The organism is Streptococcus pseudoporcinus LQ 940-04, from assembly GCF_000188035.1.
In the GTDB taxonomy this organism is placed as follows: Bacteria; Bacillota; Bacilli; order Lactobacillales; family Streptococcaceae; genus Streptococcus; species Streptococcus pseudoporcinus.
The window spans coordinates 115,344-230,686 of record NZ_AEUY02000003.1 but is presented as its reverse complement, the minus strand read 5'-3'; the positions used below and the strand labels follow the sequence as shown (position 1 = coordinate 230,686).

At 36.7% G+C, this 115,343-nt stretch carries 104 protein-coding genes, 3 pseudogenes and 2 other annotated features (1 of these 109 only partly in view); of the genes and pseudogenes, 6 read left to right on the top strand and 101 right to left on the bottom strand.

Annotated elements, in window-relative coordinates:
• From STRPS_RS01390 to STRPS_RS01200, 38 genes and pseudogenes are all read right to left on the bottom strand, one after another.
• Window positions 1–4,086 (bottom strand): annotated as a pseudogene (locus STRPS_RS01390) (Eco57I restriction-modification methylase domain-containing protein); its annotated part reaches 232 nt to the left of the window's first position; the annotation flags it as partial.
• 82 nt (window positions 4,087–4,168) lie between these two features.
• Window positions 4,169–5,704, bottom strand: a complete 1,536-nt coding sequence (locus STRPS_RS01385) for an AlbA family DNA-binding domain-containing protein (protein ID WP_007895170.1) — start codon at window positions 5,702–5,704, stop codon at window positions 4,169–4,171.
• An 81-nt stretch (window positions 5,705–5,785) separates the two neighbouring features.
• On the bottom strand, window positions 5,786–7,498 hold the full coding sequence (locus tag STRPS_RS01380) for a DNA topoisomerase 3 (RefSeq protein ID WP_007895166.1): 1,713 nt from the start codon (window positions 7,496–7,498) through the stop codon (window positions 5,786–5,788).
• A gap of 94 nt (window positions 7,499–7,592) precedes the next feature.
• Window positions 7,593–9,137: a CD1107 family mobile element protein gene (locus STRPS_RS01375; RefSeq protein WP_007895232.1), complete on the bottom strand. Its 1,545-nt coding sequence runs from the start codon at window positions 9,135–9,137 to the stop codon at window positions 7,593–7,595.
• Window positions 9,112–9,351: a hypothetical protein gene (locus STRPS_RS01370; RefSeq protein WP_007895205.1), complete on the bottom strand. Its 240-nt coding sequence runs from the start codon at window positions 9,349–9,351 to the stop codon at window positions 9,112–9,114. Before STRPS_RS01370 ends, STRPS_RS01375 begins: the two co-directional genes overlap by 26 nt.
• A gap of 11 nt (window positions 9,352–9,362) precedes the next feature.
• The gene (locus tag STRPS_RS01365) at window positions 9,363–11,495 is read right to left on the bottom strand and encodes a CHAP domain-containing protein (protein ID WP_007895257.1); all 2,133 of its coding nucleotides are present in this window, start codon (window positions 11,493–11,495) and stop codon (window positions 9,363–9,365) included.
• A gap of 3 nt (window positions 11,496–11,498) precedes the next feature.
• On the bottom strand, window positions 11,499–13,928 hold the full coding sequence (locus STRPS_RS01360) for a VirB4-like conjugal transfer ATPase, CD1110 family (RefSeq protein WP_037598855.1): 2,430 nt from the start codon (window positions 13,926–13,928) through the stop codon (window positions 11,499–11,501).
• Complete coding sequence (locus tag STRPS_RS01355) at window positions 13,840–14,229, bottom strand: PrgI family protein (RefSeq protein WP_000332203.1); 390 nt, start codon at window positions 14,227–14,229, stop codon at window positions 13,840–13,842. The genes STRPS_RS01360 and STRPS_RS01355 overlap by 89 nt, the downstream gene beginning before the upstream one ends.
• Window positions 14,230–14,232: 3 nt before the next feature.
• Window positions 14,233–14,496, bottom strand: coding sequence for a hypothetical protein (locus STRPS_RS01350; protein ID WP_000595839.1), 264 nt, complete (start codon window positions 14,494–14,496; stop codon window positions 14,233–14,235).
• Between the two features lie 17 nt (window positions 14,497–14,513).
• Window positions 14,514–15,377: a VirB6/TrbL-like conjugal transfer protein, CD1112 family gene (locus STRPS_RS01345; protein WP_007895171.1), complete on the bottom strand. Its 864-nt coding sequence runs from the start codon at window positions 15,375–15,377 to the stop codon at window positions 14,514–14,516.
• A 19-nt stretch (window positions 15,378–15,396) separates the two neighbouring features.
• Window positions 15,397–15,612, bottom strand: coding sequence for a Maff2 family mobile element protein (locus tag STRPS_RS01340; RefSeq protein ID WP_000394208.1), 216 nt, complete (start codon window positions 15,610–15,612; stop codon window positions 15,397–15,399).
• 3 nt (window positions 15,613–15,615) lie between these two features.
• The gene (locus tag STRPS_RS01335) at window positions 15,616–15,927 is read right to left on the bottom strand and encodes a hypothetical protein (RefSeq protein WP_007895168.1); all 312 of its coding nucleotides are present in this window, start codon (window positions 15,925–15,927) and stop codon (window positions 15,616–15,618) included.
• Window positions 15,928–16,093: 166 nt separating this feature from the next.
• Window positions 16,094–16,906 (bottom strand): annotated as a pseudogene (locus STRPS_RS01325) (VirD4-like conjugal transfer protein, CD1115 family); the annotation flags it as partial.
• 11 nt (window positions 16,907–16,917) lie between these two features.
• The gene (locus tag STRPS_RS01320; RefSeq protein ID WP_001005000.1) at window positions 16,918–17,103 is read right to left on the bottom strand and encodes a transposon-encoded TnpW family protein; all 186 of its coding nucleotides are present in this window, start codon (window positions 17,101–17,103) and stop codon (window positions 16,918–16,920) included.
• A gap of 109 nt (window positions 17,104–17,212) precedes the next feature.
• Window positions 17,213–18,220, bottom strand: coding sequence for an ORF6N domain-containing protein (locus tag STRPS_RS01315; RefSeq protein WP_000797009.1), 1,008 nt, complete (start codon window positions 18,218–18,220; stop codon window positions 17,213–17,215).
• Window positions 18,221–18,241: 21 nt separating this feature from the next.
• Window positions 18,242–18,565: a hypothetical protein gene (locus STRPS_RS01310; RefSeq protein WP_004830093.1), complete on the bottom strand. Its 324-nt coding sequence runs from the start codon at window positions 18,563–18,565 to the stop codon at window positions 18,242–18,244.
• Window positions 18,566–18,738: 173 nt separating this feature from the next.
• Window positions 18,739–19,491 (bottom strand): phage replisome organizer N-terminal domain-containing protein, encoded by a 753-nt coding sequence (locus STRPS_RS01305; RefSeq protein ID WP_004830091.1) that lies wholly within the window; start codon window positions 19,489–19,491, stop codon window positions 18,739–18,741.
• 2 nt (window positions 19,492–19,493) lie between these two features.
• A complete protein-coding gene (gene mobQ, locus STRPS_RS01300) occupies window positions 19,494–21,146 on the bottom strand; it encodes a MobQ family relaxase (RefSeq protein ID WP_000852174.1) in 1,653 nt (550 codons plus the stop codon).
• 244 nt (window positions 21,147–21,390) lie between these two features.
• Window positions 21,391–21,720: a DUF3847 domain-containing protein gene (locus STRPS_RS01295; RefSeq protein ID WP_000712033.1), complete on the bottom strand. Its 330-nt coding sequence runs from the start codon at window positions 21,718–21,720 to the stop codon at window positions 21,391–21,393.
• 84 nt (window positions 21,721–21,804) lie between these two features.
• Window positions 21,805–22,221, bottom strand: coding sequence for a sigma factor-like helix-turn-helix DNA-binding protein (locus STRPS_RS01290; protein ID WP_001074478.1), 417 nt, complete (start codon window positions 22,219–22,221; stop codon window positions 21,805–21,807).
• A gap of 265 nt (window positions 22,222–22,486) precedes the next feature.
• A complete protein-coding gene (locus STRPS_RS01285; protein WP_000791750.1) occupies window positions 22,487–23,071 on the bottom strand; it encodes an MptD family putative ECF transporter S component in 585 nt (194 codons plus the stop codon).
• Window positions 23,072–23,081: 10 nt separating this feature from the next.
• Window positions 23,082–23,786, bottom strand: coding sequence for an energy-coupling factor transporter transmembrane component T (locus tag STRPS_RS01280; RefSeq protein ID WP_000567178.1), 705 nt, complete (start codon window positions 23,784–23,786; stop codon window positions 23,082–23,084).
• Window positions 23,776–25,293: an ABC transporter ATP-binding protein gene (locus STRPS_RS01275; protein ID WP_000601967.1), complete on the bottom strand. Its 1,518-nt coding sequence runs from the start codon at window positions 25,291–25,293 to the stop codon at window positions 23,776–23,778. The genes STRPS_RS01280 and STRPS_RS01275 overlap by 11 nt, the downstream gene beginning before the upstream one ends.
• A 2-nt stretch (window positions 25,294–25,295) precedes the next feature.
• A complete protein-coding gene (locus STRPS_RS01270) occupies window positions 25,296–27,005 on the bottom strand; it encodes an ABC transporter ATP-binding protein (protein ID WP_000488162.1) in 1,710 nt (569 codons plus the stop codon).
• Entirely contained in the window at window positions 26,998–28,737 is a 1,740-nt protein-coding gene (locus STRPS_RS01265; RefSeq protein WP_001114256.1) for an ABC transporter ATP-binding protein, read from the bottom strand. Before STRPS_RS01265 ends, STRPS_RS01270 begins: the two co-directional genes overlap by 8 nt.
• Window positions 28,738–28,877: 140 nt before the next feature.
• Window positions 28,878–29,396, bottom strand: coding sequence for a ClbS/DfsB family four-helix bundle protein (locus STRPS_RS01260; RefSeq protein WP_000708365.1), 519 nt, complete (start codon window positions 29,394–29,396; stop codon window positions 28,878–28,880).
• A gap of 50 nt (window positions 29,397–29,446) precedes the next feature.
• Window positions 29,447–30,019 carry a TetR/AcrR family transcriptional regulator gene (locus STRPS_RS01255; protein WP_000079884.1) on the bottom strand — a complete coding sequence of 191 codons (573 nt, stop codon included), beginning with the start codon at window positions 30,017–30,019 and terminating at the stop codon, window positions 29,447–29,449.
• Window positions 30,020–30,094: 75 nt separating this feature from the next.
• A complete protein-coding gene (locus STRPS_RS01250) occupies window positions 30,095–31,933 on the bottom strand; it encodes a recombinase family protein (protein WP_001243448.1) in 1,839 nt (612 codons plus the stop codon).
• A gap of 96 nt (window positions 31,934–32,029) precedes the next feature.
• A pseudogene (locus STRPS_RS01245) lies at window positions 32,030–33,025 on the bottom strand (type IV secretory system conjugative DNA transfer family protein); the annotation flags it as partial.
• Window positions 33,018–33,752: a phage antirepressor Ant gene (locus tag STRPS_RS01240; protein ID WP_007894976.1), complete on the bottom strand. Its 735-nt coding sequence runs from the start codon at window positions 33,750–33,752 to the stop codon at window positions 33,018–33,020. The gene STRPS_RS01240 and the pseudogene STRPS_RS01245, both read right to left, overlap by 8 nt.
• Window positions 33,749–34,234 carry a PcfB family protein gene (locus STRPS_RS01235; protein ID WP_007894980.1) on the bottom strand — a complete coding sequence of 162 codons (486 nt, stop codon included), beginning with the start codon at window positions 34,232–34,234 and terminating at the stop codon, window positions 33,749–33,751. The genes STRPS_RS01240 and STRPS_RS01235 overlap by 4 nt, the downstream gene beginning before the upstream one ends.
• Entirely contained in the window at window positions 34,227–35,054 is an 828-nt protein-coding gene (locus tag STRPS_RS01230; protein ID WP_007894968.1) for an ATP-binding protein, read from the bottom strand. The genes STRPS_RS01235 and STRPS_RS01230 overlap by 8 nt, the downstream gene beginning before the upstream one ends.
• The gene (locus tag STRPS_RS01225; RefSeq protein ID WP_007894971.1) at window positions 35,051–35,824 is read right to left on the bottom strand and encodes a replication initiator protein A; all 774 of its coding nucleotides are present in this window, start codon (window positions 35,822–35,824) and stop codon (window positions 35,051–35,053) included. Before STRPS_RS01225 ends, STRPS_RS01230 begins: the two co-directional genes overlap by 4 nt.
• 107 nt (window positions 35,825–35,931) lie before the next feature.
• Complete coding sequence (locus tag STRPS_RS01220) at window positions 35,932–37,518, bottom strand: hypothetical protein (RefSeq protein ID WP_001137497.1); 1,587 nt, start codon at window positions 37,516–37,518, stop codon at window positions 35,932–35,934.
• A 57-nt stretch (window positions 37,519–37,575) separates the two neighbouring features.
• On the bottom strand, window positions 37,576–39,819 hold the full coding sequence (locus STRPS_RS01215; RefSeq protein ID WP_007894120.1) for a hypothetical protein: 2,244 nt from the start codon (window positions 39,817–39,819) through the stop codon (window positions 37,576–37,578).
• A gap of 48 nt (window positions 39,820–39,867) precedes the next feature.
• Window positions 39,868–40,419 carry a hypothetical protein gene (locus tag STRPS_RS01210; RefSeq protein WP_000220099.1) on the bottom strand — a complete coding sequence of 184 codons (552 nt, stop codon included), beginning with the start codon at window positions 40,417–40,419 and terminating at the stop codon, window positions 39,868–39,870.
• Window positions 40,403–40,594, bottom strand: a complete 192-nt coding sequence (locus STRPS_RS01205; RefSeq protein WP_001068445.1) for a calcium-binding protein — start codon at window positions 40,592–40,594, stop codon at window positions 40,403–40,405. Before STRPS_RS01205 ends, STRPS_RS01210 begins: the two co-directional genes overlap by 17 nt.
• Complete coding sequence (locus STRPS_RS01200; protein WP_000167703.1) at window positions 40,595–45,490, bottom strand: SspB-related isopeptide-forming adhesin; 4,896 nt, start codon at window positions 45,488–45,490, stop codon at window positions 40,595–40,597. It lies immediately after the preceding gene.
• Window positions 45,491–45,768: 278 nt separating this feature from the next.
• Here STRPS_RS01200 and STRPS_RS01195 point away from each other — a divergent pair, with 278 nt between their 5' ends.
• Together STRPS_RS01195 and STRPS_RS01190 are read left to right on the top strand one after the other, a co-directional pair.
• The gene (locus STRPS_RS01195) at window positions 45,769–46,359 is read left to right on the top strand and encodes a type IV toxin-antitoxin system AbiEi family antitoxin domain-containing protein (RefSeq protein WP_000037239.1); all 591 of its coding nucleotides are present in this window, start codon (window positions 45,769–45,771) and stop codon (window positions 46,357–46,359) included.
• Window positions 46,356–47,201 carry a nucleotidyl transferase AbiEii/AbiGii toxin family protein gene (locus STRPS_RS01190; protein WP_001030302.1) on the top strand — a complete coding sequence of 282 codons (846 nt, stop codon included), beginning with the start codon at window positions 46,356–46,358 and terminating at the stop codon, window positions 47,199–47,201. Before STRPS_RS01195 ends, STRPS_RS01190 begins: the two co-directional genes overlap by 4 nt.
• An 85-nt stretch (window positions 47,202–47,286) precedes the next feature.
• Here STRPS_RS01190 and STRPS_RS01185 read toward each other — a convergent pair whose 3' ends face one another.
• The 16 genes from STRPS_RS01185 to rplJ all read right to left on the bottom strand — a co-directional run bounded on the left by STRPS_RS01185 (window position 47,287) and on the right by rplJ (window position 61,585).
• On the bottom strand, window positions 47,287–50,088 hold the full coding sequence (locus tag STRPS_RS01185; protein ID WP_007894110.1) for a phage tail tip lysozyme: 2,802 nt from the start codon (window positions 50,086–50,088) through the stop codon (window positions 47,287–47,289).
• A gap of 1 nt (window position 50,089) precedes the next feature.
• Window positions 50,090–52,441 carry a VirB4-like conjugal transfer ATPase, CD1110 family gene (locus tag STRPS_RS01180; protein ID WP_000734152.1) on the bottom strand — a complete coding sequence of 784 codons (2,352 nt, stop codon included), beginning with the start codon at window positions 52,439–52,441 and terminating at the stop codon, window positions 50,090–50,092.
• Complete coding sequence (locus tag STRPS_RS01175; protein ID WP_001097576.1) at window positions 52,398–52,751, bottom strand: PrgI family protein; 354 nt, start codon at window positions 52,749–52,751, stop codon at window positions 52,398–52,400. The genes STRPS_RS01180 and STRPS_RS01175 overlap by 44 nt, the downstream gene beginning before the upstream one ends.
• Before the next feature lie 61 nt (window positions 52,752–52,812).
• Window positions 52,813–53,667: a conjugal transfer protein TrbL gene (locus STRPS_RS01170; protein ID WP_000980125.1), complete on the bottom strand. Its 855-nt coding sequence runs from the start codon at window positions 53,665–53,667 to the stop codon at window positions 52,813–52,815.
• An 18-nt stretch (window positions 53,668–53,685) separates the two neighbouring features.
• Window positions 53,686–53,928, bottom strand: a complete 243-nt coding sequence (locus STRPS_RS01165) for a hypothetical protein (RefSeq protein WP_001072182.1) — start codon at window positions 53,926–53,928, stop codon at window positions 53,686–53,688.
• A gap of 17 nt (window positions 53,929–53,945) precedes the next feature.
• Window positions 53,946–55,763: a VirD4-like conjugal transfer protein, CD1115 family gene (locus STRPS_RS01160; RefSeq protein ID WP_000287313.1), complete on the bottom strand. Its 1,818-nt coding sequence runs from the start codon at window positions 55,761–55,763 to the stop codon at window positions 53,946–53,948.
• Window positions 55,763–56,251, bottom strand: a complete 489-nt coding sequence (locus tag STRPS_RS01155; RefSeq protein WP_000093699.1) for a hypothetical protein — start codon at window positions 56,249–56,251, stop codon at window positions 55,763–55,765. The genes STRPS_RS01160 and STRPS_RS01155 overlap by 1 nt, the downstream gene beginning before the upstream one ends.
• A gap of 76 nt (window positions 56,252–56,327) precedes the next feature.
• Window positions 56,328–56,912 carry a CPBP family intramembrane glutamic endopeptidase gene (locus tag STRPS_RS01150; RefSeq protein ID WP_000619432.1) on the bottom strand — a complete coding sequence of 195 codons (585 nt, stop codon included), beginning with the start codon at window positions 56,910–56,912 and terminating at the stop codon, window positions 56,328–56,330.
• Between the two features lie 2 nt (window positions 56,913–56,914).
• Window positions 56,915–57,148 (bottom strand): hypothetical protein, encoded by a 234-nt coding sequence (locus STRPS_RS01145; protein WP_001005707.1) that lies wholly within the window; start codon window positions 57,146–57,148, stop codon window positions 56,915–56,917.
• An 8-nt stretch (window positions 57,149–57,156) separates the two neighbouring features.
• Entirely contained in the window at window positions 57,157–57,540 is a 384-nt protein-coding gene (locus STRPS_RS01140; protein WP_000895333.1) for a thioredoxin domain-containing protein, read from the bottom strand.
• A gap of 10 nt (window positions 57,541–57,550) precedes the next feature.
• On the bottom strand, window positions 57,551–57,979 hold the full coding sequence (locus STRPS_RS01135; protein ID WP_001050386.1) for a hypothetical protein: 429 nt from the start codon (window positions 57,977–57,979) through the stop codon (window positions 57,551–57,553).
• Window positions 57,963–59,318 carry a DNA (cytosine-5-)-methyltransferase gene (gene dcm / locus STRPS_RS01130; RefSeq protein ID WP_000670052.1) on the bottom strand — a complete coding sequence of 452 codons (1,356 nt, stop codon included), beginning with the start codon at window positions 59,316–59,318 and terminating at the stop codon, window positions 57,963–57,965. The genes STRPS_RS01135 and dcm overlap by 17 nt, the downstream gene beginning before the upstream one ends.
• Window positions 59,319–59,466: 148 nt before the next feature.
• Entirely contained in the window at window positions 59,467–60,285 is an 819-nt protein-coding gene (locus STRPS_RS01125; protein WP_000822785.1) for a replication initiator protein A, read from the bottom strand.
• Window positions 60,282–60,455 (bottom strand): hypothetical protein, encoded by a 174-nt coding sequence (locus STRPS_RS10670; RefSeq protein ID WP_001168336.1) that lies wholly within the window; start codon window positions 60,453–60,455, stop codon window positions 60,282–60,284. Before STRPS_RS10670 ends, STRPS_RS01125 begins: the two co-directional genes overlap by 4 nt.
• Window positions 60,456–60,653: 198 nt before the next feature.
• Window positions 60,654–61,019, bottom strand: coding sequence for a 50S ribosomal protein L7/L12 (gene rplL / locus STRPS_RS01120; protein ID WP_007894316.1), 366 nt, complete (start codon window positions 61,017–61,019; stop codon window positions 60,654–60,656).
• A 65-nt stretch (window positions 61,020–61,084) separates the two neighbouring features.
• Window positions 61,085–61,585, bottom strand: a complete 501-nt coding sequence (gene rplJ, locus STRPS_RS01115) for a 50S ribosomal protein L10 (protein ID WP_003083012.1) — start codon at window positions 61,583–61,585, stop codon at window positions 61,085–61,087.
• A 30-nt stretch (window positions 61,586–61,615) separates the two neighbouring features.
• Window positions 61,616–61,750, bottom strand: a sequence feature (ribosomal protein L10 leader region).
• Between the two features lie 241 nt (window positions 61,751–61,991).
• On the opposite strand from rplJ, the gene STRPS_RS01110 reads away from it, so the two are divergent.
• Window positions 61,992–64,091 carry an AAA family ATPase gene (locus STRPS_RS01110; RefSeq protein ID WP_007894268.1) on the top strand — a complete coding sequence of 700 codons (2,100 nt, stop codon included), beginning with the start codon at window positions 61,992–61,994 and terminating at the stop codon, window positions 64,089–64,091.
• Window positions 64,092–64,334: 243 nt separating this feature from the next.
• Here STRPS_RS01110 and STRPS_RS01105 read toward each other — a convergent pair whose 3' ends face one another.
• The 6 genes from STRPS_RS01105 to STRPS_RS01080 all read right to left on the bottom strand — a co-directional run bounded on the left by STRPS_RS01105 (window position 64,335) and on the right by STRPS_RS01080 (window position 68,656).
• Window positions 64,335–65,051: a hypothetical protein gene (locus STRPS_RS01105; protein WP_007894313.1), complete on the bottom strand. Its 717-nt coding sequence runs from the start codon at window positions 65,049–65,051 to the stop codon at window positions 64,335–64,337.
• 121 nt (window positions 65,052–65,172) lie between these two features.
• Window positions 65,173–65,772: a ribosome biogenesis GTP-binding protein YihA/YsxC gene (gene yihA, locus STRPS_RS01100; RefSeq protein WP_007894077.1), complete on the bottom strand. Its 600-nt coding sequence runs from the start codon at window positions 65,770–65,772 to the stop codon at window positions 65,173–65,175.
• A 12-nt stretch (window positions 65,773–65,784) separates the two neighbouring features.
• The gene (gene clpX / locus STRPS_RS01095) at window positions 65,785–67,014 is read right to left on the bottom strand and encodes an ATP-dependent Clp protease ATP-binding subunit ClpX (RefSeq protein ID WP_037598846.1); all 1,230 of its coding nucleotides are present in this window, start codon (window positions 67,012–67,014) and stop codon (window positions 65,785–65,787) included.
• Between the two features lie 30 nt (window positions 67,015–67,044).
• A complete protein-coding gene (locus STRPS_RS10665; protein WP_003083300.1) occupies window positions 67,045–67,215 on the bottom strand; it encodes a hypothetical protein in 171 nt (56 codons plus the stop codon).
• A gap of 24 nt (window positions 67,216–67,239) precedes the next feature.
• Window positions 67,240–67,737, bottom strand: coding sequence for a dihydrofolate reductase (locus STRPS_RS01085; RefSeq protein WP_007894152.1), 498 nt, complete (start codon window positions 67,735–67,737; stop codon window positions 67,240–67,242).
• A gap of 79 nt (window positions 67,738–67,816) precedes the next feature.
• Entirely contained in the window at window positions 67,817–68,656 is an 840-nt protein-coding gene (locus STRPS_RS01080; RefSeq protein ID WP_007894363.1) for a thymidylate synthase, read from the bottom strand.
• Window positions 68,657–68,856: 200 nt separating this feature from the next.
• Here STRPS_RS01080 and STRPS_RS01075 point away from each other — a divergent pair, with 200 nt between their 5' ends.
• Window positions 68,857–70,029, top strand: a complete 1,173-nt coding sequence (locus tag STRPS_RS01075; protein WP_007894161.1) for a hydroxymethylglutaryl-CoA synthase — start codon at window positions 68,857–68,859, stop codon at window positions 70,027–70,029.
• Window positions 70,019–71,296 (top strand): hydroxymethylglutaryl-CoA reductase, degradative, encoded by a 1,278-nt coding sequence (locus STRPS_RS01070; protein ID WP_007896025.1) that lies wholly within the window; start codon window positions 70,019–70,021, stop codon window positions 71,294–71,296. Before STRPS_RS01075 ends, STRPS_RS01070 begins: the two co-directional genes overlap by 11 nt.
• Before the next feature lie 162 nt (window positions 71,297–71,458).
• Here STRPS_RS01070 and fni read toward each other — a convergent pair whose 3' ends face one another.
• From fni to STRPS_RS01040, 6 genes are all read right to left on the bottom strand, one after another.
• Window positions 71,459–72,484 (bottom strand): type 2 isopentenyl-diphosphate Delta-isomerase, encoded by a 1,026-nt coding sequence (gene fni / locus STRPS_RS01065; protein ID WP_007894350.1) that lies wholly within the window; start codon window positions 72,482–72,484, stop codon window positions 71,459–71,461.
• Window positions 72,477–73,484 (bottom strand): phosphomevalonate kinase, encoded by a 1,008-nt coding sequence (locus tag STRPS_RS01060; RefSeq protein ID WP_007894101.1) that lies wholly within the window; start codon window positions 73,482–73,484, stop codon window positions 72,477–72,479. Before STRPS_RS01060 ends, fni begins: the two co-directional genes overlap by 8 nt.
• A complete protein-coding gene (gene mvaD, locus STRPS_RS01055) occupies window positions 73,477–74,421 on the bottom strand; it encodes a diphosphomevalonate decarboxylase (protein ID WP_007894163.1) in 945 nt (314 codons plus the stop codon). Before mvaD ends, STRPS_RS01060 begins: the two co-directional genes overlap by 8 nt.
• Window positions 74,403–75,281: a mevalonate kinase gene (gene mvk / locus STRPS_RS01050; RefSeq protein WP_007894369.1), complete on the bottom strand. Its 879-nt coding sequence runs from the start codon at window positions 75,279–75,281 to the stop codon at window positions 74,403–74,405. Before mvk ends, mvaD begins: the two co-directional genes overlap by 19 nt.
• A 181-nt stretch (window positions 75,282–75,462) precedes the next feature.
• The gene (locus STRPS_RS01045) at window positions 75,463–77,205 is read right to left on the bottom strand and encodes an ABC transporter ATP-binding protein (RefSeq protein WP_007894088.1); all 1,743 of its coding nucleotides are present in this window, start codon (window positions 77,203–77,205) and stop codon (window positions 75,463–75,465) included.
• Window positions 77,192–78,928, bottom strand: coding sequence for an ABC transporter ATP-binding protein (locus STRPS_RS01040; protein WP_007894310.1), 1,737 nt, complete (start codon window positions 78,926–78,928; stop codon window positions 77,192–77,194). Before STRPS_RS01040 ends, STRPS_RS01045 begins: the two co-directional genes overlap by 14 nt.
• A 427-nt stretch (window positions 78,929–79,355) precedes the next feature.
• Here STRPS_RS01040 and STRPS_RS01035 point away from each other — a divergent pair, with 427 nt between their 5' ends.
• Window positions 79,356–81,410 carry a surface-anchored 5'-nucleotidase gene (locus STRPS_RS01035; RefSeq protein ID WP_007894052.1) on the top strand — a complete coding sequence of 685 codons (2,055 nt, stop codon included), beginning with the start codon at window positions 79,356–79,358 and terminating at the stop codon, window positions 81,408–81,410.
• 228 nt (window positions 81,411–81,638) lie between these two features.
• On the opposite strand, the gene STRPS_RS01030 is transcribed toward STRPS_RS01035, so the two are convergent.
• The 35 genes from STRPS_RS01030 to STRPS_RS00860 all read right to left on the bottom strand — a co-directional run bounded on the left by STRPS_RS01030 (window position 81,639) and on the right by STRPS_RS00860 (window position 115,172).
• Window positions 81,639–82,049, bottom strand: a complete 411-nt coding sequence (locus tag STRPS_RS01030; RefSeq protein ID WP_007894328.1) for a peptide deformylase — start codon at window positions 82,047–82,049, stop codon at window positions 81,639–81,641.
• Between the two features lie 83 nt (window positions 82,050–82,132).
• On the bottom strand, window positions 82,133–83,482 hold the full coding sequence (gdhA, locus tag STRPS_RS01025; protein ID WP_007894128.1) for an NADP-specific glutamate dehydrogenase: 1,350 nt from the start codon (window positions 83,480–83,482) through the stop codon (window positions 82,133–82,135).
• A gap of 552 nt (window positions 83,483–84,034) precedes the next feature.
• Window positions 84,035–85,906: an ABC-F family ATP-binding cassette domain-containing protein gene (locus STRPS_RS01020; RefSeq protein ID WP_007894131.1), complete on the bottom strand. Its 1,872-nt coding sequence runs from the start codon at window positions 85,904–85,906 to the stop codon at window positions 84,035–84,037.
• Window positions 85,899–87,110: a CCA tRNA nucleotidyltransferase gene (locus STRPS_RS01015; RefSeq protein WP_007894321.1), complete on the bottom strand. Its 1,212-nt coding sequence runs from the start codon at window positions 87,108–87,110 to the stop codon at window positions 85,899–85,901. The genes STRPS_RS01020 and STRPS_RS01015 overlap by 8 nt, the downstream gene beginning before the upstream one ends.
• A gap of 218 nt (window positions 87,111–87,328) precedes the next feature.
• Complete coding sequence (locus STRPS_RS01010) at window positions 87,329–88,180, bottom strand: DegV family protein (protein WP_007894135.1); 852 nt, start codon at window positions 88,178–88,180, stop codon at window positions 87,329–87,331.
• Window positions 88,180–88,560 (bottom strand): DUF1149 family protein, encoded by a 381-nt coding sequence (locus STRPS_RS01005; RefSeq protein ID WP_007894359.1) that lies wholly within the window; start codon window positions 88,558–88,560, stop codon window positions 88,180–88,182. The genes STRPS_RS01010 and STRPS_RS01005 overlap by 1 nt, the downstream gene beginning before the upstream one ends.
• Window positions 88,561–88,628: 68 nt before the next feature.
• Complete coding sequence (locus tag STRPS_RS01000; RefSeq protein ID WP_037598861.1) at window positions 88,629–89,150, bottom strand: hypothetical protein; 522 nt, start codon at window positions 89,148–89,150, stop codon at window positions 88,629–88,631.
• A 44-nt stretch (window positions 89,151–89,194) separates the two neighbouring features.
• On the bottom strand, window positions 89,195–89,935 hold the full coding sequence (locus STRPS_RS00995) for a glycoside hydrolase family 73 protein (protein WP_007894134.1): 741 nt from the start codon (window positions 89,933–89,935) through the stop codon (window positions 89,195–89,197).
• A 137-nt stretch (window positions 89,936–90,072) separates the two neighbouring features.
• Window positions 90,073–90,687: a glycoside hydrolase family 73 protein gene (locus STRPS_RS00990; RefSeq protein ID WP_007894139.1), complete on the bottom strand. Its 615-nt coding sequence runs from the start codon at window positions 90,685–90,687 to the stop codon at window positions 90,073–90,075.
• A gap of 87 nt (window positions 90,688–90,774) precedes the next feature.
• Window positions 90,775–92,727 carry a PTS fructose transporter subunit IIABC gene (locus STRPS_RS00985; protein WP_007894366.1) on the bottom strand — a complete coding sequence of 651 codons (1,953 nt, stop codon included), beginning with the start codon at window positions 92,725–92,727 and terminating at the stop codon, window positions 90,775–90,777.
• A complete protein-coding gene (gene pfkB, locus STRPS_RS00980) occupies window positions 92,724–93,635 on the bottom strand; it encodes a 1-phosphofructokinase (protein WP_007894071.1) in 912 nt (303 codons plus the stop codon). The genes STRPS_RS00985 and pfkB overlap by 4 nt, the downstream gene beginning before the upstream one ends.
• On the bottom strand, window positions 93,632–94,348 hold the full coding sequence (locus STRPS_RS00975) for a DeoR/GlpR family DNA-binding transcription regulator (protein WP_255261103.1): 717 nt from the start codon (window positions 94,346–94,348) through the stop codon (window positions 93,632–93,634). Before STRPS_RS00975 ends, pfkB begins: the two co-directional genes overlap by 4 nt.
• Window positions 94,349–94,509: 161 nt before the next feature.
• Window positions 94,510–95,433 (bottom strand): 2-dehydropantoate 2-reductase, encoded by a 924-nt coding sequence (locus STRPS_RS00970; protein WP_007894278.1) that lies wholly within the window; start codon window positions 95,431–95,433, stop codon window positions 94,510–94,512.
• A 22-nt stretch (window positions 95,434–95,455) separates the two neighbouring features.
• A complete protein-coding gene (locus tag STRPS_RS00965) occupies window positions 95,456–96,517 on the bottom strand; it encodes a PTS transporter subunit IIC (protein ID WP_007894074.1) in 1,062 nt (353 codons plus the stop codon).
• A 150-nt stretch (window positions 96,518–96,667) separates the two neighbouring features.
• Window positions 96,668–97,657, bottom strand: coding sequence for an NAD(P)/FAD-dependent oxidoreductase (locus STRPS_RS00960; protein ID WP_037598844.1), 990 nt, complete (start codon window positions 97,655–97,657; stop codon window positions 96,668–96,670).
• A gap of 6 nt (window positions 97,658–97,663) precedes the next feature.
• On the bottom strand, window positions 97,664–98,392 hold the full coding sequence (gene trmD / locus STRPS_RS00955) for a tRNA (guanosine(37)-N1)-methyltransferase TrmD (RefSeq protein WP_007894386.1): 729 nt from the start codon (window positions 98,390–98,392) through the stop codon (window positions 97,664–97,666).
• Window positions 98,382–98,900 (bottom strand): ribosome maturation factor RimM, encoded by a 519-nt coding sequence (rimM, locus tag STRPS_RS00950; RefSeq protein WP_007894398.1) that lies wholly within the window; start codon window positions 98,898–98,900, stop codon window positions 98,382–98,384. The genes trmD and rimM overlap by 11 nt, the downstream gene beginning before the upstream one ends.
• Before the next feature lie 428 nt (window positions 98,901–99,328).
• Complete coding sequence (locus tag STRPS_RS00945) at window positions 99,329–100,672, bottom strand: LPXTG cell wall anchor domain-containing protein (protein ID WP_007894142.1); 1,344 nt, start codon at window positions 100,670–100,672, stop codon at window positions 99,329–99,331.
• A gap of 151 nt (window positions 100,673–100,823) precedes the next feature.
• On the bottom strand, window positions 100,824–101,063 hold the full coding sequence (locus tag STRPS_RS00940) for a KH domain-containing protein (protein WP_003082623.1): 240 nt from the start codon (window positions 101,061–101,063) through the stop codon (window positions 100,824–100,826).
• A 9-nt stretch (window positions 101,064–101,072) separates the two neighbouring features.
• Entirely contained in the window at window positions 101,073–101,345 is a 273-nt protein-coding gene (gene rpsP / locus STRPS_RS00935; RefSeq protein WP_007894285.1) for a 30S ribosomal protein S16, read from the bottom strand.
• A 179-nt stretch (window positions 101,346–101,524) separates the two neighbouring features.
• A complete protein-coding gene (locus STRPS_RS00930; protein WP_007894339.1) occupies window positions 101,525–102,133 on the bottom strand; it encodes a TVP38/TMEM64 family protein in 609 nt (202 codons plus the stop codon).
• Window positions 102,126–103,352, bottom strand: coding sequence for an ABC transporter permease (locus STRPS_RS00925; protein ID WP_007894370.1), 1,227 nt, complete (start codon window positions 103,350–103,352; stop codon window positions 102,126–102,128). The genes STRPS_RS00930 and STRPS_RS00925 overlap by 8 nt, the downstream gene beginning before the upstream one ends.
• Before the next feature lie 12 nt (window positions 103,353–103,364).
• The gene (locus STRPS_RS00920; protein WP_007894164.1) at window positions 103,365–104,075 is read right to left on the bottom strand and encodes an ABC transporter ATP-binding protein; all 711 of its coding nucleotides are present in this window, start codon (window positions 104,073–104,075) and stop codon (window positions 103,365–103,367) included.
• The gene (locus STRPS_RS00915; RefSeq protein WP_007894079.1) at window positions 104,075–105,343 is read right to left on the bottom strand and encodes an efflux RND transporter periplasmic adaptor subunit; all 1,269 of its coding nucleotides are present in this window, start codon (window positions 105,341–105,343) and stop codon (window positions 104,075–104,077) included. Before STRPS_RS00915 ends, STRPS_RS00920 begins: the two co-directional genes overlap by 1 nt.
• Before the next feature lie 291 nt (window positions 105,344–105,634).
• Window positions 105,635–106,894, bottom strand: coding sequence for a uracil-xanthine permease family protein (locus STRPS_RS00910; protein WP_007894050.1), 1,260 nt, complete (start codon window positions 106,892–106,894; stop codon window positions 105,635–105,637).
• A 14-nt stretch (window positions 106,895–106,908) separates the two neighbouring features.
• Window positions 106,909–107,430, bottom strand: coding sequence for a bifunctional pyr operon transcriptional regulator/uracil phosphoribosyltransferase PyrR (gene pyrR / locus STRPS_RS00905; protein ID WP_007894276.1), 522 nt, complete (start codon window positions 107,428–107,430; stop codon window positions 106,909–106,911).
• 211 nt (window positions 107,431–107,641) lie between these two features.
• On the bottom strand, window positions 107,642–108,541 hold the full coding sequence (locus STRPS_RS00900) for an RluA family pseudouridine synthase (RefSeq protein ID WP_007894148.1): 900 nt from the start codon (window positions 108,539–108,541) through the stop codon (window positions 107,642–107,644).
• 2 nt (window positions 108,542–108,543) lie between these two features.
• A complete protein-coding gene (gene lspA / locus STRPS_RS00895) occupies window positions 108,544–108,990 on the bottom strand; it encodes a signal peptidase II (RefSeq protein ID WP_007894373.1) in 447 nt (148 codons plus the stop codon).
• Between the two features lie 9 nt (window positions 108,991–108,999).
• Window positions 109,000–109,902, bottom strand: a complete 903-nt coding sequence (locus tag STRPS_RS00890) for a LysR family transcriptional regulator (RefSeq protein ID WP_007894104.1) — start codon at window positions 109,900–109,902, stop codon at window positions 109,000–109,002.
• A 177-nt stretch (window positions 109,903–110,079) separates the two neighbouring features.
• Complete coding sequence (rpmA, locus tag STRPS_RS00885) at window positions 110,080–110,373, bottom strand: 50S ribosomal protein L27 (protein ID WP_003082817.1); 294 nt, start codon at window positions 110,371–110,373, stop codon at window positions 110,080–110,082.
• A 26-nt stretch (window positions 110,374–110,399) separates the two neighbouring features.
• The gene (locus STRPS_RS00880) at window positions 110,400–110,723 is read right to left on the bottom strand and encodes a ribosomal-processing cysteine protease Prp (protein WP_007894094.1); all 324 of its coding nucleotides are present in this window, start codon (window positions 110,721–110,723) and stop codon (window positions 110,400–110,402) included.
• Window positions 110,724–110,732: 9 nt separating this feature from the next.
• Window positions 110,733–111,047 (bottom strand): 50S ribosomal protein L21, encoded by a 315-nt coding sequence (gene rplU / locus STRPS_RS00875; RefSeq protein WP_003083229.1) that lies wholly within the window; start codon window positions 111,045–111,047, stop codon window positions 110,733–110,735.
• Window positions 111,048–111,080: 33 nt separating this feature from the next.
• Window positions 111,081–111,154, bottom strand: a sequence feature (ribosomal protein L21 leader region).
• Between the two features lie 66 nt (window positions 111,155–111,220).
• Window positions 111,221–112,417, bottom strand: coding sequence for a CapA family protein (locus STRPS_RS00870; RefSeq protein WP_007894267.1), 1,197 nt, complete (start codon window positions 112,415–112,417; stop codon window positions 111,221–111,223).
• 396 nt (window positions 112,418–112,813) lie between these two features.
• Window positions 112,814–114,028 carry a tRNA uracil 4-sulfurtransferase ThiI gene (thiI, locus tag STRPS_RS00865; RefSeq protein WP_007894333.1) on the bottom strand — a complete coding sequence of 405 codons (1,215 nt, stop codon included), beginning with the start codon at window positions 114,026–114,028 and terminating at the stop codon, window positions 112,814–112,816.
• Between the two features lies 1 nt (window position 114,029).
• On the bottom strand, window positions 114,030–115,172 hold the full coding sequence (locus STRPS_RS00860) for a cysteine desulfurase family protein (protein ID WP_007894314.1): 1,143 nt from the start codon (window positions 115,170–115,172) through the stop codon (window positions 114,030–114,032).
• Window positions 115,173–115,343 lie beyond the last annotated feature (171 nt).

Sequence of the window (115,343 nt, the reverse complement as noted above, 5' to 3'; positions counted from 1 at the left end):
AATACTGTCTCTTTTCTTTAGGAAAATAATGTCCGACGTTACTTCCGTTCCGGCAACTCCCTTAAAGGTATCATTTGGAAGTCTGATGGCTCCTAAAAATTCTGCTCTTGCTGCAATGTAGCGTCTGACACTTTCGTCCTTTTTTATCCATCGTCCCGCTTGATGTGATAAAGGCGATAACACCACCGTTACGAACTTTATCAATGGACTTTGCAAAGAAATAATCATGGATAAGGAAGTTATTTTTGTTATACTCTCTGTCGTTTACCTTGTATTCTCCAAAAGGTACATTACCGATTGCTACATCGAAAAAGTTATTGGAAAAAGAAGTTTCTTCAAACCCTTTGATCTGTATGTCACTTTCAGGATATAAGAGTTTTCCAATTCGACCGCTTACCGAGTCAAGCTCTACACCATAAAACTTAGACTTATTCATTTCATCAGGGATATTGCCGATAAAGTTTCCGACACCCATACATGGCTCTAAGATATTACCCTGCTTAAATCCCATACCTGCCAGTGTCTTATATATGCTGTCAATAACGGTTTTCTGTGTGTAAAAGCTCGTTAGAGTAGATTCTCTTGCAGCTTCATATTCAGATGGCGATAGATTTTCCTCTAAGAAACTTCTTGCAACTTCCCATTGTCCCTCTTTACTTTCATCAAACACATCAGCAAGTCCGCCCCATCCGACATACTTTGCCAAAACTTCCTGAGCTGTACTGTCAAGTTCTCTTTGTCCACTTTCGATTCTGTTTAGCATAGAAATTGCTTCAAGGTTTTGGTTTAACCTTTCGCTTGGACTTAACTTTTCAGGGAGCGTTTCTTCTCTAATTTTGAAGTTATGAGCATCAGCTTTATTTATTTCAATTTCTTCAGTTGTCTTTTCAGGATTCTGATATGTCAGATTTTCAAATATCCTCTCAAGGTCACTTTCAAGACGATAAGGAATCACATCGGAGCCTGTTATCATACCGCCAAGATATTCTGTATTGTCCTTAACCGTTACCGTCTTTAGATTGTTTCCCATATCATCAAAGCGTGTAATGGTATAGTCTTTATCCTTGTATCTGACTTCATCTCCAACGATAAAGTTTGGTCTTTCAAGGCTTACCTGCTTTAATAAGTCCTCATTATCATCAAATGTTACAACCGGTATTTGATGATTTCCACTTCTTACCGGATCAAGCCATAAATCATTCCTTCCTGTGATTTGGTTTTTAGAAATCTCCTTTATAGTATATTCTTCATGGTTGAAATAGACGGTATTACCCTCTTTAACTGCAAAATCATCTAAATGGTTTCCCTCTTTTTCATTAAGCTCTACTTCTTCTCTATCCTTTAGGTAATCAAATAAGGTAGCTTGAACTGCATCAGGCTTTGTAAATTCTTCTGCTTCTTCAGATGCTTCAAGTTCCGCTTTATTTTCAAAACTAAGTTCTCCGTTAAAGACGGATTGAAGCTCCCGCTCATCCATCTGCTTTTTAAGTCTGTATCTTTCAGCTCTCTAAAGGTCTTTGGAAAATCTTCTAAAATAAGCCTTTGGGCATTTAATTCCTTTAGTTCTTCAAGATTAAAATATCCCCATTCAGGTTCAATCCCAAGTACCAGTCCAAAGGCATCGCCGCTTTCTTTATCATATTCCGTCATATACCAAGTCCAATTAGAACGGAAAGGTATAATATATGCAGCATGAACCTCTTTATCCGCTAATGCTACATCCTCCTGTGCATATAGCTCCGGCACTCTTTCAAGCATTTCTTCAGTCATTAGGTTTTCAGGATTATCTTTAGAATAATATTGTGGTTCTTCTATCTCTTTTGTACTTTCTGTTTCCTTTTCTTCAAAATAAAGTTTTTTAGAAAACAGCTCGTCGATATGCTTTGCAACACTTGTCCAAGTAAGAAACACATCATTACAATCATTTTTCTGTAATTTAAGTCCCTTGGCATCGTGCCATTCATCACTTCCCATTGCTCCGGAAACAGCATGGGAATGTCCTCCAACTCCATATTCGTCTTTTAAGAAATTCGCTTTTTCCTGAAGCGTATGATTTTCTTTAATAAACTTGGTGATTCGTTCTTTTTCTCTATCAACGCCACTTCCTCTTGAAAGACTTTCAAGGACTTCATCTTCTGTAATAAAGGACTTTACCTTCGGAAGTTCTGTCAAATTGGTGCTATATTCCTTTCGTGGCAGCTCAAGTTCTTGTAGTTTCTGATAAAGGCTATCTACCTTGTGATAGTGAAACCTTAGTACATTCCTATTTTCTTTGTATCCTTCTAAAAATCTGTCATATTCTCTGATTGTTTCTTTCAGATACTCAGGATTTTTTAATGCTTCAGATAATCTTTTTGTTTCTTCCGGAAAGCCCCCGCCTCTTTCAAAAAGTTCAAAATATCCTTGCTCTTTTCCTTCTTCACTTAAATCATGCGATAGATACCATAGAGATTCTGAAAGCCGATCTCTTTCATAATCAAGAGCTTCTAAAAGCTCTACATTTGTAGCAAATTCCCCACTATTAAGAAGTTCATTTATCCTCTTTGCAGCATCACTCCAACTTAAAACCTGCGTATCATCTTCTCTTGCAGAAGTTCCATAGGCTAAATGAATGCCTTTATCCGAATACCAGGAAGATACTTCTCTTTCATCAATGTAAAACCCGTTTCCGCCTTTAAAGGTATCTTTGAGGTATTCTCCCAATTCTTCTACTGTTTTTTCTTTGGAAAACTCAGCAATAACAGGAAGTCTCCCGCCATCGTGATTTCCTCCGTTAACAAGAACGGTATCTATATCCTTCTCAGTTAGTGGGATAGTAAGTAGTATCTGCCCATAAGAATTTTCAGGTAAAGAAAAAGAAGCCTTATCAGCTTCTCTTACCTCTACCTCAGTGTTTTCTTTTAGATTTCCACTACTTCCTTGATTGTCATTTCTTTGAGGGCTGAAATCATTGCCCCATACTGCGGATCGTTCTCGTCCTCTATTTTCCAAGCTACCATTAATTTCGGCTTCTCCGTTCTCATAAAGTCTATCGCTTGTTTCTGAATGTCCATCAGGTGTCCTGTCAACTTCTTCTCCTTGTATAGATCTACTAACATCTCGAAGTGGCTCTGCTCCTCGCTCTGTGAAAGAAACTCCAGCCTCATCACTGCGTAGGTCGGATTTGGATACTTCCTTATGAAGTCCGTCTCTTCCTCCAAGCTGTTTAGCGTATTCTCCCTGATTTTCTCTATTATCTCGTCTGTACTCTCCATTTCGGAGAACTCGCTCGTTTTCATTTCTTCCCTGATCATCTCGTCGAAGTACATATTCTTCTACCTCCTCTAATTCTTCTTTAATCTTATTATATCCCGCTTCTTTTCCTCTTAAAACTTCTTTTTGAAGCTCAAGTTCTTTGCTTTTTTGAATGGTCGCATCAATAATCTTTCCGCTAATATCCGATACGCTTTCACCAAGACTCATTAGAGATATGCTGTCAAGTCTTTGAAAATTCTCTCTTAAAAGTTCATAATCTATCGAATAATCTAACTTAAATCTTGACGCTACCGCATAGCTTACCGAGTCCCTTACAAACTTGATAAAGGATATTCTATCCTCATCCGCTACTCTAAGTTCATTCATTAAGGTATCTATTTTTTCATCACCATAGAGTCTGCTTAAAGAAAAGATGTTTTCAAGTGTGCTTTCACTTTCCTCATAGCCCTCGCTTTTTATCATTTCCTTTAATACATCTTGATGATTTTCTTTGTCAAACTTCCAAAGATTTACTTCGTTGACATCTCTGTTTCTTGAAACTGTCTGACCTATATCAAAAATATAGTCCACTTTTTTGAATGTGCCATAGTTCTCTAAAATGGGGATACCTTTCTGTCCTCGCATTACTGTTCGATTAAAACGTTCCCTCCAGTAGTCGAACTTGGCACAGGCTGTCGCTTCAGAATTTTTATCATAGATACTTAATTGACTTCTAAAATCGTATCTTTGATTGTTTCCGACAACCTTTAAGAGCTTCAGATATTCTACTTCGCTTTGCAAAACATCTTGTTTTACAAGCTCCAAAATGTTATGAAAATCATTTATTCGCATTTTTACCTCCTTCGTTTTTCCAAACAAAAAAGGCGGTTAGATTTTACTCTAATCACCTTTTGGTTCTATGATCTTATTTATTCTATTTCAACACTATCCATTTACCTGATTTGGTAGAGCCTTCTCTTTTAATAACTCCATGAGCTTTAAGATTTCTTATATGGTATCGCACTCCATCTGCTGTTATTTCTTTAATCTCATTTGCTATCTGTTCCGCAGTAATACTTGGATTGTCTTTCATAAGAAGCACTATCTGTTCTTGGATGCTGTTTTTTTCTTTGGTAGTTTCTTTGGTAGTTTCTTTGGTAGTACTACCATTAAACTCTTTCAAAAATTCTTCATTCACTCCCATCACTGCATTGGTATAGTTATCTTCTTCATTGTCTGGATAAAACTTAAGCTCAGGAGAACCATTTTCTAATAGTGCATCTTTTGCACGCCTTATTCCTGATCCGTAAGACTCTATCAGATTAAGGGAAAAGAACATATCTTTAAGTTCTTTATTAAGATACTGCCTTCTATCAAAACTTCTGTCCCTGTTAAGAGCCTCAATGGTTACAGGAGGGAGCGGTCTATTATGATTCACAAAAGAAATTCTGTCCTTGTAAATGTATATCCCTACATATTCAGGCGTATCATATTCTTTATGCAAAATAGCGTTAGTAGCAAGTTCCTCAAATGCCGTAAGAGGATAGTTATAGATAATCTTATGCTCGATTTTATCCGCTTCCCTTATGGTATATGAAGCCATAATATTATCTTCAAAATATTTGCTGACTTGCTTTGCCTGTATCCAAACCGGACCATCAAATTTCTTTGATTCCATTTTATCAGTTCCATCAATTTCTCTTATGATTTCAACATGGGCATTTGGAATAAATTTATTTGGTGTATCTGCAAACATCAGCACAGCAAAATTTTTAGCTCTATAACCGCCATACTCACTTTCACTGACAAGCCCCATACTCTTTGCTATATCCAGCTTAGACATTTCTCTAATATCTTTTTTTGCTCCTGTTTGAAGCAGATATTCTTTCATATATTCATAGCTTAAATCATCTATGGTAGCTGTATCGTTCAAGTTTGAGCTAAAAGAAAAGTTTGCAAATTTCTTCAAAAGTTCAAATTCTTCGGTTGGATTTGGAAGCCTTGAATCTCTACCGACTCTAATATATCTTCCTGCCTTTAATCGAATATCTTTATCTTTTTCTGCCCTTTCACTTGTTTGAAACGGACCGTTACTACCACTTTCTACCGCAACGACAATATAATATTCATCATCAATTTTGTCCGTAATAATATGGTAGTTTATTTTAGGATGGATATTGGAAAGAAGAGATTTTAATTCATTTTCAATCCCTTCAACTTTAGACTCTTTTATCCCCTCTATCGGTCTTTTCGGAATTGCCTTTTCTCCCGTTTCTTTATCGTCAACTTCTTCAATTCCAACAAACAACAATCCAATCTCATTGTTCATATAGTTATTGGCAAAGGCACAAGCAGTTTTTAGAATTTTATCTTTAAAATTTGCCGACTTTTTATATTCGATAAAACTGCTTTCTATGTTTTGATTTTCAAGAATGTTATGAGCCATTCTTTTTATATCTAAAAGCTGCATAATACCTCCTCTTTTCAAAAATTTTATCTGTATATTATACCATTTCCAGAGGATTTTATCCACTCTGAAATCAGCAGGCACTTACTTGCGATATTTTAAAACTGCCTCCTGTATCTCGCTTTCGATATCTTTCAAGAATTTTTCTTTGGAAGATTTCCCTTTGGCAATATCCGCTAATTCCATTTCCCACTTTGCAGTTGTTTCCGCTGACTTAAAGGTATCGGATACTATTGTTACAAGGCTGATCCCCTTATGCGTGGCAATCAAGTTTTTCTTATCTCTTTCGACAAAACCCTTATAAATCAAATTCTCTATAATTCCTGCCCTTGTTGCAGGTGTTCCAAGTCCCTTTCTTTCGACTTCTACACCTTTTTCTAAGGCTTCATTTCCTGCAATCTCCATAGACTTTAGAAGCATATCTTCAGTAAAGTGTTTCGGTGGTTGGGTAAATTTTTCTTTAATCTCTTTATTTTCAATGCTTAAAACATCACCAATACTTACATCAGGCAATACAGCATCTTCACTCTTTTTTGATTTGTATTCTTTGAGGTATTTGCTAAAGCCTTCGTCTCTAATTACCCTTCCTGAGCTTGTAAATTCAAATCCGTCAAATTCGGCTACAATCTTTGTTGTATTTTCCACTAATGGATAACCTACACTTGCGTGAAGCTTATTAGAAATAAGCCTATATACCTTTGCTTCACTATCAGGGATACTCGATAAATCTTTACTCAACGAGCTTACTGTCGGAATAATAGCGTGATGATCCGTAACCTTTTTTGAGTTAAATACCGTCTTGATACGCTCTGTATCAAAATCATTTTTTCCTAAAATGTTATTGACCGTACTTACAATCATATCTTCCGTTAAGCATCTGCTGTCTGTTCTTGGATAGGTAATTAGTTTCTTTTCATATAGGCTTTGAGCATAATCAAGCGTCTGCTTTGCTGAATATCCAAAATATTTATTACACTCTCTTTGAAGTGTTGTCAGGTCAAAGGGTAAATCCGGCTTTGTAATTTTTTCTTTTTGAATGACATCAGTTATTTCAATATTATCACCTATTAAATTGATTAGCTGCTCTGCGGTTATTTCATCATCAATTCTGTCTGTCGATAATGTAAAGCCGTTCATGGAAAGCTCTACGGTGTAGTATTTTTCTTTCTTAAAATTATTTATTTCGTCATCTCTTTTTACAATCATGTAAAGTGTTGGGGTTTGAACTCTCCCGACACTGTAATTTTGCTTATACAGGCAAGAATAGAGCCTACTGATATTCATTCCAACAAGCCAGTCTGCAATAGCTCTTGCCTGTGCCGATTCAAAGAGCTTATCGTAATCTTCACCATTCTTTAGATTGGAAAATCCCTCTTTGATAGCACTATCTTCCATTGACGAAATCCAAAGACGTTGCATTTTCTTTTTGCATTTAGCTTCGTTATATACCAGTCTAAAAATACTTTCTCCTTCTCTTCCTGCATCGCACGCATTGATAACTGTCTCAATCTCCTTATCATTCATCAGCTTTTTAAGGATATTGAACTGCTTTTTTGTAGCCTTTGCCACTTCAAATTTGTACTGATTCGGAATAATCGGTAAATCCGATATATTCCACTTAGCGTATTTTTCATCATAAGCGTCCGGATTTGCCATCTGAATTAGATGACCTACACACCAAGATACCTTATATCCATTTCCCTCATAGTATCCATCTTTCTTTTTTGTAGCTCCTATTACCTTTGCAATTGATATAGCTACACTCGGTTTTTCTGCTATCACAAGTATATGTTCCATGTATATTTTTCCTCCTGCTTTCATTGTAAAAGGGCGAAAGAATTTACTCTCCCGCCCTGCGTTTGCACCCATAACAATATATTTTAAGGTGCATTTATTCTTCATCATAAGCTTCTGTTTCTTCTGCTTCTCCTATTTCTTCCTCACTTTCTGCTTCCGAAAAGAAATCATCATCTTCTTCCTCTAATGATTCAAGCTCCTTATCCTCTTTCTTTTTTACGACCTTAAAGTAATAACCTGCTCCTAATGCTCCGCCTATAACAAGAAGCAGAATAATGTATGTTCCTAAATTACTCTTTTCTTCTTTTTTCTCAGGCTTTACTTCTTCCTTAGTTGGCTCCTCTTTGCTAATCTCCTGCTTCGGAGCTTCTTTCTTTTCAACCATATTTAGAAGATCATCTTCAGATACTTCCGTTAAAAGCATTACATTTTCTTGTGTCTCATCGTGGTTGATGATGAGATGGAAGGTCTTACCGTTTTTCGTTTGAAAGGTAATAAACTGTCTTGCATCAGCAGAATACTGATCCGTTTCTTTATTATCGCCGCTATCCCCATGATGAATCGGGTAGTCCTTATTCGCATTGTCCTTATTTTCCGTAACGGTTCCTCTTGCCTTTGACGGAGCAGAAGCTACTCCCTTATTAGTATTTACAGTCTTACTTGTCCCGTCCATAGATGAATCCTGATTGTTATTGGCAGGAACTTTTGGTGTGAGCTTATTAGGATAGCGAATATCTTTCTCTTTCGTCTCAGAATTACTTGTATCTTTTACAGTATTTTCTGGACTCGCCTGTGTAGTTGTGCTTTTTCCTGTGTTATTTACAGGTGTTTGATTTGAAATGCCTGAGTTTGTCTTAATTCCGGAAATAGGACTGTTAAGTGCAGACGGATTAGATATTACGGGAGCCTTGTTTGCTTCGTTTGCCTTTTCCTCAAGCTCTTTCATCTTTTTATTCAGCTTATCCATTTCCTTCTTCATATCTTCTGATAAGTCCTTATTTTCCTTATCTTTTTTTGTTTTTTCTTTCAAGCTTTCAATCTGGGCTTCAAGTTCTTTAATTTTTTCTTTCTGCTTATCGCTTAATTTGTCTTTATCCTTGATTTCGCTATTTAACTTATTAAGTTTTTCCTGAAGCTCCTTTGCATCTTTTTCCATTTTAGAAATATCATCTTTAGAAAGCTCTGTCTGCGTTGATTTATCTTCCGTCTTTGGAGTTTTCATCTGCAAGCTTTCATCCTCTTTCGGCTTTTCTTCTTCTGTCTGAGTCTCTTTATCTTTAGCCTCAGTCTTTGCTACCTTTCGGATAATTTCATCATTTCCATCGCCTTTTACTTCATAAAATAGAAACTCATCAATAAATTTCATATTATCAGGGAGCATCGGCAGATCGCCACTATCAAGAAGCTGTCCTTTCTCAGCCTTTATCTTTTCTTCCTTATAAACTTTTTCATCTTCAAAGATATACTTTACATTTACTTCCACTTGTGTTTGGACAGCTTTATCGCTTGTAGGTGCTTCCGCTAAGCTTTGCTCATGAGCATAAACAACTGTCCAAAGACCCAAAAGGCAGCTTATGCTTACAACGACTGCAAGTGCTGCTGTCCAAAACTTCTTATTCTTTTTCCAACAGGTTTTCATTTGATTTCTCCTTTTTCATTTCTACTCTTTGTCTGTTTACCTTTGCCATCAAATCACCGATTGTAATGTTGTTCTTTCTGCAAATGGCAATAATTTCTTCGTTTTCAAGTTCTTCTTCACGAATAAATAAAGGCTCCAATTCTTCATCAATCAGAGCCTTTTTATCCTTCAACTTCTTTATTTTGTTTTTCACTACCGTTAATTCTCGTTTCACATTGTTACCTCCTATTTCTTTACGTTTGGTGGAAATCCAAATCCTACAGGATGATGCTTGCAGAAAGACGAAATCCAATTGTCTAAAGTGGTTACTCTTATTCGACCAATATTATCCATAACTTTACCATCTCCAATATAAATTCCTACATGACCATAGGTAAGTCCTGCTGTGCTTCCGCTACTACTGCTTTCCACCGCTACAAGCATTCCCACCTTGAGTTTTGACCTGTCTGATGTAAAAGTATAGTTTCGGTACATATCGCAGGCATTTCCGCCAATATATCCAAGCCCTGCATTTTGATAGACCTGTGATACCCACATGGCACACCAGCCTGCACCCGGAGATGGCGTGATGTATGCAGCATTAACAATCTTCTTTTGAACTTCACTTGATGCTTCATACTCAACTCCACCACCTACGCCACCATTTGCACTGATAAGGTCAGAATTTCCAAAGGCTTCTCCCATATTTCCTTGCGCAAGGAATAAGGCTTCATAGTGCTTTAAGTTATCGGGATAATCAGCAAATACCTTTCGGATAATGCTGTCCATCTCTTTTTTATACAGCGTTACAATGAGCTTTTTATACTCATAAGGTTCTTCATGACTTTCGGTATATTCATTGCCATCTTCATCGGTATAGGTTTCTGTAACTGTCCTGTATCTGATTTCAACTTCTTCCCTATATTCAAGGTCATACATAGACTCAAACAATTCTTTTAATATGGATTCTACTTCCGATACACTCTTTACCTCTCCACATCTTGATGTAATGTAGGATAAAAGCTCATGGACATTATGACCAATATACTCTGTATTATTTAAGATGTACTCGTCATAGCCGGGATAGTTATTTTTGACATGATCAACCTCATTTTGAAGCTCACTCTCCATAGCTGAAAAGTTCTGATTGATTTCATTTAGGACATTTGGCTTTGACAAATAGCTTGTTGTAAGAACAGAACTTGTGGAGTTCATAAAGCCTGTCATTCCCGTTCCTGCAAAGTTGATAAAGAAAGTTCCCAAAATAATAAGACCTATGAAAATAATCATAAGTCCCTTTGCTTTTCTTACTATAAATTTCTTTGAACCTTTCAACGAGCCGATAAGGTTTTCTTTAATCCGATCTCTGAGCCTTGACTTATTCTCACGACGAATGGCTGCCTTTACCTGATTTTTCTTTTGAAATTTTTTATAGGCATTTGCTCTTTTATATTCATTCGTCTTTTTCAGTTCCTCTTTGACATCACGAAATTCAAGCTTCGATTTTCGCTTCCTGATTTTATAATCCTTATTTGTAAGATCGTATCCTTTCTTCGCCTTTTTCTTGTCAGAATATTTCTTTATGCCATGAATGAGTTTCGAGCTTGCGTCCGCTGTCTTTTCTCCTGCTTCCACCCCTTTATTTTCATCACTTCCATGAGAAAGATAATCCCTTACGGTTTCACTTCCTTTGGCAAGTCCTGAAAGGGCAGATACCTTTACCATATCTTTCTTTAGCTTTTTCCTCTGCTCTTTAGAAAAGCTACTATGAACTTTTTCGCTTGCAGCATCTTTTCCAGTCTTTTTACCTTCAGATTTATTTTCCTTTGGCACATCTTCTTTTTTTCTTGTATAAAGGCTTTCGGTGTAGTTTTTCCTCTTATACTTTCTCTTTTTAGCCTCATAACTTTTAGGGGAACTTCCAATAAACTCATCTTTTTTATGGAGATTATCATCCACATCATAAGTTGACTCAAAATAGTCGCTGTCCCTAAAGTCATTATCGTATCTGTCTATAATCCCGTCATTATCAAGGTCTTTTCCTAAAGGATCATAGATTTTTCCATCCTTTACCTCCGTAATATAATCCGATCTTCCTGTTTCACTTACATCAGCTACACTATCCTTATCAGAAGATCTATATCTTGCGTTTCTCTTGGATGTTCCATAAGCCTTTTCATTATCAGAACTTACCTTGTTTATTTTCTTATGAACCTTGTCCTGAAATCTGTCTTTGTCATGGACAATTTTTCCTCTGTAATCATCGTTATGCTTTAGCTTACTTTCTTCAGATGTAGTGAATGTTTCACTATGGAGCATTTCTCTTTCAAGACTTGCCTTATGCCTTTCCCTAAAATCCTTTTTCATCTTTTTTCCCATCGGCTACCTCACTTCTTCAGGCTTGGTAGTCATCTTCTGATAGAGAATTGTATCTTTCGGGAACTTATCAAGGAAAGGAACAATAGTATTTCCAAAGAACAGTAGTCCCTCACCCTCATTGGAGTTGGTAACATATCTAAGCTGAGGAAGTGAGATTTTAAGTTTTCTTGCTAAAATTTCTCTATCTCCTGACGCTTGATTAAGCATTAAGACAAAGTCCGTATTGTCAAAGATATTTTCAATTTCCTTACTCATAAGTAGGTCTTTAACATTTTGCGTAATACCTGTTGGAATACCTCCCCATTTTCTAAAACGCTTCCATATTTCCACAGAATAAGATGCTGTCTGCTCATCTTTTAATAGCAAGTGAAACTCATCTATATAGTACCTTGTAGCCTTGCTTCCTCTATTTTGAGATACTTTATTCCACACCTGATCCTGTATAACAAGCATACCGATTTTCTTTAGCTGACTTCCAAGCTCTTTAATATCAAAGCAAAGGAGCTTCTTATTTAAGTCCACATTTGACCTGTGATTAAAAACATTAAGAGAACCTGATACATAGATTTCCATCTCCGTTGCCAGCTTTTTACCGACCTTTTCTTCCTGTCCTTTTAACATATCGTATAGGTCTTTCAGTATAGGCATATTACAAGGTTCTGGATTTTCAAAATACCTTTCGTAAATCTTAGGTAAGCACCTGTCTATAACGGACTTTTCTTCTGCCGTAAGTCCACTGCCGCCAACTACAAGTTCAAGCATACTCATAATGAAGTTCGCTTTATCCTTTAAAGGTGCATCCCCATCACCGTAGTTCATATTTATGTCAAGGGGATTCAGGTAATCTTTGGACTTACTGCTAACTTTAATGACTTCTCCATTAAATTGTCTTACAAGGTTTCCATACTCTCCTTCCGGATCGCAGATAATCACATCATCGTCCGTTACTAAAATTGCATTTGCCATTTCTCTTTTAGCACTAAAGGATTTACCACTTCCGGGAGTTCCGAGGATTAGACCGTTTGGATTTTTGAGTTTTTTCCTATCTGCCATAATCAGGTTATGGCTTAAGGCATTTAGTCCGTAATAAAGACTGTTACTTGAATTGATAAAAAGCTCCTCTGTGGTAAAGGGCATAAAAACTGCCGTAGATGATGAGGTTAGTCCTCTATCTATCTCAATCTTGTTTACGCCAAGAGGTAACACGCTGATAAGTCCTTGTTCTTGCGTATGGTCAAGTCTTTTCAGCTTGCAGTTATGCTTATTTGCAATGGAACTTATCTGAGAGATTGTGTTATCAAGCTTTTGCACCGTTTTTGCAAAGTTCATAAAGACAATACTTACCACAAACATTCGCTCATCTCTTGTCTGCAAGTCTTTTAAGAGACTCTTTACATCTTCTCCATAGGTGATTAAGTCCGATGGAAGAATGTCCATATCATAACCGCTTCTTACCGCCTTCTTATTTTCCTCAATCTTCATCTTGTCAATATCGGTATTTTTTCTCTTTACCATTTTAATGGCTTCCGATTGGTCGATTGCCTTAATATGAAATGAAATATTGATGTTATCATCAATATCCAAAAACTCGGCAAGCATACGGTCTGAAAGCTCACTGGCAAGAATTTGAAAATGACTTACTGCCCCGATGAATTTTCCAAACTTAAAGTACCTTGAAGGTGTGAAGTTGAATTCATCAGGTACAATGTATGTTTTAGTGCTTTCCCTTTTCCTCAGATTTTTGTATGAAAACTCAAAGGTCTTATTGGGATTTAATATATCGTGAAGAATCTTGAGTCTTTCTTCTCCACTTAAACTTTCCGCACGAACACCCATACTCTTTAGATTAGATAATATATCTATCTCCAGTCTTTCAAGTTTTGATGTTGCCTGCTCTAAATTATCCGCTTCTACTGTAAATGTTACATACTTTGATTTTTTCAGTCCATTATTTCCCTTTACAATCTGACTTTTAAGCATTTCTCTAAACTCAAGACGTATATCGTCAAAACCGTCCTTTTTATCCGGTATCTGAATTGCCGACTTCATTTCTTCGTTTCGTCCGAGTTGATTGATATATGAAAACTCAATACTGATGCTTGGATCAAAGGAATTTAGAAAATTTGCAAACTGATTAAAAATCAAGTCTCGATCTTCATCTAAGGCAAGTTGGTAGTTAATATCCTGAAAGGCTATGCTTTTACTAAAGTGCTTTTCATCAAGCTGGCATATGCCGCTTTTTAAGAGTCTAAGATAGGGAATGGTATCTTCGACAGTATATCTTTTTGGTTCTTTTCTAAAAATAAGGTCAAGTAGCCCGCCTTTATCTTTTTTAGATTTTCCCTTATTTTGCTTTAAGTCCTGTCTTTGACTTTTTAACATCTTTTTGTTTTGTTCTAACTTTACCTGCTGAATCTTTCTTTTGTCTTTCAAGGTAAACCTCCTTTCTCACTCTTTTTTGTGGCTGATAAAACTTATGAAGGTAAATATATTTAAAATATTTCTCAAATGTCAGTCCGTCCTTTTCAAAAAGAGTGATGAAAAATATAGGGAGTGTGGACACAATGAGAAATATGACGGCTATATCGTTTGGAACGACCTTTCGCATAAATAAATAGACTGGTAATCCTACCAGTCCTGCGAGTGTGAAGCCTATCATCTGCCTTTTGGTTAAGTTAAAAGCTACCTTTGTTTTTACCTTCTTTAGGTCTTTTGGGATTGGTACATACGCCATAACTTACCTCCCATCTTCTTTTTCCTTTGAAAGCTCTGCCATGTGTTCATAAACAGAGCCGATTTCTTCCTGAATGCTTTCTATCTGTTTATCTGTATTTTTGTTATATCTTTCCTGCAAAATACAAAAGTCATTATGGCAGCGACCGATGTCTTTTGTTCTTTCTTCCAAGTCATTAATCTTGCTAAAAAGTTTGATTCTATCAATCACCGCTATAACACCTGCTCCGATTACTACTGCTGTAAATACTGTTTTTCTTTTGATCATCCTATCCTTCCTTTCTGTTAGTGTGCATTTAATACGCTTTTGGCCAGAGTTCCGCTCTTTAGCATCATTAACCCCAGCAAAACCGCATATCCAAGTATCGTCATGGTACTTGTGTGTATATCTGTTATTTTTATTGTCTTAACCAATACTGCGTATATTCCAAGACAAACCATTAAAAAGAGTCCTTGTAGTCCTATGGCAAACAACCCTTTGATGTAATTTGTACCGATTTGTCCCCATTCTTTATTTCCCATTGTGGCAAATGGAATGGCTGAAACCGATGAGTAAACATATATCTCAAACATTCTTCCGTAAACCACAAGCATGATTACAATGGAAATTACCTCTATGGCAACCTTTATGAGTGAGGTTTCAAAGAGAATCATAACCAGCTCCCCCAGCCCCTTATCTTTTAAGGAATCAACCATCGCCACAATCTGATCTCCGGAGATAACGGCAGAGGTATTGATTACCCCTGCCGCTTTGTTTACCATGTGCTGTGCCACATCAAAGACCGCCATCGAAAAGGTAAAGGCATGAGATACTAACCATACGGCAATCCACATCTTGATGATGTATTTGAAAAATTCAAAGGTGTCCGTATCGTGCATATTGTTTTTCTGCATTACCATATTGATAAGTTCGATACAAAGGACTGCCGTAATAATCAGCCCAGCTATAGGTATGACAACGGAATCGTTAATGCTTTTGATGAAGCTGAAAACCTGTCCGTTCCACCCCATAGGTGTTTTACCTACATCTGCTGCCACTGCACCAACTTTATCGTTGATGTCAAGAAACATGGACTCTAAGTTTGCTTGGATACCGCCCAGTAGAAGCTCCTTAAAGAATTCTTCTATCTTGTCGAATATCCCAAACATTTAAACTCTCCTTTTCTTCTTACTTGAGTACATTTGCAAGTAGCGGAATAAGCTTAAGTCCGATTAGTACAATTCCTCCACCAGCCATCAGCTGCTTAATACCTTGAGATTTTGCACCCGGATTGTCATTGCCATATCCTTCCATCAGGTTGATAACACCCCATGCTCCAAGTCCTGCACCTACTGCCATTACCAAAATCTTTAATACATTAACTGCCTGTGTAAAAAATTCCATAATTTATTCCTCCTCGTTTTCTTCTTTCTTTTCAATCTTGTTATATGACTTCACTACAAAGTTTTTGTAAGTCTTTCCCTCTTTTTCACGCTTTTTAAAGTAGCCAAAGATATGAATCAAATCGCCTTTTTCAAAGTCCTTTGCTTTCTCCAATTTTTCTCCATAGGCTGCACAGTTGATATACTCCTTGCCTTTCCCGTACTTTTTTACAAGCGTGAAGTTTGCAACCTCAACAGTTTCTCCCTCTTTGTCAAAACTTGAAAAAGTTGGTTCCGCCACTAAGTTGGCATTGATGTTAATCATTTCTTGCTTCATTAAAAATTTCTCCTTTTCTTTTCAATAAAAAAGCGACTGGAGTTTTTTCTTTTCCAATCGCTAATGGTCATACTATTTACTTTTTTCTTAGTGGGGCTTCGTATTCTTAACATATTACCTCCTAACTTTGAGTAATAAAAAAGCAGCAAAGCTATGTTTTTTAGATTTACTGCACTCTTGTAATAACTGTTTCTCTATTTAATTTTGCTTTCCCTTTTCGCTTCATATAGCTTTCTATATCAAACAAGTTTTTCTTATCATAATCCTCCAATAGCTTATAGTTCTTATGCTTTGTAATATCGAATTTATCCGATAGAAAAGGTCTGACACCACGAAGCTGAAAAATACATTTACCGCCATCCATGACTGTAATTTCATCTTGGCTCATAAGCTCCTTACCTGTCTTTTGATAATTAAGTCCAAAACTCTTTTGATTACTCCTTGTTTCCGATGTGTTATATAAATCTATCGTTTCTTTTCCCAGTGTTTCGGAAAGTTCCTTTAATGTGGTCTTTTCCTTGCCACCAAGAAACAAGGTACTATCACAGTTGCCCACAATTGTGTCAGCATTATCTTTGTAGATTGCCTTTAGCTGAGATTGTGCTTGGAGAATTATGCTTGCTGATATTTCTCTGGAACGGATTGTCGCTATTAGCTTTTCAAACTTTGGAATTAAGCCGATGTTTGCAAACTCATCAAGTAGGCATCTTACATGAACAGGTAATCTTCCTCCATACACATCATCTGCCTTATCACATAGCAAGTTAAATAGCTGAGAATACATAATAGATACCACAAAGTTAAAAGTATCGTCAGTATCAGAGATAATGACAAAGAGTGCTGTCTTTCGATCTCCAAGTGTATCAAGCTCAAGTTCATCTTCACTCATTAGTTCTCTAAGCTCTCTTATGTCAAAAGGAGCAAGTCTTGCTCCACAAGATATTAGAATAGACTTGGCAGTTTTTCCTGTAACAACTTGTCAAGGACTTTCTAATCATTTTTATGAGGTTTTTTATCTTTTTCTCGCTCCATTTCTCTAAGCATTATCCTTTTCAATTTATCTTGCATGGTTTCAGTCGCATTTTCATTAAAATGGACAATAACCTCATAAGTTACTTTTCCAATCTTCTTTATAGTCTTTGTTCCTGTATTATGTTCATTTCTGTTTTCATTCATATTATTTTCCTCCTATTAGTTGCAATTAAAAAAGACGATAGAGTTTTATTTCTACCGCCTTTCGCAAGTCTTATAGCTATTCATTGAATAACGCTTTAGCATTTACATATTAAAGTTTCAAATCCTTATTGTTCAGCATTCCGCCAAACATCATATGATACATATCCTTGGAAGATTCCTCTATCTTTGTAATGCTTGATATTTTATTTCCTGCATCTTTTGATGAAGCTCCGCAAAGATAAAAGGCTTCATTTTCTGTTCCATAGTCAATAGCAATATACCTATCGTGATATTTTTTCCCTGCAACTTTCATCTTAAGATTGATATTAGGGTAATCTTTTCTAAAATCGTTTAGGATATTTTTTGTAAGCATATCCTTGTTTTTCACATTGTCGCTAAATACTATAACCTCAATATTGTCTTTTGCAGCCCTTAATAATTCCAAGGTTTTCAAACCTATATAGTTATCTATAACATAAATGCTTTCCTTTGCAGACTTATATATTTTTGTATAAGCAACATCTGCTTCAATCTTATCTCCATTCATTAAAAGGAAATGCTTGTAAGTGTCTGGATCTATAAAATTATCCATAACCTTTTTCAAATCTTCTTTTGTAGCCATTTGCAATTTTATTTCAGCTATATCCTTTGTATTTTGATTTGTCTGTACTGCTATTTGAACTAATTCTTTTGAACCGATAAAATCTTGGTTTTCAATGATAAAATCTTTCATTTGCTTAAATGTTCTAACTAAAGCTCTGCTTTGCTTAACAGCAAGTTCACCTCTTAATACAGTCATCAGCATATAAATACCTTGTTCTGTAAAGGCATAAGGATTGTATTTAATATTACTTCCTCTACCAGTCCCTCTGTTCAAGGTGAAATTTTTGCACCTTGAAAGTTCTACCATTTCTTCGTCCGTTAATTGGAACATGAAGTCTTCACCTTCAAATTTTTCTGCGTTGTTTTTCACCTGTCTATTAAAGTTTTTAGTTTCATACCCATATATTTCGGCTAAATCTGAATCAAGCATTACTTTTTGCCCACGAATAAGATATATTTTTTCTTGTATAGTTTTATTATCCACAATAACTATCTCTTTATTTTCTTCTGCCATGAAATGCACCTCCAACATTATCTAAATTCTTTTATATTTTTCTACTCCACCTTCAGCTTTTCCGATGTGTTCCACATTTTTTACAAGTCCCTTATTTACATTTTCATAAAACCATCTACCAATCAATGCCGGAGGTGTTGCGATTAACTCTCTTAAAACAAATTCTTTGCCCTTCGGTAAAGAGCTAATTTTGTTTAATAAGGTAGTATATAGGTCAGCATAGCTTGTATTTTCTTGTAAACTGCTACACTTACAATATTCAGTAACGCTTGGGAAACCTCCCTCTATTGCTTTTTTAGTTAAGATTTCAAGTTCTTCATCGGTTACAGTAAATTGAATTCGCATTTATATATCCTCTCCTTATAACTGAGTTTATTACCATATCATTATCATTTTATCATAAATACGATATTTTTTCCATACTGCAATTTTGAGCCCTATTTTACACTTAGCTATAGTCTGATACCTATTTTATCATTAACGCTCTAAAAACACCTTTCCACCGTCTTATACGAGGCCTACAAGTGTTCCCCCTTGTCATAATCTTCAAAGGTATATACTTTTGATTTACTGCTCTCCTTTAATTTCCCTTTGTCTTGTTCGTACCAATGAACTAAGGTCGCATAATGATCTTTATAGTTTCTTCCCGTGCTTTGCAAATAGGTTGACAGCTTCTCTATCATTTCTTCCCTATGCCCTTGCATTTTATCCTTTAATTTTCCATATTCTTCATCAGTTAAGGAAACATTTTTATATTCTCCATAAAGGGAGGGGGATATTTTTTCTATCTCCCCCTCTTTTTCTAACTCTATATCTATCTCTTTATCTATCTCTATATCTCCGTTGCAGTTTTGTTGCAAAAGGTTGCAAGGTGTTGCACCATTGTTGCATTGCAACGCTTTTTGTCCTCTTGATTTCCTCGAACGCCTTGTAGACGCTGTTTCTGAACCTATAAGACTTGGGATTTCTGTTAAAAAATACTCGTCATTTTCTGTGATTATCTCCATCAATCCTTGTGCTACAAGATAATTTACTGTAACCATTACATCATCTTCCGTTTCATCAATCGTTAAGGCAAGCTCTTTGATAAAGTCTGTTTCTACTCCGTCATAATACAGTTTCCCACTGTCTTTTAAGCTAAGCAAAAGCAATTTAAGATAGATGATTGTATAAGTATCTCCTCCTGATATTTTTCGTAGCCTTTTGATTCTCTTATCTGTAAAAAAATCTTCTTTCAATTTTAACCAATAATATCTTCTGTTGTCTGCCATCTTTATCTTTCTTCCCCTTTATTTTTATAATTTTCTTTAGCCTTTTCCTTGGCTTTTTGTTTGTACTGCCCCTTTCTTTCCTCTTGCTCTTGGAATTTTTTCAGTTGTGCAATTACACTTGGTTTATCTCCTCTCTTAATTGCCTTGTCTATCTCTATGGATAAATCTATTCCATACTCATCATTGACAATCTTTACTGCATATTTGATATGGTCTATCTGCTTAAATTCATCTTGTACTTTAGCTTTATCTTCGCTTAAGTCTTGTATCTCTTTTTCAAGGCTTGATATTTCTTTTTGCCAATCATTTAATTTTATGGCTGATGTCCCGGTAAACTTTTCTATAATCTTTCTTGCTCTTAGGTATCTGTCTATTTCCTTTTTATGAGAATTGTAAAAACTGTCTTTGAATATGGTTTTGCTTTTGTATTCCTGATAGACTTCTTTGTTTTCTTTGATAGAATCTATGCAGCTTACACACTGATTTAGGTCTTTAATTCTTTGTGTTTTACTCTGAATATCACCACTTATATTTTTACTTTGCTTTGCCAGTTCAAAGACTTTTCCTTGTAGGTCTGCTATGGTTTGAAGTTTATTATCTTTCAAATAGTATATTGCTTTTACAAATCTCTTTAGGTCTGCATTTCCCTTTTTTATCTGTCCGTAGTAGGATAAATTTTTTGTTTTTTCTCCCTGTATCTCGTTGTAGATAGAAATATACTCATAGAGGTTAAAGAGTTCCGCTTTGTTCTCCAGTTCATCTTTTTTGGTCTGTTTATACTCATCGTATTTTGCTTGCAGATTTCCAAGTAAAGAGTCTATCCAAGAAGTGATTTCTTTTATCTTGTTCTTGATAACTTTTACTAAAGAGTTATGCTTTTTGATTTCTCTGTTGATATTTCCTTTGTCGGTTTCTATTCCTTTTTTCTCTAAGGCACTGGCACTTGCTCCCATGTGAATGGTTGGGATTTCTTCTATCCCTTGTCTTTTGTAGGAGCGATGATCCACTCTCTTTTCCTGATGATTTTTTTCTAAATACTGATTACAAAGACTTGCAAAATTCTCTCTCCATTTCTCTGCGTTTCCTTTATTGTTCCAGTCTGTCAGCTCTACTTTTCTTGTTTTGTAGTTACCGCTTTTTAATTTTATCTTTTCTCCCTTTTCATCAAGAACATATTCTTTTTTGCTTTTTGCCTGCCACTCTCCTTTTTCATTGATTGGTCTGAGGGTAGTCATAATATGTGCATGGATATTATTATTTTCTTCATCACTTTCATCATGGATTGCAAGGTCTGCTATCATTCCTTTTGATACAAAATTTTCTTGTATGAAGTCGGTAATGAGTTTCTTATTTTCTTCAAATGATAATTCTTTTGGTAAGGCGATAATGAAGTTTCTTGCAAGCTGTGCGTTACTTGCTTTCTCATTTAGTTCAACGCTATTCCATAAAGTAGTTCTATCTTTTAATGCTATGGGAACATTCTCCGGCAAGAAGATTTCTGAATGTAAAAGTCCCTTTTTATTATGGTAATCGTGAACTTCTCCGTCCCATTCATTTTTGATTTTCTCACAAGAGATATATGCTGCACTTGCAACTGCCGATTTACTTTTTCCTCTGCTTATCATAGAAATATTAAAGTGAAATGTTTCTGCCACTTTTAAGCTCCTTTCATTTTTTGTTTGTTTTCAGGTAAAGGAAAAAGCAGACAGGTTATTTTTTGTATCTTTTCCTATCTACTTTATCCGTATGTTTTTATTAAGTTTTGGATTTTTAAAGACTTGCTAAAATCCCTTAGTTTTTCTAAGGGCGCAATTATACACCCTAAAGGGTGCTTTGCGTTCTGCGAAGCTTTTTGCCCTTGCAGGGAGCTTCTGAAAAAACTATGGTTTTTTATTTTATCTACTCTATCTCTGTTTCATCTTCCATATCTTTCCCATTTATCATTTCTTCATAGGCTTGTCTGTATTCTTTTGTGTGAGTAGCAACTTTAAGTAATTCTTCTATCTCATCGTTAGTAAACATGATAGGATTTTTAATGACTCTTTCTACTATCAAGCCTCTTTGTATGAGCCTATGATTTCTTCTTTTTCGTTCCTTTTCGTTTGCAAGTTTTTCTAATTTCTTGCCTTGATTTTGTAATTGTTTCAGCTTCACATCGCACTTTTCTCTTTCTTGCTGAAGTTCAGAAATTTGTTCCTGTACTTCCTGTAATGTGTTTTCTTTCTTCATTTTTCATTCCTCCGTTTTGGTATCTGCTTGTTTCCATAAAGAAAGGTTAAGCACCTTTTTTTGACACTTAACCTTTCCAAGTTTTTAGATTTTATCTTCTAAAATCTTTCTCAGTTTTTCTAAAATCCTATCCCTCCTCCCACTGATTGCTTGATGTGTAACTTTCTCTCTTCTGCTGATTGACCTTAGACTTTCTTCTTTGTAGAAGATGGCTTCCATCAACTCTCGTTCTTCTTTTGAAAGAGTATTTAATGCTCTATGAAGTTCTTCAATTCGCATTTTTACTTCTACAATTTTTTCTAAGTCTATCTTTTCATCTATGATGTTATCTACAAAGTGTCCATCATGATCCAGTGCCGAAAATGGTATTACATTATGCTTCCAATCTTTTCTTTGGAGATACTTTTCATGCTCTGTTATCTTCCAATAGGCTTTGTAGACTTCTTCACTTACAGGTACGGCTTTGCCTTTTACATAAAGGTAATATTCTTTCTTTGCCACTTAGTCATCCTCCTTTTTAAGTTCTCTGTTTTGGTTTTGAGAATAAAAAAGGAGGACTTCTACACTTTGACGTAAAAAGTCCTCTCGGCTTAAAAACTAATGTTTTATATAATTTTCTATTTTGTTGTTTCTGGTAAAGTATTATTGCTATGTGTAAGCAATTCCAAGAATAAAAAAGGATAATTATATCGTTCTGTGAAAACCGAAACTATAAGTTTTGACATAATTATCCCTCCATTATTTTCCCTCCTAAGTAAATTTATTATTAAATCACTCCTGCTTTTTCAAAATGCTTTTTGAGTATCTTTGTTGCAACGAATGCTCCTATGCAAGCAAGAACAAAAGTTATCAAGCCAAATCCTACTGCCCACGAAACTTTGAAATAAGATAATGCTTCATTTATTTGTGCTTCGCTCATTTTCCATTTTGATGCTCTTTCCACAAAAGAAGCTGTCCCGAATAAAATCACAGGAATTACTGTTCCTAAAAAATCTGCTAATGCAAATATCCCATATCCAATAATCATTCGTCCCTTGCTCTCATAATTTCCTATAATCAAATCACATATAATTCCACCGATTACAGCAAAGACTGCATGAGGCAAATGTCCTCCTGACAATGCAATTAAACCAAGAAGCGTTCCTGATATTGTAAATACGCCCTTCTTTTTAACTTTCAAAGCCATAAGTATATAAACGGTAGCAGCTACCATAAAGCTAACTCCTGAAGCAATAAATCCTCCAATCACTGTTGTTGCCATAGCAAATGCAACCACCATGTATATGACAATTCCAATTGCATTAAAGATTCCGATTGTAATAAAATCACGACCATTTAATTTGTTTTTCATAAAAGTCCTCCTAATAAATTTTCTGTATTACTATCACAAGAGCAATCATCAAAGCTCCTAATAGTCCAATCAACAAATCCGCCCATCTAAACCTCAATTTTGTCAATGTAACCCTGTTCTCATCACTATCAAGTCCTCTAATGAGTGCTGAAGCTGACAGTTCATCTGAAATCTTAATCATCCTCATTAAAAGTGGAACAAGCGTATATTCAATATATTTAAATGGATGTAGCAACGGGAAAAATCTACTTGTTACGATTCCTCGAATCTTCATATTCTCTTTTAATGCCTTGAGTTCTATTCTTATAGTTGGTACAAACCTAAGCAAAACACTAAAAGGTATACCAATGCTTCTTGGTACTTTCATTCTATTTAATGCTTCAAGCATTTCACTTACACTTGTAGTCTTTGTTATATATCCACCAAACATAGCAATTAAGGTCATCCTTGATGCAAAGTAAATAAACATATATATTGCAAATACGATACTTGCTTCACGAAACTTTCCAAGCCCTAACTCTATGCAGTATAAAAGCACAAAAAACAAAATAAAGCGTAATGCTCTTTTCCACATACTACTGTATACATACAGAAAAAAGGCAAAGACAATCAGTCCGAAAAGTAGGATTGTATCGCTTATAAAAAAGCTGGTAAAGGAGGCAATTGGAAGTAGAATAAGTTTTATTCTCGGATCGACTGTTTTTCTATCTATCAAGTTCTCTACCTCCTCTCATCTTGTCTAATATGAGAAATTTGTTACTTTCACTCATATCTAAAACAGTTTCTATTTTTCCATCTCCCATTACCCACAGATCGCTTACTGTGTTTGCTAAAAACTCAAAATCATGACTTATTACCAAGACTGTTGTCCCATTTTTTAATTGTTCTTCAATCAATTTTGCCACCGAAAGCATTGAGTCTTTATCACAACCTGATGTTGGTTCATCATAGATAAAAACTTTTGCCTGTTTCATCATTCCACAAGCTATTGTCAGTCTTTGTTTTTCTCCTCTTGATAAAGCAAACGGATGCTTATCAATGTATTTGTCTAAGCCAAGTACACTCAAAATAGACTTTGCCTTTTGAGTATTTTCTTTTTTATCTTTACTTGAAATACCAAGTAGCATTTCATCAAGTACACTTTCCGAAAACAACTGATAGTCTGAATCTTGAAAGACAAAATATGACATATCCATTAAATCTTTATGATTAAGCGACTTATCTTTTCCAGCCCATATTGTTCCCTCTTTTATCTTCTCAAGTCCTGAAATCACTCTTGCAAAGGTGGTTTTCCCGGTACCATTTAAGCCTATAAGACCAATGGCTTTTCCACACTCCATATTGAAATCAAGATGATTTAAGATGTACTTGTTTTGTTTCTTTCCATCCTTAGCTACATTCGGATAGCAAAATCTCAAGCCTTTTCCGTTGATACTTTCATCATTTAATTGATATGAATCTTTCTTCTCACTTATCCTGTATTCTTCTAATTCAAGAGTTCTTAGCCCATTTTCATCCCAAAACTCCCCTTCAAGACGGATAACTTCTTCCCGACTCAAGTCCTGTGCAATCTCTCCATCTTTCACCAAAAGAAAACGGTCAAATAAAGATTTTACATAGTACAAACGATGCTCAATTAGAACAACTGTTGTTCCTTTTTTCTTTAATTTCTCCAAAATTAAAAACAGGTCAAATGTTGCTTTCATATCCAAATTTGCTGAAGGTTCATCCAAAATTAAAACTTTCGGATTCATCGCATAGATGCTTGCAATAGCTATCTTTTGTTTCTGTCCGCTTGATAATTCAAAAACAGATTTTCCTTTCAGTTCCTCAATATCCAGTTCTGCATATACTTCTTCTACTCTCTGTTTGATTTCATATCTTGATTTGCAGATCGTTTGAAGCCCAAAAGCTATTTCTTCATCTGTAGTTGTTGTAAAAAACTGACTTCTTGGATCTTGAAATACAGTCCCTACAATATGCCCTATTTCATGAAGTAATAATTTGCTTATATCTTTTCCGGACACAAAGGCTTCTCCTTTCATTTTGCCTTTGTAATAATGTGGTATAAGACCATTCATTACACTTCCAAGAGTGCTTTTACCACTTCCACTTTTCCCTGAAATTAAAACAAATTCACCTTTTTTAATTTCAAGATTGATATTTTTTAAAGCAGTTCGCCCATCTTCCCATTCATAAGAAACATTTTTTAACAAAATCATGATTATACCTCGTACTGAGCTTTCCATAATTTTGTGTAGTAACCATCTTTCTCAAGAAGTTCCCCATGCTTTCCTTTTTCAAGTAAATTTCCTTTTTGAAATACGAGAATTTGGTCAGCTTTTTGAATGGTTTTTAAATGATGAGCCACTACAAGTACAGTTCTATTCTTTGCAAGTTCTGTAATAGCATCTTGTATCAAAGATTCATTTACAGGATCAACATTACTTGTCATTTCATCAAGAATTAAAATAGGTGCATCCTTTAGAAAAGCTCTTGCAATAGATATTCTTTGTCTCTGTCCACCTGATAAAATCCCACCATTTTCTCCAATATCAGTTTCATAACCTTTTGGTAAACTCATAATGAAATCATGTATCCTCGCTTTCTTTGCAGCTTCAATGATTTCTTCTTTCGTTGCTCCTTTTTTACCTACCTTGATGTTTTCTTCAATGGTATTATCAAACAACTGAACATTTTGCATGACAATACTAATACGATCTAAAAGCTCATCATAAGGAATATCCCTTATATCAGTTCCTCCGAGGGTAATTTTTCCTTTATGCACATCATAAAATCTTAAAAGCAAGTTGGTTATAGTAGTCTTTCCACTACCTGATTCTCCAACTAAGGCTGTCATAGTTTTTTCAGCAATAGAAAAGCTCAATTTTTCCATTTTAAATTCATCTTTTTCATAGGAAAAATCTATGTTTTCAAAAGCTATATCATTATCCATCGGAACAATTCCATTCACTTTATCCGGGATTACATCTGCATATAAAATTCTTGAAAGTCTTTCGTAACTATCTACCGCCGAAACATAGTTCATATAGTGTTGTTCCATAGAAGCGAACGGCTTATAAAACTCTTTTGAAATTACTGCAAAGATAATAAAATTAAGTACATCAAGACTTCCCTTTATAACAAGTATTGCTCCTGCAATTAAAAGAACTAAATATCCAATATCCAGTAAAAACCCAAATATAGATAGCTGTTTTGCCTTGAATCTTGAAGCTACTTTGCTTGTTTCTCCAAACTTTTTTGTCTTGTTCATAAGCTCATTATCCAAGCTTTTATTGTTTGAAAAACTCTTTAGTACAGGTATTCCTCTAACATATTCAACAAATAAGCTAACCATATCAAGAAGTGCTGAATTATTCTGATTCTCTATTCTTTCAGATTGCTTAATTGTCAGATATAGAAAGACAAGTGCAATCGGAACAGATACAGCCATTAGAATAGCAAGTTTGAAATCAATACTTGCAAGACCGATAAATACGACTGCACCTATCAAAAAATCGCCAAACATTCTCGACCACATGTGTCCTACAACAAGAGACATATTATCAACATCTTTGTGTAAAATTGTATTGATCTCTCCCAGTCTTTCATTGGTATAAAATCCCAAACTGAATTTTTTCAATTTAATAATCATGCGTTCTCTGATTTGCTGAACAATATCAAAACCTGCACTATGCTTTTTCATATCTGCAACCATATTACAAATGCCTTTGAATACTACAAGTAACCCAATTGCAATAAAACCTTTATATAAACTTGCTAAACTCGTCCCATCAAATATCTGAAACAGTATAGAAAATACGATAACAATCATGGCTATGGAGCTTAGTCCATAAAGGGCAAAGAATACACTTGATATAATCAAATCTCTCTTGCCGGTTTTTGTAAGCAGCTTTAACATTTCTCTAAACATTTTCTGTTACCACCTCTTTCAAATTCCATCTATCTACCTTGTTCTGTGCTTCAACCATATCCTTATAGAACTCACATCTTTTCATCAACTCTTCATGGCTTCCTGCATCAAGAACAACACCCTTATCCATAACTATAATTTGGTCTGAATCTCTAATTGTGTTTAGATGATGAGCAATTGTAATAATGGTTTTATCCTTGCTTAAATCGTCAATTGCTTCGCCGATTAGTCTTTCATTTTCACTATCAACAGCTGCCATTGCTTCATCTAATATTAAAATCGGTGCATTTTTCAGTATCATTCTTGCTATGGAGATTCTTTGTTTTTCTCCACCAGATAACTTAACTCCCATTTCACCTACTCGTGTTTCATATCCATTTGGCAATGCTGAAATAAAATCATGGCATCTTGCTTTTTTAGCAGCTTCTATGACTTCTTCTTTTGTTGCATTTAGTTTTCCAATTGCTATATTTTCAAAAATACTTAAATCAAAAAGGATAACTTCTTGTTGCACACTACCAATCAGCATTGAGATATTTTCTTGACTATATTCTTTTATATCTTTTCCATTTATCAGTATTTGTCCTTCATCTGCATCCCAAAATCCCATAAGCAAATTAGATACAGTACTTTTCCCACAACCACTTGCTCCTACAAAGGCGTTCAAACTATTTTTCTTAAAATTCAAATTGATATTTTTAAGCTCAAAGCTATCTTTTCCGTATGCAAAATTCACATCTTTAAATTCTATATTTCCAAATTCTAAACCTTGTTCTGTCTTTTTCTTTGGAAGCGGAACTGTTAAAACTTTTCCAATCGCCTTTAGTGCTTCCTTAAACACAATAGAAAAATGTTGCAATGTAGCCGTCTTACTTATAGATGCAGTAAAAGCAGACGATAAAATAATGGCAAGTATAAAATTAGGGGTTGTAATATTTCCATAGTAAAGAAATATACTTCCCAAAATCATGACAATAACTACTCCAATTTCCATAAATATGTCAATGAGTCCCATTGGAATTGTAATTGCTCCCATGCTCTTTTTAACCCAGTAAATATATTCTCTTGCCGTTTTTAATGTTCTTTCACTAATCTCCTCTTCTTTAGCAAAAGCCTTAATCACAGAAATATTTTTTACATATTCCATTAGCTCTTCTCTCATCTTATTTTCATGGTTAAAGTAAATAGCAAAGTTTTTATCCATTGTTTTCTGTGAAAGAACTTTTACCAAATACATGAGTGGAACTCCAGCAATCATTCCAAGAGCAAGACGCCAATCAACAAAAATCATAGCTACAAAAATAATGGTAGGCAGAAGTGTAACTGCCATTATTTCAGGAAGACCATGGGCAAGGTATACTTCCACTTGCTCTACATCATGTTGAACAATGTTGGTAAGCTCTCCTGTATTATGTTCTTTAAAGAATCCCAAACTTAGTTTTTTCAGATGACCGATAATATCTAACCTAAGTTCTGTTAATTTTTCGTATGCTTTCTCATGGGCAACCTTTGTTGCAAAATAATAAAACACTCCTTTTAATACAAACGATATAAAGATTCCCAAGAATATATACTTTAAATTACCTTCGTTAATATTGTTTGTGATTAAAGAACTAATCAAATATACAAGTAAGATTTGTGGTATCAAATCAAATACTATTTTTAAAGCAAGAAGTGAATTGGATAAACTATTTTTCCCAATCACTTTTTTCCTTAATTCTTTTTCCGGCATGAACAACTCTCCTTTCAAAATTGAATAATATTGAATTTTAATTCAGTATTAAGGTTTAAAGTAAGACTTTGCTGATTACGCAAAGTCTATTTTATCCGATCACTATATTTTTTTAAATTACTGTATCAGCAAATCAAAAATTATAGCACAATCTTTTTCCATTTTCTAATCTTAGTTCTAAACGTTCCAAAAGGGGCAACCGTATTAACATGAATAAACTTATAAACTTCCCATGTCGCTGTTTTAGTAGCTTCATCAGCCCATTTTCTCATATGCGGTTGAAATAATTCTTCTTCACTTAGTGTATCAATCATTGTATAGATAGATATAATATTTTCTTTCAATCGTTTCTTTAATTCTTCTATCGATAAATGAGCATAAGTATCGGTAAACCACTGATATAATTCTCCAAGTTGATTCCATTTAAACATATCCGACGGTGTCTTTACTTCAAAACCGTTTTTCTCATCTTTTTCCCATTTCAAAACTAATGTTGTCCATCCGAGTTGATAAGCAAGATTTTCTGCTGGTGTTCTGTCAACTTCAGGGACTCTCTTATCTTTGAGAGATTCAGGAATAATATCAAATTCAGAAATATACTTTTCAAAACTTTTATTTATCTCAGATTTCAGTTCTTCTTTATCTTTATATATCTTCAAAATATCTCCTCCAAAAATTTAAATTTATCGCATTTAAATATCAAATCAACTTACAATGATTCCACTCCCTTGTAATAACACTTTGCAATAAGTTTTAGCATATCTTTTGCCCACTTTTCACTTTGATAATGCCTTGCTATTTCAAGAAGTCCCTCTGTAAAGTTACTGGCTAAAATATGGGCAAGCATTGGATCATATTCCTGTTTCGATTGTCTTTTTAAACTTACTTCAATATGAACCTGCATTTGCGATATGAGTTTTTGTTTTGCTTCTGTATGCTTTGTACCTGAGCTTTTATCCATTAAAATAATTAACTTCTTACGATCTTTTAAAAGTTCATGAATATAATTTTCTCCAACTTCATCAAACCTTTCAGAAGCAGAACCTTTTTCCAAAGATTCTTCCTCATTAAAAGCTGACTCGAAGTTTATATAAACAGAACTTACTACTGCATCAAACAAAACTGCCTTATTTTTGAAATAGGTATAAATTAGTGCCACAGGAATATCTGCTTCTTTTGCAATTTCTGTTAATTTGGCACCTCTATAATCCTTTTTATAAAATACTTTTTCTGCTGCTTCGAGTATTCTATTTCTAACTTCTTCTTTTAATACTTGTGCCATAGCACACCTCTTTCTATTCCAATACTGAATCTATATTTAATAATAAATTAAAATTCAATATTTGTCAAGATAGATTTAAATATTTGTTTTTATATACTCACTCACCGGTATCCCCACTCTTTTCAAAACCTTTATTTTCTCCTGTTTCTTCTGTTCTCTTCTTGCCTTATATTTATCTTCATACTCTTTCTGTTTTCCACTCGCTTTACGCTTTAGGTAATTTTGATGTAGCTTGTCTTTTCTTTCTTCGATTTTTCTTTCTTCTTTCTCAAGTTTTTGTTTTTTTTCTTCGCTTAACTCCGCCTGTGGTAGTTCGTAATTACCTATGAAATTAAAGTAAATTTCTATCTTTTGCTTTGATGTCTGACTTCCTTTTCTATCTCTTTCATGTACGATAATCTTTTCTACAAACTCATTTATCATTGTAGTTGTAAGTTCATCAAAGTTTTCATAACGACTGATAAGAGATATAAATTTTCTTGCTCTGTCTGTTTCTTTTTCATATCTTGATACCTGCTGCTCTAAATCTTTGATCTCTTTGCTTAAAGTTATCTGCTCTGTTTCATATTGATTGTTTAGTATCTCATATCTGCTATTTGGTATTTTGTTAAGGATCATATCTTCGTAAATTCTGCACATAAGTCGTTCGAGTTCCCTAAGTCTGTTTTGGCTTTCCGTTAATCTTACCTTTTTCTTTTCTATCTCTATTTTTTCTTTTTCTTCCATTTCATTTTGAATGGAACAGATAAAGGCTTCATTATCTTCATCAAGGTATTTTTTAATATCTTTTAGTGTGTCTTGTATTAAATTTAAGACTACTTCCGCTTTTATTCTGTGTGCTGATGGACAAAGCATGCCACAAGGTGTTTTAGTATAGGCACTGCAAGTGTAATAGGGTATATTTTTGTAATTGCTTGTTCTATGAACATACATTTTACTTCCACAATCTGCACAATACATCAGTCCTGTGAGTGGGTGATATTCTCCCCAACCGTCAGGATACCTTTTTACATTTCCTCTTATCCTTTGCACATTGTCAAAGGTTTCTTGATCTATAATTGGCTCGTGTGTATTTTCAAAAATAAGCCAGTTATCCTCGGATACATATTTGCTTTTCTTGTCCTTGAAGTGTTTTCTTGTTTTGAAATTGACTGTATGTCCCAAGTATTCCTGTTTCTTTAAAATGCTTGCTATGGTTGAGCTGCACCAACGATAGGGATGTTCAAAGTTTTTGCTTTGATATAGTCCATAGCCTAATTTCTGTTGATGATAGGCTGGTATATCTACTTTTTCACTCTCCAATATCTTTGCTATTCGATACGGACCATTTCCTTGCATGGTCAGGTTAAATATTCGCCTTACTATCTCTGCTGCTTTTTCATCTACTATCCACTTGTTTTTATCTTTTTCATCTTTGATATAGCCATAAGGCGGTGTACTTGCAGTATGTTTCCCACTTTCGCCTTTTGACCTGAAAGTCGATTGGATTTTTCTTGATGTATCTCTTGCATACCATTCGTTCATGATATTTCTAAAAGGGGTAAAATCATCTTCTCTGTAAAAACTATCTACATTGTCATTGATAGCGATTAGTCTTACGCCCTTTTGTCTTAGTATCTCCATACATTGACCGACTTTGAGATAATCTCTGCCAAGTCTGCTCATATCTTTTACAATGATACAACCAATATTTCCTTGATTGACTCCGTTCATCATTGCCATAAATCCCGGTCTGTCAAACTGCGTTCCACTGATTCCATCATCTGTAAAGTGAATGATGTTTGACAAATTATTTTTGCTTGCGTATTCTTCCAATATTTTTTTCTGATTGATGATAGAGTTACTCTCTCCTTGCAGTTCATCATCACGACTTAATCTCTCATAGAGTGCTGTTATCTTTTCAAAATTCCTCATTTTTACCCCCTTTCTCTTAATTTTTCAATAAAAAAAGAATTAAGAAGTACATATTTCACTAAAATAGTGATTAAGTGTTCTCCTTAATTCTATTACTCCTGCTGCCAGTTTATATTTCTTATATTGCTTAACTGCAAAATGACTTGGGTCTTTCTTTTCAAGAGCCTCAAAGAGCCTATCAATTGGATTCATATAGGTTTCATCATCTTCTCTAACTTCACTTGCGTCAATCATATCTAAAAGTGTCTTAAAGTTCTTTTCTTCTTCTGGTGCTTCATAATAAATATAACCGATGAGGGCAGTGTAATATAACTTTTCAGCCTTTACCCAGAAATCTTCTCCTGCCTTTTCTCCATCTCCCTTGGTGTTAGCAATTATAGTTTGGACAAGCTTTAAAATATCTTTTTCACTTCTCAAATAAGCAAAGGGATTGTATTTCATGGACTTTTTGAAGTTTATTGTGTTTAAAATCTTTATATCATATCCATTTTCGTAGAGCATTTTTCCACACTCTAACACAAGTGTCCCCTTTGGGTCTGTTACTACATAGGAAGAATGCATTTGCATTAGATTTGGCTTTACATAAAATCTCGTTTTACCTGATCCAGAACCTCCTATTACTAATACATTTTTATTTCTAGCATATTTAGGATTTTTAGGTCTTGAGTTCATTGTAAGTCTTTCGGTATTAGTTATAAGAACATTGTTTTCAAACTTTGGGTCAATATATGGAGCAATATCCTTGCTCTCTCCCCATCTTGCTGAACCATATTCTTTACCTTGCCTATATTTCTTTTTATTTTTACCTTTGCTATAAACAATTAGCTTAACAAGAGCAGCAACTGAAATACCTACTAACAAGTCTCTTGGATTAAGGCTTGGTGTATAAGATAAAGTTCCTATATCAGAAATTCCCACCATTATTCTATCAATAATATCTCCTCCTACATAAGAGTTTATGTGCTTAGAAAAGATATTTCCAATATAGAAAAAGGATATATAAGGGATGTTTGATAATATAAATTTCTTTGGGTTATCTATTTTAATTAAGTTTTTAATATCAGAAAGAATGGCTTCTAATACCTTATTCATCGTAGAAACCTTCGCTATCTAATAAAATTAGTAGGTAGTGTCTTCCCTTTGGTGTTATAAATGTTTGTATTCCTACAAGTGTACCTAGTGGATCAACCCATTCTTTTACTTCAAAGTATCCCTTATTCTTATATGCATAAGGTAAGAGTTTCTTTTTCTTATCTCTATAAATTAATCTTTTATCCATTAAAAAACTTATAAATTGATTTTGTGGTATTCCTAACTCCTTGGCAGTATTTCTAAAGTTTGTAAGAAGGTTATAATCTACTAGTTTGTCATAATAGTCTGCCTTTGGTCTCAATTCTTCAATTTCTTCTTCTCTTTCAGCAATAATTCTATTGGCTACTAAAATTGCATCTGCAAGTAACTCTTCGTTAGTTTTCTTTTCTTGTCCTGCTATATATCCTCCGTTCTTTCTAATACTTGGTAAGACTTCTCTAGTTACCCAAGCTTTAAAAATTTTTGCTTGTGGTAGTTTTGATGAAAGGATAAGTGAATACAATCCTGATTCATTGATTATTGAAATATTCTGTATTCCTCCAGGGGTGTTCCATTTCGTTACACCCTTATCTTCTTCATCTACATGGTCATAAACAGCTTTTCTTGGATTAACATATCCCAACATAGTTGCTACTTCATTTGCTATAAAGAAAAACTCACCGTCTTTTTCTATAACAGTGAGTTTCCCAAAATTCTTATTTTCAAATGTTTTTAAATTACTTATCATAAGCTTTGCTCCTTATGTTTATTTTTAACTTTATCTTTACTAATGGTGTCTTTAGCCATATCTTTAAACTTATTTATAGTCTTCGTTATTGAATCTTTTCTATCGGCCTTTCTTTCAGATTCCTTAACTGCTTTTTTAAAGGCATGTTCCATTACTTTTATATCCTTAGATTGAAAAAACACAGAGTGGTTTCCAGTTTCCTTATCTTTCATAACAGAAAACTTCACTCCGTGTTTATTTAAAATTTTCTTTAGTTCTTTTAACTCAGGATCCTTTAGATTAATTTCTTCTAACTGTCCCTTTTTAACCATATCTTTTAGTTTTACTTCTTCTCCATTATTTTTTATTACATTTTTCAAACCTCCTTGTTCTTCTATTTGCTTGTGAACTTTCTTTAAGGCATCAAGAATTGCTTTACTTGTTGCTTTTGCAAGTCTTACTTCAAGATTAAGACTCGACCTAGATACTTCTTCATTAATCATCTATTCCACCTCCATATAAAAGTAATTCTTTGTATTTTCTTAACTTCTCTTGTTGAATTTTTCTTCTAAAATCTTCTCCCGTAACTTTAACTGGTATTGTCATTTCAAGTATTCTTGAATATATCCTCTGATACTCAAGTTCAATATTAGGATTTTGAATAATTTCCAATGATAAGTTTGTAGTAAAAATTGTCGGCCTGCCTTTTAAGTATCTTGAGTTTATAATGTTATATACTTGCTCTCTTGCATAAGATGTATCCCTTTCAATTCCAAGGTCATCTAGGATTAACAAGGGAATATTAGAGAGGTTACTTATAATTTCATTTGAATCTAGCTTAAATGCTGATTTTTGTATTTGGTTTATAACCTGAGATAAATTCATAATCTTAACTTTAACTTGTTCTCTTTCAATTAATTCATTTGCAATTGAACAAGCAAGATAAGTCTTTCCACTGCCAACATCTCCATAAAATAAAAGTCCTACATTGTCTTTTTTCATTTGCTCAAAGCTTTTAGCATAATTATAAGCAACCTTGTAGGCTTGACCTTTTTCATTTAAGTATTTCTCAAAATTATATTGGTGTTGGATATGCGATGAGAAGCAATCTCTTTTCAGAGATGATATTTTCATTAGTCTTTCTCTTTCTTCATTTTCCTTATCTCTTTTTATTTCACATTCACATTTAATTCTGGGAATAAACTTTGTAAATCCAAGGTCAACTAATTCTCCATCTACTCTTTTACCACAGACCTTGCAATAAATATGTCCATTTCTTTCAATATCATTTTCTCTTAATACAAAATCTTTTAAGTTCTTCATAAACTCTCTCCTATATCGTAATTCATTTTCCTTGTTGAATTATCATTAATGTTTTTTGCCTGATCATTAAGATACCAATTGATTATCGTTGCCTTGTGGTCTTGATAAACTCTGTTATTCGCTTTCATATATGACGACAATCTATCAATGTAGTCACTAATTCTACTTCCTAACTCATTTGTTAAGTCCTTGTATTCTTCATCAGTCAAAAATATATTTTTATATATTCCATAAGGCTTTTGACCTTTACTAAAATCATTATTTCTTAACTCATTATTATTAATATTGTTATAGTTACCTTCCGATTTTCGAAAATCTTGACTTTCGATATTCGAATCTCTTGAATTTCGATTATCGAACTTCTGGAATTTTGTTTTTCGAACTTCTTGATTTTTTAATTCTATATTATTAAATATGCTCATAAAATCTTTAACATAAATTCTGTTAGGCTTTCCCAGTCCTTGTCTTTTCTTTTCAATTAGTCCTATCCCTGATTTAATATCAAGTTCAGCTATTAATTTATTTGCTTTTTCACTGGCACAATTAAATTGATCTTTTATACTTTCAATTGTGTAATAAATAAAGACTTTTCCATCTTCATCTATCCAGCCATTTTTATATGAAAGACCCATTCGATTAAGCATATATGAATACAAAACTTTAGCTTCAATAGAAATGCTCTCAAAAATCTCATCTTCCATTAATACCATAGGCAACCTAATGAAGTTATACATTTCAGATTGCCTATTATAAAAATAATCAAAATTCATTCCTGCCTCCTTTCTTTGAAATAAAAAAGACGACAGAATTATTATTTTCTATCGTCTAAAATATGTGTATTAAATTTTCATCATTAGATAACCTTAAAAACTCTTTTTCATCCAATAATATTGTCTTTAATATATATTTTCCCTTTTATAATTTCAGGTATATGCTTTGATGTAATCTCATATTCTATTGCTTCTGGAATGTTTTTAAACATCAAAATAGAAGGAAATGCCATTGAAGAGTTGTGTTTTAAATACTTTATATCGAAAATCAAAATATCAGAATCTGAGTTTTCAAATTGCTTATATGAAAATATATTATCTAATAAATTTTGATAATCATATTTATTATCTTCATATTCATCCTCAATGCTTTTTGTTAAAATTGGACTAAGTCTATTAACATGTCTAAAATTTAATTTATCCACATTTGAATCCTCATATCTATTAACAGTATCACTCTCTTGAATTGAAAATATGAAATCAAAAAATTTCATGTCAAGTAAGTCTTCTATAATATTTATGCCTGGATAAGGTAAATCTTTATGTTTAAGAATGTATCCTTTTGGTATTATTAATTTAATATCAATATCTTCATCAAATGCATTGCCTAAATTTGAGATCATTAATTTCATAACTTTAACATTATCTATATAGCCAAAATACTCGTTATATTCATTATATTTTTTTATACTAAGATAAAGTTTTTTTAATAACGAATAGCGTTTTTTCTCCTCATCCGTACCATAATACGAAAGTCCACTACTACCAAATGGAAGCTGTAACTGAGGAGAATAACTTTTTAAGTTGCCTACATTCCAAAATTTTTCTTCAATGTTAATTTGGTTTTTCTTAGCAAACTCATTAATAACTTTTATCCATACGTCACTAATTTCTATATAATCATTCATTCCACTAAGTTTACTAATTTGTTCATATGATTTGGCAATATTAGTCAATTCATTGAAATTATATTTTTCTGAGCTTATATCTTTACTACGTTCTGGCAGAATAAAGTTATTTAAAGTCTCAATACTCTCTATTATTTTATCTTTTTGATTTTTAATAAATTCTGATTCTAACAGATGATTCATATTTATTGAACAATATTCTTCTGAAAATGTGTTCAAATCTCTTATTTTTAATATAGGATTTAAAGTTTCACTTTTAGAATGTCCTACTTCTGAAATTAATGATAAAAAATATAATGATAAATGATTGGTAAATTGTCGCTGAAAATCAAATTTATCATCAACTATAGCATATATTCCTTTATCCTTATATTTTTCTCTAAATTCTAACACTTTTTGATATTGATCTTGATTCAATTCAGATGGATTAATAGGAGAATTCAAAAAATACATAAATACCTGTTTTTTAGCTAACAACATCTCTTCTATTTCCTCTTCTGTACCAGATCCATACTTATCAGTTGGTGTACCAAACCTTGTCCAAAAAACTGCAACGGCAGCATCACAATCTCTAACAAATTGTTTATTTAATAATTCTTGTGGTTTATCACCTGATTCAGGATAACTATTCGTGGACCAGTGTTTAGTAACTACTTCTATATTATTTAAATTACCAAAAGTTCTATTAAAGCTTTCAACACTTTCTTTTATTATTTCTAAATAATCTGTAACATCACCTGGACAAGATAATAATAAATCATATATGGTTACTCCTTTTCTTGGCATCTAACTACCTCCTTATGCTGATGTGCTCTTTACAATAATTATTATATAATAATTACTCTAAGCAGCACACCAACTATTTATTTTTTGAGTTTTAAAATTTGGTAGAAGTCTTGAACTCCTTATATTTACATAACTATTTGCCTCTATCACTATTATGACACGAAACCCCATGGAAGGATCTAGGATTTTGCCACCTGTAAAGCCATCTCTTTCCAACTTATCCCACATCTGACGGATCAGGGATGGGTCTGTGTAATAGGCTGTCAGGGAGGACTGTTTCATATCCGAATACTCTTTATCTGTGACTAGGCTCTTCAGTTCTTCTCGTTCCTTAGAAAATTTTGGATTATAGTCATCAAAAAATTCATTGGCTAGTCCACCCCAGCCTACATACTTGGCAAGGAGTTCTTGTTCACTTGGTGAAGCATTGCGGTGCTCTACTTCTAGATTTTTTACCAAACGAATGGCCACAATGTTTGTCTCAACCTTATCTCTAGCAGTCTTAGGATAAAAGTCCGTCAAATCTTCTGGAAAATAAAAGTCCGTTACTGGAATCTCTGGAATTGTTTCGACGACTTCCTCTTCAGGAATTTGATTATCTGTTTCTTCAAGATCAGTATCGTTATGACCATTTTCTGAATCATCTGGTTCCAATAGTCCAATACTCTGAACTGGCTCCTCTTCCAGAAATGAGAATAGGTTTAATTCTTGGTCCGCTTCTTCTAACTCTGTTTGTGGTTCTGCCTTTGGCTGATGAAGTGCCTGACTGACTTCTTCCCAGGTCCTCACATAAAGAACTGGATTTTGTTCAATGATATCCGAAAAGTCATTGACTAACTCAATCCGAATCAAACCGTTCAATCGAGCATCGCTGACCGACATGACCTCAAAGTCCTGTCCCTTATAGGAAACCAATGACCCCAGAGGATAAGTGTCCAATACTCTCTGAACCAGTGGATTTTCCGCGAATTCTTCATCAACTACTTCTTTTCCCTCAGCTTTCTCTAGCTTGCTTTTCCAATCTCTGAGAGTTAAATCTGGCTGATTACCTTTATCTTTTTCAAATTGCTCCGCATCTTCTCTGCTGAGTTCTTGGTGTAAAAAGGCGTAGGCAACTTGTCGCAGCTCTTCAATGGAAAGCTGGCTACCAAAGAAAAATTCAACCTTTTCATGACTTAGTCCCATTTGGAGTAGTTCTGTCGCAAGGGCTAGTTGAGTTACCGAGGCTTTGGGATAACCACCTAGTAAAGCAAGGTCTGCATTTTTTAAACGAAAACGACCTGCTGCATCCAATAAAATACCGACTCGGTCTGGGTCAAACTGAGATAAATCAATCCCTAGCTGAGTCAATTTTTCTTGATTTTCTATCCTAATGGCTTGTCCAATTTTTTCTAATTCCTTTTCTTCGACTGTAGTCAGCGTTCGTTTCAGCTCATAGGGACTGCCATCAGCTTCGAGATAAGTAAGTAATTCCTCGCCATCAAAGACTGGTGTCATTTCCATCTCTGTGTCAAAATCACCTCGTCTAAAACTTGGGACTTTGGAACGTTCATTTCGAATTTGGTCAAAATATGTTAGAATCTCAAATTTACGTCGTAAGGATAACTCTTCATAAGCTGGCAGATGACTGGTTTTTCCTATTTGAACATCTAGTTGAGACAAATCTACATCCAAACTAGCAATAACCAGAGAGCCCTCTTCTCGAAAAGATATTGCTTGATGAACACTTGTTTTGTGCTCATCAACAGTTTCTTCATTTTCTAGAACAGTTTCATCAGCTCTAGTTTCAAGCTCAGGCTCGTAAGTTAAGAGAAACTGTTCAATATCTCGACTAATACGATCCGATAAATTATTAGCCACACGATACACATTGACCAAATTAGCTCCCCTACTCTTTTGTAAGAGTGAATCCGGCGATATGGTTTGGTAGTGTCCATTGGAATCCAATAATTGAAAACGAGTGGCCAGATTGAACAAGGCCACTTCTATCACCAAGTTTTTTTCAGACGGCGATAGTTTATCTAGTTTTTGAAGACCACTTTGGCCGAAAACTTGTGTATAGGTCAATAGATCATGAGCAGTATCATAAGGACTAGCCTGGACAAAAGCTGAAACATCTGTCTCAAAGTGAAGTACTTGAACAGACTTATTTATTTCTTGCCTATTGGTCATAAACTGATGAATAAGACTATCCCACTCCTCATCAAAATGCTCTGCTTGGTAATATAAAAATGCCTCAAGCAAGCCTCTATCACGAGGAATAGTGGCTCTCATCATTTGTAGTAAGACTTCTTGATTCATTTTCCCTCCCATTTTAAAAGGGCTGAGAGTGTTTCTCAGCCCTTTGAGTTAATCTAGGACCAAGGTTCGTTGGTCTCTTTCTTGTGGAATACCTTCCATTACAATTGCCACATAGTGTTGTAAGAAATGACTTTTCTGGTCTAGTAAATCTTTTTGCAAGGCAAGGTGAACCAAATCTCCAAAATAATCCTGACTGGAAATAGCCAAGTCCTGTTGGATCATGGCCTGTAAGGTTTCAAGGCTAAGTGGTGAATAATCGTCACTATCCAAAACCTCATACTGTTCCAAGGTTTCTGAGAGACTATTTGAGGACATTAAATCCATAATAAAATTAGAGCCTTCACCTGTTCGGTACAGCTTTTCCAGAATGTCAGTCATATCTGCCTGTACTTCATCCTGATAACTATCAACTTTAACTCGTAGCTCATCACTTATCAAGGATAGGTCATCCTCATCCATATAATCTTGATAAACCTGATTGAGGATTGTTCTATTAGAAATACTTAATTCCAAAGAGAGAAAAGCCTTGATAAACTCTTGGTAATCGACCTTCTCCATTTCAGACAAAGCCTCTTTCATGGTGTCAAAGTTCCAAGTCATTGTACAACTCCTTTTGTGGGACTAATGGTGAATGTCCAGATTGTAGCTCCTCTAAATCAGCTTGACCATCACCATCTGTGTCAACAGACTGCGGATCGGTTCCCAAAGCTAGTTCCTGAGCATCTGTCAGACCATCCTGGTCTGAATCCTTTTCATAAATAGTTTTTGGATTCATCTACTTCTCCTCCTTTTTCTTCAGTCCATAAGCCGTACCAAGTAGAATACCAGCTCCAATCAAGCCCAAAAGGGATTCCTGTTCCCCTGTATTTGGCAAAATACTTGCTGGAACAGGCGGTTCAATAGTCTCAATTGGTGGTTGAGGTGGAGTGGGTTGATTTGGACTTGGTTCTTCAGGTTGAGGTGTATGTGTTACAACTGTATTTGAGCTAATGACATAGCCATTCACTGTATGGAGATAGGTATTCTCCACCTGACCAGCCGCAATCCGTTTCATTTGAAGGTAAACATCTGCCTGAAAGGCTGAATCATCAGAGACAGTCTCTAAGAAGGATTTATCAAATGAAATTGACACGAGGCCATTTTCTGTATCTACCTGTTGCAAGGTGTATTTCGTGACTTCTGTCCCCTCTTTTAAGACAGAACCGTCTTTGAGGATGACATCCGTCATCAGATAGCTGCGATAAACACCATTATACTCATCATGCTTTTCATCATAGTTATCTTCAAAGCCATATTCAAATAAATCAGTCGCACGATTGCTTGGAATCATCGCTCCAACCAAGCGATAGTTAAAGGTTTGATGCAAGGCCACTTCTTTCCCGTCAAGGCTGGCATCTTTATGAGACAAGTCGATCACCACATCTTTTTGTGGGTCTAATTTTGGAACATTATTAACCACTGTTTCCGTGACATAGGCCAAGCCAAAATCAATTTGATAGGCTGTATTTTCATACTGACCACCTGTTTTGGTCAACTCATTTTTTACCGTCATCGGAAGCGTGACAACTAAGGTTTGACCAGTCTTCACATAGGTATCATAAAAGACTTTTGGATCATCGCTACTAAGAACTTGAATGGCTCCTTTAGGTGTAAACTGACGTTTAGCCATGGCATCTTGAACAACTTTCGGAGCTTCTGACAAACTAGCGTAGGTGCTGACAGAGATACCAGATACACGATTGCCATCCTTATCCAAAACTTGAATGCCATCAGGATTTAGGGTAAGGGCTTCTTCTGGGTAATCGTCTACCATGTAAAATCCCTTGGCAAGAACATCATCCGTCACGACCATATCCTTGTATTGACTGTAATCCAAGACAATTTTGTAATAATTGACCGTATTCGGAAGAACAGTCTTTCCATCAATTGAAATACCTTCTTGATTGGTATTAGACTTATGTGGAGTTACTTTAGGGACAAAATTGGTCACCGTATTGGTTTCATAGGCTTGCCCAAAGTCCACCTGATAAGCCACGTTTTCATAAGACTTCCCTGAATTAAGCATGGTTTCCAAAACCGTCATTGGAGTGACAATGGTAATATTCTCCCCCTTGGTCACATAAGATTCAAAAAAGGCTTGTGGGTCCTCAGGCATGAAAACTTGAAAAGCTCCTTTAGGCTGAATTTTTTGTTTGGAAAAGGCTGCTTGTAGCGTTTTAGGAGCTTCTAATAATTGAGAATAAGACTTCACCGTGATTCCTGAAACTGTTTTGCCATCAGATGTGACAAACTGAATAGCTGCTTCATCTGGCAATAAAGCTTCTTCTGGATAATCATCCACAAAGTAAAAACCTTGTGCAATCTGAGAGTTGTCTGCTTTAATCCCTCGGTATTGGTCCAAGTCCCATGAAAGAGTATAGTGATTTTGAGTTCCCACTAGCATGGGCTTCCCGTTGATATCCACTTTATCCTTGTTTAGGTTTTGTTTCTTGGGTTCTGGTGAAACAAGGGTGTTGGTCACTTCCTTGGTTTCATAGCCATTGCCGAAATCAACTTGATAAGCCTTGTTTGTATAGGTCTTTGTCTGACCATAGAGACTATCTTTAACCGTCATTTTGGTCAAAAGAGCTAAAGAAGTTCCTGTTTGAACATACTGGTCATAAAAGGCTTGGTTGTCATCCGGCATAAAGACTTGAAAGGCACCTGTCGGTGTAATCTTAGCACGAGCCAATTTATCTTGAAGGTCTTTAGGGGCTTCATTTAGGGAAGCATAGTTTTTAACTGTAATTCCTGATACCTTCTGACCGTCAAGGGTTGTGATAGCCGTGCCATTTTCCACCACATCAAGCACTTCCTCTGGGTAATCGTCCACAAAGAAGAAGCCTCGTGCAATTGTCTCTTTAGCAGAACGATCTCCCTTATACTGGTCCAAATCCCAAGTCAAACGATAGTGGTTGGTTGTACCAAGGGCTACGACCGTGTCATTAATGAGGACACCATCCGCATTTTCATTGTTTTTATCTGGTGTAATGAGCGTGGTTGTCTCCCCATCACCTGGTGTACGAACCGTTACAACATTTGAAGTGACTGTGTAAGCATTGGTTGTACCCTTGTTCAAAAGGAGTTTGTAACTATTGGAATAGGTTGCCCCATCATTTTGAACAGAACCATAGAGTTTTGGGGCGGTCAATTGATAAACCTGAGTTAAATCTTTATTTACCTCCTGCAACAAGTTTTCCTTTGCGGTTAAGGTCACAAAATTCTTAGTCTCATCAAAGCTAAGGACATAGTTTCCATTCTCTTTTTGTGTTGTTTCCTTATCAAATAGGTAACCAGCAGGCAAGTAGTCCTCAAAAATGAGACTAGTCGTTTGGGCACGATTGGGCGATAAGGCATCAACTGTTAAGGGATAAATCACCGTTGAATCTTTTGCGACAGTTTTCTCATGAAGATTAGCTTGGTCACTATTGACCACTTCTTTCATAATCTCTGAAGTTGTCGTCAAACGGTACGCATGATAATGGACAGTTGGTACTTGTGGTGGCGTTGGAAGTTCTTTTGGAATAGGTTTGACAGGCAAGGTTACCTTGGTCAAAGTTAGACTAGGCTGCACTACTTCATCCAAAGGCTTTGGTGTGAAAGTTACAGGCTTTTCTGGTGTAAATGTTTTTGGTGTATAGATATCTGGTGTTACCGTAATAGGTTCTGGAATGGGTTCAAGTTCCACCGTTACATGAGGTTTGGGACTATATGGTGTTACTGTACGTGCCACTGGTAGGGTATTTAAGGCGAACCAGTATGACAAGCCAACATTCTGTGGCATATCGCCTTGGCCAAAGGTTACTGTGTAGGTATTACCTGATGTAACTGTTGAGACAATAGCTCCTTTATAAGCATAACGACTTGATGTGGTATCCCATTCCTCAGGTAAATTCAAATCACTTGCACGGTTGGAACCCAAAGAACGTGCTAGACCTTCATTAGTCACTTGAACAGTTGAACCATTAATCGGCACAAATTTCCCAGATGAATCTTTGACATATTCTAAACCAATGTCATTATGATTGAGGGAAGAGTGTGTGAAGACTCCTGGCTTTTCTTTGGAGAAGGTAACTTGTGAACCGTCTTCCAAGTAATACTTGGCAACTACACGAAACTCCATCTTGTCTGTTCGCCAGTCACCGTTTCCGTCATTTCGATAGGCAATAAAACCCTCGGTTGGATCATTTGGCACAACCAATTTCACGGCATTGGTTCCAGCTGGTGATACAAGGTTGGTAATATCGTAAGTCACACGACTAATCTTTTTACCATCAAATCGTGCATGTTGAAGATTTTGATAGTTAAAACTAAGAGTCTCACCTGTTTTGAACATGTCATAGACAAAGAATCCTGTTGAATCCAATATTCTTGAGTAGCCTCCCAGCAAAGCATCGCCAGTTGAAATGATCTGATCAGGATTTCGGGTAATGGCCCCATGTTGTGCTTGGGGTTCACCGTTGTTGAGATTGAGGGCTTGAGCAAGGGCTTCAGAAATATAACCTTCTTCACCTTTTGAAATCTCGGCCAAGTCACGTTGATAGCGTTCCATTTCTTTGGTATTATAGGCATCAATCGCTTCATTCTCTTTTCTGGCTGCGGCTTCTTTTTCTTTATTACGTTTTGTAATAGCTTCAATCTCGGCTGCACGATCTGAAACTAATTGTTGTTTCTCCTGATTAGCTTGATCTACTGCGGCTTGACCTGCACGGTTTTCAGCATCAACAGCTGCTTGACCAGCCTGATTACGCCTTTCAATGGCTTCATTATCTGCCTTTGCCTTAGCAAGTCCAGCTTCATTTTCTTTTTGAATGGCCTGATTTTTCGCAACAATATCATCTGCCTTTGTTTTCTTTGTTAGATAATCCGCTACAGCTTGTTCGTTAGTTGATTGAATGGTTTCAACAGCCTTGCCATAGTTTGTATAGTCAAGGACAGATGTCCCATTTCCTGATGAAACTACTTGTTCTTTTACTGTCACATCAGCATCTGCATACCGAGTTTTTAGGTCATTGACTTTAGTATCAACCCAAGCATTTGTCTCTTTACCAGTTTGGTTGGCCCCCTCGTAGGCCTGTGACAGCTCCTTATTTTCCTGTTCGATGCGAGCTTTATTCGATTCGTATGTCGCTTTATCAGCTTTGTAGGTTTTAGTGACTTCATTAATAGTCTCAACCTGTTTTTGGGTATCTGCATCTGCTTTTGAAATTTGTTGGTTGGTTTCTACCGCAGATCTTGTATTTCCTAAATCCATTGGACTATCTTCAACCGTAGAAACACCTTCAGCCTTTGCTTCTTCAACTGCTTGTGTTACCGTATCATGTGGTACGGTAACAGCAATCGCACCGTTAGATTGTCCAGTTGATGCCATACTTTCAGTTTGTTCAGATACAGGGTTTGGTTGTGCTTCTGGTAAATTTGTGGCTGGATTCTCCGTTCGTTGAATGGTGGTGTCAACTGAAGTTGTAACTTCATCGGCATGTGCAACCGTTCCTCCCCAAGCAACAACAGCCGTCACCATGGTTCCAAGGGCAACGGAACATAGAGTGCGATATTTTTTACTCTTGCGAAAGACGTGTTTCTCGCCTTTTTCCTGATTGACAAGAAAGTGATGATTACATGTTTTGGTCATAAATAGTCCTTCTTTTCTTTTTTATGTAGCAACAAACTGTCACTCTTTATTAGATACGAGGGCGTTAGCGAGCACGACAAAAATAGGAGTTTTGACGAAGAACTTTCCGTTCTATGAGAAACTCTCTTTTTTTGTACAGCTCGTAGCCCAAGTTCAATACCATCATAAAAAAGAAGGCTTGATTTTGTTATCACAATAAATTGAGGGAAAAGAAAATGTTGCTTTTATACCACAAATATTGTAAAATTGTAGTGTAAAAGCAACAAGTGGGGGGCCGTATGTCAAAAAAAGAGATTCTACTCGATTTTATAGAAAAGAACAATGGCATTGTCACAAACAAAGATTGTAAAGCACTAGGTATTCCAACAATATATCTGACAAGACTAGAGAAAGAAGGCATTATCTTCCGAGTTGAAAAAGGTATTTTCCTAACCCAAAACGGAGACTATGATGAATACTACTTCTTTCAATATCGTTTTCCTAAGGCTATTTTCTCTTATATTTCGGCACTGTATCTACAACAGTTTACAGATGAAATTCCACAATATTTTGATGTGACAGTTCCTAGAGGCTACCGCTTTAATACTCCTCCAGCTAATCTAAACATTCACTTTGTCTCTAAAGAATACAGCGAGCTGGGAATGACTACTGTACCTACTCCTATGGGAAACAACGTAAGGGTATATGATTTTGAACGTATTATTTGTGATTTTGTAATACATCGAGAAAAGATTGATTCCGAACTCTTTGTCAAGACACTTCAATCTTATGGGAACTATCCTAAAAAAAATCTAGCAAAACTCTATGAATATGCGACAAAAATGAATACTTTAGAAAAAGTTAAACAAACTCTGGAGGTTCTAATATGAACAAAGCTAAATTAACAGCACTCTGTCATAAAATATCAAAGAATACTGGTTTAACCTTTAATTCCGTGATGACCTATTACTTCCTAGAAGTCATTTTGAAAAAATTAAGTCAAAGTTCTTATTCAAATCACTATATCTTCAAAGGAGGATTCCTACTGTCGAATGTCATCGGAGTTGAATCTCGTAGCACTGTTGATATTGACTTTTTATTCCATCAAATAACACTCTCAGAAGAAACTGTTAAACAGCAACTCAAGGAAATTTTAGCAGATTCCGAAGAAGGTATATCTTTTGTGATTCAATCAATCACAACTATTAAAGAAAGTGATGACTATGGTGGCTATCGAGCAACAATTTCGTGCCAACTTGAGAATATTAAACAAGTTATCCATTTGGATATTGCGACAGGTGATGTTGTAACTCCTCAGCCGATAACATACGACTATAAAGCTATTTTTGATGAAGACAATTTTCCAATCATTGCTTATACAATTGAAACAATTCTAGCTGAAAAACTCCAAACCATCTATTCACGAAACTTCTTGAACAGCAGAAGCAAAGACTTTTACGATGTTTATATTCTTTCAAAATTGAAGAAAAAAGATATTGATTTCAATCAGTTAAAAAATGCTTGCCAAAGAACTTTTTCCTATCGCGAAACTGAGCTCGATTTCGAAAAAATTATTGAACTACTCGAGAGATTCAAATCTGATCCTACTCAGAATCAACAATGGCAAAATTATTCAAAAAAATATAGTTATACAAAAGGAATTTCACTTGCAAATGTGCTTGATGAGATGATTAGTCTTATTACAATTATTATTTCTACTGACTCTGATTAAAACTTTTAACTGCCCCACTAGGTAATCGTGACATTAAAGGAAAAGGATATGCTAACTAATCAAGTTATTGTTAGCATATCCTTTTTTATTTCGTCGTATAAGCAAAACTCAAGCTACTATCCACTCCAGATAATTTACGGAAGGTATAGTTTGGATTGCCATTGTAGTTGGTTTCTGAGATAAGGAATGAACCGTCTGGGTAGACTTTCTCCACAAAAGCCACATGTCCGTATTCTGTTGGGGTGCCATGTCCTCCTCCCGCAAAGGAAAGGATAGCTCCTTCTTGTGGACTTGTCCCTGTCTCTCCACCGAGACTTGCGGCTGTTCGTACCCAATCTTGGCCATTGCCCATGGTACTGATAATTGGAATCTTCTCACCGTTTTTACCTTTGAGTTTTAGACCCAGTTGATTGATACGGGCTGCGACTCCCCAAGTACATTGGCCGTAAGCGTAACCCATACCGTCACCACCTCCTGGAATAGAGTTTTCAAAAAGGTCTTCTCGTACAGCTTCAAGTGCTTTTGGATCGCTTTGTGCTGTCCCACCGTTAGGTTGACTAAAGCCTTTTTCAATTTGGTAATACCACTCACTGGCTCGTGTTTGACGTTCAAGTAGCTTATCACCACTATTTCCTTCCCAGTAAATGAGAAAGAGCTGGGCAAGACTAGCTGGACTGCCTGAATTTTTGAAGAAGTCCTTTAACCAGTTGGTGTAATAAGGACTATCCCCATACAACATGAAATCCAGTTGTAAGCCTAAGTCATACCATTTTTGATGTTTTCCTTTGGCATATTCCAACAATAAAGTATGTCTGCGTGAACCATCCGCGGTATCTGTCCATTGGCCTAAGCCTAAACCACGTTTGAGAATATTTGGGTAACGTCCATTGTATATAGTTGGACCATTAAGTGTGAGCCAGCCCTCATCATCCCACGAACTATCTGTCGCACCAACAGGTGGAGATAAATAGTCGCCTTCAGCTCGTTTTGGATTAATGGAGGATTCTACCGACCAGTTACCTAGAATGGCTGCGATAGCTTGATTGGTCGCACCTTTGCTTTTAAGATAGTCATAAATTGCCTTGGCTCTCTCGAACTCATCGCCGCCAAACTGACCGATAGTTGGAAGAATGGTGGTCTGAACCTGAATCACTTTTGGAAAGTAGAATGCTGGATTGACATAGACCAACTTATCCGTGTCATCATCAATCTTTTGATAGGTGAGTTTTAGACCCGTTCCGTCTTTGGTCTGACCAATAATATCTCCTGCCAAGACTTGTTGATGTTCACTCACTCGGCCTGAATGAATGCCAAACAAGGTTAGTTTAGTCTTATTCACTCCCTTACCAGATGTCAAAACAACGTTCTCTCCATCAAGAGATACCTTGCCATCCATCGGAGACACAATGACTTGACCTTCTTTTGCTTCTAAGATGATATGGTGATGAAGCGTTGGTTTCTCATCAATGACCTCATAACCATATCGGTAGGTCATGTTTAAGCTATCCTCGTCAGTCCGGCCCTGAAAGGGATTGTCCAATTCTTGAAGAGCTAAATAGTTGCCTTCTTCGGTCAATTCCTTTAGCTCTTCCTGGTCCTCCTCAGACAGCTTGTAAGCAGGTTCTTTATACAAGTCAGACATAGATTTAATAGAATCACCACCATTTAAGTCCATCCACACTTGACTGAGAAATGCTTTGTAGGTCGCACCACCTTTTTCCATGAAATCGTCAAGCTTGTAGTCTTGGTATTGATGATTCATGTAAACCATGACCTCATCAATTTTGGTGTAGTAGGCAATCCCTTTTTCGTTGGTTCTCGTATGTTCCGCATCTTCCCACGTCATGCGGGTATAGGCCTTGGTCAATTCCATCTCATCTTGTTGAATGGCACTGCTACCTGAGACACTCATGAAAAAGCTCATCATCAAAAGGAGTATCAAGAAAATGCCTGAGACAATCCAAGTCAAAGGATTTCCCGCAATTGCAGAAAAGAAGGTCAGACTTCCCTTAATGGCTTGGGCAATCCCCTTAACTCCTGCTAGACTGTGCTTTCTGGCATGCTTTAAAAAGGTTTGATAGCGTCTTTGTGGTTTAAGAGGTTTCTGCCGTGTGAATCCTTTTCCCTTTTTGAAGTTGTGGAATCGTTCCTTTCCATGAGCCACTTTTGTCTTTGTAAAACTCACACCAGTCTGACCACTTTTCACCGCCACTTTACCTGCTTGATAGGTAAACCTGCCATAGCGTCTGGCTTTCAAGCTAGTATCCTTTAAGGTTCTTAGACCATCTAAATCATCATCCTGTGCCACCAAGTCAAGCGATTCAGAGGCAGCTAAGCCTAATCCAACTTTGAACTTGGTGGAGTTTTTCTTAGACTTTTGGACTTTCTTGAGTTGTTTGACCTCACGTTTGGCAGAACTTACTTCTTTTTCTGCACTGAGTCGATCGAATGACTTTTCTTGGTGAAACTGAAAGCGAGACTTCAAGGAAGATTTATCTTTTTGGAAGGTAAACTTGGGATTAACTGCCTTTTGCTTCTCACTTAGTTTCACTTCTGACAAATGTTTTCTTGCCGTCCGCAAACGCTCTTGAGCTTGAGGAAGTCGATAGTTCTTGATTTCCTTTACCTTCAACAGTCTAGGAGACACATGGGTAATTCTCTTTAGAAACTTCTCTTCTGCTTCTTGTTGGCTACTGAGTAGATTTTCTTTTAACTCTGTTTTCTTTTCCTGAAACAGAGAATTTTGGGCTGGTTTACGAAATCGTCCTTTTTTAGGAACAGTCTGTTTTAAGGCTCTAACTTCTTTCCGATAATGCATACGGGCTGATTTTAAGTTGCTTCGAAAATTTTGCCTGGCTTGTTTGACTAGCTTTTTATCCTCTTTCATCTCATGTCCTCATTTTTTCAGGGTCCGTACTCATGATGTCAAAGAGCTTGGTGTGTTGTGGAATCTTATTCTTGAAAGGAACAACTGTGGAACCGGCCTTGATTAGGCCAGCCCCTTTTTCAGGATTGACCAAGTATTTCTCCAGTTCCTTGGAAAGCCCAAGCATATGCACCAACTCTTCGCGATCGCTCTTAGCCTGTTTTAAAAGAATCATAAACTCGCTATTGGCAATAATACGTCTGCCATTGGCATCTAAAAGAAGAGTCTCTACATTTTGAGTAATGCCTGTCGGTATCGCCCCATACTTACGGACACGACTCCAGAGTTTAAAGAAGAAATCAGAGGCATACTTGTCTAATAAGAGAAGCTGCATCTCATCAAAGTATATCCAGGTCTTCTTTCCTAGTTTTTGGTTTTTCACCACACGGTTCCAAATCTGGTCAAAGATAACCATAAGGGCAATTTGTTTTAATTCATCGCCTAACTTTTTGACATTGTAAATCAGGAAATGACTGTCTGTTTTAATATTGGTCCGATGTGAAAATATGTCCAGCGACCCTTCCACATAGAGTTCCATATCCAGTGCCAAGTCCTTAGCTTCCTGTTCAGGTTGTTGAGATAAGACAAAGACCCATTCGACCAAGGATGGTGTGTCAAAATGCTTATAGGTGAGGCGTGTCACACGGTCTATCAGCGACTTTTCGCGACCATCCATTTTGCGGTCCAAGAGCTTTCCAATCCAGGACAAGAGAAATTCGGACTTGACCTTGACCGGATCCTCATCCATATTCTCATCTGATAGATCTAAGACATTTAAAAAGGTAGTGGAATCTGGGGCAATATCAATACTCTCCCCACCAAAGGCTTGACCGATAATACTGTACTCATTTTCTGGGTCAACAATAATAATTTCAGTATCACTATCTGCTTCCTTGAGCTTAGTTGAGATGATTTCGTGTTTTGTCGCCATCCCTTTGCCAGCTCCAGAAGTCCCTAAAATCAAACCTGATGGAGTATTTAACTTGCCACGGTCAATACTGATGATATTACTTGAGATTTGATTGATGCCATAAAATTTCCCACCCTTGTCATGAATATCTACGGAAGTCCAAGGTGCATTCACGGCAATATTTGAAGTCAATAGAGACCGAGAAACACCTTCGAGATAGTTCTTCCCAAATGGCAAGAGACTATTAAAGGCAGCTTCTTGCATATAGGTCAAGTTATCAATAATCATATCATTAGACCCTGCCACTTGCTTGATAATATCAAGAGATTGTTTGAGTTGGTCTTCAGTATCCGCTAGCACGCCAATTAGAAATACGGTGTCAAACAGTTTATCTCCTGTTTGGGTCATGGTTTGAAGAAGAGCTTCAGCTTCATCGATGTTGTTCTCAAGAACATGGCCGACCTTCTCCAAATAGATTCCAGTCCGAGCCATTTTTTGTTGTTCACCAATCTTTTGTGATTCCATCAAGGTCTTCTTGGTTCGTAGCTTGGTCATGGTTTCAGACTTAGTAGAGCCTTTGGCATGTAGGCTAATCATCACTTCCAAATCTGACTGCATGAGGTCTCGAATAAATTTATCCCCTAACTCCATGCCATAGTCGCGAACATAAACAATCTGTAATAATCGATCGTCCAATTCAATATGATTCTTGTGTTTAAAGGAAAGGTAGGTTGGGGCAATAAAGTGTTTGGTGGATTGACCTGAGAGAGTCAAATCCTTATAAGAAAACGGTAAATGATTTTCACCTCGTAACATATCCGCAAGGACATTCACTCGCTCCTCTCCACCAAGTAAACCAAGAGATACATCAATCTCTGAAAAGCCACTCTTGAAATATTCCCCAATCTGTGACAGAGAACGAAAAGCTAGTTTTGGTGTTTGGTCGCTCTTGCCAAATGAAAGAAACTTGACAGCTGAAAAGTTGTTCTCACCCGCCTCTAAGTTGGCATCCATCATGCGATTCAATTCATCACGATAAGTATCAAACCCATCTTCCTGCAAGGGATAGAGAATACTCTTACGAAATTTTTCCAAATTAACTTTTTGATTGAAAATAGTCAGTTGGAAATTGGTCTTATCATCCAGTGAATTGATTAAATCGGAATATTTCTCCACGATAGCTCCCTTATCATCTAAGCCAACTGTTTGGTAATTAACATCTCCTAAGAGATAGGTTTGTGAGAAATAGCTTGGACTGACCTGCATAAGGCCATTCTGAAAAAGTCCTTGATAGGCTAACGTATTTACGGTAGAAGGGCTGATTTCCTGTTTCTGTGTTTTCGTCTTTTGCTTTTTGTCATTAGAAGAGGTCTTTGATTTCATTGAGTGTTTTAATTTTTTCACGTTGGTCTCCTTTTCTTCCAGTAAATGTGCGGTCTGGCACCGTTAGTTCATAATGAAAACGGTACTTGAGGTATATTTCAAATGGTAAATCGTTGGGGCGATAGACCCCAAATAACATGAGTGGAATGGTAAAGCTAAAAACAAAACCATAGACAAACCAATCCCCAAATTGCCAATAAAATAGGTTCAAGCCCAAAACCAAAATGGTTAGGGCGACAGCTGGAAATACAAAAATAACCTGTCTAGTTGTAAATCCCAGCCATGCCCTGTGTTGAACCTTTGAGATGTCCTTAAAGACACGTGTGTTCATAAATGTTCTCCAATCTAAATAAGCTATAAAAAGAGGAGGCGAGATAGTGACTCCCTTCCTCCTACATCCCCAAAATACTTCGGGCGGTTCGTTGACTGCCAACCAAGGCAATGATTAACAATATGGCCTGTACCAAGCCACCAAACATAATGGCGAGTGATTCCATCACTCCAGCTCCATTTGATACGGCAATCTTTCCAGCCGATTCAAACAAGGGAACAAGAGATACAATTAGAAAAATCAAAATACCTTGAACGGCATAGACCATGATGTTTTTAAGGTAACCAATCCCAACACTTCTCCAGTCATCACTAAGGAAGGTCGGAATGGTAACAGGGGCAAAAGGAATCATCAGATAGAGTTGGATAAAGCGAATGGTAATCAAGATATTGACAACCATAATACTGGCCATTCGTACCAACCAAATGAGAATCGCAAAAAAGCCAATAATCATTTTTCCTACAATTCCAGATCCCTTAATGCCTGAGATGGTATCATAATTAGCACCACCATTCGTGACAAGACTTGCCACTTGTTCAATAACATATGAGGCAATGGCAATAATGGCTTCCACAATAACCGTCGTATTGGTAATCACGACCGCGACCATGATGTAGCTGACAATCATAGGTGCTATGGCTTCAAAGGTCATTGCACCGCCTGAGTTTGCGATTTTCTTGGCCATTTTTGAAAATTCGAGTACAAGAACTACCGCAAGAATAGCTACTCCCAAGGGCTGCATAATACCCTTGGTAATGGCTGTCATGTAAGACCAAACCGTCGGATTAAAGTCCGCCAGTGACTTAACCAAGTTAGCAGTTGATTCTAAATCGACCTGAAACCCTTCAAAAAGGCTATCGCTTGACACTTTTTCAGAGGCTAGAAATACAAAAGGTGACGTAAAATTCATCATCATGTCATGTTCTGACCTCCTCTAAATGGTAATCTGTGTCACAAAAGCACCTGCGGCTCCCACCATGACACCACCAACAATTTCTAAAATGGCATTTCGGACGCCTGGCCCACCATCTTTAATGTTGGTTGAAAGGTTGATAATGCCCATGACTACAAGAAAGGCTCCTACTGCAATCAAGCCTTTTTGTAATAGAGACATGGCCTGGGAGAACATGGAGCTGGCGTCCACTCCGTAAACAAAGCCTGTTAGTTTTTGATTCATATTTTTCCTCATTTCTATTAATGTAGTGACGTTTCTGTGCTTAAATCCCTTATTTGATAGTCTGACAAGTCCAATTCTTCCTCTTTAGCCAAGGGATTGATGTGATAGTTCCACCAACGGTCATCGGTTTCCTTATCAGCGAGCAACTTCCAATGTTTATGTTTGAGAGGAAAATATTTCTTGGTTCGAAAAACAGGAACCCCTGCAATGCGTACGAGGCACTCATCTCGTTTCATAGTTCCAACTTCATCAGCCGTCATCAAGTCACGAGCAATTTTCTGATGAGAGGTAGAACTTGAACCCGTCTGCCCAAAAGAACGACTGGTGCTTCTGACATCAACGGTTTGTTTGCCTAAAAGTCCACTCATGAATTTGAAAGTTTCCTCGTCATTCCCACCCAAATAGAGGAGACTGTCACAGTTCCCCAGTATAGTTTTCCAAGCTTCTTTTTCCTTATAAAGTCCTTGGAGTTGAGCGATATTTTGGAGAATAGGCACAAGACTCATATTCCTAGAGCGGACTGTTGAGGTTTGTTCAGCGAAGTCTGGGATTTCTCCGACATTCGCAAACTCATCCAGATAGCTTCTAACATGAATAGGCAGTTGCCCTTTAAAGTCAACATCAGCCTGTCTGGTCAAAGTGGAGAAAACCGTAGAGAAAAATAAAGCAGATAGGAAACGAAAGGTCGTATCATTGTCTGGAATAACAAGATAGACCATGGTCTTTTGAGTGCCCCACGTTTTCAAATCCATAGTGTCTCTTTGCGTCAAATCAATCACCGATTGAATATTAAAGAGGGCAAATTTAGCTGTTGTGACCGCAATCACCGAATCCAAGGTCTTATCCTTATAGTTTTGAAAATCTGCCCAGTTTCTCATGGTAAAGTTCTCATGACCATATTTCTTAGCATAGTCTTCAAACAGGACTTCAAGTATACTTTTGTCCTGATTGTCTCCCTTTGATAAGAGTTTGATGAGTTTCCCAATCTCAGAAAAGGCTGGATAACGGCCACGCTTACGTCTTGCTTCCTGCTCTTGCTTAGAACTTCCTGGAGGATTGTAAAAATCCACCAAGTAAGAGGCAATAGCTCTCACCAATGTCATGGAAGCCTCATCCCAAAACGGATCACTGCGAGAACCATTTCCTTTGGTATTATTAAAATAGACCGTTAACATACGGTTCAAATCATTCTCTGTTTCTACATAACGAAAGGGATTAAAACCGTCTGAATTGGTCATATTAACCAAGTCTAAAACCTTAACCTGATAACCGTTTTCTAAAAAGAGTTTACCTGTCTTCTCAGCCAAATGGTCTTTCGGATCTACGACAATATTGGAACAGTTAAGTTGGATAAGGTTGGGTTTCACAAAGCGAAAGGTCTTACCTGCCCCAGAACCCCCAATGACAATCAAATTTTTATTTCGGTCAAACTGGGGTTTCTTCTTTTCCAACAAGGTTAGACGAACATCACGAGCCAAAATCGTGTCATTGAAAGGATTCTTACTGTAAAAGTTCCGCTTTTCCTTACTGGTTCCAAATCGTGCAGAACCATATTCTTCCCCTTCCCGATAGACTTTCTGTCCTGTCGATACATAAAGATAGACTAGCGTCATCATTAGAACCCCAAGGATAAAGGCAAGAAAAGATTTTTGAGTAAAGGAAAATAGCCATAAAGGATTGAAAACCTGATTTAACCCCTCTCCTAAGAGGTAGGCAATACGTTCCATAGGTGGGGCATTAGTTAAACTATCATAGAGTAGGGTTAGACGATGGCAGAAATAGCCAAAGGCGAGACCCAAGAGTCCAAAGACAAATGCTTTTTGCCTGGAATACATTACAAGGTCACCTCCTTGGTTTTTACTGCCGAAAGTTCTGTCACTCTAATTTTCTCTTTGGCCAGTTCTATCTCTTGGTCCAAGGTTTTATCAAAGGTTAAACCTTCTAGCTTCTCTGGATTAGACATCAGTTTCTTCAACAATTCATCCAAGTGATGATCGAGCAAGGTCTTATCCTTGGCATAAAAGTAGAGATAGTCTTTTTGCCAACTAATTGCGATTGGCAGTTTTTCTGACTCCATCAACTCCTTAAATTTCTCCACATCGATTGGCTTATCCAGTATGTCTTTACTAACATCAATCGCTTCAATGGCGTAAGGACTTTGAAGGAGTTCTTCCATTTTTTGAACCCCAATCTTATAAGCTGAATCTTGAGCTAAGGCTTGCCTAGCCGACCATTCTAAGAGTTTTAAGAGGGTTCTGACTGTCAATAAACTACTTCTTTCTACGTATTGCATCGCTTGACGTTCTTGTTGTTCAGATGACATAGTGGCCTCCTCTTTTTTCGATTCCCTATCAAACATAAGGTGCTTCCATAATACGGAAGCACTCTTGATTTTGGTATCACAAGAAAGTTACGACATAAGCCAAACTATTCCAAAGTAAATGTAAGGCGATTGCCGTCATACAATCAGTTTTCAATCGAACAACAGCCAAGGTCAAGCCAAGACAGCTATAGATGAGCCAACTCCCTAACTGATTAGGTCCATGGGATAGAACAAAGAGAAAACTGGTCACGCCTATTTGTTCAAAAGGGAATGTCAATTTTTCCCACAGCAATTGCCTGTAAACAATCTCTTCAAGAATACTTGCATTGACCAGAAACAATAAAAAGATAATAGGAGGAACCTGTTTTCCTACTTGTACCAATACTGCTTGATTCCTAGTCTGAACTGGAAATAGGAAACTGATGAAGACTGCAAAAGCAACCATAGCCACAAAGCCAAGAAGCAACCAACTTAGGCGATTTTGTACGCCCACAATTTTTAATGGAACAGTTTTATGACGGGCAATCTCTAAGCAAGTCACACTTAATAGGACCAATTGTAGCAAGACTATACCCTCTATTGTCAGATACTCTTTCAGGAATAAACTCACCAGAAGACCGTTAAGCTGTATGGCTAGATAAAACAACACTATCCTTATCATTGTCACCTCTTAAATAAATCTTCATAATCAATATCTAAGACTAGAACAATACGCTCAACCCATCTTATTTGTGGCATCAGACGATTAGATTTGTAATGCCGTAATTTTTGATAGAGGCGATTAAATTCACTTGGATAAACATATTGACCGTTGAATACTTTGCGAGCTAGTTCTGCCCAAGTGAGGTCTTTTTCAGCCAGAATGATTTCTAAATTGTCCCAAAATCGTTCATTCATCTTCACACCTACCCTGTCACTTGTTTCATCAGACTGGCCTGAAACAACTCTTCTTTTACCTGTCTGGGAAGAAAAGTACGTACTTCGTCTAGCCCAATAGCTGGATAGACGTGATTCTGACAGACAATGAGAGGCAGACGAAGGTTTTGGTCTGGCTTTTGGAGAATGAGCTGAATCATCTCATTCAAACTTATCGAATATTGACTTTTAAAGCGAAGAAATCGTGGCGACAGCAACTCAAAACAATCCGTGGTTTTGGCAAAGAGTGACAGTATGATTTCACGGTTTACCTCACATGCTTTTGTACAACGATAAGCCACTCCATAGGTCGTCAAAATGGTTAGTAAATCTTGATTTGTATTGGTATTATTTCCTAGATATACCTCAAGCATAGGCACCTCCTTATAGGGTTAGGCTATTTTCAACTGTTGGTTCAGGAGTTGAGAAATAGCGACTCATATCAATGGGCATCCGTCCTTCACCAAAGCACTTGACCGTCACTAGAGTCGTTAAAATGCCCTCCTTTCCCCTAGCAGAATAATTTTCACCAAAGGCACGAAAGGCCAGGTGATTGTCTTTCGTCAATAGTGTATCTACACCATTTTTAATATCCCTAGTTTCCATAAAATCCGAAATCTGATGAAGATTGGATTCGTAGAATAGGGGATCATTCATCTCTTTGTGGTAATCATCTTCAAAAGTTACCTCAAAGTCACAATCAAAATTGGGGAGCGACAGTATCTTTTGTAATAGCTGATTGGTTTCAGCTTGGTGAATACGTTCTTCTAATTCAGTACAATCTAGGATACTTTTCTTATGTAGTAAGTTCATGTTTTTCTTCCTCTTCCGTTCTTCTAAATTCTCTGGCAATGGCTTCAATAACTGTGACAGTCACGCTATTGCCGGCCTGTTTGTATAGTTGGCTCTTACTAGAAACACTCTCTGCTCTTTCATAAGCCCAATCAGGAAAGCCTTGAAGTCTGAAGCACTCTCTTGGTGTCAGTCGTCTTATTCTCAGGCGATAAAGTTTCCCCTCTAAGACAATGCCTGTGACTTCATACCACTTATCCTGTCGATATTCCAGAGCAGCAACTACTACTCCCATATTGTCTGAAGTCGTCAGAGTATTGGATATTCCCTTTCCCACACGTCCCCTACGTTTGGTTGAGTCTGGATAAGCCAGATTGACAGAGTCTCCAAGAGTTGCCTTTGCGTACCCTGTTTTAGTGGCTTCCTTGATTTTCAGAAATGGCAGCTCCTCCCTCAGCAAAATCTTTGGCACCTTGTCTCCACCTTGCATGGTGGTCAAGGTCGGTGACAAGCCAGAAATGTCAAATACTCTACCGGTCTGGTCAAAGCTAGTCGGCAGATTTCCTGCGACAACAACTCCGTGTTTGTCTTGACTGGTCAAAGTAAACATAGGGTCTTGATTGTCCTTAAATCGACGACCATGTTGGCGTTTTTCTAGTCTATCTGGTGTTAAGACTGGAATGGCGATTTTTGCACCCTCTCCTTTACCTCTTGTTAGTGTAGGAGCAAGTCCACTCGTCAGATAGACTTCACCATTCAAACCATGTTTAGAGGGATTGATATTTCCTAGCCTTTCAAGATGAGCTGGGCTGTCTTCTCTTCTGAGAGGAAATATGAATCTGGAACGGTATCTTCTAGAATGTCCGATAATAAAGACCCGTTCTCTGTTTTGCGGGACTTGGAAGTCCTTGCTGTTAAGCACCTGCCATTCGACATCATACCCCAATTCATCCAGCGTGGAGAGGATTGTGGCGAACGTCCGTCCCTCGTCGTGATTGAGTAGGCCTTTGACGTTTTCCAAAAATAGAAAACGTGGTTGGATTTGTTTGGCCGCTCGAGCAATCTCAAAAAAGAGAGTCCCTCGAGTATCTTCAAATCCCAATCGTCTGCCTGCGAGTGAAAATGCTTGGCAAGGAAATCCCCCGCAGATGATGTCCACTTGCCCTCTAAATTGTCTAAAGTCATGGTCTGTGACCTCTTTAATGTCATGGTATTCTATTTCCCCTTCTGTGTTAAACATGGCTTTATAAGATGTTCTAGCGAATTTATCAATTTCACAAAAGCCCAGGCATTTATGACCCTGTGATTCCATCCCTAGCCTAAAACCGCCTATCCCAGCAAATAAATCTAAAAATTTCATTTTTCCTCTCTTTCCAACTAAAAAAGAGCCTTACACTTGTAAAACTCTTGCTTATATATGATCATCCATTTCTGGTGCACGGATGATTTCAACAATCAAAATGATGATAGAAATCAGATAGATTCCACCTAGTATCCACCAAATCATCTTATTCACCTCCTTTTACTTCTTGTCGTCTCAGTTGCTTGGTCCACTCCGACAGCACACCATTAAATACGTATTCAGCTATTACTTCGGCTGACCGAGCAAATCGCATTTGTTCCAATGCATACTGATACCGGTCACTAAAATAAATCATGGCATAGTCACTAGCAGACTGAGATAGACCTGTCTGTCTTAACTGGTCATGAACCAAACCCCAAATATAGTCTCGATCGTACTTGGTCACGCCATCGACTTTTGAAGTAAAGTTTTCTTCTTTTTTCTCATCTACTAGCTGCCTCTCCTCCTCGTCCTTCATAACTAAGTCACTCCCTTCAGTTTCACTATATTTAGTCTCACTTCCTTCAGTCTCACTAGGGGCTGAATATAAGACCGGCCCCGTCTTTCTTTGAGACTCCCCTAGTGTTTTTTTAACACTAGCCCCGTCTGTATGTAAGACTGGGGTAGGTTCATGTTCTAATTCCCCCAAGTAAATTTTATTTGCCATTCGACCTCTTTCACTAGAGGACTGTTGGACTTCATCAATTAAGCCATATTCACGTAAGGTTTTCTTGATAGAGAGTAGTTTTGACTTTGAACAGCCTAATAGTGCCATCAGATTTGAATTGGAATAAATCAAATAAATAGCCCCATCCTCATCAATCCAGCCTTTACTCAAAGACAACTCCAACCGATCTTTTAAAACCGCGTAGGCTACCTTAACTTCCAGCTTCATATCCTTATAACGTTCACTCTCAAACAAAATTTTAGGGAGTTTATAATAACGCTCTGATGTCTGATATTGATTAGCGGTAATACGTTTCATGATTGTCCCTCCAAGACTAAAAGTCCAAAATTCCCGAATTCATCAAATCGGATTAAACCTGTTTGTTCCATTTCATTTACCAGTTGAGTTGCTTTTAGATTATCAACTCCCATGATGGTCATGATATGGCTCTTCACGATATGACGTGATGACTGTTCTTCCTTTTGCATAATTACCTCCAAAACGCAAAAATGGGGTAGACAATCTAGTGTCTACCCCCGAAAGTTTATTAAAACAAAAATCCTGCCAAAGAATTTTTGGCAGGATTTTTGGCAGGAAACCAAATCAATTTATCAGTTTCTATCAATCGCTTATCGCTCTCAAAGACTGGTAAATAGGGATTCCGCAATCTAATTATGATATGACTCTTATTTAAGAGTGATTGAAGCTCCAGCTTCTTCAAGTTTAGCTTTGATTTCTTCAGCTTCTGCTGCAGCAACGCCTTCTTTAATGTTAGCAGGTGCTCCGTCAACAAGACCTTTAGCTTCTTTAAGACCAAGACCTGTGATTTCACGTACAACTTTGATAACTGCAACTTTCTTATCACCAGCAGATGTTAATTCTACGTCGAATGAATCTTTAGCAGCTTCTTCAGCACCACCAGCAGCTGCAGCAGCTACAGGAGCAGCAGCAGTTACACCAAATTCTTCTTCGATAGCTTTTACAAGATCGTTAAGTTCAAGAATTGTAGCTTCTTTAATATCAGCAATAATGTTTTCAATGTTCAATGCCATTTTTATTTTCCTCCAAATAGATAATTGTTTAAGTTAATTGGTAACCAAGGTTACGACCTGACGCCTTAAGCAGCGTCTTCTTTATTTTCTGCAACTGCTTTAACAGCATATGCAACGTTGCGAACTGGTGCTTGAAGTACTGAAAGTAACATAGAAAGCATACCTTCGCGGTTTGGCAATGTTGCAAGAGCCATGATATCTTCTTTAGAAGAAACAGCGCCTTCAATTGTTCCACCTTTAATTTCAAGTGCATCAGCAGTTTTAGCGAAATCATTGATGATTTTAGCTGGTGCAATAACATCTTCGTTTGAGAATGCTACAGCAGATGGTCCAACGAAAACATCTTCCATTCCTTCAAGTCCTGCTTTAACAGCAGCACGAGATAAGATTGAATTTTTGATAACTTTGAACTCAACGCCGCTTTCGCGAAGTGAACGACGTAGTTCAGTATCTTGACCAACTGTAAGACCACGTGAATCAACAACAACGATACTTGCAGCATTTTTCATCTTCTCAGCTACGATGTCGACTAGCTCAGCTTTTTTAGCAATATTTGCTTCACTCATTAGTTTTACCTCCGTAATTATTTTTTGTCTAGAGACAGAAAAAAATCGTCTCTAAACCTAGACACGAAAGTACAAATACGTTATTAAACAATATCGTTTTGTGCCTCGGTAGGAAATTTACGAGCTATGCTCCCCTACTGTCTTAGGTCAGCTTTTTTCAAAACCTATATCAGTGTACCCCATTTAATAGTTTTTGTCAATAATATTTATAAATTTTATGACAAAACAAAGGTCAAAAAAGGTCAGTTTTTTATTGACCTTTACTGACCATTGGAGTATAATACTATTAGAAGGTGGTTGATAAGCCCTAAATAGTGGCCATTTAAATCTGATCTCTCTGCTTCTTGTATAGACTAATGGCCCTTTCCTTCATAAAAATTATATTATAGTTAAAGAGGTAAAATTAATGACAAAAAATTATGGAAGAGATTCTTTTGGAAATATGGATGATATTTTCAATCAACTAATGGGAAATATTGGTGGTTACCAGACAGAAAATCGTCGCTATTTGGTCAATGGTCGTGAGATGACTCCGGAAGAGTTCAATCACTATCGCCAAACTGGTAAGATACCAAATCAAATAAGTAATGAGACTGGCCATTCTAAACAACAAGCGGCTAGTAACGGTATTTTGGAAAAATTAGGAACCAATCTAACGGAAGAAGCTCGCAAAGGAAATCTAGATCCTGTTATTGGACGCAATAAGGAAATTCAAGATACTGCTGAAATTCTATCTCGACGAACAAAAAATAATCCTGTTCTGGTTGGTGATGCGGGAGTTGGAAAAACTGCTGTTGTTGAAGGCTTAGCTCAGGCTATTGTAGCTGGGGATGTCCCAACTGCGATTAAAGGGAAAGAAATCATTTCAATTGATATTTCTAGTCTAGAAGCAGGTACCCAATACCGTGGTAGTTTTGAAGAAAATATTCAGCAGTTAATTACTGAAGTTAAAGAATCAGGTAATATTGTCCTATTCTTTGATGAAATTCATCAAATTTTAGGAGCAGGCTCTACAGGTGGCGAATCTGGATCTAAAGGTTTAGCTGATATCCTTAAACCCGCCTTATCACGTGGAGAAATAACAGTCATCGGTGCGACAACTCAAGATGAATATCGAAATACTATCCTTAAAAATGCTGCTTTAGCAAGACGCTTTAATGAAGTTAAGGTCAATGCTCCAAATGCTGAGGACACTTTCCATATCTTAATGGGAATACGAAATCTCTATGAACAACATCATAATGTTATTCTTCCCGACTCCGTATTAAAGGCAGCAGTTGATTATTCTATCCAGTATATTCCACAGCGTAGCCTCCCTGATAAGGCTATTGATTTATTAGATATGACAGCTGCACATTTAGCTGCCCAACATCCAGCGACAGATCTTCAATCCCTCGAAAAAGAAATTGAAACACAAAAAAAGGCTCAAGAACAGGCTGTAGAAAAAGAAGACTTTGAAGCAGCTCTCAAAGCAAAAACTAGAATTGAAGAATTGCAAAAACAGATTGAAAACCATACAGAAGGTCAAAAAGTGACTGCCAATATTAATGACATCGCTCAATCTGTTGAACGACTAACCGGAATCCCTGTTTCCAAGATGGGCGCAAGTGATTTAGAACGTCTAAAAGAAATTGCTAGCCGCTTAAAAGCACATGTCATCGGTCAAGATCAAGCTGTTTCTGCGGTTGCAAGAGCTATTCGTCGGAACCGGGCTGGCTTTGATGAGGGGAATCGTCCCATTGGATCCTTCTTATTTGTAGGACCGACTGGGGTTGGGAAAACTGAACTCGCAAAACAGCTCGCGCTTGATATGTTTGGATCTAAAGAGTCCATTATAAGATTAGATATGTCAGAATACAGTGACCGAACAGCTGTTTCAAAATTAATTGGTACTACTGCTGGTTATGTGGGCTATGATGATAACAAAAATACCTTAACTGAGAAAGTACGTCGTAATCCCTATGCCATTATCCTTTTGGACGAAATTGAAAAAGCTGACTCACAAGTTATTACGCTCTTACTTCAAGTTTTAGATGATGGTCGTCTGACAGATGGACAGGGAAATACCATTGACTTCAAAAACACTGTTATTATTGCCACATCCAATGCTGGATTTGGTTATGAGCATAACCTTGACAAGCAAGACAAAGAAATACCAATCATGGACCGACTTGCGCCCTACTTTAGACCAGAATTTCTTAATAGATTCAATGCTCTTATAGAATTCAAGAGTTTGACAAAAGATGATCTGAAAGCTATCGTCAATCTGATGTTAGCCGAAGTTGATAAGACGATTGTAAAAAAAGGAATCACATTAGAAGTAGATGACGATGTTAAAGATCACCTAATTGAGCTTGGCTATGATCCAACAATGGGAGTTCGTCCACTTAGACGTGTTATCGAACAAGAAATTCGTGACAATATTACAGATTACTACTTAGACCATCCTGAAGCCAAAAAACTCCATGCTCAGTTGAAAAATGGAAAGATTACCATTACTCCATAAAAAAACTTATTCAGTTATTGACCAACATCCTAGTCCTTTGTTTTCCTCTAAGGATTAGGATGTTTTTTATAGGACTAATGTCACTCGTGTCTTTCCACAAGTGCAACATTTCTGCTTACATAACTAACCACATTCAAGTAAAAAAAGGATTTAGCACTGTAAAACGAGGAGCTAAATCCTTTTTTTCTGTTTGTAGTTATCATTTGAAACCATCTCCCTTAAGAGTCAGCGTAAGCGACAACTTTATTTTGTAAATACCATTTTATCTTTTTGATTTGTTAAAACGACTTTTTGATTAGTGTTACTATACTTCAAACTTACGTTTTTTCCCCGACTCATGAAGATTTTTGCCTTCTTGTTAAGGGATTTGAACTCTACTCGATTCAGGAAACGATTGACCTTGCCACTAGCAACTTGTGATGAGATGACTCCTGTCGCTTTATCATAGGCACCATTCATAGCATAAGCACTTTTCATAAATCTCTCATCCAGTTGTCTTTGAATATCTGTTTTTGTCGGTATTGATTGTTCAATGGCCGCTTTTGCTTCTGGGTCCAATTCCCCCAAAGAAAGGCTGCTATCTTTTAAAATCTTATCCATTTCTCTGTTGTAATAATCTAAAACCTGTTGACTTAAAAGATCACGCTTAACCGTAATATAGTAAGCCATCTCTACTTTATCTTCTTTTACAGTCATTTTTAATTGAGGCTCTGAAATACTCTTTTCAACTGGTATCCCCAATTGCTTATCAAATAATTTCAATTCATTACCGAACTCTTTATCAGTAACTCCCTTAACAGAATTAGCCTTCCATGTTCCTTCTAAGCTTCCCTTATGATACTTATAATAAGCAAAAGCCCCTGTCCCAAGGACAAGAAAAATAAGGAGCAAAAAGCTAAGCACCTTTAAACGTTTTTGCGATTTTTGGGGTTGTATATCTAATATAGCATGATTATTCATAACATGTTTCTCCTCCACTAGCATGGTACCATTTCCTCATTTTCGGGTCAAGAATCTGCTGTTTTTCTCCCTTTACCCATCAAGACTCATCACATAAAAAATACTTCTAGTGAAGTATTTTTTAAATCATTGCTAAAATGCTATCCCAAGCTTGATCAATTCCTAGTCGGTTCACAGACGAAAAGATAATAAACTGATCACTTGAATCAAAATTCAATTTCTTTTTAACCATTGCTTCATGTTTATTCCATTTGCCTCGTGGAATTTTATCAGCCTTTGTCGCAACAACAATAACAGGTATCTCATAATATTTCAAGAATTCATACATTTGAACATCTTCTCCGGAAGGTTCATGGCGTAAATCCACTAAAGAAACAACTACTCTGAGATTTTCACGATTGACTAAGTACTCTTCAATCATTTTTCCCCATCTTGCCCGTTCTGTTTTTGAAACTTTAGCATAGCCGTATCCAGGAACATCAACAAAGCGAATCTTATCATCAATGTTAAAGAAATTTAGTAGCTGGGTTTTACCAGGTTTAGCTGAAGTACGGGCTAAGTTCTTGCGTCCTAAAATAGTATTGATAAAACTTGACTTACCAACATTGGACCGTCCGGCCAATGCTACTTCTGGAATATCATCTTGTGGGTAATGTGACTTATTTGCTGCACTAAGTAAGAGAGCAGCATTGTGAGTATTCAGTAGGTTTTCTTCTGCCATAGCCAATCCTCCTTAAGCTATATCCAAGATTGGTTTCGCAGTTCCATCAACAGCATCTTTTGTAATACGTACTTTAGTTACATCTTCTTGGCTAGGGATTTCAAACATGAGATCCAACATTGTCTCTTCAATGATTGAGCGTAATCCACGCGCTCCCGTTTTACGGGCAATGGCTTTTTCTGCAATGGCATCTAAAGCTTCCTGGTCGAAGGTTAGTTCTACACCATCATAAGATAGTAAGGTTTGATATTGTTTGACAAGAGCATTCTTTGGTTCAGTTAGTATTTTCACTAAATCCTTAGTATTAAGTTGCTCTAAGGCAGCAACAACTGGTAACCGCCCGATGAACTCTGGAATTAAACCAAAGGTTTGGATATCCTCAGAAATAATTTCCTGCATATAGGAAGCATCTTCATCGATTTTACGACTGTTTTGCCCAAAGCCAATAATTTTTTCTCCTAGTCTTTGCTTAACAATCTCTTCAATACCATCAAATGCACCGCCAACGATAAACAAAATATTTTTGGTATCAATCTGTATCATTTCTTGATTCGGATGTTTACGGCCACCTTGTGGAGGAACAGAAGCAACGGTTCCTTCAATAATTTTCAAGAGAGCTTGTTGAACTCCTTCTCCCGATACATCACGAGTAATCGAAACATTTTCGCCTTTTTTAGCAATTTTATCAATCTCATCAACATAGATGATTCCACGTTCAGCGCGCTCAACATTATAGTCTGCCGCTTGAATCAGCTTCAATAAAATATTCTCAACGTCTTCACCTACGTAACCAGCCTCAGTCAAGGAGGTAGCATCCGCAATAGCAAAAGGAACATTTAAGGTTTTGGCTAATGTTTGGGCTAGGAATGTTTTCCCAGAACCGGTTGGACCAATCATTAAAATATTTGATTTTTGTAGTTCCACTTCTTCATCATCGCGGCTTTCCGCAAAAGAAACACGCTTGTAATGGTTATAAACAGCTACCGCCAAAGCCCTCTTTGCACGATCTTGACCAACCACATATTGGTTTAGTGTCTCTAATAATTCTTTCGGTTTAGGTACTTCTGTCAAATCAGCTAACACTTCCTCAGCCAATTCTTCTTTAATAATTTCTTGTGACAGAGCAACACATTCATTGCAAATAAAAACATTATTACCTGCTATAATTTTTTTGACTTCATCCTGGCTTTTACCACAAAATGAACAATGAACCTTGATATCAGTACTTCGATTTCCAGCCATATTCTCTAAACTTTCTCTTTTCATTCTTTATTAAAATAAGGTGCCATAAAAGGCATGTATGGTATTAACTAAATTGGTAATGACATTTAACAAAAATAAAGTGCCTAACCCATAACGTTTTTTCTTAAATGCTGTCATTGCACAAAGAAAACAAATGGCACACAAAAAAGCCGTAAATACCCCAAAAATACTACGTTGCATCAGTCAATCTCTCCCCAGTAACAATCACTTCTTAACAAGAACATGAACTGTAAAATCAAAAGGATTTTGCTCATCTTTCTCATAGAAAAACTGGTCCTCTTCAATATAGTCGTCTAAATTAATATTTGGGCAATAGGTATCACCTTCAAATTGGTGATGGACAACTGTTTTAATAATACGATTAAAATGTCCTTCAAAGCTTTCGAGGACCTTAGCACCACCGATGACGTACAGATTTTTTTCTTGGGCATGGAACCATTCTAAAGCCTTTTCTAAACTGGTAACAGTTAGTACACCCTCTACATCATACTGATCATCTCTCGTCATCACTAAAGTTTGGCGATTAGGGAGAATTTTTCTCTCCATCCCCTCAAATGTCACTCTACCCATCAAAATAGCGTGATGAAGTGTGGTATTCTTAAAATGTTGTAATTCTCTTGGAAGATGCCAAGGTAAAGTTCCGTTTGAACCAATAATTCCGTTCTCGTCTTCTGCCCAAATAGCTACTATTTCTTTTGTCATCTTATTTCTATCCTTAATATCATTGACTCTATTTTAGCAAATTTTGTGATATTTTGCTTGAAAAAAATCCATGTTTCACTCAGATAGCCAAATCAAAACGCAACTGTGGCTTAACAGGATCATAATCTACTAGTTCAAAATCTTCAACACCAATATCAAAAAAATTGGTACCATCTGGGACATTTAAAACCAAATGTGGCTGACAATGACTTGCCTCGCGATTTAATAATTCCTCTGCTTGAGAAAATTGATTATCGTAAATATGTAAATTATTAACAAAGTAGAAGAATTTCCCGACTTTCCAGCTAAAATGCTTTGCAATCATCATTTGTAGAGCAACATATTGCATAGCATTGATATGGTGAGCCACTAACATATCATTAGAGCGCTGTACCAAGGTAGCATCTAGATAGATATCACCGTCAACACGACGAACATCAAACATGGTCTGAAAAGCACAAGGCAACAAGCCTTCTGTTTCTTCAAAAGCTTCATAATCCCATAATGAAATCACATTTCGACGATTCCAGGGATTGTCAGCCAACTGCTTTAGAATTTTTGTCATGATATCATGCTTTTTAACTACGGCTCCATAACGTTGGCCTATTGTCCGGGTATTTCCCACTTCCCAATCCTTCCAATAGTGAACATTATATTTTTCTTCTAATACATCTAAAGAATTGGATTGATCTTGATAAATCCAAAGCAACTCTTTGATTGCTGATTTTATTGGTATTGGGCGTAACGTAGTGATAGGAAAGTCACCTTCAGCCAAGTTATACTCTGCGAAAACGCCAGTAAGGTATTTTGAATTAGCTGTTTGACCATCTTTATATTTTGGCCTTGCTTGTTCACTAAAAACACCTGTTTCCAAAATCTTTTGGATATTCTCTTTAAAAATCACATCTGCTCGTGTCATGACGTTCCCTTTCTAGTTTGTATACTGCTTCTTATTTTACCAAATTTTGAGGAAATAGCTAGAAGAAATATCAAAAATTAGGCTCCCCTAACCCTTTTCCTTTAGCTGATGCTTTAAACTAATAGTTGTTTTCTCTTTTTTCAGAAAAATTATGATAAAATATTAGAGGATACCCATTAGTACATTAAAGAAGGAAGACTATGAAAATTGGAATTGATAAGATTGGTTTTGCGACTGGTCGTTATGTTTTAAATATGGATCAATTAGCTATCGCTCGTCAAACTGATCCAGACAAATTTACTAAAGGATTGATGCTTGACCGCATAAGTATCACACCAATTACGGAGGATATTGTCACCCTCGCTGCTACTGCGGCTGAAACGATTCTCGACCAAGAAGATAAAGAAAAGATCGACATGGTCATTTTAGCCACAGAGTCCTCCATTGATCAATCAAAAGCTGCCAGCGTCTATGTTCATCATTTGCTTAAGATCCAGCCTTTTGCTCGGTCAATTGAGATAAAAGAAGCCTGCTATAGCGCTACTGCGGCGCTTGATTACGCTAAAGCTCACATTAGTTTAAATCCTGACTCAAGAGTATTAGTTATTGCTAGTGATATTGCCAAGTATGGTATCAAATCAGCTGGGGAGCCAACTCAAGGTTCTGGCAGTGTCGCTATTTTAGTCAAAGCTGACCCTGCGATTGCTATCATTAACAATGATAATGTCGCTCAAACACGGGACGTTATGGACTTTTGGCGGCCAAACTATTCATCAACCCCGTATGTAAACGGAATCTTTTCTACTAAACAGTATCTTGATTCTCTAAAAACAACTTGGAAAGAGTACCAAAGCCGTCAGAAGGCCCAGGTTACAGATTTTGCGGCTTTCTGTTTCCACATTCCTTTTCCTAAACTAGCTTTTAAGGGTCTCAATAAGTTATTCGACAAAGAAACGCCCGCTGAGCACAAAAAGCAACTAAGTTCAGCCTTTGAAGCTTCTATTACTTATAGTCGTCAAGTTGGAAACATCTACACAGGTTCCCTCTACATGTCTCTTCTTTCCCTTTTGGAAAATTGCCAAGCTTTACAGTCAGGCGATAAAATTGGCATGTTCTCCTATGGTTCAGGTGCGGTAAGTGAAATCTACAGTATCCAATTAGTTGATGGTTACCAAAGCAGATTAGAAGCAAATCGACAAGCCTACCTGGACCAACGCCAAGAAATCAGTGTCAATGATTATGAAAGCATTTTTTATGCTGATAATCCCGTTGATCAGGAAGGAAATGCTAGGTTTGGCGACTATTTAACGGGGACATTTGCTTTGAAAGCTATCCAAGAACACCAAAGGATTTATGAAAAAAATGACAAGTAAACCGATTAATTGGTCTGGTTTCTCTAAAAAAAAACCAGTAGACAGAATGAACCTCTTAAAGGAAACAGGTCTAATTGGGGATACTGCTCTTGCGCATTTAGAAAGAGAAGATTTATTATCCCTTCAAACAGCTAATCAGATGGCTGAAAATGTCCTTGGGCGCTTTGCCCTTCCATTTAGTATCGTTCCAGATTTTCTCATTAACCAAAAAACCTATCACCTGCCAATGGTGACGGAAGAACCTTCCGTTATCGCAGCTGCTACCTTCGCTGGAAAAATTATCAAACGCTCTGGTGGTTTTAAAACAAAAGTGCTCAATCGTCAAATGATTGGGCAAGTAGCTTTGTATGATGTTCCAGATAAAAAAGAAGCCCGCACTCAAATTTTGTTAGCCAAAAATCATTTACTTGAAATAGCAAATAATGCCTATCCCTCAATTGTCAAACGTGGGGGAGGCGCCTGTGATTTACATATTGAGATAAAGGGTGGCCTTCTCATTGTTTATCTTACGGTTGATACTCAAGAAGCTATGGGAGCTAATATGGTTAATACCATGATGGAGACTCTTTCTAAACCCCTAGAAGATTTAGCCCACGGGAAAACCTTAATGGCTATTTTATCAAACTATGCAACGGAAGCTTTAGTTAGAGCAGAATGTCAAGTTGACCTCCGTTTTTTAAGTCGCAATAAAGCTGAAGCTGAAGAATTAGCTAAGAAAATAGTACTAGCCAGTGACTTCGCACAAATTGATACCTATAGGGCAGCTACTCATAACAAAGGTATTTTTAACGGTATTGACGCCCTGGTTATAGCCACTGGTAATGATTGGCGGGCCATTGAAGCTGGAGGGCATGCTTATGCGGCCAAAGACGATTCCTATCGCGGTTTAAGTACCTGGACTTTAGACCTTCCTAATCATATGCTCAAAGGCCAATTAACCATGCCGATGCCAATTGCTACCAAAGGAGGATCTATTGGCCTCAACCCTAGCGTCCATGTTGCCTATGACTTATTAGAATGGCCAAATGCTAAAGAATTAGCTCAAATTGTTGTCAGCTTAGGATTGGCCCAAAACTTTGCTGCTTTAAAGGCTCTTACTAGTAAGGGGATCCAAGCTGGACATATGAAACTGCAAGCTAAGTCCTTAGCGCTATTAGCAGGAGCGAGTGAAGCTGAACTTGCTTCTTTAATGCCTGAGCTATTGGCACTCAAACATCTTAATTTAGAAAATACCCAGACATTATTAACAAGATTACGTCAAAGATAAGAGGCTGGGACAAAAGTCTAAGGTCAAATATAAAAAGCGAACAAGACAGTATTCTGAGTATCAGAAAATGAGTTTTGTTCGCTTTTTGGATTTCATTTATCAATTGGAAAAATTAATGGCAGGGAATCTCAAAAATTAATATCTTTTTGTCCCAGACTCACTTCAGACGCCTGGGTTTCTGTTGCCGCTACCATGGTTTGTATGAGCTTCTTTTAGGCGACCATATAAATAATAGTCGACAGACTTGAGCTCAGCAATCGTCCGACAATCAAGGGCGCACATGATTAACCTAAGTTCTTCTTTCCAACCATTAATGATGGCAATAACCTCTTCTAGCGGGTAAGATTCGACCAATTCTAAAACCGTCCGAGATAAACCAACAGCTTTAGCTCCAAGGACCAAACACTTAATCATATCTAAAGGATTTCGAACACCTCCAGATGCCAAAATCTCAACGTCATCAGATATTGCTTGACAATTTAACAAACATTGTCCAGTTGTTTGACCCCAATTATCGAGGTATGCTTTATGACCACCTCTTTGATTTTCAATATAGGCAAACGACGTTCCACCACGTCCAGAAATATCAAATGTTTGGATGCCTAAATCACGCGCCAAATTAATTGTTTTGAGGTCCATTCCGAAACCAACTTCTTTCAGAATAATAGGGACCGGTATCTGTTCAGCGTAGTCTTTCAAATGCTGACGCCAAGAACGAAATTGACGTTCTCCCTCAGGCATTAATAGCTCTTGCATGAGATTAATATGAACCTGTAAAAAAATGGGATTCATTTCTCTAACTGTCTGTAACCCTAGATTAACATTTTTATCTAAGCCAATATTGGTCCCCAATAAAAGATTGGGAGCTATCGACCGTAACTGATAGGATTGGTCATTAGGATTCTTTAAAGCTGCGCTATAAGAACCAGTCACCATCGGAATCCCGGTTGCTTCTGCTACCTGGGCCAATTTTTCATTGACAGCTTTGCCTTTTTCACTCCCACCAGTCATAGCATTAATATAAAAAGGATATGCAAAGTCCTGTCCAGCATAATGGGTTGATAAATCGATCTCCTCCAAATCATACTGAGGTAAAGAACAATGAATAAGTTCAATATCATCAAAAGAATTGTAAGATGATTGGTATTTTAGTGCGTATTTAATATGATCATTTTTGCGATTAGTCATCTGCAAGCCACCTCTTATCATAAATCAAATCAATGCCATTAGTTCGCCAATTCGTTAATATGCGGTCCGTTGACACTTGATCAAAAGAAAAAGCAATTCCGCAATCACCACCTCCTGAGCCAGAAGACTTAGCGACTGCGTTAAGCCCCTGACACGCCTCCTTTAAGGCAAGCAGTTTAGGATGATAAATAGCAGGATCAAGTTCTTGCAAGAGGTCACTAACCTGAGCCAAGGAAAGGACAAATAAGTCCTTATCACCACTTTCAAGTCCTTTTTGGCAGTCTAAAACAGCTTTTTGGGTTTCAGCAAGAAAAGAAGCATCAATCGCATATTTAACACGATTAATCATATCACGTGAAATTGAAGGCACTTTGGTCCAGCCTACTAAAAAATGAGTGTCTAATTGGGGCTCAATCACATCTATTTGATATTGCCAATCTTCTTTCATTACTTTTTCAAATGAATAGTCGCGAATTCTTTTACTGATAGCTTGTCGGTCAAAAGATTTGTAAGCAATCATCCGATCATAAGCAATACAAGCAATATCACCCATAGAACCATTATCACCTAAAGTAAGGAGCGTGTAAGCTGCCAACTTAAAAAGTAAATCATTTGAAAGTGATAGATGGAAAAATTTTGCCAAAGCCTTTATCGTCAATACAGTGACACTACCACTTGAACCCAAACCATATTTTTTACCTTCTGCTTCCATTTTACCTGAAATCCTTAAATGAAAAGGAGGCAAATCCTTCATTTCCTTACCAAGCAATAAAGACACTGTATGAATACTGGCTTGGATTAACTGGTAACCGACGTTAGGTTCTAGACCAACACTATAATCAAACATATCAGAAGTGATCTTAAAATCTCTAGCCGTTTCAATATCGGCCTTCATTTTAATAGGGATAGGCATTAAAATAGCTGTTTGTCCAGGACTTAAAATAGCATATTCTCCTGCAATATAAAGCTTTCCGCCAGTTTCTACCTGATATTTAGTCATCGAGAATATCCTTTGTCTTAGAAACAATAACCTTATAATCTTGCGCAAAAAGATGTGCAAGCTTCTCTAAATCCTTTTCTAAACAAAGAACTTTTACATTAGGACCAGCATCCATAGTGAAATAGCATTGGTATCCCTTAGAGCGCATATCTCGAACCTTGTCCATAGCCTGATAGGAAGCCTCAGTTAAATAAGAAAAAGAAGGGGTTGATGTACGAGTTGTCTCATGCATGGCAAGAGCATTCTCTTCTGTCAATAAGCCAACTTTTTCAAAATCATTAGTCTCTAAATAATGTAGCATTTCTTGATAATCAACTTCCGATTTTTTTATCCATTGATCAAAAGTTGTCGATGTTTGACGACACAGCCTCATACCATCTCGACTTGAGATAGGCTTTCGTTCCTCATTTAAAATTAACATAATCATGGCTAATTTTAAATCAGTTGTCACTTTATAGATATGACCACTACTCTTATCCCAAGCAGATAATGGCCCAAAGAAAGAGCGAGAAGCTGACCCTGAGGCGAACTTTGCTTTTTGTGCTAGTTGACTTTGGGTTAGACCAGTTTCAAAAAATTGGTTGCAGGCTTTAACTAGAGCGGACAGACCACTCGAACTTGATGACAGCCCAGCTGCTGTTGGCATATTATTACGGCTTCTAACTTGGACATATAAGTTCTTAGGGGTCCGAAACTGATTAATAATAGCAGATATTTTCTCATGTTCTTCTTGGCTTTGTAACTGATCATCAATGTAAAACAAGTCTCTATCAACACCTTCAGGTAATGCTTGGACTTGTGTTTCCGTATACATATTTTCTAAGGTTAAAGAAATACTACTGGTTGAAGGAATCATTTTTTTCTGATCTTCTTTTCCCCAATATTTAATTATTGCAATATTTGCATAGGACTTCACAGTTACAGTTTTTGAATCCACGTATTTACGGCCCCTTTTTCTAATAGTTTTTCACATATGGTGTCAGCATCTTTTGCGGTAGCTGCTAAAGCAATAATACAACCACCAAGACCACCACCTGACATTTTAGCACCCAAAGCTTGATGAGCTAATGCTTCTTGAACCAGTAAATCTGACTGTTCAATACTAACTCCGATAGCTTTAAGTTCTTGATGGGCTTGCGTCATCGCACGCCCCATCGCCTCTCTATCTTTACTAATAATCGCCCGATAAACTTCTTCTGTTAATTGTCCCAGACAAGTGAGGTGTGGCAAATTACTTTCTTCAAATTTGGCTACTTTATCAACAGCTTCACGGGTATGTCCATGAATACCTGTATCAGCGATTACTAGATAAGCATCTAAATTAATAGTCAGACTTTCAAAACCTACATTTCGAATAAAAGTGATTGCATGATCACTGAGGCAAGTTTTGGCATCTAACCCACTGGGATTAGTATGTGCAATAATCTCAGCTTTATTAACGAGGACTTCAAGTAAGGCGTCATTAATTGGTTGGTCAAAATAATCAAATACCGCTCTAATAGCAGCAATAGAGACTGCCGCGGAAGAACCCATTCCCCGTTTTTGCGGAACCTGTGAAATAATCTCATATGAGATTGGTTTGTCTTTAATCTGCAAAAAATCTAAGGCTGAATAAATAGCCGTAGACAGTGTATCGTAAAAATCAAATTGCAATTTTTCTTTAGCTTCTTGAATGAGGCAAGTCACTTCTATATCTTTTAAGGGTAAAGCAATTGCAGGAAAACCATAGACCACTGAGTGCTCTCCCATCAAAATAATTTTGCTATGTGCTTTACCGATACCTATTTTTTTTGTCATAAATTATTCTTTTCGTTCTTTTTAATCTTTTAAACCACCTTACTATTTTACACTAAAAGCTAAGAAAATGCGATACGAAACCCTTTTTACTCCCCTAATCTAAACCTGAACCTTTTAGATAGAAAACTTCGGAGTGACACAGACTAAAAGCCACATAACTAAAAAAGCTGAAAAATCAGCTTTAAATCTTCTCTTGAATACGAAACATTTCAGCATAACTGCCATTTGCTTTTAATAAAGTACTATGATTTCCTCTCTCGATAATCCGCCCATTATCCAAAACTAAAATTTGATCAGCCGTCTGAATGGTTGAGAGACGATGAGCAATCACAAAGGTCGTTCTCCCCTTTTTTAAAACTTCCATGGCATTTTGGATAATTTCCTCAGTTTCAGTGTCAATATGTGATGTCGCTTCATCTAATATTAGTATTTTGGGGTTTGAGATAAGTGTTCTGGCAAAAGCAATTAATTGCCTCTCACCGCTTGAATAGGAAGAACCTCTTTCAGAAACAGGGGCATAAATACCTTTGTCCGATTTGCTTAAGAGGTGTTCAGCTCCTACTTGGATTAGAGCCTCTTGTATTTGTTCTTCACTATAAGCTTGGTTTCCCATGCTTACATTGGAGGCAATCGTTCCTGTAAAAAGGTAGGGGTCTTGTAAGACAATACCCATATAGGAGCGCAAACTTTCTCGAGAAAAGTCCTTGATTGATTGATTGTCAACCCTGATATCACCTTCTTGTGGGTCATAAAAGCGGTAGAGCAAGTTCATGATGGATGATTTACCCGAGCCAGTATGACCAACCAAAGCTATCGTTTGACCATTTTTAGCTTCAATGGAAATATCTTCTAAAACCTTCTTTTCTTTATCATAATAAAAACTGACATGATCAAAAGTGACTTGTCCCTGACTAACTTTAATTCCTAGCTCACTCTCTTTCTCCTTCTCTTCCTCTAAAAGTTCCAAGAGCCTTTTGCCTGTTGTTTGTGACCTTTGAATATTTGGAAGTTGCCGTACCACCATTCCTAAAAGATCAAACAATCTAGTCAGATAATTAATATAAACAAAAAGCATACCAACTGTCATTCCAGGTTGTCCTTTTAGAAAGCGATAACCAATAAAAGTTAAAATAGCAGCGATTATAGTGTACTTAAAAAACTCTGTTAGAGTCCACGAAGCGACTGAATCAGCAAAAATAATAGTATTATCTGCCTTCTGCATTTTAGTAATTTCTTTATCAAATTCCTGTAAAACGTGATCTTCTTGATGATAAAGTTGAATAATACCAACACCATTCATCGTTTCATTAACTTGAGTATTGACAGCACTTCTAGCTTTGTAAAAAGCTTTCATTGGTTGATCCGTTAATTTCTTATAAAGAAGTTGAATGCCATAAAAAACTGGTAAAATAAATAGTAAAAAAAGTCCTAAAGTAAGGTTTAAGGAGATTAAAATACCATAAATCACGAGAACTTGCAAAAGACAAATCATCAGTTGTGATAAAAGATTATCAAAAAACTGATTGCGGAGAGTTTCCGTGTCATTAACAATACGGGTTGCTATTTTTCCCGCCGGTTGATGATCAAAATAAGAAATAGGCAAAGACTGCATTGTCTGAAAGGCTCTATTACGTAAATTTTCAACAATCTGATTAGAGGCTTTTATTAAAGCCTTAAAAGAAAAATAGCGAAGTGCTGCCGTAGCAAGGATTAGAAAAAGGTATAGATAGATCAATTTAGTAAAAGAATCTCTATTAAATGTCTCACCTTGCGCTACTGGGGTTAAAAAATGATCAATCATTTGCTGCAGGAGCAAGGGAGCATACTGACCAGCTCCAGTTGCCACTAATAATAGGACAGTCCCTAACCAAAAAGGTTTCCTAGCCCATTTAATCTCAGCCATTAATGTTTTAAATACTGACATCTCTTACCTCCTTTCCTTCTTGTCTAAGATATTGTTGATAATACCAACCACCAAGCTGATAAAGATCACTTGGTTTTCCTTCCTCAACAATTTCTCCATCTTCTAAAACGATAATCCAATCAGCATGTTGGATTGCTGATAAACGATGGCTAACAATAATACTTGTTTTTCCTTGCCTTTCACTTTGGATATTAGCGATGATTGCAGCCTCAGTTCTAGCATCCACCGCTGATAAGGAATCATCCAAAATTAACAAATCGGGTTGCCCCAGAAAAGCTCTAGCTATAGCGATTCGTTGTTTCTGGCCACCGGAAATAGATAAGCCCCTTTCCCCAATCTCCGTCTCTAAGCCCTGCGATAGGTGAGCTAAATCCTCAGTAAAGGAAGCTGTTTCAATAGCAGCAAGTATATCTGATTCTTCTGCTCCGCTTTTTCCCATAGCAATATTTTGCCAAACAGTCTTTGAAAAGAGAATGTGTTCTTGAGGAACATAGCCAATATGACTTTCCAATGCTTTACGCTTGTAGTCTAAGATGTCACATCCATTTACTTCCAAAAGCCCTTCACCTTTTGGATATTGACGTAAAAATTGCCGTACCAAACTCGTCTTACCTGATCCTGTTTTGCCGATAATCCCCAAGGTTTGACCTTGTTTAAGAGTAAGATTAAGCTTTTTCAGCGTATCATGATTGCTCTTAGGGTACCTAAAAGAATAGTCTTTCAACCTAATAATTTCAATCTTAGCCAGAGATTTTGTCCCATCTTCCTCCATATCATCGCCAGTTTGAATCACTTGGTTAAGCTTTGCAAACGAAGTATTACCTGTCTGAAAAACAAGAATAAAATCAGCTAACATGCTAAAAGGTTCAATTAGAGAGACGAGATAGAGTTGTAAGGCCAGAACCTGGCCAAGGCTGATAAGGCCTTTTTGCAAGAATGAAAGGCCAGTGACCAAAACGAGAATTGTACTGAGAGCAATCATAGTAGTAAAAACAGGAAAATACAAGCCTCGAATGGACGCAATACGGTTCCACTTTTCAGCAATTGCTCCTGTTTTTCTCTCAAACTCTGTAGCTAAAAAATCTTTCTTACTGTAGGCCCTCATCACACGGATGCCTTCTACAGTTTCTAGTACCTGATCACTCAAGGTCGAGATTGCTTCTCTAGCTTCTTCTACAAGTAATTCTTGCTTTTTTGTCATAAAGTAAGTTAAAAAGACACCAAGGACAATTGGAATCATACCAATTAAGGTCATCTGCCAAGAAATAAAAAACATGGTGGGAATGATAAAAGCGAACATACCTCCAGCATATAAAATAATCATCAAACCATAACCAATAAAATCCATCAAAGCTTCAACATCTGTTGAAAAACGTGTCATCATATCGCCAGAACGAAATTTATCGTAATAAGGTGTCCTCATCAAAACTAACTTTTTAAATGCTCTTTGCTGTAAATGACTCTTGAAAGCTACCGCTTCCTGGAAAAGCTTAAGATGCCATAAGTAAGCCGTTGCATAGGATAGAAAGGTTGCAACGATCAGAATGAATATATGGTTTCTTAAAGATACTTGACTCAGTTGATCATGACTCATATGGTCAACCAGACTTTGAACTACTTTAGTCGGAATAATTAAACTGGCATCATAAATCAAAAGAGAAATGGCTACTAGAAGATAAACGGCTTTTTTAGTTTTGATATGTTCTAAAATTAAAGCTAACATGTCTTCCTCCTTCTTTGAATAAATCAATTTTTGCATACAAAAAGCCCGCAGTAAGTCATCCTTTCTACCACGGGCTTTACTATTAGCAACATAGGGTCACTAAAGCAAACTAATTTTGAAGGCTAGAAAGGAGAATCTCAAAAAAATTTTGGTTTGTTTTAATCATTAACATTTTTGTTCTCCTTTCTTTTAATATAATCATCATATTATCATAGATTAACTTAGATGGCAATAGCTATAATAAAAAAATCGAACATTTATATATATTTTATTTAAATGATATGTCTTTATAGGAATGTAAGCCTTTTATATAATTTTAAAAAAGCATTTCATTCACTTTTTATGGAATATTTCTTGTTTTGTTCATTAAAAGATAGTAAACTATTTATGAAACAACATTTTTATTCTTTAGGAGATTGGAATTTTTATGAAAAAACATATTGTTTTAAAAAGCAGTGTTTTAAGTGTTATTACTGGTATGTCACTATTAGTCTCAGCTGTTAACGCTGATCAGGTTGATGTCCAAATTTTAGGGGTCAATGACTTCCACGGGGCCATTGACCAGACGAGCACAGCTTATATGCCTGATGGTAAAATTTCAGGCGCTGGAACGGCTGCTCAACTTGATGCTTATATGGATAAAGCCCAAGCTGATTTTACCCAAACCAGCCCTAATGGCACCAGTTTTCGTGTCCAAGCTGGCGACATGGTTGGAGCTAGCCCAGCTAACTCAGGATTACTCCAGGACGAACCAACTGTTCAGATTTTTAATGAAATGAATGTCGAATATGGCACCCTTGGTAACCATGAATTTGATGAAGGCTTGGCTGAGTATAACCGTATCATGACTGGTACAGCTCCTGCTCCTGATTCTACCATTAATCAAATCACAAAAGATTATTCTCATGTCCCTTCTAATCAAACTATCGTTATTGCAAATGTTGTTGATAAAAAGACTGGGGATACCCCCTATAATTGGAAACCTTACGCTATTAAATCAATTCCTGTTAACAACACTTCTGTAAAAGTCGGTATCATCGGTGTCGTCACTACAGAAATCCCCGATTTAGTCCTTAAACAGAATTACGAACAGTATGATTTTTTAGATGAAGCTGAAACTATCGCTAAATATGCTAAAGAATTAAGAGCTCAAAATGTTAATGCCATTATGATTTTAGCCCATATCCCTGCAACGACAGGAAAAGATGGTTTGGTTGGTGATCAAATGGCTACCATTATAAACAAGGTCAACCAAATCTATCCTGATAATAGTATCGATATCGTCTTTACTGGACATAATCACGTGTATGCTAACGGAACAATTGGTAATACTCGAATTGTTCAAGCACTTGCTCAAGGAAAGGCCTATGCTGATGTCCGTGGTACTTTGGATACGGATACTCAGGATTTCATCGCAGTCCCAACTGGACAAGTTGTCGCTGTTGCTCCGGGAATTTTAAGAGGAACACCTGAAATACAAGCAATTGTGAATAATGCTAATACCATCGTGGCTCGCGTAACAGAAACCAAAATTGGCACAGCTGTAACAAAGGATAATATTTCAAGAGAGGTTAATAGCGATAAAGAATCACCTCTTGGCAACCTAATTACAAGAGCTCAATTAGCTATTGCTAAGGAATCATTCCCAGACGTAGACTTGGCCATCACAAATAATGGTGGGGTTCGTGCTGATTTAATAGTTAATAGTGACCAATCAATCACTTGGGGAGCAGCGCAAGCTGTCCAACCCTTTGGTAATATCCTTCAAGTTGTCGCATTAACAGGGCAAGAAATTTATGACGTCTTGAATGAGCAGTATGATGAGGGAGAAAAATATTTCCTTCAAATGTCAGGTCTTAAATACATCTATACTGATAGTGGCTCTGCTGATCCCTTAACTCCTTACAAGGTTGCAAAAGTTTACAAAGCTAACGGTGAAGAAATTGATCCAAATGCAAGCTACAAAGTGGTTATCAATGATTTCTTATATGGTGGGGGAGATGGTTTTAAAACATTTAAAAAAGGGAGATTGCTAGGAGCAATTAACCCCGATACCGAAGTATTCATTAAGTATATTAAAAACCTAGAAGCAAGCAAGCAAAAAGTTTCTGCCGCCATCTCTGGAGTTAAAACTTATGCTACAGTTTCTCTTGAAGCATCTAAACGAAAAGACTCCTCAGGTATACATGATTTAGTTAATCGCGTTTATCGGAATCGTGATGGGAAAATCATTCAAACAGAATTAGTTTCAGACCTATTCACACCAACTACAGTCCCTGGAACAGAAACTACCAAAGCAAGGGCTTTGACAAATAAGCCTTCTTCTTCAATGCTTGCTACATCTGGAAATCCTGTTCAAAATAGTATCGTTAAGAAAAAATTACCTACAACCGGAAGTAAGGAACAAAGTTCACTCCTACTGTCCCTAGTCGGAGTGGCTACTCTTTTCGTGACTACCTTATCTAAGAAAAAAGAACACTGATAAAAAGGACCTGCCATAGAAGGCACGTCCTTAGAAGGTAGACAAATCTATGAAAACTTAAGTTTGTGGAAATGTGACAAGCTTCAAGATTAACCAATAACTTTTATAAACGATATAACATTAGCGTCTATAGAACTGTTTATTACCAAATCCAATAAAAAATTGAAGAAAATGGTCCAAATTGGATTTTTTCTTCAATCTGGGGCATGCCTTAGGGGCATGTCCTTTTTAGATTAAAATACCATCTAGATGATCTAACTCATGCTGGCAAATTTGGGCCGCTAGGCCATTTAAACTTAAACTCTTTTTTCTCCAGTTAAGATCAAGATATTCCACTGTAATTTTTTGGTAACGTTGTGTCTTCTGATTTCCTGAAAGCGAGAGGCAAGATTCTTCAGTGACATATGGATTGGTTTTTTTCACTAACTTTGGGTTAAACATAAGTATGTCAACAAAGCCCATTGAAATGATAATAACACGCTTAGACTCTCCAATCATATTAGCCGCCAACCCCAAACAATGTTCTCTATGAAAAGATAAAGTATCTTGTAAGTCTTTACCTATGGGCAGATCTTCTTTTGTGGCTTGTTTTGAAATTTGTTGCAAAAAGAAGGGATCTTTCACAATTTGACGAATCATTTTACTTCTCCTTATGCGATGAATTCTCTCAATTATAGCAAAACCCTGGTAGGAAAAATAGTTAGTTCCCAATCCTTCTCATCTTAAACCAGCCCTTGAGCAGACATAGCTTCGGCAACCTTTAAAAAGCCTGCGATATTAGCACCTGCAACTAGGTTCCCAGAAAATTTAAAGTCATCAGCAGCATGCGTTACATTATCATAGATGTCTCTCATAATATCAAAGAGTTTTGCATCAACTTCTTCAAAAGTCCAAGCTATCCGGCTACTATTTTGAGCCATTTCTAAAGCAGACACCGCTACTCCACCAGCATTTGCTGCTTTGGCAGGTCCAAATAAAACACCAGCCTCTTGGAATAATGCAATAGCCTTTAAACTAGATGGCATGTTGGCACCTTCGACAACAGCAAGGATACCATTATCAATCAACAGCTGAGCATCTTTAGCATTCAACTCATTCTGAGTAGCACAAGGAAAAGCAAGATCAGCTTTTAAAGACCAAATTGACCCGCTACCAGCCGCTGTAAAGACAGCATGAGGATGTTGATCAATATAGCTTTTAATACGTCCACGATTAACTTCCTTAATTTGTTTTAAACTATCTAAATCAATACCCTTTTCATCGTAAACATAGCCCGACGAATCTGAAACGGCAATAACTCTTGCGCCAAGTTGTTGTAGTTTTTCAGTTGCATAGATAGCCACATTACCTGATCCAGAAACAATGGCTTTTTTTCCTTTAAAGTCTTGACCTTTTGAGGCTAGCATATGTTGTGCAAAATAAACAACTCCGTAACCTGTAGCCTCTTTACGTGTTAAGGATCCACCAAATGATAATCCTTTACCAGTCAGAACACCATTTTGATACCCATTTAAACGCTTATATTGCCCAAACAGATACCCTATTTCACGAGCACCAACTCCAATATCACCAGCAGGAACATCTAAGTCTGGACCTATATATTTTTGCAACTCAGTCATGAAACTTTGGGTAAAGCGCATAATCTCCATATCTGATTTACCCTTAGGATCAAAATCTGATCCCCCTTTACCACCACCTATGGGTTGCCCAGTCAATGAATTTTTAAAAATTTGTTCAAACCCTAAAAATTTAACAATGGACTGATTAACCGAAGGATGAAAACGTAACCCACCCTTGTAAGGCCCTATAGCCGAAGAAAATTGCACACGATAGCCTCGGTTAACATGGACATCTCCTTGATCATCCAGCCATGGAACCCTAAAGGAAATAATGCGTTCTGGTTCAACCAATCGTTCCAAGAGATTTTCTTTAATGTATTTAGGGTATTTATCAAAAACTGGTATTAAGGAATCAAAAACTTCTTCAACAGCCTGTAAAAATTCAGTCTCATGTGCATTTGTAGCTTTTACTTTCGCAAAAACACGATCAACATATTCTTTTCCTGATATCATCATTTGTCCTTTCACTTAACAATCGTTTATAAGGTAGTAAATATTATAAATTTTCTGAATATTTATGTCAAGTTTTTACTCTGAAAATAAAAGGATTCTTAAAAAAGATACCTCCTTACGAAATGAAAAAATAGAAGGGAGATAAGGAGGTTTTTAGTAACTATCGACTACTTTTATCATACGATAATAGTAGTCTTGACTCTGTCCTCTAGCAAAACTTGCACAAACCACTATTTTATCGCCTTGCAAAAATGCTAGAAACTTATCATTTCTGGCATTGATAACGCTTCAGCCTAAGATCTAAAGAGATGATCTGGTAATCCCTTTTGATGCCTCAAGCAGCCACTTCCCTACTACTTGACCTAGCGTCTCAGCTACCCAAGTAAGCTCTCATCAAGAGAAAAGCTTTTGACGACAGTGGACTCTTTCTTTAGTCTGAGAAGGGCTATAGGCACTTCTAAAGCGATTTGTAAATAAACTTCTCTTAGACAATGATAGAATGCTAAAGAGTTAATTGATTCACTAATGAATCAGTTAAATCTTGTCATTAGACTAGTTCTCCAATTCACTCAAATAATCATAGCGTTCATATTTTTCTAAGAGTTCTTGATTCAATTGATCCAGTTCCTTTTGGTAATCTGACAATTTCCCATAATCAGAACCTACAGTTACCATATCACTTTCAATAGTCCCAATCTTTTTCTCCAGCTGGCTAATATCTTCTTCAAGAGTAGCCCACTCTTGCTTTTCCTTATATGACATACGTTTCTTATCTGTCGAGTCTTTGGCTATCATTTTAGGGGGTTTTTTAGCTTTTAGAAGCACTTGTTCATTTTCAAAAGCTTTCTCATCTAGATAGTCACTATAATTTCCATAAAAGACCTGAATTGTCCCATTTTCAAAAGAAAGAATCTTAGTAGCCACTTTATCCAAGAAATAACGATCATGACTAACAGTAATAACCGGACCAGCAAAATGATTTAAAAAGTGTTCTAAAACAGTCAAAGTTGCAATATCCAAATCATTTGTTGGTTCATCTAACAGAAGAACATTTGGTTTTTCAATCAATATTTTCAGAAGATAAAGGCGCTTTTTCTCTCCACCTGATAATTTGCCGATAATGCTTCCATGAGTTGATCTAGGAAAAAGAAACTGCTCTAAAAGTTCACTAATGCTGGTTGTACCAACACTTGTTTTCACCTCATCAGCAACTTCTTGTAAATAGGTTATAAGGCGTTTAGTCTCATCCATCCCTTTAATCTGCTGTGAAAAATAGCCAATACGGATAGTTTCTCCGATATCTACTTTTCCAGAATGAGCCTTGAGATCACCATTAATGAGATGAAGCAGTGTCGTCTTACCAACGCCATTATCACCTACAATTCCAATCCGATCTTTGTTCTGAATAATCAGACTAAAATCATTGATAAGAAGGGGGTTCTCGTCATAACCAAAAGAGACATTTTCAAAGTGAATGACTTTTTTTCCAATCCGACTCGTTTCAAATGCCATTTCCAATCTTTCATGTGATACCGAGTTAGAAAGGTCCTCTTTTAACTCCTTAAAGCGGTTAATACGAGCTTGTTGCTTAGTAGCGCGAGCCTGTGGTTGCGTCCGCATCCAAGACAATTCTTGTTTGTACAACTGTTTTTTCTTATGCAAGTTAGCTGCATCTCGTTCATCCTGTTCAGCTTTTAAGCGGACATAATCTTGATAATTACCTTGATATTCCTGTAAACTGGCATTATCTAATTCGAAAATGCGCGTAGCTAGATGATCTAGAAAATAACGATCGTGGGTAATAAATAACACGGTTTTTTTCGAGGATTTGAGATAATTAGTTAACCAAGCAATTGTATCTATATCTAGATGGTTAGTCGGCTCATCTAACAATAAGAGGTCTGCTGCTCCTAGTAATACCTGAGCCAATTGAACGCGACGTTTCATTCCTCCTGATAATTGACCAACTTTTTGCTCTAAATCTGAAATTCCTAATTTTGAAAGAACCGTCTTGACTTCACTTTCAATAGACCATGCATCAAGCCGATCCATCTCAGCCATAACTTTCTCTAATTCTTTTTGATTACCTTCTGAGTAGTTTGAGATCAGACGTTCATACCGTCCTATCAAAACCATTTCAGGTAAGTCTGTTGACAGCACTGTCTCTAAAATACTATCATTATCCTTAAATTCAGGATCCTGAGTCAAATAGGCAATTTTATAATCATTAGGTTTCAAGAAAGGAGACAAGTCACCATCGTAACCAATTTTTCCCGCTATAACATCTAATAAAGTTGTCTTACCCGTTCCATTAACACCAATAATTCCAATTCGGTCGTAAGTATGTATGAGAAAAGAAATATCACGAAAAACAGTCTTATCACCAACTGTTTTGCTTAATCTTTCAACTAGAAAATCACTCATTCCTTAACTCCTCAATAATATACTTCCGAATAGCTGGAAGCTCATTTGGCAACCGGCCACAAACAATAGCTTTTTCAACCTGATGAAGAAGCTTACCTAATTGCGGTCCAGCTGGTATCCCCAATTCCTGCATCAGGTAGCGCCCATTGATCACTATTTCATGTTTATCATGGATAGCTAATGCTTCATCTAAAGCTTGAATCTTTGAAAAATCCACCTCTAAAGCCCGAGCATGACGGAGCTCTTCACAAAGAAGGGCAATCTCCTTACCATAGCTGTATATTGACCACTTATCCAGCTCTTGCTTTTGACGAAGCCGATAGAGACTGACAATATGATCTACCTTCTTTTGAAAGTCGTTTGATGTTTTCCACTTTTTGAGAAAAGCTTTGCTATTAGAAATATCAAGGCTTATCATCAGGCTTGCCCAAGCTTGGGCACTCTCAGTGAAGTTAAAGGTGGCCTGCAAATCTGTCATCATCTTTTTTAGATTGTTTTTTTGACCTGCTAGGTCCGGTAAAAATTGATAAGCTTGCGCATTAACTAATAATTCCAAACCACGGCGCCAATGTGTGGACATCAGTAACTTATCAAATTCAATGAAGATTCTTTCAACAGAAATCTTTGTTAATAAGTGTGCTTGTTCAGCCATCGCCTGAAGGGTCTTTTCTTCAACCGTAAAATCCAAAGTTGCCGCAAAGCGGAATCCCCGCATGATTCGAAGAGCATCTTCTTCAAAACGGTCTTGGGCTTTTCCAACCGCTCGTAAACGTCTAGATTTTAAATCATCAAGTCCGCTAAATTTATCAATAATTACCCCATCTTCATCTAAAGCTAAGGCGTTAACTGTAAAATCACGACGCTTCAGATCTTCTTCCAAAGATCTAACAAAGGAAACTTGACTAGGTCTACGGTAATCAACATAGACATCTTCTGTTCGAAAAGTGGTAATTTCATATTCGCTACCACCCTCCAAAACAAGAACAGTTCCATGCTCAATACCTAAGTCTACAGTTCTTGTGAAAATAGCTTTCGTTTCCTCTGGGTATGAACTAGTAGCTATATCCACATCGTGAATAGGGCGATTTAAAAGAACATCTCGTACACTACCGCCAACGAAGTAAGCCTCATAACCTGCTTCTTTTATTTTCTTTAATATTGGTAAAGCCTTCTGAAATTCAGAAGGCAATGTTATTAATTTCATAATAATTTCTCTAATCCATAAGCCTAGTTAATTATCAGTAATTCTTGAACTAATTCTAGGACTAAGCCTTATATAGAAGTCTGACAGATCGCCACTACTTTTTTTAACTGCTCAAATGACTGATTAAATAGGTAAGTCAAGCAGATATTTGAACAAATCTAGCTACTCAGTAGCCTATAAGTAGTCATAGCGAGCTTCATCTCCATGACTTTAAACCCTTATTTAATAATTGGCGAATAGCCTACTGCTACTGCATTTGTCCCTAGGTGCGCTCCAACTACTGAGCTGAAGTTTGCTTCATAAAAATTATCTGGCAAACCACTCTCAATTAACATATCTTTTAGAACCTTAGCTTTTTCTTGACCATTAGCATTTATGATGGAAAACTCAAATTCCCCTTCTTTAGCAGTTTCGTTTAACAACTCAACCAAACGCTTCATAGCTTTTTTTTCTGTCCTAATCTTTTCAAAGACAACTATCTTACCTTCCTCGTTAAAACGAAGTATCGGTTTTATACTTAATAAGCTCCCTAATAGAGCTGAGCCATTGGATAAGCGTCCACCCTTAACTAAATGATTAAGGTCATCGACCAAAATATAGGCAGAAGTACCCTCAATTTTAGTATGTAATTTCTTAAGGATAGTATCAAAGTCATCCCCTTTTTGACACCAATCCAAGATAGCTGAAATCATATTTCCTGTTGGTACCGATGCGATTTTACTATCCGGAAAAGCCACTGTTAAATCAGGATGTTCTTCAACTAAGAACTGAATATTTTGCCAAAATCCTGAGATACCGCCAGCTAGAAACAAACCAATGACATGTGTATAACCTGTTACGGATAATTCTGTTAACAGTTCATCTAACTCTGTCAATGAGGGCTGACTAGTTTTAGGTAATTCTGAACTATTAGCCATTTTTTGATAAAACTCATCTAAACTAAGATTTAAACCCTCATAATAGGGTTCATTATCAAAAATAACTGGAATGTTCAAGACATAAATGTCTTTATGATTTGTCACTTCTTCTGGTATGGCTGTCGTGTTATCTGTAACAATTGCTAATTTCATTAACTCTTAAACTCCAAATTAATTCCCGGTCTATCTAAGGCGATCTCCGTGACCTCATAGGTCAAGCGTTGAACCATGTCTAACAATGGTTCAGCAAGGTACTCAACTTCATCTTGTTTGAATTCGCTTGGTTGATTAACCAAACGATTAACAATACGTACCATTTGAGAGATAACACCCCCAATAACAAATTCATCTTTTACAATCAAAAATTGTAAAACCGAAACAATTACCGTTTCATTTTTAGCTTCATCTTTATCAATTAATTGAAAGGTTACTTCAAAATTAGTTTCGGGAGTTCCATTTTCCTTCTCCCACTCCAAATTTCTTGCATCATAATGATACTGATTAACAAATTCTTTTTCTCTAATGACTTGCATTTTCTGTTCTCCTTGATGGCGATATGACCCATTATAGCATAGTTTCTCAGAATATTAAAGTAGGCTAGTTAGTACTTTTTCTGCGGATGTCGGTCAATAATTTCAGGATGGGCCAGTAAAGTTTTCTTACCTTTTTCTAATAAACGATAAGACCTCAATGAAAATTTTTGACCAAGACTCTCCTCAGTATACTCTTGCGAAATGGCCCTATCCAAGTCTGAACGTTTCATTTTAGATAGGCCCTTAAAACCTTTTTCTTTTAGGAATTCCTTTAATTGTAGAGCCGATATGTGTTTTAGAGAATCAAAAGCTGAATCAATGGCAACATAGTCATGAGCAATGAGCCAGGCTAATTCTTTATCAGCGTCAATCCCATAGGTTGTGTAGAAATATTTATGATGGGGACTCTCTGTTGTGTAAGTGCCAAAGCTAATGCGCCAAAGCATCACAATATGACCCGGTAAGAGGCCTTCTTTTGTTCTTATCATATTTCGCTTTGGAATGGGTTTTTGAATCAAATCCAATTCATATTTGGGATTAATGTAAGGTTTTTCAGGATGATTTTCGTAGGTTTCACTTATTGTTTTCATAAGCATATTATATCAAAAAAACACCCTAGGAGGGTGATTTTTATTTATCGGTTATACTTTAATGCTGCCCACGCGTGGTCAATCCTTAATGTTTCAGAGTCAGTATAAGAACCTCGGAATTGATTCCAAACAAGGTTAGTGGTATCAACTGTCGCAGTCGGTGCAGCTGCCGCAGGCTGAGAGCCAGGTGCTGGTGTAACCACATCATAAGCTGTCAAACCATAAGTTTGAATGATACTGTTAAGTTTTGCATTATAAGAAGTATCAGTCGCATATAAACCTGTCAGCGCTGCAGTTGCATCTTGGTAAGACAGTGTGTTTGAGCGATGTGCACCTGAATATAGAGGTGAACTTAATAAATTAGCGTAGTCATTCAAAGAATCAGCTATACTTGGATAAGCTCTAAAAGGTTGATCAATTTCGTAAGGGTTACCTTTACCATCATCTTCCCAAGTCTTCATAGTTACAGAGCCACCATTGTAAGCACCTTTAATGCCAAAAAAGTTATAGTATGGTGCTTGACTGAGACCTGACTGTCCGTTGCTTGATTCTAAAATGGCTTGAGCTATCATGACAGAGGCATACAAATCTCTTTCACTAGCTATTTGACTAGCCGTACCAGCAATTTCGTTAATAAAAGCTTGCGTTGGTCCAACTGCGAAGCTGTCGGCTTCTACTTTCTTTTCTTTGGGTGACGATTGTCCTACTGCAAAAATCGCCACTAATGCTACTAATGCAAAGATCCCCAGTAATAATTTTTTACCTTTCAACTTAAACTTAGTCATCGCTTCTTTAAATCCTTTTCTATTTCTTGAGTCGAATAATATTATAACACACTAATTTAGTATTTAACTACAAGAATGTCATATTTAAATGAGCTGATATAAAATTGTAGTCATATTGAAATATTTAACCTTATTATCTAAAATGGGTAATCAAACAAGGTCAACTGATAAGTTGAAATGATGTGATTCAGTTTTTGGTTATAACTAGTATCTGTTGCATAATGGCCAGTGAGAACTTGTGTTGCTTCTTCATAAGTCTGTGTCTGACTTTTATGTGTTCTCAGGTAAAGGGGATCTGACAAAACCTGAGCATAATCCTTAAAGCCATTTGTCCTTGTCCCATAGTGGCGAAACTTAGCATCTACCTTATAGAAGTTTCCTTTACCGTCATCTTCGTTTGTTGGTAGGATAATAGCTTTGCCATTATAAGTTCCTTTAATACCAAAAAAATTATAATAGGGCTTTTGGCTTAATTGTGACTGACCGTTGTTGGATTCCAATACGGCTTGGGCTAACATTACGGAAGTGTATAAATCATTTTTTTGAGCAATAAATTGAGCTGGCTTGGCAGCCTTTGACAAAAATAGGATTGTTTGGTTTCCTGCTACTTTTTTTATACTTTCTCTTTGCCCTTGTATCGTAAAAAAACTAATCATAAAACTGGTTAGCATTAAAGCTATCATACTTACTTGGAAATTTTGTTTCTTTTCTTTCTTGAATCTTGATTTTGGTCGATAATTCTTTTTAGCCATAGCTTACTTCCCTTATTGTACTTCTTTAAGTATAACAAAAAACTAGAACCTTAGCAGATTCTAGTTGCACTTAGACAGATGTCCTCATTAAAGTTTCTTACGAAGGGCACCAAATAATATCCCTGATACTAGGGCACCGATAGCCACAAACACAAGGTAAAGAATTGGGTTACTTGTTAAAGCAACAACAAAGATTCCACCATGGGGAGCCATTAATTTGATTCCTGCTAGACCAACAAGAGCACCTGTTAAAGCAGATCCTGCAATGAAACTTGGGATTGCACGCGCTGGGTCTGCCGCACCAAATGGAATTGCCCCTTCAGTAATAAAGGATAATCCCATTACGATGTTTGTGAGCCCTGACTCACGCTCTTCTTTTGTAAATTTATCTTTAAATAATAAGGTAGCTACAAATACTGCCAAAGGAGGGACCATTCCGCCTGCCATTACAGCAGCCATTACAACTGAGCCACCATTTGCAACTGTCGCCGCTAAGGTACCTGTACCAAAGACATAAGCCGCCTTGTTAACTGGTCCCCCCATATCTACAGCCATCATCCCACCAACTAGTAGGCCCATTAAGACTGCAGAGCTGCCTGATAAACCTTGTAAGAAATCATTTAATGCTGTATTGATTGCTGCCATTGGAATATTGACCAAAAGCATTAAGAAACCAGTGATTAGTACTCCAAGCAAGGGGTAAAGTAGAATTGATTTAATCCCTTCAAGTGATCGTGGCAAGCCAGACAGTAATTTACGAAGAAGTAAAATAATGCCACCTGCTAAGAAACCACCTACCAAGGCTCCTAAGAAACCAGAAGGTACTCCTGCTAAGGCTAGAGATTTTTCACCACCTGCAGCAAAAGCAACTTTGCCAAAGGCTAAACCATTTGAAGCAATAGCACCAGCTACAAAACCAGCAACTAAACCAGGCTTCTCAGCAATGGAATAAGCGATGTAACCTGCTAAAACTGGTAGCATGAATGAAAAGGCTGCACCACCGATATTTTTAAAGATAGCCGCTATTTCATGATAAGATCCCAAATTTCCCAACTGGTCTTTCGGAACTCCTAAGAGATTATCTAGTAGGAAGGCGATAGCAATCATGATCCCTCCACCAATAACGAATGGTAGCATCTGTGAAACCCCACCCATCAGGTGTTTGTAAAATGCTCCGCCAAAGCTTGCCTTTTCTTCAGAGACTTTCACTTGCTTACTATCATTCTTAGCTTGGTAGACCTTTGCTTGATTATCTAAAATGATTGAAATAAGCTCTTCACTTTTTTTAATGCCATCAGCAACAGGTCGTAATACCAGAGGTTTTCCATCAAAACGGTCCATCTCAACAGCTTTGTCAGCAGCTACGATAACACCTTTCGCTTCTTTAATATCTTCTGCCCTTAAACGATTAGCGACACCAGAGGCACCATTGGTTTCAACTTTAATAGCTACACCCATTTGGGCTGCCTGTTTTTTAAGAGCTTCTTCAGCCATATAGGTATGTGCGATACCAGTGGTACAAGCTGTAACAGCAACAATAAACTCTGAATTGGAAGAGCCTGCTACAGGTGCTTCTTCTACCTGCTCTTTTTCAGAAGCGTCAAACAAGACAATGACATCTTCGGGACTTTCCACAGCTCTTAACTTATCGGCAAAGCCATCTTTCAAGAGATATTGAGATAGTTGTGCTAGTGCTGCAAGATGGGTATCATTTGCACCATCAGGTGCAGCAATCATGAAGAACAAATCTGTTGCTTGACCATCAAGCGACTCATAGTCTAAACCATTAGCTGATTTAGCAAATAAAACACTCGCTTCACGCACCGCATTATTTTTACTGTGCGGCATTGCAATACCGTCACCTAAGCCAGTAGATGTCTGTGCTTCACGTGCCATAATACCAGCCTTAAATGTATCAAAATCTGAAACCACGTTTTTAGCTACTAAACGCGAGATCATCTCATCAATAGCACTTTCCTTGCTATTAGCTTTTAGATCTAAAATCATTAAATCTTTTTTCAACAAATCTTGTATCTTCATCTTTTTTCTACCTCAACTTTTTGATAAGTTTCTTCTATAAAATTACTTGTTGCCAAATCATCTGAGAAAGCTGTAGCTGTCCCACAAGCAACTCCCCACTTCAAGGCTTCGATAGGATTTTTTGTTCTTACAAATTGACCAGTAAAACCAGCTACCATTGAGTCACCTGCACCTACAGAATTCTTCACAGTTCCTTTAATAGGTTTAGCAAAATAAGAAGCATCTTGTGTTACCAATAAGGCTCCATCACCAGCCATTGAAACAATAACATTTTGAGCACCCCTATCGATAAGCTTACGAGCGTAAGTTTCGACATCATCAAGTCCTTTTAAGCTAGTCTTAAAAATAGCTTCAAGTTCATGATTATTAGGCTTAACAAGCAAGGGATGGTAAGCAAGAGCATCTAATAAAGTCTGACCTTCAAAATCACAAATAATCTGTGCCCCAGCTGATCTTACAATTGGGATAAGCTCATTATAAATAGTATTGCCAAGGTTAGAAGGCGCTGACCCAGCAAAGACTACCGTATCATTGTCAGAAAGTTTGGATAAAGCTTCTTTCATAGCTTGAAGTTCGAAATCACTGATTTCAGGACCAGCTCCATTAATCTCCGTCTCAAGATCAGATTTAATCTTAACATTAATCCGTGTGTCTTCCTTAACAGGAATAAAATTGGTTATGATTTGTTCTGATCTTAAACTTTCTTCAATAAATTGACCAGTAAAACCACCTATAAAACCAGTAGCAATATTATCAATATCTAGCCTTTGTAAGATGCGACTAACATTTATTCCTTTACCTCCTGCAAATTTATCGTCACTAGCCATACGGTTAACTGAACCCGTTTCCAGGTGGTCAATTCTGACGATAAAGTCAATCGAAGGATTGAGTGTTACTGTATAAATCATACTTCAATCACCTTTGTTTTTTCTTTTATTTTTGTCAACAGAAGACTTTTAGATACTTCTGTTATTAAACAGGCATCTTCAATGGGAGCTACTTTAACAAAGGACACCTGTCCTACCTTTGAAGAATCTGCAAGAACATAGGACATTTTCGCATTAGAAAGAATAGTCCTTTTAATGACCGCTTCCTCCATATCAGGAGTGGTCAGATAAAAGTTATCAAGTCCATTCATTCCCAGAAAAGCTTTATCAAAGTTCATTTGTTGAATTTGCTCTAAAGCCACATTACCAATGCTTGCGTCCGTTGTCTGTTTTACAAAACCACCAATAATAATCGTTTTAATCTTCCTATCCACTAGCTTGGCAGCATGATGAATTGAATTCGTAACAACGGTTACATTTTTTGGGAAGAGTTGAGAAATCAAAAACTCTGTTGTTGTACCTGCATCAATGAAAATAACATCGTTATCATGGATAAACTCCGCAGCTTTTTTAGCTAACTTCTGTTTACTTTGACTGTTTTTGATAGATTTTTCTGAATTTGATAATTCTTCCTGAAGCGACGGAAACAATTCCGCCCCACCATGAACCCGATGAAGTTTGCCTTCTGCTTCAAGCTCATCTAAATCGCGCCTGACAGTTGATTCTGAAGAGTCTAACTCTCGCATTAAATCTTCTAAAGCAACAAAACGGTCTACCAGAATGCGTTCCATAATCTTCTGTTTTCGTTTTGATTTGAGGATAATATCACCACTTTCTGTAATCGGTTACATATAAATTATACCTTATTTATTGTCAAAGTCAAGCACAATCTATCAAATTCTTTCATCTGGCTGCAAAAAGAAGACCAGCTTAAAACTGGTCTTGTAAAGAATTCTTATTTAATTTTTAAAATTTCTTCTTTGGCATGTACAAGTTGTGTAATTAAACGACAATATGGTGTATCAATTCCCAATTTTTCACCTTTGGTATTAACTGCCCCATTGATAAAATCAATTTCTGTTAAACGATGGTTTTGAACTAAGTCTTGATGCATTGATGGGTAATGATGAGCAGCCTTCACAGAAGTATCCATGACGTATTTAGTGATTTCTTCTTCATTTAGACTAACCCCTTCTGCTTCTCCCACAGTTACAAATTCGTGGATAATCTCATGAACCATTTTTAGACCGTCTTCACTAGCAAATAATTCACCAATAGTACAATCTAATAGGGCACAAGTAGAGTTCATTGTTCCATTGACACATGCTTTGCGCCAAATATTTGGAAGAACATTTTCGTCATAGGTAGCATATAATTTTGCTTCTGTTAACATATCTGCAACTTGACGGCCCGCTTCTTGATTTTCAGAATCCATACTTTGTAAGTTTAAGGCACCCACACCTTGTAAATGAGCATGCCCTGGACCTTCAAGTCCTGCTGTCCAAACAGTAACACCCATCAAAATATTATGAACTGGAATATACTGACGAATAACATCTTCATGACCAAGTCCATTTAATAAGCAAAGCACTTTCGTTTCTTTACCAATAATACCTTTAATATCTTGTAGCATTTGCGGTAACTGCATAGCCTTAGTAAAAAGAATAATAAGGTCTGCTTCTTGTGTCGCTTCAGTCGGCTTCATGATAGGAAGCTTGACGGTTTCTTCCACATCACCAGATATTTTCAAACCATTTTCTTTAATGGCATTAATATGATCTTCCCAATTATCTAAAAGGATAACATCATTTTTTGTTTTAGAAATTTGGTAACCAAAACGGCAACCCATAGCTCCTGATCCAGCAATATAAACTAACATTGTAATCTCCTTTATCTCTTTTTTATCCTTCAAATACAAAGATATCTTCTTTGTAAAGTTTAAGAATATCCTTACAGATTTTATGTGCTACAAATCCAACACCAAATGGAATAAGAAACCAAGCCAAAATGATAATAAGAATGCTACTTCCACCAGCTAATGAAGCAATGGGACCTACAGCCCCTACAAGGCCAAAACCTGACGATGCTGGAGTACCAACCAAATTGAATAAGGGCACAGTTAATGATGAAATTGCTGCTGTAATCACCATTGGAATAGCCATAATAGGATGTTTCAAAAAGTTAGGCATCATCATTTTCATAGCTCCTAAAGCAATAGCAATAGGGACACCTGATTTGTTAACTTTTAGAGTAGCCCAAACAAGAACTGCTGCGGTTGCTGCAATTCCCATTGATGCTGCTCCAGCTGCCATGCCATTTAGTCCGACTGCTAAACCAATCGCAACTGTTGAAATTGGACTAACAATTAATAATGCAAAAGCCATTGCAATTAAGATTGACATCACTATTGGTTGAAGTGTTGTAAAGGAGTTAATACCTTGTCCAATTAAAGTTGTCACATACGAAACATAAGGCAATAATTTCCAGCCAATAAAACCAACACCAGTTCCAATCGTAATTGGTAAAAGAATGATTGTTAAGGAACCAAACTTATTGCCAAACCATTTAACAGCCAAGACAGCTAGACTCGCTGTAATCATCATATTAATAAGGTCACCAATTCCTCTAAGTTGGAAGGAGCCGACTGTTGCCCCTTTTTGAACAACTTCAGAGTATACCCAGGCACCTGAACCAATATAAGCTGCTCCTCCAACAGCTAATTGCTGCATCGGATTAAACTTAAACTGCTGGCCAATGAGAAAACCTGCCATAATCGGTGTGAAGAATTGGAATACTTGTACAATATGTAAAAATTCAGCAGCTGTTGTATTAGGCAATAGTGGCTTTAAAAAGGTTGCTAAAATGGCATTTGGGATAAGCGCCACGACGATAGCCGTGGCTGTACCAGCCAGTACTTTATTCATAAAAGTACTAAATGTTTCTTTAGTTGTTGTCATTTCCATGACCTCTCTTCATTTTATAATCTTATAGTGTGAAATCCATCACATTTACTAGTTAATTATATCACATAGAAAGTGGTTTGTAGTCCTACCTAAAAAAATAATACCCATGGTTTTTTTTATAGTTCCATAGGTATTATTTATAGTTTATTATTAATCAATTAAAGATGTAGAATGAACGACACGGTTATCTCTATCTGGGTAAATATAATTAATGGCTTGATTTACTGCAATTGGCGCTTCACCAAAACCTGTTGCTATTAAATCAACTTTTCCTTCATACTGTGCTGCATCTCCTACTGCAAAAATACCTTTTTGACTTGTTTCAAAAAGATGAGAAACATTAATACTTGTTCTTTTGAAATCTAAGTCCCAATTCTTAAGGTTCTTATTTGATGTTGAGAAGCCATAACTGACAATCAGAGCATCCATATCAAGTGTCATTTGCTCTTTATCTTTAACCTTTTGGATAACCAATTGATTGGCTCGGCCATTATCACCCAGGAGAGCACTTGGAACATATGGGGTTAAAATATTCACTCCAGAGGCCTTTAAAAGCTCAACACTATGTTCATGCGCTCGGAAAGCATCTCGGCGATGAACTAATGTGACACTCTCTGCTAAGCCATAAAGCGCTAAAGCCCAATCAACTGCAGAATCACCACCTCCACAAATGACTATTTTCTTCCCAGCAAACTGATCTAATTTATGGACATTATAATAAATATTGTCATCAGCATACTCTTCTTCACCATCTAGACCTAGTTTTCTCGGTGAAAAAGCCCCGTTTCCACAAGCGATAATAATCGCTTTCGTCCTACGCTCTGCTTTATTAGTCTTTATGGTAAAGCCATCTTCTGTTTTCGTAAATAATTGAACTTCTTCTTTCAAACAAACACTTATGCGGTCATCAAATCGACTAATTTGTTTGATTAAATTATCCGTAAGTTCAGCCCCAGTCAAGGCCGGAATAGCAGGAATATCATAAATAACTTTTTCTGGATAGAGAATAACTGGTTGACCGCCTAGCTCAGACAAACTTTCAATAATGTTAACTGTCATTCCCCGTAAGCCAGCATAAAATGCTGTGAATAGCCCTACTGGACCTCCACCAATAATGGTAATATCATATTGTGTTTCGATGACGTATCACTCCTTTACCTTAATATCTTCTTTTATCTTCTGTAAAAGCTTTGCTTCTTCTTCAGTCATCTCATAATTTTCAAGCAAGTCTGGTCGTCTTAAATAGGTTTTGCGTAAACTTTCCTCAAGTCGCCAGAGTCGAATTTTCTCGTGATGGCCACTCATTAAAACATCTGGAACCGTCATTCCCCTAAAGTCATAGGGTCTTGTATACTGTGGGTATTCTAAGAGTCCGGAAGAAAAAGAATCATCCTGGTGACTTGCTTCTTTGCCAATAACATTGGGAATCAAACGAACAGTGGCATCTATCATTGTCATGGCTGCTAGCTCTCCCCCAGTCAGAACAAAATCACCAAGAGAAATTTCATCTGTCACCAAGGCTTTAATACGCTCATCGTAACCTTCATAATGACCACAGATAAAAATTAATTCTTCTTCTTGGGATAACTCTTCGGCATAAGCCTGGCTAAATGGTTTACCTGCTGGATCTAATAAAATAACTCGAGGATTTTTTCCTTCAATCGTTGCGAGAGTATCATAGACAGGCTGAGCACGTAGTAACATCCCCTGTCCACCACCATAGGGCTCATCATCAACATGTCTCGCTTTTTCAGCCTTTTCCCTAAAATTATGATAGTAAATCTCTAATAAACCTTTTTCACAAGCCTTCCCCACAATTGACGAGGAAAGAGGAGTGAACATTTCTGGAAAAAGCGTTAGAATATCAATCTTCATCGTCTAAACCTTCCATGATATCAACTTCTACCCGATGGTGTTCTAAATCAACATTGAGGATAACCGGAGGGATATAAGGTAATAAGAGGTCCTTTTTCCCTTTTCGTTTAACAACCCAGACATCGTTAGCACCAGGTTGTAAAATTTCTTTCACTTGCCCAATTAACTGGTTTCCTTCATACACATCTAAGCCAATGATTTCGTGATAGTAGAATTCATCTTTAGGCAAATCACTCAGGTGACTTTCAGATACTTTTAGGGTAAAGCCCTTATATTTTTCAATAGCATTAATGTGGTTATGCTCTTTAAATTTGATAATATCAAAGTTCTTCTGCTTGCGGTGACTAGCTATTTCAACATTAGTCACAAATTGATTCTTATCATCAAAAAGAGCTAATACAGAGCCTTTCTGAAAACGTTCATCAGCAAAGTCACTGACAGATAAGACACGCATCTCACCTTGTAAACCTTGGGTATTTACAATTTTACCAACATTAAAAAATTCCATTATTACTCCTGCATTATATTCTTGTTTGATTTCACAAAATCACTAATACTTTTTCTATTTTAACACCTTGGAACTAATTTTGCACCCTTAATGATAAGTTTTAAAGAGAAATTCTTTTTTCCAAGAATTAACATTATAAACGCTTGTGCTTTGCCTAGTCAATCTCTGCTTAAGTCAGCATTAAAAATAGTTCACATTAGAAAAACGACTCTTTCTTAAAAAAGCTAATGCCTACGATGAACTCAATCTCAAACTTGATATCTTCAAATGACACCGTCATACCACTCCTATTGTTCCCTCGCGTAAGAACTATCTCATATAGCCATATTATATGACCAAGACACTTACTGTTAAAACTCATAAAAAAAGTTCTCAGCTAATCTCTGAGAACTTAATCGTAAAGACAATATAATTTTTTTCTGATAACTTTATTTTAACCGTTTTTGATACTTCTTAGCTAATAATAAAATTGCAGCTAGACCGACACTAATAAGACCAACCAATGACAAAAGGGATACAGCTTTCTCTCCTGTTTGGGGTAGGCTACCTTTTGTTTTCCGGTCCTGATTCTTTTTATTTGGAGACTTTTCATCTTGGTGTCTAGTCTTTGTTGGCTTTACCATCTCCTGCTTTTCTACAACTTGCTTTTGTTTATCAGCTAAGCCAAGACCTTTATCTTTGGATTCTTCTTTTTTAGGATAGTCACCTTCATCAACAGGATTTATCCGAGTTGGGGTCTGCTTTCTTTGTTGATCACTTCGTAGGTAGGCGCTAATCGTATTTCCTGGTGTAACATCATGCATAACAATACCATTAACAGCAAATTGGTAGAAAGCACCCTCCATTAATTTATCTGTAAAAATAGCCTGCCCATTTGCATCCGTTAGCAATTCAGCAACTTTTTGGCCAAGAACATTCTTTACACTAACTAATTGATTTGGTATGGCTTGACCTTCTTCATCTCTTACGGTAATTGTTAAAGGATTCTTTGTATATTGAGGTGCCTTTTTGCCGATTTCATTAAGATAAAAAGCTGTAGCTCTCTCAGCGCCTGCTTGGTCAGTTCTCACAGTGTAGGCCTTATCATCACCAAGAACACGGACACTAATATTTCGTGAAAGAGGCAGTCCTTCAAATCTTGCTTTCCCATCTTTATCACTGACTTGAGTTCCTAATTTTTCTGCTTTGCCATCAGTAATATCAAATAATTCAACTGTCTTACCTTCTATAACATGGCCATTTTTTCCCAAAATGACAGCAGTAAAATTAAAACTTTCCCCTGTTTTTGATTTTAATGAGGTCTCAGGCAAAGTGACAGCCACTGACTTTCCTGGTATCGTTTCCCCAACAGTTGTTTCTTGGCTTGAAGCTTTAGCCGTAAAACTAGCTCCTATTTTAGAACCAGCTTCATTAGTCCTGAGGTTATATTGCTGCGTAAGACCATCAACAGATACACTTAGGTTACGATTGATAGGTAAGTTTGAAAATACTGCTTGTCCTGAAGAATCTGACAGACTGCTTGCAATAACTGTATTATTAGGATCCACTGTATCTCGTACCTCAACAACCTTGCCTGATAGAGTATTACCATTAGCATTTAAGATAGTTGCAACAAAAGAAAAAGACGTTTCTTTAGGTGTAAGAACCGTTGAAGTCAGACTGCTTGTATCCGCATAAACTGCTTCATTTGGTAGGGAAACAGCTGTAAGCAACAAGGTTGAGGCCGCAACTGCACTTAGTAAATGTTTTGAATTAAACATATCATTTTTCATGATGTCTCCTTTCAATATACTTAACCAGTTAAGTATATTGTTAAAAATAATAAACCGGTTAAGGTTTTCCCTTTGATTCTATCACTAATCCTCCTCAAGGTCAATAGCAAAAAAGCCTTCAGACTAAATAATCTGAGGACTTTAGAATGCTTTACTTCTCATCAATGACAAGTCTAACCTTTTTTCCTTGTGTTGGAACCGAATAAACAATCGATCTTATCGCTGTAATGGTACGACCTTTTTTTCCGATAACACGACCGATGTCTTGGGCATCCAAGTCAAGATGGTACTCTAGGAAATCTGGAGTATCTTCAATTTTAATAGTAAGATTGTCTGGTTGTGAAATCAAAGGTTTCACAATGGCGATAATAAGATTTTCAATGGTATCCATAGGCTTTTATTATTTTGAGAATTTTTGTTGGTGGAATTTAGCCATAACACCTTCTTTTGAAAGAATGTTACGAACTGTATCTGAAGGTTGTGCTCCTTTTGCTAACCAATCAAGAATACGATCTTCTTTTAAAGTGACTTGATTTTCAGCGATTAGTGGATTGTATGTTCCAACTGTTTCAATGAAGCGACCATCACGAGGTGAACGTGAATCTGCAATGTTAATACGGTAGAAAGGTTTTTTCTTAGAACCCATACGAGTCAAACGGATTTTTACTGCCATTTTATACTATCTCTTTTCTTTAATGTTATTGTTTTAAGGAGAAATAAGGACTGTTATTTCTCACTTTTTTAGTATACTACTCTTTTTTTGTACTGTCAAGTTTTTTTCTTGACAATACTCTTTTTGATATTTCTAAAAGTACAGAAAAACGCAAATAAACTACCGATATTATGAAATTATTAGAATAAATGACCTAATAATTTCCCGCCATATATCCAAAAATAACTATAGGTTAATATCGAAATAGGGCGACAAATAATAATAATCATTAAGAAACGGCGGAAGCTGATCTGACTAAGTCCTGTAATCATAATCATAATATCAGCTGGAGCCATGGGCGACGCCATATTCATGATGAAAAAACGTTCATAAGTTTTAGTAGCAAGTTTCTTTTCGTAGTCCCTTATTTTCTTGTCATCTATAAATAAGGCAATAAAAGGTTTACCATATACTCTGACAAGTAAGAATAAAAAGACCGAACCTAAAACAATTCCAATCACATTCAGAGCAAATCCTAATAGGGGTCCAAAAGTTAGAAAGCCTACAACCGTGGTTACTCCTCCAGGAACAATAGGAACAATAACTTGAAAAATTTGAAGACAAAAGAAGACAAGCGATCCCCAAAAGAGATGATCTTTAATCATCTGAGATAATACTTTCGGATTATGAAAAATATCTAAATCCTTAACGAGGTAAAAAATAAAGAGGATGGATAAAATAATAGACAACACCCCAATTATTTTAAATAGTTTTTTTAAGCTATCATGTCTTAGTCCATATTTACTCATATCTTAAAGCCTCTATCGGATCAAGTTTACTTGCCTTATTTGCAGGTAGAAGACCAAAAATAATTCCTATTGTTGCAGAGAATAAAATAGCAATAAGGGCCACATTAATTGAAACAGCTGCGCCTTTTAATTTCATCAGATTGCCTAATCCACCGACAACACTTAAAGCCAAAAGTAAGCCGATTATACCTCCTAAGATAGTTAAGACTATAGATTCAATCAAAAATTGTGTCAAAATTTTTCCTCGTGTAGCACCGAGTGCCTTTCTCAAGCCAATCTCTCGTGTTCTCTCTGTAACAGAAACCAACATGATATTCATGACCCCGATACCTCCTACTAACAACGATATACCGGCAATCGATCCAATAACTGTCGTCATAATAGTAAACTGATTATTTATGTTATTGATAAGGGCACTATTGTCGGGAATGGTATACCTTCCATCTTTGACATGAGAAAGGTCAGTTAACATTTTAGCGGCTTTTTTTCCAAGCTCTGTACTTCTTTTGACATCAGTGACATGGATATAAATTTGACCAACTTCATTAATGTTAAATTCAGAGGCAACTTGGGTGTTTGACATCACTGATTCGCCTATTTCCATACCAGCTACCGAAATAGCAGGTATATCAGATTTATAGACCCCAACAACTAAGTAATCTTTATCATTAACTGTGACCACCTTATTTAAAGCTTTACTATAATTATTTAAGCCGAATAATTTATTTGATAGGTTCGTATCAATAACGATTATTCTTGAAAAATTTCTGTAATCTTTATCAGTTAATTGTCTTCCGGCAACAATGTCATATTTTTTAATTTTGAAGTAATCTTTACTTGCTCCTATTATGTTAACATCTTTCATCTTATTCTTACCGAATGCAATAGTAGCATTTGTGTTATTTGTCACATAATAAGAATCGATACCGTCATTATTCTTTACAATTTGTTCTAACCATTCTTTCTTGACCTTGTTAGTATCTTCTTGAATAGATAAACTTGCATAAGGGCTATCATTCTTTTCATCATCGGACTTAAAATATAGACGAACTTCTTTTTGATTGTTTGCAAAGGAATCAGTGACACTGTTTTTCATCGCATCTCCCAATCCCATGATAATAACAACAGCTGAAACACCAATAATAATGCCTAGCATGGTCAACAAGGACCTCATTTTATGCCCCCAAATAGAACTGAGAGCAAATTTCCAATTTTCCATTTCAATGTCTCCCTAGTCTATACGAACACAATCCGTAGTATCAGCAGTAATTTCGCCATCGCGAATAACAATTTTTCTTGTCGCAAAATCTGCAATATCAGGTTCATGCGTCACCATAATAATGGTTTTTCCTTCACGATTAAGTTCCGTCAAAAGCTCCATAATTTGTTGCCCCGTTTTAGTGTCTAGAGCCCCTGTCGGTTCATCTGCTAGAATAATTGAGGGATTATTAACCAAGGCACGCGCAATAGCAACCCGTTGTTTTTGCCCACCTGACAGCTCTGATGGTAAGTGCTTCATTCTTGTATGAAGCTCAACTTTTTCTAAAAACTGTCGTGCCAACTCTCTTCTTTTTGTAACGCCTACACCTGAATAAATGAGTGGTAATTCAACATTTTGCAAAGCATTTAACCTGGAAAGAAGGAAAAATTGTTGAAAGACAAATCCAATTTCTTTGTTTCTGACAGCCGCTAATTTTCGATCGCTGAGTTGGTCAACTTCATTACCGTTTAGCCAATAATCACCCTCTGTCGGTCTATCTAATAAACCAATGATATTCATCAAGGTAGATTTACCAGATCCAGATGGACCCATTATAGCCACAAACTCACCTTCTTGAACTTCTAAATGAATTCCTTTTAAAACTTGAAGTTCCTGATAGCCATTTTGGTAACTTTTAGAAATATTTGTCAACTTGATCAGTTTATTTTTAGTTTCTACCACTATTGATTCACCTCGGATTCTTTGGAGTTTTCCCCCTTACTATTAACTTTAGATTTAACATTTTTAAGTTTTTCCCCATTTTTTATATGAGCATTTGGATTAGAAATAACCAACTGACCAACCTTTAATCCTGTTAAAATTTCTTGGCTCTTAGCATCTGCATTTCCTAGAGTAACCTCTGTCTTAGTGGCTTTAGAGCTAGAATTATCATAAGTCCAAACATATTGTTTTCCATCTTCTTTAAAAATAGCGCTAATAGGAACCAAAATGTGTTTTGTTTCGTTAACAACTTCGACTGAAACAGAAAAGCCTTGTTTTAATTGATCCAAAGGACTAGTAATTTCTACTTTATAATCATAACTTGCAGCAGAGGAGGCTGTTGTCCCTTGAGATAATTCGTTAGAAGCATCATTTTTAGCATTTGGATAGTTTGAGATATAGGAAATTTTACCATCCCATGTTTTGTCAGTGTAAACTTTTGACTTAATTTTAACTTTTTGTTCAGGTTTTATAGTCGCTAAATCATACTCCGTTAACTGACCTTTGACCTGTAACTGTCCTTCTGAAACAACATGAACTAAAGTTTGACTATTTTTAGCAGATGGATCAACATCATTATTAACTTCAACGACTGTACCATCATGGCTACTTGTAACAACTGTTTGATTTAAGGCCTGCTGAGCCTTTGTCACTTCTGCTTGCGCATCTGCATAAGCATCATTTAAATCTTGCAATTGCTGATTGTAACTAGCATTGGTTTCTTGTAAGGGTTGTTGAAGAGAGCTTTGACCGCTATTACTTGCAGCTCCACTAGTTTCTTGACTAGCATTTTCCGATAGCTGGGCGGAAGCCATAGGTCTGCCGTAGGTTTGTAAATAATTAATTTGGCGACCAATTTTATTCAGATTTCGGTTTGCTGTATCATAAGCTGCTTGTGCAGTGGTTGTGTTATATTGTACTAGTTGTTGTCCCTTACTGACTTTATCCCCAACTTTTACAGTTACTTGTGCGTCACTCCCCCTTGATTGATCAAAATAAATATACTCTTCTGTTAAAGCTTTCACTGTCCCAGAAAGTAAAGTTGTTGAAGAAATGGTTCCTTCTTTTACATTTACAGCAGAATAATCTGACTTACTTTTTTTACTGGCTAGTTGGCTCTTTCCTTGTATATATAAAAATCCACCAATTAAGACAAGTGTTGCAACTGTTACTCCTGCAATGATTTGTTTAGTTTTTTTAGTCATTTGACTATTTTTTCTTTTCACCATCCTAATCCCCTTTGTTTATTGTATTAATTATATAAGACAAGTATAAAAGCTTTCCTACTACTTGTCAAGCTAACACTATATTTTTCTCAAAATATCATTTCTTTGAGATATATTCTAATATAACAAGTAATAAGGGACTTTTCACTTACATTTCTGTAAGAAAAAAACTAACCAAGAAAATGGTTAGCTTATCTAAATAGTCTGTTATGAGTTATAGTCCTTAATAAGATTGTGAGTATTCTGTCATCACTACCATAGATACCCTAGCTAATTCACTGACGTTTATAATCCTTATTTTTCAGGTAAAACTTGATATAAGATAATTCCTAATAGTGTTGAAAAAGCAACTCCAGAAATTTGAAGACCATTCACTTGCAACATCAAACCACCAATACCAGATACTAAAATAACACTAGTCATTAAAAGATTTTTCTTATTATCCATATCAACTTTTGATTCAATTAGAATTTTTAGGCCGCTTGAGGCAATAACCCCAAAGAGGGCGATGGAAATCCCTCCAATAACAGGATCTGGAATGGATTGAATCAAGGCTGAAACTTTCCCTATAAAACTCAGTAAAGCAGCAATTACGGCAGCTCCTGCAATAACATAGACTGAGAAAATTTTATTTAAAGCCATAACTCCGATATTTTCACCATATGATGTTACAGGAGGAGCCCCTAAAAATCCAGCAATAATTTGAGCAAGCCCATCACCAGTCAGAGTCTTATCTAAGCCTGGATCTTTAAAATAATCACGGTTGGTTAAGCTATTCAAAACCATGACATGCCCAAAATGCTCTGTCATTGTAACAAAGGCAATTGGAGCCATTGTGAGGATCGCACTTGGATACAATTTAAAGCCATACGATAAGAATGGAATTGAAAGGCTAGGAAGACTAAACCATTTGGCTTGGGCTACCTGTGTGAAATTGATGATTTCCTGTCCGGTCACAAGTCCAACAAGCAAAGTAAAGATATAACCTACTAATAAGCCCAGTAAAATGGGAATAATAGCAATGATGCCTTTGCCATAGATATTGAAGAAAATAACTGCTAAGAGTGTAACCATACCAATAAGCAGATAAAGTAAATCGTATTTACCATCCTTTAGCATAACACTATTTACAGCTGTTGTTGCTAAACTCAAGCCAATAACCATCACAATTGGTCCCACAATTACCGGCGGCAAAATCCTATCAATCCATTTATTTCCGACAGCTTTTACTATCAAAGCAACAATGAGGTAGACCAGGCCGCCTGTTATTGCTCCTTGAGCAACAGCCCCGATACCGTCTGTTTTCATCAACATTTGCATTGCTGCAATATAAGCAAAACTAGAGCCCATATAAGCAGGGATTTTAAATTTTGTTACACTTAAGTGGGCTAAAGTTCCCAGACCACTTGACAAAAGAGCAACGGACGGATCGATACCAACCAAGATAGGAACAAGAACCGTTGCACCAAACATAGCAAATAAATGCTGAAATGAGAGACCAAAAAGGAGACCCGCCTTTGGCATTTCCTCTACATCATACAAAACATCCTTCATTTTTACCCCTTTTCTTATGATGGATCAATAATACTAACGCGGTCTTGCCCATCAACTTCAACCACTTCAACAACAATTTCTTCCACACTACTGGTTGGAATATTTTTACCAACATAATCTGCACGTATCGGCAACTCTCGGTGCCCACGATCAACTAAAACAGCTAAACTAACACGCGCTGGTCTTCCTAAACTCACCAGATTATCAATCGCTGCTCGAATCGTCCTCCCTGTATAGAGAACGTCATCAACTAAGATCACATTTTTACCACTGATATCAACTGGCATGGAAGTGGTGTTTTCTTCCACTTTAACATCATCACGAAAGGATTTAATATCCAGTTCACCAATTGGTAAGCTAATGCCCTCAAGCTGTTCAAGTCTCTCTTGAATACGTCGTGCTAAGTGGACACCACGTGTTTTGATACCTGCTAAAACAATATTATCTAATTGTTTATTGCGTTCTATAATCTCATATGTAATCCGGGTAATCGCCCGTTTCATGGTCAATTCATCGACAATCTCTTTTGTTTTCATTTTTTCCTCCTAAATAGTGCAACAAAAAAATCTCCTCAAACAAGGAGATCCTACAAAATAATAGCATACAAGAAAAAGCATGCATTTCTGTCTTGACGGTCTCCTTGACAGCCTCACAGGACTGTTTTAAAGGAATATCGAATTTCTAACAGTATAGCAAAATACCAATCGAAAAACAAGTTAATTTTTATTTTTTTTAGGAATAGTGACCCTATTTGTGAGCCTCTTGTCTTAATTGCTCTAACCTTTTTAAAAAAATAGCCGGCGGCTCCGCTGAAAAGGTCATTAATTCACCCGAAGAGGGGTGAGTCAAACCTAAGGTTTGGGCATGTAAAAATTGGCCATTACCCTTCAAGGTTTTACGTGGCCCATATAAAGGATCGCCTGCTACCGGATGACCGATATAAGCCATGTGAACTCTGATTTGGTGAGTTCGCCCAGTTTCGAGACTCAACTCAAGAAGGGTGTAATCACCAAATCTTTCTAAAACCGTAAAACGGGTTACAGCGTCCTTACCTTTTACAGTAACAGATTGTTTCTTACGATCTTTCTCGCTTCTACCAATCGGAGCTTCAATCATGCCTCGATCGTTTGGTAAATTGCCATGCACAATAGCCAAATAGTTACGTAAGGATTTTTTTGCTTTTAATTCTTCAGCTAAGACTTGATGAGCTTTATCATTTTTAGCAACCATCAATAAACCAGAAGTATCTTTATCAATTCGGTGGACAATACCCGGTCTAACCACCCCGTTTATAGAAGATAGATCTTTAATATGGTACATAAGAGCATTAACTAAAGTACCAGAGGAATGGCCGGCTGACGGATGAACAACCATCCCTTGCGCTTTATTAATAATTGCCAAATCACTATCCTCATAAATAATATCAATAGGTAAATTCTCAGCTTGATAGTCTAAAACTTCTTCTTCTGGAAGTTGATAGGTAATATTATCCCCACTCTTAACATTATATTTAGCTTTGACAGCTTGGCCATTGACCAAAACCAACCCTTTTTTTATCTGTTCATTAGCCTGACTGCGTGATAAATCGGTAGTCTCTGCTAATGCCTTATCCAGACGAAGGCCAGCCTCTTTTATTATAACTTTCATTTTCAATCTTCCTTCCATAAGATAAGTACTAACATTAGAACACCAAGAGATAAATAAGAATCTGCAAGATTAAAAATAGCAAAATTCATAAAATCTAAGTGAATCATATCCACTACATAACCTAAGCGTAGACGATCACTAAAATTACCAATTCCACCAGAAATAATCAAAATAAGGGCAAATTCTTTCAGGATAGGCATTTTTTTAGCCCTTAAATAGTAAACAATAGCAAAGCCAATAACTACAATTGTCATAAGAGCAAAAAACCATTGTTGATTTTGCAAGATTGAAAAGGCAGCTCCGCGATTCTGCAAATAAGTCAAACTAAGAACTCCAGGAATAAATGGTCTAACATCACCTAAGGCAATATGACCGACAATCCACCATTTACTGACTTGGTCTAAGATAATAAGGCCTGAACTGACCAGTAATAATTTAATAAATTTCATGTTTTCTTTCTACTGATAACTCTTTAAATAATCCTTCAATAAAGCAATAAAAGCTAAGGCAGCCGGCGATAAATGACGATCTTTACGTTTAACATATACCATTTTATTGTCCAAATGGTTAGTTACAGGAATAACTTTTATAGCATTAACAGATGCTTGATCAATATAACCAGAACCTGTTGCAAAAGCATTGGTTCGTTCTAAGATGCCATTTAATGTCGCTCGATCAGTCACATTGTAGATGGTCTCCGTCTCATTTATATTAACAAAATTTTCAGAATAATAGAGGTACTCATCCTTTTCCTGTGTAAATTTGACAATAGGATAGCCCTCTAGTTCTTCAATCATGAGGCTCTTTTTATGAGCTAAGGGATGGTGTTGACCTAAATAAACGTGTGTTTGAAAGTTGTCTAATTCAATGAACTCTAATCCTAGCTTTTCCATCCGTTGAAAAAGCCCCTTGCGATTTTGCAAGTTTAGGTAGATAATTCCAATTTCACTATTTGCCTGTGCCACTTCATCCAAAATTTGGATTGTTGTCGTTTCAAATAAACGTAAACGCCTATGTCCTTTATTTTTTTCTGCAAATTCGGCAATGATAGGTGCTAAAAAATCATAATGTTGACTGGCAAGTGAGAACTCATTTTGATCGTATTCCGCTTCGGAAAATTGTTTTTCAAAGGAATCAAAACACTTCACTACTTCCAATGCTTTTTCGTAGAAAAGAAGGCCCTGGCTGGTTAAGACAGTACCTGTTGTCGTTCTATTAAAAATTTTAAAGCCCAATTCTTCTTCTAAGTCTTTGATAGAAACCGATAGGCTTGGCTGGCTAACATATAGTTTACTGGCTGCTTCACGAAAAGTTCCGTTATTAGCAATAGCAACTACGTATCGTAATTGTTGAATGTTCATTATTTCAATCCTTTTTTCCTGTACCTGCTATTATACCATAAAGCACACTATAAAGGCATCTATTAGTAAACTAATCCTCTCACAAGTTTAGCCATCACGCTAAACAAAGTAAGCAGTCTCTTAAACTTTAGCAAATAAAAAACTCTCTATCTAAGCAGAGAGTTTTTTTAATCATAGTTATTTAGCAACTGGGTATACAGATACTTGACGTTTGTCACGGCCTTTACGCTCAAAACGTACAACCCCTTCAACTTTAGCAAAAAGGGTATCATCTCCACCGCGGCCTACGTTTACACCTGGATAGATGTGAGTACCACGTTGGCGGAAAAGAATTGAACCACCTGATACAGTTTGTCCGTCAGCTGCTTTAGCTCCTAGACGTTTAGCTTGTGAGTCACGTCCGTTTGATGTAGAACCTCCACCTTTTTTGTGGGCGAAAAGTTGCAAGTTAGCAAGATTCATTTTTAACATAATGTTGTTTCCTCTCTTAAAATTCATTAGATGACTTCTGTATGGACAAATTCCGAAGAATTCTCAGACAGATTGGTCATTCCTAGAAGAAATGATTCAAATAGTAATTGAACATTCTCTTGATTGTCATGGGGAAATGAAATTTTCATATACCCCCCCTCAACCGAATCGACATCAATGTCGGCAGCAACAGTGGTAAATACTTCTAAAGAATTAATGAAATTAATAGCTAGTGTACTAACTGATGCGCAAACAATATCAAAGCCATAGTCACCGCTACCAGCATGGCCAGTCAGCGTCACACTGTTCAATGAACCATCTTGATGGCGAGTAAAAATTGCTTTAATCATGTGGTGAGATTATGCGTTGATAGCGTTGATGACAACTTTAGTGTAAGGTTGACGATGACCTTGTTTACGGTGGCTACCTTTTTTAGGTTTATACTTGAAAGTAACTACTTTCTTTTGTTTACCTTGTTTTTCAACAGTACCAACTACAGTAGCTCCTTTAACAACTGGAGTACCAACTACAGTTTTGTCACCACCTACAAGAACAACTTCGTTAAAAGTTACTTCTGCGCCAGCTTCTGCGTCAATTTTTTCAACGTAGATTGCTTGACCTACTTCAACTTTAACTTGTTTTCCACCAGTTTTGATGATTGCGTATGTGCTCATGATGCACCTCCTATTATTATTTTTACGAGGTTTCCCTCTGTGAAGACTCGCCTAGAATCGTGGGATATATCCACTTTCGAACGATTTTCGCGCGGTTGCACAGGATGTGCATTTAGTCAACATTACTATTATAGCACTCTATCTAATTTTTTCAAGTCATTATCGCTAACTTTTTACCATTTTAGATTGACATGCTCATTCATTTCTTTATAAGCAATATCCACCTTATCTTGTGTTTCTTTATCAATCTTTTTGCGATGCTTACCACCCTCAACAAAATCTTCTAAAACAAGAGTTCTATAACTATAAAGAGCGAAGCCACTCTTTCCGGTCCTTCCTTTAGGCTTTGCAATTACCATTGTCGGATGGGCTTTAACAGTTTTAATGCGTGTTGTTTTTCCCTTTTTCTCAAAAGTAAGGTCCATCAGGAGTCCCCGCTCTGTCCAAATATCATTAACTGTTTCTAAACGTTGGTTAGATATAAAGTTCCCCATCGAATAAATGATAAATTTTTTGTCCTTTCCGATTTTAACAGTCTCAGAAGGTTCAACAACATGGGGATGCCCACCCAATACAACATCTGCTCCCCAGTCAATCATTGATCGATAGAGCTCTTTTTGTTCACTGGTTGGCTGTAGGGCATATTCTGTGCCCATTTGCGGCATAACTATTGTAATATCAGCTTTCTTTTCTGCTGCTTTAATCTCAGCTTTAATTTTTTCTTGATTTAAATCAGACATATGCTGTTCATATTCTGTAGCAGAAAGATTATTCTCCATACCGTTATAACCATAAGAATAACCCAAAAGAGCAATTTTTATACCATTTACATTTTTGATTAGAAAAGGTTCTGTCTGACGGTTTTTAGGATAAACTCCAATGCTATCAATTCCAAGTTTTGCAAAGGTTTGATGCGTATTGATGGCCCCTTCTAGGCCAGAATCCAAGATATGATTATGAGCTAAGTCAACAACATCGTAACCGGTAGCTTTCATAGCCCTTGCAATTTCAGTAGGTGCATTAAAAAGGGGGTAGCCGGCTAAAGGATAATCTGGACTAATTGTTCCCTCATAATCACCAATGGCCAAATCTGCTTTGGAAATCCTACTTTTAACATATTCAAAATAAGGAGTAAAGTCATAACGTCCATCACTAATTTCAGCACTTTCATAAAGAACATCGTGCAATAAAATATCGCCATTAGCAACAACCCTAGCCCTTTTAGTTGTGACTTGTTTTTCCTTAGATTTTGATTGGATATCATGACGATGGAAGCCCATAAAATCGTAAATCAAAGAAAAAACAAGTATAGCTATTATTAAGGCAATGACTGACATAATCATTTTCTGATACTTAGGTTTCTTAGCCACAAAAATTCCTCCTTTCTTTTATTATATCATTAAAAAAAACTCTTTAAACAGAAAAAAAGTTTCTCTTAGAAAAGCTTAGGTTATAGACAAAGTCGATTTTTATGACCTACCGCCTCCCTTTATCATACAATAGTATCACTCTTAATTCAGTTCTCTAGCAAAGCTTACGAGTGAAAGGAGTACAAGCTGATACTTTACATCATGACAAAAATGCCAAAAACTTATCGTTTCTGGCATTGAGAAATCTTTAGTCCTTAGGCTTAAAATTTAGGTATGGCATTCCTTTAGATCCCTCAAACAATCATTTCTCTGACTGTTTGACCTACCGTTCCAGCTACCCTCTATCATCAAGAGACATCCTTTCAATGACATTGGACTTTTTCTTCAGAAAGTTTTTTATAAAATATCATCCAGTAAATGCTCAATTCTGTCTCTAGCACTTTCTGGTCCAATTTCTGAAATAGTAATACCTGCGACCGCTCTCGCAACAAGGCTATCAATATCAAAACGCTTTTCATATTGCTCAACATTCTTAAGTTTTGGATTTGTCTTTGGACGATCTGGAGCAAAAATGGTACAGCAATCTTCAAAAGGTTGAATGGAAATATCGAAAGTCTTAATTTTCTCTGCAATAGCAATAATCTCCAACTTATCCATTGTTACTACTGGTCTAATAATGGGCGTCGTCGTTACCGCATTTATTGCCTGCATACTTTCTAACGTTTGACTGGCAACTTGGCCTAAACTTTCACCATTTATAATAACTAATCCATTACGCATTTGTCGAATGGCATCAGTAATACGCATCATAAAGCGACGGGTCAAAGTCATTAAATAAGCCTCAGGAGCCTTTGCTTTAATTTCCTCTTGAATTTCAGTAAAGGGTACTTCAATAAATTGAATATTACCTCCAAAGCGTGTTAAACATCTTGTTAGGTCTTGAGCCTTTTTCAAAGCTCCTGGACTGGTATATGGCGGACTAGCAAAATGCACTGCTTCAATATCGACACCACGTTTTAAGGCTAGATAGCCTGCAACTGGTGAATCAATCCCCCCAGATAACATCAACATTCCTTTACCAGAAGTCCCTACGGGTAAGCCTCCAGCCCCTTTAATGTCTTCATAGGACAAATAAGCGGCTTCATCACGAATCTCAACTTTTAAATTAAGATCCGGTTTTTTCATTTGTGCTTTGATCTGAGGTAAAACATCAAAGACTGCATTCCCAAGGGTCAGATTTAATTCTCGACTATCAAGTTCAAACTGATGATCACTACGTTTGCTTGAAATTTTAAACGTCATACCTTCCTGATATAGTGACGTCATAATATCCTGTACTGATTTTTTGAGTACAGCTACATTTTTTTCAACTTTATAAACCGGTGATAAAGACTGAATCCCAAAAACCTGTTTTAAGGACTCAACAACAGGTTCATAATCTGTCCCATTTAGATAGACATGTGTCCTATCACGATCCGACTTTACTGTTACTTGGGGGTAAGCAGCTAAAACATCCTGAATATTACGTTTTAATTTGTTAATAAAACGCATCCTATTTTTTCCTTTGGTTGAAAGTTCACCATGGCGAACCATAATTTCTGAATACTGCATCTTATCTTACTTTCTGTGTTTTCTGATAAATCTGGTTAAAAATGGTTAAAAATTGTTCTATTTCTTCCATATTATTGTCATCATCTAAGCTAATACGGACAGCTGTTTGAGCATCTTTAGCTGGTAGTCCCATAGCTATTAAGGTTCCAGCCGGTTTACCCGCTTTAGAGGAGCAAGCACTGGTTGTTGAGATAAAAATATCATGATTTTCAAAAGCATGGACAAGCACTTCTCCGCGAACACCTTTAACTCCAAAAGTTAAAATATTAGGTGCAAAAGCTTCTTGTCCAGAAAAAACTGTCACATCTTCGTAGCCAGCTAAAGCTTGATATAAAAGATCTCGCATCTTGCTCATTCGATTTAAGGATACCACTTCTTTTTCTCTAGTCAATCTCAAAGCCTTAGCCATACTTGCAATTGCTGCTACATTTTCTGTTGTTGACCGCTGGTTAGACTCTTGACCTCCGCCATGTAACAGAGGTGCTAATCGTTTTCCCATTTTTTTATAGAGAATACCTACACCTCTAACCGTGTGAAATTTGTGTCCCGAAAATGAGGCTAAGTCAACTCGACTCGTCATAAAACTTTCAAGTGGCAGTTTCCCAATGGCCTGCACAGCATCAACATGGAAGGTAATTCCAGGCTTGTCTGCTAACAAATCTGAAATAGCAGTAATGGGCTGGATTGAACCAATTTCATTATTAACGGCCATTACTGATATCAGAATCGTATCTTTACGAATCAGATTTTCTAGTTGGTCAAGATCTACAAAACCTTGGGGAGTCACTGGGGCATAAGTAATTTCAAAACCTTGACTGGCTAGCCATTTGGCACTTTCTTTAACTGCTGGGTGTTCAATATCAGACACAATGATGTGCTTACCATAAGCTTGCTTTTCAAAAGCAGTTCCTTTTAGGGCCCAATTGTCACTTTCTGTTCCACCAGATGTAAAAAATATTTCTTGTTCCTGACAGTTAAGAAGTTGAGCAATTTGCTTGCGAGAAGCTTCCAAAATACGACTAGCATTAGCACCCAAACTATGAAGGCTGGAAGGGTTACCATAAATTTTACTGGCCACTTCCTGAAAGGTATGGAGGGCTTCTGGATAAGGAATAGTTGTTGCCGAGTTATCAAAATATATCATTTTTCACCTACGTTTTTACTCAATACTCTATTCTAACATAATTTAGGGCAAATGAAAAAAATTGCTTTCTTAACAAACTTGTTCGTTTTTAATAGATTATCTGTTTAAAATAAAAGGTAAATAATTGACTTCCAATTTTATCAAGCATATACTATTAAGTGAAACTTTTAC

Bases quoted from the DNA above. Each gene is read 5' to 3' on its own strand.
- STRPS_RS01385 (WP_007895170.1), bottom strand. From the start codon at position 5,704: ATGCAGCTTTTAGATATAAAAAGAATGGCTCATAACATTCTTGAAAAT.
- STRPS_RS01380 (WP_007895166.1), bottom strand. From the start codon at position 7,498: ATGGAACATATACTTGTGATAGCAGAAAAACCGAGTGTAGCTATATCA.
- STRPS_RS01375 (WP_007895232.1), bottom strand. From the start codon at position 9,137: ATGAAAACCTGTTGGAAAAAGAATAAGAAGTTTTGGACAGCAGCACTT.
- STRPS_RS01365 (WP_007895257.1), bottom strand. From the start codon at position 11,495: ATGGGAAAAAAGATGAAAAAGGATTTTAGGGAAAGGCATAAGGCAAGT.
- STRPS_RS01355 (WP_000332203.1), bottom strand. From the start codon at position 14,229: ATGGCGTATGTACCAATCCCAAAAGACCTAAAGAAGGTAAAAACAAAG.
- STRPS_RS01350 (WP_000595839.1), bottom strand. From the start codon at position 14,496: ATGATCAAAAGAAAAACAGTATTTACAGCAGTAGTAATCGGAGCAGGT.
- STRPS_RS01345 (WP_007895171.1), bottom strand. From the start codon at position 15,377: ATGTTTGGGATATTCGACAAGATAGAAGAATTCTTTAAGGAGCTTCTA.
- STRPS_RS01340 (WP_000394208.1), bottom strand. From the start codon at position 15,612: ATGGAATTTTTTACACAGGCAGTTAATGTATTAAAGATTTTGGTAATG.
- STRPS_RS01335 (WP_007895168.1), bottom strand. From the start codon at position 15,927: ATGAAGCAAGAAATGATTAACATCAATGCCAACTTAGTGGCGGAACCA.
- STRPS_RS01320 (WP_001005000.1), bottom strand. From the start codon at position 17,103: ATGAATGAAAACAGAAATGAACATAATACAGGAACAAAGACTATAAAG.
- STRPS_RS01315 (WP_000797009.1), bottom strand. From the start codon at position 18,220: ATGGCAGAAGAAAATAAAGAGATAGTTATTGTGGATAATAAAACTATA.
- STRPS_RS01310 (WP_004830093.1), bottom strand. From the start codon at position 18,565: ATGCGAATTCAATTTACTGTAACCGATGAAGAACTTGAAATCTTAACT.
- STRPS_RS01305 (WP_004830091.1), bottom strand. From the start codon at position 19,491: ATGGCAGACAACAGAAGATATTATTGGTTAAAATTGAAAGAAGATTTT.
- STRPS_RS01295 (WP_000712033.1), bottom strand. From the start codon at position 21,720: ATGAAGAAAGAAAACACATTACAGGAAGTACAGGAACAAATTTCTGAA.
- STRPS_RS01285 (WP_000791750.1), bottom strand. From the start codon at position 23,071: ATGAAAAACAAATTAAATGGTCGTGATTTTATTACAATCGGAATCTTT.
- STRPS_RS01275 (WP_000601967.1), bottom strand. From the start codon at position 25,293: ATGATTTTGTTAAAAAATGTTTCTTATGAATGGGAAGATGGGCGAACT.
- STRPS_RS01270 (WP_000488162.1), bottom strand. From the start codon at position 27,005: ATGTTTAGAGAAATGTTAAAGCTGCTTACAAAAACCGGCAAGAGAGAT.
- STRPS_RS01265 (WP_001114256.1), bottom strand. From the start codon at position 28,737: ATGCCGGAAAAAGAATTAAGGAAAAAAGTGATTGGGAAAAATAGTTTA.
- STRPS_RS01255 (WP_000079884.1), bottom strand. From the start codon at position 30,019: ATGGCACAAGTATTAAAAGAAGAAGTTAGAAATAGAATACTCGAAGCA.
- STRPS_RS01250 (WP_001243448.1), bottom strand. From the start codon at position 31,933: ATGAGGAATTTTGAAAAGATAACAGCACTCTATGAGAGATTAAGTCGT.
- STRPS_RS01240 (WP_007894976.1), bottom strand. From the start codon at position 33,752: ATGATAAGTAATTTAAAAACATTTGAAAATAAGAATTTTGGGAAACTC.
- STRPS_RS01235 (WP_007894980.1), bottom strand. From the start codon at position 34,234: ATGATTAATGAAGAAGTATCTAGGTCGAGTCTTAATCTTGAAGTAAGA.
- STRPS_RS01230 (WP_007894968.1), bottom strand. From the start codon at position 35,054: ATGAAGAACTTAAAAGATTTTGTATTAAGAGAAAATGATATTGAAAGA.
- STRPS_RS01225 (WP_007894971.1), bottom strand. From the start codon at position 35,824: ATGAATTTTGATTATTTTTATAATAGGCAATCTGAAATGTATAACTTC.
- STRPS_RS01220 (WP_001137497.1), bottom strand. From the start codon at position 37,518: ATGCCAAGAAAAGGAGTAACCATATATGATTTATTATTATCTTGTCCA.
- STRPS_RS01215 (WP_007894120.1), bottom strand. From the start codon at position 39,819: ATGAATCAAGAAGTCTTACTACAAATGATGAGAGCCACTATTCCTCGT.
- STRPS_RS01210 (WP_000220099.1), bottom strand. From the start codon at position 40,419: ATGACTTGGAACTTTGACACCATGAAAGAGGCTTTGTCTGAAATGGAG.
- STRPS_RS01205 (WP_001068445.1), bottom strand. From the start codon at position 40,594: ATGAATCCAAAAACTATTTATGAAAAGGATTCAGACCAGGATGGTCTG.
- STRPS_RS01200 (WP_000167703.1), bottom strand. From the start codon at position 45,490: ATGACCAAAACATGTAATCATCACTTTCTTGTCAATCAGGAAAAAGGC.
- STRPS_RS01195 (WP_000037239.1), top strand. From the start codon at position 45,769: ATGTCAAAAAAAGAGATTCTACTCGATTTTATAGAAAAGAACAATGGC.
- STRPS_RS01190 (WP_001030302.1), top strand. From the start codon at position 46,356: ATGAACAAAGCTAAATTAACAGCACTCTGTCATAAAATATCAAAGAAT.
- STRPS_RS01185 (WP_007894110.1), bottom strand. From the start codon at position 50,088: ATGAAAGAGGATAAAAAGCTAGTCAAACAAGCCAGGCAAAATTTTCGA.
- STRPS_RS01175 (WP_001097576.1), bottom strand. From the start codon at position 52,751: ATGAACACACGTGTCTTTAAGGACATCTCAAAGGTTCAACACAGGGCA.
- STRPS_RS01170 (WP_000980125.1), bottom strand. From the start codon at position 53,667: ATGATGATGAATTTTACGTCACCTTTTGTATTTCTAGCCTCTGAAAAA.
- STRPS_RS01165 (WP_001072182.1), bottom strand. From the start codon at position 53,928: ATGAATCAAAAACTAACAGGCTTTGTTTACGGAGTGGACGCCAGCTCC.
- STRPS_RS01160 (WP_000287313.1), bottom strand. From the start codon at position 55,763: ATGTATTCCAGGCAAAAAGCATTTGTCTTTGGACTCTTGGGTCTCGCC.
- STRPS_RS01155 (WP_000093699.1), bottom strand. From the start codon at position 56,251: ATGTCATCTGAACAACAAGAACGTCAAGCGATGCAATACGTAGAAAGA.
- STRPS_RS01150 (WP_000619432.1), bottom strand. From the start codon at position 56,912: ATGATAAGGATAGTGTTGTTTTATCTAGCCATACAGCTTAACGGTCTT.
- STRPS_RS01145 (WP_001005707.1), bottom strand. From the start codon at position 57,148: ATGAATGAACGATTTTGGGACAATTTAGAAATCATTCTGGCTGAAAAA.
- STRPS_RS01140 (WP_000895333.1), bottom strand. From the start codon at position 57,540: ATGCTTGAGGTATATCTAGGAAATAATACCAATACAAATCAAGATTTA.
- STRPS_RS01135 (WP_001050386.1), bottom strand. From the start codon at position 57,979: ATGAACTTACTACATAAGAAAAGTATCCTAGATTGTACTGAATTAGAA.
- dcm (WP_000670052.1), bottom strand. From the start codon at position 59,318: ATGAAATTTTTAGATTTATTTGCTGGGATAGGCGGTTTTAGGCTAGGG.
- STRPS_RS01125 (WP_000822785.1), bottom strand. From the start codon at position 60,285: ATGAAACGTATTACCGCTAATCAATATCAGACATCAGAGCGTTATTAT.
- STRPS_RS10670 (WP_001168336.1), bottom strand. From the start codon at position 60,455: ATGCAAAAGGAAGAACAGTCATCACGTCATATCGTGAAGAGCCATATC.
- rplL (WP_007894316.1), bottom strand. From the start codon at position 61,019: ATGGCATTGAACATTGAAAACATTATTGCTGATATTAAAGAAGCTACA.
- rplJ (WP_003083012.1), bottom strand. From the start codon at position 61,585: ATGAGTGAAGCAAATATTGCTAAAAAAGCTGAGCTAGTCGACATCGTA.
- STRPS_RS01110 (WP_007894268.1), top strand. From the start codon at position 61,992: ATGACAAAAAATTATGGAAGAGATTCTTTTGGAAATATGGATGATATT.
- STRPS_RS01105 (WP_007894313.1), bottom strand. From the start codon at position 65,051: ATGAATAATCATGCTATATTAGATATACAACCCCAAAAATCGCAAAAA.
- yihA (WP_007894077.1), bottom strand. From the start codon at position 65,772: ATGGCAGAAGAAAACCTACTGAATACTCACAATGCTGCTCTCTTACTT.
- clpX (WP_037598846.1), bottom strand. From the start codon at position 67,014: ATGGCTGGAAATCGAAGTACTGATATCAAGGTTCATTGTTCATTTTGT.
- STRPS_RS10665 (WP_003083300.1), bottom strand. From the start codon at position 67,215: ATGCAACGTAGTATTTTTGGGGTATTTACGGCTTTTTTGTGTGCCATT.
- STRPS_RS01085 (WP_007894152.1), bottom strand. From the start codon at position 67,737: ATGACAAAAGAAATAGTAGCTATTTGGGCAGAAGACGAGAACGGAATT.
- STRPS_RS01080 (WP_007894363.1), bottom strand. From the start codon at position 68,656: ATGACACGAGCAGATGTGATTTTTAAAGAGAATATCCAAAAGATTTTG.
- STRPS_RS01075 (WP_007894161.1), top strand. From the start codon at position 68,857: ATGAAAATTGGAATTGATAAGATTGGTTTTGCGACTGGTCGTTATGTT.
- STRPS_RS01070 (WP_007896025.1), top strand. From the start codon at position 70,019: ATGACAAGTAAACCGATTAATTGGTCTGGTTTCTCTAAAAAAAAACCA.
- fni (WP_007894350.1), bottom strand. From the start codon at position 72,484: ATGACTAATCGCAAAAATGATCATATTAAATACGCACTAAAATACCAA.
- STRPS_RS01060 (WP_007894101.1), bottom strand. From the start codon at position 73,484: ATGACTAAATATCAGGTAGAAACTGGCGGAAAGCTTTATATTGCAGGA.
- mvk (WP_007894369.1), bottom strand. From the start codon at position 75,281: ATGACAAAAAAAATAGGTATCGGTAAAGCACATAGCAAAATTATTTTG.
- STRPS_RS01045 (WP_007894088.1), bottom strand. From the start codon at position 77,205: ATGTCAGTATTTAAAACATTAATGGCTGAGATTAAATGGGCTAGGAAA.
- STRPS_RS01040 (WP_007894310.1), bottom strand. From the start codon at position 78,928: ATGTTAGCTTTAATTTTAGAACATATCAAAACTAAAAAAGCCGTTTAT.
- STRPS_RS01035 (WP_007894052.1), top strand. From the start codon at position 79,356: ATGAAAAAACATATTGTTTTAAAAAGCAGTGTTTTAAGTGTTATTACT.
- STRPS_RS01030 (WP_007894328.1), bottom strand. From the start codon at position 82,049: ATGATTCGTCAAATTGTGAAAGATCCCTTCTTTTTGCAACAAATTTCA.
- gdhA (WP_007894128.1), bottom strand. From the start codon at position 83,482: ATGATATCAGGAAAAGAATATGTTGATCGTGTTTTTGCGAAAGTAAAA.
- STRPS_RS01020 (WP_007894131.1), bottom strand. From the start codon at position 85,906: ATGAGTGATTTTCTAGTTGAAAGATTAAGCAAAACAGTTGGTGATAAG.
- STRPS_RS01015 (WP_007894321.1), bottom strand. From the start codon at position 87,110: ATGAAATTAATAACATTGCCTTCTGAATTTCAGAAGGCTTTACCAATA.
- STRPS_RS01010 (WP_007894135.1), bottom strand. From the start codon at position 88,180: ATGAAATTAGCAATTGTTACAGATAACACGACAGCCATACCAGAAGAA.
- STRPS_RS01005 (WP_007894359.1), bottom strand. From the start codon at position 88,560: ATGCAAGTCATTAGAGAAAAAGAATTTGTTAATCAGTATCATTATGAT.
- STRPS_RS01000 (WP_037598861.1), bottom strand. From the start codon at position 89,150: ATGAAAACAATAAGTGAAACCTACGAAAATCATCCTGAAAAACCTTAC.
- STRPS_RS00995 (WP_007894134.1), bottom strand. From the start codon at position 89,935: ATGACTAAGTTTAAGTTGAAAGGTAAAAAATTATTACTGGGGATCTTT.
- STRPS_RS00990 (WP_007894139.1), bottom strand. From the start codon at position 90,687: ATGGCTAAAAAGAATTATCGACCAAAATCAAGATTCAAGAAAGAAAAG.
- STRPS_RS00985 (WP_007894366.1), bottom strand. From the start codon at position 92,727: ATGAAGATACAAGATTTGTTGAAAAAAGATTTAATGATTTTAGATCTA.
- pfkB (WP_007894071.1), bottom strand. From the start codon at position 93,635: ATGATTTATACAGTAACACTCAATCCTTCGATTGACTTTATCGTCAGA.
- STRPS_RS00970 (WP_007894278.1), bottom strand. From the start codon at position 95,433: ATGTTAGTTTATATTGCTGGATCAGGAGCTATGGGTTGCCGTTTTGGT.
- STRPS_RS00965 (WP_007894074.1), bottom strand. From the start codon at position 96,517: ATGGAAATGACAACAACTAAAGAAACATTTAGTACTTTTATGAATAAA.
- trmD (WP_007894386.1), bottom strand. From the start codon at position 98,392: ATGAAGATTGATATTCTAACGCTTTTTCCAGAAATGTTCACTCCTCTT.
- rimM (WP_007894398.1), bottom strand. From the start codon at position 98,900: ATGGAATTTTTTAATGTTGGTAAAATTGTAAATACCCAAGGTTTACAA.
- STRPS_RS00945 (WP_007894142.1), bottom strand. From the start codon at position 100,672: ATGAAAAATGATATGTTTAATTCAAAACATTTACTAAGTGCAGTTGCG.
- STRPS_RS00940 (WP_003082623.1), bottom strand. From the start codon at position 101,063: ATGGATACCATTGAAAATCTTATTATCGCCATTGTGAAACCTTTGATT.
- rpsP (WP_007894285.1), bottom strand. From the start codon at position 101,345: ATGGCAGTAAAAATCCGTTTGACTCGTATGGGTTCTAAGAAAAAACCT.
- STRPS_RS00930 (WP_007894339.1), bottom strand. From the start codon at position 102,133: ATGAGTAAATATGGACTAAGACATGATAGCTTAAAAAAACTATTTAAA.
- STRPS_RS00925 (WP_007894370.1), bottom strand. From the start codon at position 103,352: ATGGAAAATTGGAAATTTGCTCTCAGTTCTATTTGGGGGCATAAAATG.
- STRPS_RS00915 (WP_007894079.1), bottom strand. From the start codon at position 105,343: ATGGTGAAAAGAAAAAATAGTCAAATGACTAAAAAAACTAAACAAATC.
- STRPS_RS00910 (WP_007894050.1), bottom strand. From the start codon at position 106,894: ATGAAGGATGTTTTGTATGATGTAGAGGAAATGCCAAAGGCGGGTCTC.
- pyrR (WP_007894276.1), bottom strand. From the start codon at position 107,430: ATGAAAACAAAAGAGATTGTCGATGAATTGACCATGAAACGGGCGATT.
- STRPS_RS00900 (WP_007894148.1), bottom strand. From the start codon at position 108,541: ATGAAAGTTATAATAAAAGAGGCTGGCCTTCGTCTGGATAAGGCATTA.
- lspA (WP_007894373.1), bottom strand. From the start codon at position 108,990: ATGAAATTTATTAAATTATTACTGGTCAGTTCAGGCCTTATTATCTTA.
- STRPS_RS00890 (WP_007894104.1), bottom strand. From the start codon at position 109,902: ATGAACATTCAACAATTACGATACGTAGTTGCTATTGCTAATAACGGA.
- rpmA (WP_003082817.1), bottom strand. From the start codon at position 110,373: ATGTTAAAAATGAATCTTGCTAACTTGCAACTTTTCGCCCACAAAAAA.
- STRPS_RS00880 (WP_007894094.1), bottom strand. From the start codon at position 110,723: ATGATTAAAGCAATTTTTACTCGCCATCAAGATGGTTCATTGAACAGT.
- rplU (WP_003083229.1), bottom strand. From the start codon at position 111,047: ATGAGCACATACGCAATCATCAAAACTGGTGGAAAACAAGTTAAAGTT.
- thiI (WP_007894333.1), bottom strand. From the start codon at position 114,028: ATGCAGTATTCAGAAATTATGGTTCGCCATGGTGAACTTTCAACCAAA.
- STRPS_RS00860 (WP_007894314.1), bottom strand. From the start codon at position 115,172: ATGATATATTTTGATAACTCGGCAACAACTATTCCTTATCCAGAAGCC.